This window comes from Flavobacterium faecale (genome assembly GCF_048320115.1).
In the GTDB taxonomy this organism is placed as follows: Bacteria; Bacteroidota; Bacteroidia; order Flavobacteriales; family Flavobacteriaceae; genus Flavobacterium; species Flavobacterium faecale_A.
The window spans coordinates 173,014-288,356 of record NZ_CP182943.1; the positions used below are offsets into that span (position 1 = coordinate 173,014).

Annotated in this window: 96 protein-coding genes, 1 tRNA gene and 2 pseudogenes (2 of these 99 only partly in view); 47 read left to right on the plus strand and 52 right to left on the minus strand. The window is 33.1% G+C overall.

Annotation, left to right across the window (positions count from 1 at the left end; genetic code table 11):
• Positions 1-599: the 3' portion of an NADP-dependent isocitrate dehydrogenase gene (locus tag ACNH59_RS00720; RefSeq protein ID WP_418263545.1), read on the plus strand. The gene continues 1,639 nt to the left of window position 1, outside the view; 599 of the gene's 2,238 nt are visible here — the last part of the coding sequence; its start codon lies beyond the left edge, outside the window; the stop codon is at positions 597-599.
• Positions 600-755: 156 nt separating this feature from the next.
• Here ACNH59_RS00720 and ACNH59_RS00725 read toward each other — a convergent pair whose 3' ends face one another.
• A complete protein-coding gene (locus ACNH59_RS00725) occupies positions 756-980 on the minus strand; it encodes a hypothetical protein (RefSeq protein WP_418263546.1) in 225 nt (74 codons plus the stop codon).
• Positions 981-1,157: 177 nt separating this feature from the next.
• On the opposite strand from ACNH59_RS00725, the gene ACNH59_RS00730 reads away from it, so the two are divergent.
• The 6 genes and pseudogenes from ACNH59_RS00730 (at position 1,158) to uvrB (ending at position 9,446) form a co-directional block, all read left to right on the plus strand.
• On the plus strand, positions 1,158-1,754 hold the full coding sequence (locus tag ACNH59_RS00730; protein WP_418263547.1) for a hypothetical protein: 597 nt from the start codon (positions 1,158-1,160) through the stop codon (positions 1,752-1,754).
• Positions 1,755-2,229: 475 nt separating this feature from the next.
• Positions 2,230-4,637 (plus strand): annotated as a pseudogene (locus tag ACNH59_RS00735) (TonB-dependent receptor).
• Between the two features lie 4 nt (positions 4,638-4,641).
• Positions 4,642-5,463 (plus strand): DUF4249 domain-containing protein, encoded by an 822-nt coding sequence (locus tag ACNH59_RS00740; protein ID WP_418263548.1) that lies wholly within the window; start codon positions 4,642-4,644, stop codon positions 5,461-5,463.
• Between the two features lie 187 nt (positions 5,464-5,650).
• Positions 5,651-6,312, plus strand: a pseudogene (locus ACNH59_RS00745) (thiamine diphosphokinase).
• A 100-nt stretch (positions 6,313-6,412) separates the two neighbouring features.
• Positions 6,413-7,390: a 23S rRNA (adenine(1618)-N(6))-methyltransferase RlmF gene (gene rlmF / locus ACNH59_RS00750; RefSeq protein ID WP_418263549.1), complete on the plus strand. Its 978-nt coding sequence runs from the start codon at positions 6,413-6,415 to the stop codon at positions 7,388-7,390.
• Between the two features lie 67 nt (positions 7,391-7,457).
• Complete coding sequence (gene uvrB / locus ACNH59_RS00755) at positions 7,458-9,446, plus strand: excinuclease ABC subunit UvrB (protein ID WP_418263550.1); 1,989 nt, start codon at positions 7,458-7,460, stop codon at positions 9,444-9,446.
• 51 nt (positions 9,447-9,497) lie between these two features.
• Here uvrB and ACNH59_RS00760 read toward each other — a convergent pair whose 3' ends face one another.
• The gene (locus ACNH59_RS00760; protein ID WP_418263551.1) at positions 9,498-9,968 is read right to left on the minus strand and encodes a lipocalin family protein; all 471 of its coding nucleotides are present in this window, start codon (positions 9,966-9,968) and stop codon (positions 9,498-9,500) included.
• A gap of 190 nt (positions 9,969-10,158) precedes the next feature.
• The gene (locus ACNH59_RS00765) at positions 10,159-11,943 is read right to left on the minus strand and encodes a LamG-like jellyroll fold domain-containing protein (RefSeq protein ID WP_418263552.1); all 1,785 of its coding nucleotides are present in this window, start codon (positions 11,941-11,943) and stop codon (positions 10,159-10,161) included.
• Positions 11,944-12,112: 169 nt separating this feature from the next.
• Between ACNH59_RS00765 and ACNH59_RS00770 the strand changes: the two genes are divergently transcribed.
• Both ACNH59_RS00770 and ACNH59_RS00775 read left to right on the plus strand, forming a co-directional pair.
• On the plus strand, positions 12,113-12,859 hold the full coding sequence (locus tag ACNH59_RS00770; RefSeq protein ID WP_418263553.1) for a LytR/AlgR family response regulator transcription factor: 747 nt from the start codon (positions 12,113-12,115) through the stop codon (positions 12,857-12,859).
• A 29-nt stretch (positions 12,860-12,888) separates the two neighbouring features.
• Positions 12,889-15,000 carry a tetratricopeptide repeat protein gene (locus ACNH59_RS00775; RefSeq protein WP_418263554.1) on the plus strand — a complete coding sequence of 704 codons (2,112 nt, stop codon included), beginning with the start codon at positions 12,889-12,891 and terminating at the stop codon, positions 14,998-15,000.
• Here ACNH59_RS00775 and ACNH59_RS00780 read toward each other — a convergent pair.
• Complete coding sequence (locus ACNH59_RS00780) at positions 14,997-15,401, minus strand: excinuclease ABC subunit B (RefSeq protein ID WP_418263555.1); 405 nt, start codon at positions 15,399-15,401, stop codon at positions 14,997-14,999. The two genes, ACNH59_RS00775 and ACNH59_RS00780, sit on opposite strands and share 4 nt — an antisense overlap.
• A gap of 292 nt (positions 15,402-15,693) precedes the next feature.
• On the opposite strand from ACNH59_RS00780, the gene ACNH59_RS00785 reads away from it, so the two are divergent.
• Genes ACNH59_RS00785 through ACNH59_RS00795 form a run of 3 tightly spaced genes read left to right on the plus strand, consistent with a single transcriptional unit; the run spans position 15,694 to position 18,242 of the window.
• Positions 15,694-16,704, plus strand: coding sequence for a dipeptide epimerase (locus ACNH59_RS00785; RefSeq protein ID WP_418263556.1), 1,011 nt, complete (start codon positions 15,694-15,696; stop codon positions 16,702-16,704).
• A gap of 5 nt (positions 16,705-16,709) precedes the next feature.
• Positions 16,710-17,735 carry an aminotransferase class I/II-fold pyridoxal phosphate-dependent enzyme gene (locus ACNH59_RS00790; protein ID WP_418263557.1) on the plus strand — a complete coding sequence of 342 codons (1,026 nt, stop codon included), beginning with the start codon at positions 16,710-16,712 and terminating at the stop codon, positions 17,733-17,735.
• A 45-nt stretch (positions 17,736-17,780) separates the two neighbouring features.
• A complete protein-coding gene (locus ACNH59_RS00795; RefSeq protein WP_418263558.1) occupies positions 17,781-18,242 on the plus strand; it encodes a DUF1456 family protein in 462 nt (153 codons plus the stop codon).
• Between the two features lie 58 nt (positions 18,243-18,300).
• On the opposite strand, the gene ACNH59_RS00800 is transcribed toward ACNH59_RS00795, so the two are convergent.
• The 8 genes from ACNH59_RS00800 to ACNH59_RS00835 all read right to left on the minus strand — a co-directional run bounded on the left by ACNH59_RS00800 (position 18,301) and on the right by ACNH59_RS00835 (position 27,338).
• Positions 18,301-18,639 carry a hypothetical protein gene (locus ACNH59_RS00800; protein WP_418263559.1) on the minus strand — a complete coding sequence of 113 codons (339 nt, stop codon included), beginning with the start codon at positions 18,637-18,639 and terminating at the stop codon, positions 18,301-18,303.
• Positions 18,640-19,387: 748 nt separating this feature from the next.
• A complete protein-coding gene (locus ACNH59_RS00805) occupies positions 19,388-19,726 on the minus strand; it encodes a hypothetical protein (RefSeq protein ID WP_418263560.1) in 339 nt (112 codons plus the stop codon).
• 683 nt (positions 19,727-20,409) lie between these two features.
• Positions 20,410-21,864 (minus strand): lipopolysaccharide biosynthesis protein, encoded by a 1,455-nt coding sequence (locus tag ACNH59_RS00810; protein ID WP_418263561.1) that lies wholly within the window; start codon positions 21,862-21,864, stop codon positions 20,410-20,412.
• 87 nt (positions 21,865-21,951) lie between these two features.
• The gene (tnpA, locus tag ACNH59_RS00815; protein WP_418262213.1) at positions 21,952-22,389 is read right to left on the minus strand and encodes an IS200/IS605 family transposase; all 438 of its coding nucleotides are present in this window, start codon (positions 22,387-22,389) and stop codon (positions 21,952-21,954) included.
• Between the two features lie 136 nt (positions 22,390-22,525).
• A complete protein-coding gene (locus ACNH59_RS00820; RefSeq protein WP_418263562.1) occupies positions 22,526-23,890 on the minus strand; it encodes a bifunctional cytidylyltransferase/SDR family oxidoreductase in 1,365 nt (454 codons plus the stop codon).
• Between the two features lie 39 nt (positions 23,891-23,929).
• Entirely contained in the window at positions 23,930-25,231 is a 1,302-nt protein-coding gene (locus ACNH59_RS00825; RefSeq protein ID WP_418263563.1) for a CDP-glycerol glycerophosphotransferase family protein, read from the minus strand.
• A gap of 35 nt (positions 25,232-25,266) precedes the next feature.
• On the minus strand, positions 25,267-26,364 hold the full coding sequence (locus tag ACNH59_RS00830; protein WP_418263564.1) for a DegT/DnrJ/EryC1/StrS family aminotransferase: 1,098 nt from the start codon (positions 26,362-26,364) through the stop codon (positions 25,267-25,269).
• Positions 26,361-27,338 (minus strand): GNAT family N-acetyltransferase, encoded by a 978-nt coding sequence (locus ACNH59_RS00835; protein ID WP_418263565.1) that lies wholly within the window; start codon positions 27,336-27,338, stop codon positions 26,361-26,363. The genes ACNH59_RS00830 and ACNH59_RS00835 overlap by 4 nt, the downstream gene beginning before the upstream one ends.
• Positions 27,339-27,443: 105 nt before the next feature.
• On the opposite strand from ACNH59_RS00835, the gene ACNH59_RS00840 reads away from it, so the two are divergent.
• Positions 27,444-29,246: a gliding motility-associated C-terminal domain-containing protein gene (locus ACNH59_RS00840; RefSeq protein WP_418263566.1), complete on the plus strand. Its 1,803-nt coding sequence runs from the start codon at positions 27,444-27,446 to the stop codon at positions 29,244-29,246.
• Between the two features lie 17 nt (positions 29,247-29,263).
• Here ACNH59_RS00840 and ACNH59_RS00845 read toward each other — a convergent pair whose 3' ends face one another.
• Positions 29,264-29,860: a trimeric intracellular cation channel family protein gene (locus tag ACNH59_RS00845; RefSeq protein ID WP_418263567.1), complete on the minus strand. Its 597-nt coding sequence runs from the start codon at positions 29,858-29,860 to the stop codon at positions 29,264-29,266.
• Positions 29,861-30,034: 174 nt separating this feature from the next.
• Between ACNH59_RS00845 and ACNH59_RS00850 the strand changes: the two genes are divergently transcribed.
• The 5 genes from ACNH59_RS00850 to nudK all read left to right on the plus strand — a co-directional run bounded on the left by ACNH59_RS00850 (position 30,035) and on the right by nudK (position 35,848).
• Positions 30,035-30,820, plus strand: a complete 786-nt coding sequence (locus ACNH59_RS00850) for a TrmH family RNA methyltransferase (protein WP_418263568.1) — start codon at positions 30,035-30,037, stop codon at positions 30,818-30,820.
• Positions 30,821-31,034: 214 nt separating this feature from the next.
• Positions 31,035-33,254 carry a RelA/SpoT family protein gene (locus ACNH59_RS00855; RefSeq protein ID WP_418263569.1) on the plus strand — a complete coding sequence of 740 codons (2,220 nt, stop codon included), beginning with the start codon at positions 31,035-31,037 and terminating at the stop codon, positions 33,252-33,254.
• Positions 33,255-33,364: 110 nt separating this feature from the next.
• The gene (locus ACNH59_RS00860; protein ID WP_418263570.1) at positions 33,365-33,859 is read left to right on the plus strand and encodes a Fur family transcriptional regulator; all 495 of its coding nucleotides are present in this window, start codon (positions 33,365-33,367) and stop codon (positions 33,857-33,859) included.
• Positions 33,860-33,943: 84 nt separating this feature from the next.
• Positions 33,944-35,215 carry an adenylosuccinate synthase gene (locus ACNH59_RS00865; RefSeq protein WP_418263571.1) on the plus strand — a complete coding sequence of 424 codons (1,272 nt, stop codon included), beginning with the start codon at positions 33,944-33,946 and terminating at the stop codon, positions 35,213-35,215.
• Positions 35,216-35,266: 51 nt separating this feature from the next.
• Positions 35,267-35,848, plus strand: a complete 582-nt coding sequence (gene nudK, locus ACNH59_RS00870) for a GDP-mannose pyrophosphatase NudK (RefSeq protein WP_418263572.1) — start codon at positions 35,267-35,269, stop codon at positions 35,846-35,848.
• Positions 35,849-35,938: 90 nt separating this feature from the next.
• Here nudK and ACNH59_RS00875 read toward each other — a convergent pair whose 3' ends face one another.
• Positions 35,939-36,577, minus strand: a complete 639-nt coding sequence (locus tag ACNH59_RS00875; RefSeq protein WP_418263573.1) for a peroxiredoxin — start codon at positions 36,575-36,577, stop codon at positions 35,939-35,941.
• A gap of 93 nt (positions 36,578-36,670) precedes the next feature.
• Complete coding sequence (locus ACNH59_RS00880; protein WP_418263574.1) at positions 36,671-37,585, minus strand: AEC family transporter; 915 nt, start codon at positions 37,583-37,585, stop codon at positions 36,671-36,673.
• A 135-nt stretch (positions 37,586-37,720) separates the two neighbouring features.
• Between ACNH59_RS00880 and ACNH59_RS00885 the strand changes: the two genes are divergently transcribed.
• On the plus strand, positions 37,721-38,674 hold the full coding sequence (locus ACNH59_RS00885; protein WP_418263575.1) for a sugar phosphate isomerase/epimerase family protein: 954 nt from the start codon (positions 37,721-37,723) through the stop codon (positions 38,672-38,674).
• 58 nt (positions 38,675-38,732) lie between these two features.
• On the opposite strand, the gene ACNH59_RS00890 is transcribed toward ACNH59_RS00885, so the two are convergent.
• Positions 38,733-39,752 carry a quinone-dependent dihydroorotate dehydrogenase gene (locus ACNH59_RS00890; protein ID WP_418263576.1) on the minus strand — a complete coding sequence of 340 codons (1,020 nt, stop codon included), beginning with the start codon at positions 39,750-39,752 and terminating at the stop codon, positions 38,733-38,735.
• 167 nt (positions 39,753-39,919) lie between these two features.
• Here ACNH59_RS00890 and ACNH59_RS00895 point away from each other — a divergent pair, with 167 nt between their 5' ends.
• The 6 genes from ACNH59_RS00895 (at position 39,920) to ACNH59_RS00920 (ending at position 45,741) form a co-directional block, all read left to right on the plus strand.
• Positions 39,920-40,327, plus strand: a complete 408-nt coding sequence (locus ACNH59_RS00895; protein WP_418263577.1) for a DUF1003 domain-containing protein — start codon at positions 39,920-39,922, stop codon at positions 40,325-40,327.
• A gap of 238 nt (positions 40,328-40,565) precedes the next feature.
• Positions 40,566-41,828, plus strand: a complete 1,263-nt coding sequence (gene pepT / locus ACNH59_RS00900; RefSeq protein WP_418263578.1) for a peptidase T — start codon at positions 40,566-40,568, stop codon at positions 41,826-41,828.
• A gap of 203 nt (positions 41,829-42,031) precedes the next feature.
• Positions 42,032-42,493 carry a DM13 domain-containing protein gene (locus ACNH59_RS00905; RefSeq protein WP_418263579.1) on the plus strand — a complete coding sequence of 154 codons (462 nt, stop codon included), beginning with the start codon at positions 42,032-42,034 and terminating at the stop codon, positions 42,491-42,493.
• Between the two features lie 77 nt (positions 42,494-42,570).
• Complete coding sequence (locus tag ACNH59_RS00910) at positions 42,571-43,428, plus strand: hypothetical protein (RefSeq protein ID WP_418263580.1); 858 nt, start codon at positions 42,571-42,573, stop codon at positions 43,426-43,428.
• A 139-nt stretch (positions 43,429-43,567) separates the two neighbouring features.
• Positions 43,568-44,269, plus strand: coding sequence for a response regulator transcription factor (locus tag ACNH59_RS00915; protein WP_418263581.1), 702 nt, complete (start codon positions 43,568-43,570; stop codon positions 44,267-44,269).
• Positions 44,270-44,271: 2 nt separating this feature from the next.
• The gene (locus ACNH59_RS00920) at positions 44,272-45,741 is read left to right on the plus strand and encodes a sensor histidine kinase (RefSeq protein ID WP_418263582.1); all 1,470 of its coding nucleotides are present in this window, start codon (positions 44,272-44,274) and stop codon (positions 45,739-45,741) included.
• A gap of 61 nt (positions 45,742-45,802) precedes the next feature.
• Here ACNH59_RS00920 and yajC read toward each other — a convergent pair whose 3' ends face one another.
• Together yajC and nusB are read right to left on the minus strand one after the other, a co-directional pair.
• Complete coding sequence (gene yajC / locus ACNH59_RS00925) at positions 45,803-46,075, minus strand: preprotein translocase subunit YajC (RefSeq protein WP_418263583.1); 273 nt, start codon at positions 46,073-46,075, stop codon at positions 45,803-45,805.
• Between the two features lie 33 nt (positions 46,076-46,108).
• Positions 46,109-47,020, minus strand: coding sequence for a transcription antitermination factor NusB (gene nusB / locus ACNH59_RS00930; protein WP_418263584.1), 912 nt, complete (start codon positions 47,018-47,020; stop codon positions 46,109-46,111).
• A gap of 476 nt (positions 47,021-47,496) precedes the next feature.
• Between nusB and ACNH59_RS00935 the strand changes: the two genes are divergently transcribed.
• From ACNH59_RS00935 to ACNH59_RS00950, 4 genes are all read left to right on the plus strand, one after another.
• Positions 47,497-49,257: an ABC transporter ATP-binding protein gene (locus tag ACNH59_RS00935; RefSeq protein ID WP_418263585.1), complete on the plus strand. Its 1,761-nt coding sequence runs from the start codon at positions 47,497-47,499 to the stop codon at positions 49,255-49,257.
• 71 nt (positions 49,258-49,328) lie between these two features.
• A complete protein-coding gene (locus ACNH59_RS00940) occupies positions 49,329-49,715 on the plus strand; it encodes a PUR family DNA/RNA-binding protein (RefSeq protein WP_418264910.1) in 387 nt (128 codons plus the stop codon).
• Positions 49,716-49,937: 222 nt separating this feature from the next.
• Positions 49,938-50,837 carry a mechanosensitive ion channel family protein gene (locus tag ACNH59_RS00945; protein WP_418263586.1) on the plus strand — a complete coding sequence of 300 codons (900 nt, stop codon included), beginning with the start codon at positions 49,938-49,940 and terminating at the stop codon, positions 50,835-50,837.
• 253 nt (positions 50,838-51,090) lie between these two features.
• Positions 51,091-53,610 carry a cation-translocating P-type ATPase gene (locus ACNH59_RS00950; protein WP_418263587.1) on the plus strand — a complete coding sequence of 840 codons (2,520 nt, stop codon included), beginning with the start codon at positions 51,091-51,093 and terminating at the stop codon, positions 53,608-53,610.
• A gap of 26 nt (positions 53,611-53,636) precedes the next feature.
• Here the strand turns inward: ACNH59_RS00950 and ACNH59_RS00955 are convergent, their stop codons facing one another.
• The 4 genes from ACNH59_RS00955 to ACNH59_RS00970 form a co-directional block, all read right to left on the minus strand.
• The gene (locus ACNH59_RS00955; RefSeq protein WP_418263588.1) at positions 53,637-54,305 is read right to left on the minus strand and encodes a PolC-type DNA polymerase III; all 669 of its coding nucleotides are present in this window, start codon (positions 54,303-54,305) and stop codon (positions 53,637-53,639) included.
• Between the two features lie 3 nt (positions 54,306-54,308).
• Positions 54,309-55,946, minus strand: a complete 1,638-nt coding sequence (locus ACNH59_RS00960; RefSeq protein WP_418263589.1) for a DUF294 nucleotidyltransferase-like domain-containing protein — start codon at positions 55,944-55,946, stop codon at positions 54,309-54,311.
• Positions 55,912-56,226, minus strand: coding sequence for a cyclic nucleotide-binding domain-containing protein (locus tag ACNH59_RS00965; RefSeq protein WP_418263590.1), 315 nt, complete (start codon positions 56,224-56,226; stop codon positions 55,912-55,914). Before ACNH59_RS00965 ends, ACNH59_RS00960 begins: the two co-directional genes overlap by 35 nt.
• A 155-nt stretch (positions 56,227-56,381) precedes the next feature.
• The gene (locus tag ACNH59_RS00970) at positions 56,382-56,714 is read right to left on the minus strand and encodes a tRNA-binding protein (RefSeq protein WP_418263591.1); all 333 of its coding nucleotides are present in this window, start codon (positions 56,712-56,714) and stop codon (positions 56,382-56,384) included.
• Between the two features lie 87 nt (positions 56,715-56,801).
• Here ACNH59_RS00970 and ACNH59_RS00975 point away from each other — a divergent pair, with 87 nt between their 5' ends.
• Entirely contained in the window at positions 56,802-57,359 is a 558-nt protein-coding gene (locus ACNH59_RS00975; RefSeq protein WP_418263592.1) for a thioredoxin family protein, read from the plus strand.
• 93 nt (positions 57,360-57,452) lie between these two features.
• Here the strand turns inward: ACNH59_RS00975 and ACNH59_RS00980 are convergent, their stop codons facing one another.
• A complete protein-coding gene (locus ACNH59_RS00980) occupies positions 57,453-58,112 on the minus strand; it encodes an alpha/beta fold hydrolase (protein ID WP_418263593.1) in 660 nt (219 codons plus the stop codon).
• A gap of 335 nt (positions 58,113-58,447) precedes the next feature.
• Between ACNH59_RS00980 and ACNH59_RS00985 the strand changes: the two genes are divergently transcribed.
• Positions 58,448-58,750: a GNAT family N-acetyltransferase gene (locus tag ACNH59_RS00985; protein WP_418263594.1), complete on the plus strand. Its 303-nt coding sequence runs from the start codon at positions 58,448-58,450 to the stop codon at positions 58,748-58,750.
• Positions 58,751-58,860: 110 nt separating this feature from the next.
• Here the strand turns inward: ACNH59_RS00985 and rny are convergent, their stop codons facing one another.
• From rny to ACNH59_RS01000, 3 genes are all read right to left on the minus strand, one after another.
• The gene (rny, locus tag ACNH59_RS00990) at positions 58,861-60,423 is read right to left on the minus strand and encodes a ribonuclease Y (protein ID WP_418263595.1); all 1,563 of its coding nucleotides are present in this window, start codon (positions 60,421-60,423) and stop codon (positions 58,861-58,863) included.
• 209 nt (positions 60,424-60,632) lie between these two features.
• Complete coding sequence (locus ACNH59_RS00995) at positions 60,633-60,926, minus strand: cell division protein ZapA (RefSeq protein ID WP_418263596.1); 294 nt, start codon at positions 60,924-60,926, stop codon at positions 60,633-60,635.
• 8 nt (positions 60,927-60,934) lie between these two features.
• Positions 60,935-61,225 (minus strand): hypothetical protein, encoded by a 291-nt coding sequence (locus ACNH59_RS01000; RefSeq protein WP_418263597.1) that lies wholly within the window; start codon positions 61,223-61,225, stop codon positions 60,935-60,937.
• Positions 61,226-61,403: 178 nt separating this feature from the next.
• Here ACNH59_RS01000 and ACNH59_RS01005 point away from each other — a divergent pair, with 178 nt between their 5' ends.
• The 3 genes from ACNH59_RS01005 to ACNH59_RS01015 all read left to right on the plus strand — a co-directional run bounded on the left by ACNH59_RS01005 (position 61,404) and on the right by ACNH59_RS01015 (position 66,402).
• Complete coding sequence (locus ACNH59_RS01005; RefSeq protein WP_418263598.1) at positions 61,404-63,101, plus strand: M23 family metallopeptidase; 1,698 nt, start codon at positions 61,404-61,406, stop codon at positions 63,099-63,101.
• A 30-nt stretch (positions 63,102-63,131) separates the two neighbouring features.
• On the plus strand, positions 63,132-65,582 hold the full coding sequence (locus tag ACNH59_RS01010) for a carboxypeptidase-like regulatory domain-containing protein (RefSeq protein ID WP_418263599.1): 2,451 nt from the start codon (positions 63,132-63,134) through the stop codon (positions 65,580-65,582).
• 97 nt (positions 65,583-65,679) lie between these two features.
• Positions 65,680-66,402: a hypothetical protein gene (locus tag ACNH59_RS01015; RefSeq protein WP_418263600.1), complete on the plus strand. Its 723-nt coding sequence runs from the start codon at positions 65,680-65,682 to the stop codon at positions 66,400-66,402.
• On the opposite strand, the gene ACNH59_RS01020 is transcribed toward ACNH59_RS01015, so the two are convergent.
• The 5 genes from ACNH59_RS01020 to ACNH59_RS01040 all read right to left on the minus strand — a co-directional run bounded on the left by ACNH59_RS01020 (position 66,399) and on the right by ACNH59_RS01040 (position 72,283).
• Entirely contained in the window at positions 66,399-67,100 is a 702-nt protein-coding gene (locus ACNH59_RS01020; protein WP_418263601.1) for a hypothetical protein, read from the minus strand. The genes ACNH59_RS01015 and ACNH59_RS01020 overlap by 4 nt on opposite strands.
• Before the next feature lie 56 nt (positions 67,101-67,156).
• A complete protein-coding gene (locus tag ACNH59_RS01025; protein ID WP_418263602.1) occupies positions 67,157-68,986 on the minus strand; it encodes an ABC transporter ATP-binding protein in 1,830 nt (609 codons plus the stop codon).
• The gene (locus ACNH59_RS01030) at positions 68,986-70,713 is read right to left on the minus strand and encodes a phospho-sugar mutase (protein ID WP_418263603.1); all 1,728 of its coding nucleotides are present in this window, start codon (positions 70,711-70,713) and stop codon (positions 68,986-68,988) included. Before ACNH59_RS01030 ends, ACNH59_RS01025 begins: the two co-directional genes overlap by 1 nt.
• A gap of 77 nt (positions 70,714-70,790) precedes the next feature.
• On the minus strand, positions 70,791-71,747 hold the full coding sequence (locus tag ACNH59_RS01035) for a glycosyltransferase family 2 protein (protein WP_418263604.1): 957 nt from the start codon (positions 71,745-71,747) through the stop codon (positions 70,791-70,793).
• Positions 71,747-72,283: a DUF4199 domain-containing protein gene (locus ACNH59_RS01040; protein WP_418263605.1), complete on the minus strand. Its 537-nt coding sequence runs from the start codon at positions 72,281-72,283 to the stop codon at positions 71,747-71,749. The genes ACNH59_RS01035 and ACNH59_RS01040 overlap by 1 nt, the downstream gene beginning before the upstream one ends.
• A 242-nt stretch (positions 72,284-72,525) precedes the next feature.
• Here ACNH59_RS01040 and ACNH59_RS01045 point away from each other — a divergent pair, with 242 nt between their 5' ends.
• From ACNH59_RS01045 to ACNH59_RS01060, 4 genes are all read left to right on the plus strand, one after another.
• Positions 72,526-72,777 carry a type B 50S ribosomal protein L31 gene (locus ACNH59_RS01045; protein WP_418263606.1) on the plus strand — a complete coding sequence of 84 codons (252 nt, stop codon included), beginning with the start codon at positions 72,526-72,528 and terminating at the stop codon, positions 72,775-72,777.
• A 279-nt stretch (positions 72,778-73,056) separates the two neighbouring features.
• A complete protein-coding gene (locus ACNH59_RS01050) occupies positions 73,057-74,232 on the plus strand; it encodes a GlmU family protein (protein ID WP_418263607.1) in 1,176 nt (391 codons plus the stop codon).
• A 355-nt stretch (positions 74,233-74,587) separates the two neighbouring features.
• Positions 74,588-76,042, plus strand: coding sequence for an alanine/glycine:cation symporter family protein (locus ACNH59_RS01055; protein WP_418263608.1), 1,455 nt, complete (start codon positions 74,588-74,590; stop codon positions 76,040-76,042).
• A 209-nt stretch (positions 76,043-76,251) separates the two neighbouring features.
• Positions 76,252-77,886, plus strand: coding sequence for an ABC-F family ATP-binding cassette domain-containing protein (locus ACNH59_RS01060; RefSeq protein ID WP_418263609.1), 1,635 nt, complete (start codon positions 76,252-76,254; stop codon positions 77,884-77,886).
• 140 nt (positions 77,887-78,026) lie between these two features.
• On the opposite strand, the gene xerD is transcribed toward ACNH59_RS01060, so the two are convergent.
• The 3 genes from xerD to ACNH59_RS01075 all read right to left on the minus strand — a co-directional run bounded on the left by xerD (position 78,027) and on the right by ACNH59_RS01075 (position 80,143).
• On the minus strand, positions 78,027-78,929 hold the full coding sequence (gene xerD / locus ACNH59_RS01065; protein ID WP_418263610.1) for a site-specific tyrosine recombinase XerD: 903 nt from the start codon (positions 78,927-78,929) through the stop codon (positions 78,027-78,029).
• Positions 78,930-78,957: 28 nt separating this feature from the next.
• A complete protein-coding gene (locus ACNH59_RS01070; protein ID WP_418263611.1) occupies positions 78,958-79,551 on the minus strand; it encodes a porin family protein in 594 nt (197 codons plus the stop codon).
• 130 nt (positions 79,552-79,681) lie between these two features.
• The gene (locus ACNH59_RS01075) at positions 79,682-80,143 is read right to left on the minus strand and encodes a hypothetical protein (RefSeq protein ID WP_418263612.1); all 462 of its coding nucleotides are present in this window, start codon (positions 80,141-80,143) and stop codon (positions 79,682-79,684) included.
• Between the two features lie 259 nt (positions 80,144-80,402).
• Here ACNH59_RS01075 and ACNH59_RS01080 point away from each other — a divergent pair, with 259 nt between their 5' ends.
• Positions 80,403-80,969 carry a porin family protein gene (locus tag ACNH59_RS01080; RefSeq protein WP_418263613.1) on the plus strand — a complete coding sequence of 189 codons (567 nt, stop codon included), beginning with the start codon at positions 80,403-80,405 and terminating at the stop codon, positions 80,967-80,969.
• A 160-nt stretch (positions 80,970-81,129) separates the two neighbouring features.
• Complete coding sequence (locus ACNH59_RS01085) at positions 81,130-81,543, plus strand: type II 3-dehydroquinate dehydratase (RefSeq protein WP_418263614.1); 414 nt, start codon at positions 81,130-81,132, stop codon at positions 81,541-81,543.
• A 103-nt stretch (positions 81,544-81,646) separates the two neighbouring features.
• Here ACNH59_RS01085 and ACNH59_RS01090 read toward each other — a convergent pair whose 3' ends face one another.
• The 4 genes from ACNH59_RS01090 to ACNH59_RS01105 form a co-directional block, all read right to left on the minus strand.
• Positions 81,647-82,513 (minus strand): cation diffusion facilitator family transporter, encoded by an 867-nt coding sequence (locus ACNH59_RS01090; protein WP_418263615.1) that lies wholly within the window; start codon positions 82,511-82,513, stop codon positions 81,647-81,649.
• An 86-nt stretch (positions 82,514-82,599) separates the two neighbouring features.
• Positions 82,600-83,913 (minus strand): UDP-N-acetylglucosamine 1-carboxyvinyltransferase, encoded by a 1,314-nt coding sequence (gene murA, locus ACNH59_RS01095; protein ID WP_418263616.1) that lies wholly within the window; start codon positions 83,911-83,913, stop codon positions 82,600-82,602.
• Between the two features lie 85 nt (positions 83,914-83,998).
• Positions 83,999-84,712: a DUF4290 domain-containing protein gene (locus ACNH59_RS01100; protein ID WP_418263617.1), complete on the minus strand. Its 714-nt coding sequence runs from the start codon at positions 84,710-84,712 to the stop codon at positions 83,999-84,001.
• A gap of 78 nt (positions 84,713-84,790) precedes the next feature.
• Positions 84,791-85,075, minus strand: a complete 285-nt coding sequence (locus ACNH59_RS01105; RefSeq protein WP_418263618.1) for a DUF493 family protein — start codon at positions 85,073-85,075, stop codon at positions 84,791-84,793.
• Between the two features lie 153 nt (positions 85,076-85,228).
• On the opposite strand from ACNH59_RS01105, the gene ACNH59_RS01110 reads away from it, so the two are divergent.
• The 5 genes from ACNH59_RS01110 to ACNH59_RS01130 all read left to right on the plus strand — a co-directional run bounded on the left by ACNH59_RS01110 (position 85,229) and on the right by ACNH59_RS01130 (position 89,772).
• The gene (locus ACNH59_RS01110) at positions 85,229-85,774 is read left to right on the plus strand and encodes an AAA family ATPase (RefSeq protein ID WP_418263619.1); all 546 of its coding nucleotides are present in this window, start codon (positions 85,229-85,231) and stop codon (positions 85,772-85,774) included.
• Positions 85,775-85,792: 18 nt separating this feature from the next.
• Positions 85,793-87,688 (plus strand): RecQ family ATP-dependent DNA helicase, encoded by a 1,896-nt coding sequence (locus ACNH59_RS01115; protein ID WP_418263620.1) that lies wholly within the window; start codon positions 85,793-85,795, stop codon positions 87,686-87,688.
• Positions 87,688-88,635, plus strand: coding sequence for a methionyl-tRNA formyltransferase (fmt, locus tag ACNH59_RS01120; protein WP_418263621.1), 948 nt, complete (start codon positions 87,688-87,690; stop codon positions 88,633-88,635). The genes ACNH59_RS01115 and fmt overlap by 1 nt, the downstream gene beginning before the upstream one ends.
• Positions 88,636-88,810: 175 nt before the next feature.
• The gene (locus tag ACNH59_RS01125) at positions 88,811-89,083 is read left to right on the plus strand and encodes an HU family DNA-binding protein (RefSeq protein WP_108740556.1); all 273 of its coding nucleotides are present in this window, start codon (positions 88,811-88,813) and stop codon (positions 89,081-89,083) included.
• Between the two features lie 128 nt (positions 89,084-89,211).
• Entirely contained in the window at positions 89,212-89,772 is a 561-nt protein-coding gene (locus ACNH59_RS01130) for a YqgE/AlgH family protein (RefSeq protein ID WP_418263622.1), read from the plus strand.
• Between the two features lie 89 nt (positions 89,773-89,861).
• Here ACNH59_RS01130 and ACNH59_RS01135 read toward each other — a convergent pair whose 3' ends face one another.
• Both ACNH59_RS01135 and ACNH59_RS01140 read right to left on the minus strand, forming a co-directional pair.
• Positions 89,862-90,698 (minus strand): aminotransferase class IV, encoded by an 837-nt coding sequence (locus tag ACNH59_RS01135; RefSeq protein ID WP_418263623.1) that lies wholly within the window; start codon positions 90,696-90,698, stop codon positions 89,862-89,864.
• A 55-nt stretch (positions 90,699-90,753) separates the two neighbouring features.
• Entirely contained in the window at positions 90,754-91,146 is a 393-nt protein-coding gene (locus tag ACNH59_RS01140) for an START-like domain-containing protein (RefSeq protein WP_418263624.1), read from the minus strand.
• A gap of 151 nt (positions 91,147-91,297) precedes the next feature.
• Between ACNH59_RS01140 and ACNH59_RS01145 the strand changes: the two genes are divergently transcribed.
• Positions 91,298-91,371: transfer RNA gene (locus ACNH59_RS01145), tRNA-Met, on the plus strand.
• Positions 91,372-91,753: 382 nt separating this feature from the next.
• Here ACNH59_RS01145 and ACNH59_RS01150 read toward each other — a convergent pair.
• Entirely contained in the window at positions 91,754-93,454 is a 1,701-nt protein-coding gene (locus ACNH59_RS01150) for a sulfatase (RefSeq protein ID WP_418263625.1), read from the minus strand.
• 33 nt (positions 93,455-93,487) lie between these two features.
• Complete coding sequence (locus tag ACNH59_RS01155; RefSeq protein WP_418263626.1) at positions 93,488-95,596, minus strand: DUF5722 domain-containing protein; 2,109 nt, start codon at positions 95,594-95,596, stop codon at positions 93,488-93,490.
• A gap of 265 nt (positions 95,597-95,861) precedes the next feature.
• Here ACNH59_RS01155 and ACNH59_RS01160 point away from each other — a divergent pair, with 265 nt between their 5' ends.
• Complete coding sequence (locus tag ACNH59_RS01160; RefSeq protein WP_418263627.1) at positions 95,862-97,529, plus strand: hypothetical protein; 1,668 nt, start codon at positions 95,862-95,864, stop codon at positions 97,527-97,529.
• A 59-nt stretch (positions 97,530-97,588) separates the two neighbouring features.
• Here the strand turns inward: ACNH59_RS01160 and ACNH59_RS01165 are convergent, their stop codons facing one another.
• The 10 genes from ACNH59_RS01165 to ACNH59_RS01210 all read right to left on the minus strand — a co-directional run.
• Positions 97,589-101,827: a hybrid sensor histidine kinase/response regulator transcription factor gene (locus ACNH59_RS01165; RefSeq protein WP_418263628.1), complete on the minus strand. Its 4,239-nt coding sequence runs from the start codon at positions 101,825-101,827 to the stop codon at positions 97,589-97,591.
• Between the two features lie 353 nt (positions 101,828-102,180).
• Positions 102,181-103,227 (minus strand): GntR family transcriptional regulator, encoded by a 1,047-nt coding sequence (locus ACNH59_RS01170; RefSeq protein WP_418263629.1) that lies wholly within the window; start codon positions 103,225-103,227, stop codon positions 102,181-102,183.
• 635 nt (positions 103,228-103,862) lie between these two features.
• Positions 103,863-105,047 carry a carboxypeptidase-like regulatory domain-containing protein gene (locus ACNH59_RS01175; RefSeq protein ID WP_418263630.1) on the minus strand — a complete coding sequence of 395 codons (1,185 nt, stop codon included), beginning with the start codon at positions 105,045-105,047 and terminating at the stop codon, positions 103,863-103,865.
• A gap of 143 nt (positions 105,048-105,190) precedes the next feature.
• The gene (locus tag ACNH59_RS01180; protein ID WP_418263631.1) at positions 105,191-106,726 is read right to left on the minus strand and encodes a sulfatase; all 1,536 of its coding nucleotides are present in this window, start codon (positions 106,724-106,726) and stop codon (positions 105,191-105,193) included.
• 21 nt (positions 106,727-106,747) lie between these two features.
• Positions 106,748-108,235 carry a sulfatase gene (locus ACNH59_RS01185; protein WP_418263632.1) on the minus strand — a complete coding sequence of 496 codons (1,488 nt, stop codon included), beginning with the start codon at positions 108,233-108,235 and terminating at the stop codon, positions 106,748-106,750.
• 132 nt (positions 108,236-108,367) lie between these two features.
• Complete coding sequence (locus ACNH59_RS01190) at positions 108,368-108,760, minus strand: RagB/SusD family nutrient uptake outer membrane protein (RefSeq protein WP_418264911.1); 393 nt, start codon at positions 108,758-108,760, stop codon at positions 108,368-108,370.
• Positions 108,760-109,911: a RagB/SusD family nutrient uptake outer membrane protein gene (locus ACNH59_RS01195; protein WP_418263633.1), complete on the minus strand. Its 1,152-nt coding sequence runs from the start codon at positions 109,909-109,911 to the stop codon at positions 108,760-108,762. The genes ACNH59_RS01190 and ACNH59_RS01195 overlap by 1 nt, the downstream gene beginning before the upstream one ends.
• Positions 109,912-109,929: 18 nt before the next feature.
• Entirely contained in the window at positions 109,930-113,160 is a 3,231-nt protein-coding gene (locus ACNH59_RS01200) for a SusC/RagA family TonB-linked outer membrane protein (protein ID WP_418263634.1), read from the minus strand.
• A 402-nt stretch (positions 113,161-113,562) separates the two neighbouring features.
• On the minus strand, positions 113,563-114,543 hold the full coding sequence (locus ACNH59_RS01205; protein WP_418263635.1) for a LamG-like jellyroll fold domain-containing protein: 981 nt from the start codon (positions 114,541-114,543) through the stop codon (positions 113,563-113,565).
• Positions 114,544-114,629: 86 nt separating this feature from the next.
• Positions 114,630-115,343, minus strand: the 3' portion of a protein-coding gene (locus ACNH59_RS01210; RefSeq protein WP_418263636.1) for a sulfatase. Its footprint extends 774 nt past the window's final position; 714 of the gene's 1,488 nt are visible here — the last part of the coding sequence; its start codon lies off the right edge, out of view; it ends in the stop codon at positions 114,630-114,632.

The following is a 115,343-nucleotide window of genomic DNA, read 5'->3' on the forward strand; positions in this document are numbered from 1 at the left end:
ATTACCTTACGGATTTGTTCCCAATTTTAGAAGTAGGAACTTCTGCTAAAATGTTATCTATCGTTCCCTTAATGAATGGTGGTGGATTGTTTGAAACGGGTGCAGGTGGATCAGCTCCAAAACACGTTGAGCAATTTGTAACTGAAGGCTACTTGCGTTGGGATTCACTAGGTGAATTCTTAGCACTAGGTGCTTCATTAGAGCATTTAGGACAAAGTTTAAACAACGAAAAAGCAATTGTTTTATCGGAGACTTTAGATCAAGCCAATGATGCTTTCTTGCAAAACGATAAATCACCAGCTAGAAGAGTAGGTCAAATTGACAACCGTGGTTCTCACTTTTACTTGGCTTTATACTGGGCACAAGCTTTGGCTGCACAAACTAAAGATGCTGACTTACAAGCCATCTTTGCTCCAATTGCAAAAGAATTGACGGATAACGAAGCTACCATCAACGCTGAATTAATTGGCGCACAAGGAAAACCACAAGAAATTGGTGGTTACTACCAACCCAATCCAGCTTTAGTAAGCAAGGCGATGCGTCCAAGCACAACTTTGAATACTATTTTAGATAAAATTTCAACATTAAAAACGGCTTAATCGTTTTTATACTTACTATTCTAAAGACAACTCGAAAGGGTTGTCTTTTTTTTGAAGCAAAAACACCTAATTTCACAACCACCCTCCCTCCCGCTTTCCGCTGCAATCTTTTCCTTTTTAAAAGAAAAAGGAAAAGGATTTTCGCTACAATCGGGGCTAATTAAGTACGTTTTGTTTTTCATATTTACGCATCGGTTGTTGTGTTAGGACACGCGACAAAATGATTGAAACACAAAGCTCATACGTACGAAAAGTATTCAATAAATTAAAAGTCGTTTTGATGATTTGTAAGAAAAAAATAATATATTTGAAAATAAATAAAGTATGACAGTTGTCATACATATCTACCCATATTTGGATGGCTTTGTATGATTTTGTCATACATATATACTAGTTGTGCGTCAGCTTGGAAAACCGAAACTGACAGAATAATAATTAACCAAATTTTTTATGAAAATAAACATTCATCTTATTTATACCTAAATTTTATTTGGCTTGATTGTTTTTTGTTGCGTTGAATATCACAATAATAATGTTTTAGAAACTAGAATAAACTCTTTGAATAAAAACTCAATTGATTTTAATTCTGAAAAGACGTTTAAAGAAGATTACTACATTACGCAACAAAGCAGTGATACAAATCTTATTCTTGTCGTTTTTGCAGTTCTGATTACATTTAGTGGAGTTTTTACATATGTAAATATCCTCGAACGTTGGAACGCCAAGATGGCAGAAATAAATACCGAAAGAGACAAACAAAATAAGAAGTATGAGGATTATGAACATAATTTAATGGTTTTAAAATCTGAATTAGATTTTCAGATTGGGTTAATTTATAGTGACAGAGGAACTACACTTATTAAGGATAATTTCAATGATGGTTTAATGATGTGTTTTTGCTCTATGGAAAAATATTCTATCATTGGAATTGATGAGCCTTTTAATATTAAAAAAGAAGAAGCTTTGAAACTTCTGAATGTTGAATTAAAGTTTTTAAATAAATTAATAGATGATAACGATATATTTGAAATCAACATAGACTACAAAATTTATAAAGATAGAATCGATAGAATTACAAAGGTTTTAGACTATGAAGGATTAACTATGTTTAACCGAATAGTATCTAAAATCAGAATAAAAGAAGTCAAAAAATAAAGCCGAACGCACAACAGCTGTCTGTGGCTATTGTAGAGTTTAGTGGAATCAACATTTCGCAATCATAAATCTGCAAAGCAGAAAATACACCCACTGGCGCTCGTTTGTCCACGGTCTCTGGTGCTCGATTGCATCGAGTACCTACTTAAATTAAAAGACCAATCGTAGCGTTTGCAACGCGACTAACTAAAACAGAAGCAATTAAGTTTACTTCTGTTTTTTTATCATTGTATTCTTAAAAATTGATAGAAAACGATCTCTAAGAAATACTAAGTTATTGTGCTTTTGTGGTAATTTATATCATTGAACCGCGTTGCAAACACTTTTAGTTGGTTTTAAAAGAAAGTAGGTACTCGTCACAGACGATTCTTTACTTTGTATTTGATAAAAAACATAAAATATTTCATTTAATTAACAGTCGTTCAATAGGATTTTTACATCGAAAAATTGACCTTTACAGTTCAAATTCATCATTATGTTTGACACGAAAAAAATCGCTATACTTTTCTTTTTATTAAGCTGTTTCAATATTTTTTCTCAAGGCACGAGCGAAAGCGAACTGGCTAAGCAAAAATTCACTTTAAGCGGTATCATCTCTGATAATAAAAACAACGAGACCTTAATTGGTGTTAATATTTACATTCCAGAAACCAAGTCAAGCACAAATACCAACCAATACGGATTTTACTCTATCACCTTACCCAAAGGTTCTTACACCGTATTAATTAGCTATATTGGTTTTCAAAATGTTGCTAAAAAAGTCTTTTTAGACAAAAACACCAAACTCAATTTCAACTTATCCGACAGTCAAGAACAACTAGATGAAGTTATAATAACGGGCGTAAATACAAGTACCCAAATTCGAAAGCCTGAAATGAGCGTCAACAAACTCTCTATTTCGTCTATCAAAAAGATGCCAGTGGTCCTGGGTGAAGTAGACGTTATCAAATCGCTTTTATTACTTCCAGGTGTCACCAATGCTGGCGAAGGAGCCTCAGGTTTTAATGTACGTGGCGGTGGTGCTGATCAAAATTTAATTCTGCTAGACGAAGCTACTATTTTTAACTCTTCGCACGTATTTGGTTTTTTCTCGGTTTTCAACCCAGATGCCATCAAAGACTTAAAATTATACAAAGGTGGAATTCCAGCTAATTTTGGAGGAAGAGCTTCATCTGTTCTAGATATCTATCAAAAAGACGGAAGCAGTAAATCCTTTCATGCCAATGGAGGAATTGGATTGATTTCGAGCAGAGTTTTACTGGAAGGCCCTTTAGTAAAAAATAAAGGTTCATTCTTGATTGGCGGTCGAAGCTCTTACGCACATTTGTTTTTAAAATTATCAGAAGAACAAAAAAACAATTCCGCTTATTTTTATGACTTGAATACCAAATTAAGCTATAAACTAAATGACAACAATAACCTATACCTCTCTGGTTATTTTGGACGTGATGTTTTTGCTATTAGTAAAAGTTTTTCAAATACCTACGGAAATGCCACCTTAAACCTAAGATGGAACCATTTGTTTTCAGATAAATTGTTTTCGAATTTATCACTCATTTACAGCGATTACTACTATGGTTTGGATTTGGATTTTGTTGGTTTCAAATGGGATTCGGGAATCAAAAACTACAATTTAAAATATGATTTCAAAAATTATATTTCAGATAAATTCAAATTAAATTACGGTTTAAATGCCATTTATTATTCCTTTAATCCAGGAACTATCAAACCATCTGATGCTAATTCTGGGATTAATTTTGATCAATTGGATAAAAAATATGCCTTTGAACCCGCTATTTACGCCAGTGCCGAACACGAACTTTCTAAAAAAATAGCCATTACTTATGGATTACGCTACAGTTTATTTTATCGTTTGGGACAATCTACCGTGAACATATATTCGGATAACAACCCTGTTACTTTTAATAAAGATTTACAGATTTATGAAAAAGCCACTCCTGTAGCAACTGAGTACTACAACAAAAACAAAGTCATTCAAAGTTACAATAATTTGGAACCCCGCATGGCTATTTCTTACCAGCTCAACGACAATACTTCCATCAAAGGAAGCTACAACCGTATGGTACAATACCTGCAATTGATATCCAATACCTCTTCTCCTACTCCATTGGACATTTGGACACCAAGTGATAATTTTATCAAACCCCAATTGGCAGATCAAGTTGCACTGGGATACTTCAAAAATTTTCAGGACAAAATGTACTCCTTAGAAGTGGAAACCTATTACAAAAAAATAAAAAACCGATTGGATTACATTGATGGTGCCGACTTGATTGCCAACAAAGCTATCGAACAAATTGTCCTTAATGGGCAAATGCGTTCGTACGGACTCGAAATCATGTTGCGAAAGAACGAAGGAAAATTAAACGGATGGATTTCCTATACTTTATCCAAATCAGAACAACAAACTCAGGAAGAACCCCTGAGGAATTAGGTATCAATAATGGTGCTTGGTACAATTCGGTTTACGACAAAACACATAATTTGGCGGTCACAGGAGCTTATAAAAAGAGTGAAAAATGGAGTTTTGGAGCTAATTTTGTACTACAAACTGGCCAACCTGTCACCTACCCTAATGGTCAATACTTCTATGCTGGAATTTCTGTACCTAGTTATGGACTAAGAAATGAAAATCGACTACCCGCCTATCACCACTTGGATATATCAGCTACCTTAACACCTACTAAAAACCAAGACCGAAACTGGAAGGGAGAATGGGTTTTTAGCATTTACAACCTTTACAATCGTAAAAATGCTGCGTCCATTAACTTTAGACAGAATTCCGACAGCGGTTTAAATGAAGCCGTTAAAACCTCAATTTTCGGGATGGTTCCAGCAGTAAGTTATAATTTTAAATTTTAATAAAATGAAAAACATACATACACTAATAGTCGTACTTAGTCTGCTTTTTCTAAGCAGCTGTGAAGAGGTGGTACAAGTTGACCTTAATACGACTGAACCAAAATTAGTAATAGAAGCCACTATTAAATGGCTCAAAGGAACCTCTGGCAATGATCAAAAGATAAAATTAACGACAACAACGTCTTATTTCAGCAATCAAATCCCGACTGTTTCTGGAGCTATTATAACTGTAAAAAACAGTAGCAATACCACTTTTAACTTTATTGAAGTAGGCAATACAGGTGAATATATTTGCAATAATTTTATTCCAAAAATAGAGGAAACCTATACACTTACCATTAATTATAAGGGAGCCATCTATACTGCTACTGAAACCTTAAAATCAGTTGCGCCTATTGAAGAAGTAACACAAAAAAACGATGGAGGATTTACGGGAAAAGACATTCAACTCAAAACTTTCTTCACTGACCCCGCTAATGCAACCAATTATTATCTATACCAATACAGTTACACCAATAAAATCAAACAAAATTTTTACGGAGATGAAGACTCCTACTTTCAAGGCAATCGTTTTTTCAGTTTATCACAATCTGACGATATAAAAGCAGGAGACGAAGTCCAAATAACCCATTATGGCATCTCAAAAACCTATTACAACTATATGAATATTCTCATCAGTATTTCAGGTGGCGGTGGCGGCGGTCCTTTTCAAGCGCCACCAGCAACTGTAAGAGGTAACATTATCAACACCACTGACAAAAACAATTATCCATTGGGGTATTTTGCTTTATCTGAAATCGACTCTCGAAAATATATTGTTCAATAGTTTTAAAACACCATTTTGGGCGTGACCCGCTGAAAAACAAAGGTAGGACTGTACACTTACAATTCCTTAATAAGTTCCGCTGTAGCTTCACTTGTTTGCAGGCTTTCCTCCCAAAGCTTCGGGACTATCCCTCAAAAAAAGAGATTAACTATCAAATTTTCTATCTTTACCACATAAAAAACATACTATGTCCTCACATCATATCGTTCGAGACGATCAAGAACCCGCTTTAATCATTGCAAACGGTGCATCCTGTAATCCCGAACTTTTAGGTCAATTATTAGAATGGTCACCCGTTGTGATTGTACTAGACTCTGCCATCGAACGTGTTTTAGATTTAAATATTAAGGTTGATGTTTTATTAGGGGATTTTGACCGAGATTTTGACCCCAACTATTACAAGGAAAAGCAGTACCCAATTGAAATTGTACATACTCCAGACCAAAACAAAACCGACTTAGAGAAAGCTTTTGACTATTTGATAGAAAAAAATATACCCGCTGTCAATGTCGTTTGGGCAACTGGAAAAAAGCTGACCATACTATTATTAATTTAACTAATATAGCTCGTTATCGCGATTCATTAAAAATTGTCATCCTCGACGATCACTCTAAAGTGTTTTTATTGCCTCGAAAATTCGAAAAATGGTATACGGCCAACACGCCAATTTCCCTTATTCCTATTGGTGATGTCAAAGGCATTACCTCTGAAAATTTATATTATCCTCTGCAAAATGACAACTTAACCATAGGATATAAAACCAGTAGTAGCAACCATGTTGCTCAAGACGGAATTGTACGAATAGTACATGCCGATGGAGATTTACTTCTAATGGAATGCATGGATTAATTTTATCTATAAAAAGCTAGAAAAACTGTTCTTTTTTATATAACTTGCTCATGATTAGGATAAAATATATTTTATAACTCCTTTTCCCGAAACAGAAAGAATGATGTCCAAGCAGCTCTCAGAAAAAACAAAATTACACCCTAGAAATCAACACCGATCTCGATACGATTTCAAACTTTTAATAGAACAATATCCAGCTCTAAAAAGCTTTGTTACTATCAATGAACATCATCCCGACAGTTCGGAAGAGACAATAGATTTCAGTAATCCCGAAGCCGTTAAAGCTTTAAACAAAGCATTGCTAATCACCTATTACGGCATTCAAAACTGGGATATTCCCAAAGATTATTTATGTCCTCCAATACCCGGAAGAGCTGATTACATACACAACATAGCTGACTTATTAGCTGTATCCAACGGAGGTAAAATCCCAGAAGGAGAAAGCATTCAAGGGCTCGATATCGGAATTGGTGCTAACTGCATCTATCCAATTTTAGGAAATTCAATCTATGGTTGGAGTTTTGTAGGGACTGATATTGACGAAAAAGCATTAATCAATTGCAGTAAAATTATTGAAAACAATCCAACATTGATGGAAGCCATCAGTTTACAACAGCAAATTGAACCACGTTTTATCTTTAAAAACATTATCACTCCCGAGGATAAGTTTGAATTCATCCTTTGCAATCCCCCTTTCCATACTTCACAAGAAGAAGCAACTCAAGGCAGTATTCGAAAAATAAAAAATTTAGAAAATATCAAAACGACCAAACCTATTTTAAACTTCGGTGGTCAAAATGCAGAATTATGGTGCGAAGGCGGCGAATTTCGATTTATCTCTCAAATGATATACGAAAGCGCAAAATATCCAATGCAATGTTTGTGGTTTACTACCCTTGTAGCCAAACAATCACATCTCAAAAGTCTTTATAATGTTTTAAGCAAAGTCAATGCTGTCAACATCAAAACTATTGATATGGCGCAAGGTCAAAAAACAAGTCGCATATTAGCTTGGACCTTTTTGAGCGAAAAACAACAATCAGAATGGGAATTCGAGAAGAGTAATCAAGTGGTCTAAGATTCCAATCTTTCGTTTCCTAATAACTTTGTAACTTTGCAAACTCAAACTTTGCAACCAAAAACACATGAATTTCCAAGTCGTATCTGATTACTTACCCAAGGGAGACCAGCCTGAAGCGATTAAAAAACTCGCTCAAGGAATTGTCGATGGTGACCAACACCAGACTCTATTGGGAGTTACAGGTTCCGGAAAAACGTTTACGGTAGCCAATGTCATTCAGGAGGTACAACGCCCTACGCTGGTCTTGGCACACAACAAAACTTTGGCAGCCCAATTGTATTCGGAATTCAAACAATTTTTCCCTAATAATGCGGTGGAATATTTTGTTTCTTATTACGATTATTACCAACCAGAGGCTTTTATGCCAGTAACAGGAGTTTTCATTGAAAAAGATTTGTCTATCAACGAAGAACTAGAAAAGATGCGTTTGAGCACCACCTCTTCGCTACTTTCGGGAAGAAGAGACATTCTTGTGGTCGCTTCGGTTTCTTGTTTGTATGGTATTGGAAATCCTGTCGAATTTCAAAAAAATGTGATTGCTATCGAAAGAGATCAGGAAATCTCTCGTACCAAATTACTACACAGCTTAGTACAAAGTTTATATTCTCGAACTGAAGCCGACTTTGCGCCTGGGAATTTTAGAATCAAAGGTGATATTGTCGAAGTCTATCCAAGTTATGCTGATGACGCTTATCGCATTCACTTTTTTGGGGATGAAATCGAAGAAATTGAATCTTTCGACATTAACACTTCAAAAGTAATTGAGCGTTTTGAAAAACTGACTATCTACCCAGCCAATATGTTTGTGACTTCACCTGATGTATTGCAAGGAGCGATTTGGGAAATCCAACAAGATTTAGTCAAACAAGTCGATTATTTCAAGGAAATAGGCAAACATCTCGAAGCAAAACGTTTGGAAGAACGCACCAATTTTGATTTGGAAATGATTCGGGAATTAGGATATTGTTCGGGTATTGAAAATTACTCTCGTTACCTTGATGGCCGTTTGGCAGGTACGCGACCGTTCTGTTTGTTGGATTATTTCCCAAAAGATTATTTGATGGTCGTGGACGAAAGTCACGTAACACTTTCCCAAGTACATGCTATGTATGGAGGTGACCGCAGTCGTAAAGAAAATTTAGTCGAATACGGATTCCGTTTACCAGCAGCCATGGACAATCGTCCCTTAAAATTTGACGAATTTGAAGCCATGCAAAATCAGGTGATTTATGTTTCGGCCACACCAGCCGATTATGAATTGCAAAAAAGTGGTGGTGTATATGTGGAACAGGTCATTCGTCCAACGGGATTATTAGATCCTATTATTGAAATTCGCCCTAGTTTGAACCAAATTGACGATTTGATTGAAGAAATCCAACAACGTTGTGAATTGGACGAACGTGTTTTAGTAACCACACTAACCAAACGAATGGCAGAAGAATTGGCTAAATACTTGACTAAAGTTTCCATTCGTTGCCGTTACATCCACTCGGATGTAGATACACTGGAACGAATTGAAATCATGCAAGATTTACGAAAAGGACTGTTTGATGTCTTGATTGGTGTCAACTTATTACGTGAAGGTCTGGATTTACCTGAGGTATCATTGGTTGCTATTTTGGACGCTGATAAAGAAGGATTCTTACGTTCGCATCGTTCGCTTACGCAAACCATTGGTCGAGCCGCTCGTAACCTCAACGGAAAAGCCATCATGTATGCGGATAAAATCACCGCCAGTATGCAAAAAACCATTGATGAAACAGAATACCGTCGTACCAAACAAATCAATTTTAATACGGCTAACAATATTGTTCCAAAAGCATTAAACAAAAAAATTGACAGTGCTTTTACCAATAATAAATTGGTGGAATACGAATTAGGACATACGTTACACACAGCTGCTGAACCCGAAACGGAATATTTATCGAAAGCAGAAACAGAGAAACGCATTCGTGAAAAGCGAAAAGCCATGGAAAAAGCCGCCAAAGAACTCGACTTTATGCAAGCTGCTAAATTGAGGGATGAGATAAAAGCTTTACAGGAAAAATTATAAAAAAACCGTTGTCCTAAGAAAACAACGGTTTTTGGTATTTAAGCTAAACTTTTAATTAGCTCCTTTTCTGAAAATATAAATAATAAACGCAAAAGGACTATCTTTAGTAGTTGAAGTCGTTTTTGCATATTTATAATCATAAGGAAATCTCACTTTCAAAACCGTGTCTGTCAACTCTACAATCTCTAGGTTTCTTGAGCCAAATTCATCAGAATTTGCCGTAGTAATCGTCTTGTCATTTAAAGTCCATGTTCCATTGTAGTCAACTGTATTAGAACAATCATCATAGTAACTTTCTTTGAGAACAGTCCCTCCTAAAAATTGAAGATAATCCTTTTTTGTTTCGCAATCACTATCCCAATCGTACAAGGTTTCTTTACCAGTAGTATCTACATAACCTGATTGCATAAATTCCCATTTCCCTACTAATAAATCCTGTGTAGTGGGATCGTCATCTTTTGAACAAGAAACCACAAACAAAGAAACCATAAGAGCCAGCATTAGCATTTTTAAATTTTTCATTTTTTATTTATTTAAGATGTTTAACTTTAATCAAATGTATTATACCCGTTTTAATAAAACCGCTGTGACTTCACCAACGGTATGTTTGATTTCACAAACGGTATGCTTTAACTATTTTGGATTCTATTTCTAAAAAATCCGTTACTCCAAAAGAACTGAGCAACGGATTTTTGACCAAAATAAACTTAACCTATTCTTTTACTATTTTTTGTGTGGTTACTGCACCATCAAGAGCTTCAACACGCACAAAATAATTGCCAGATGATAATGATGAAACATTAATTTGTTTATCTGTAGAACTTAAAACTTGAATGCCCAAAACCGAATAAATAGTAGCCAATTTTAATTCTTTCTCCATTTGAATATTCAAAATATCGTTTGCAGGGTTTGGGTAAATGCTTGCTTCAAGGTTGTTTTTAGAAAAATCAGTAGTTGACAAGTTATTTGTAGAATATAAACTTGTGATATCTGCTTGATTTAAAGCGTAGTTGTAAATTTTCAAATCGTCAATGGCTCCACTAAAAAAACCTGTAGAATCATATTCTGTCAATCCCAATCTAAAAAAATCCTGATTGTATGGATTGTTAACAGTGTTCCAAATTGCAGCCACACTTGAAATCAATATCCCATTCTTGTATATTTTTGATGTCGTACCATCATAGGTACAAACATAATGATACCAAGTATTGTTTGTATGCGAAGTAGTGATGCTATTATTACCACCAGAACTTGCAAAAAAGATAGATTGTGCTGGTTTAAACAAAAAACCATTTCCATTTGCTGCATCTCCGTAATGAAAAACATAATTATAATTAGGGTCTAAAGTTGTTGTTTTTACCCAAAAAGACACGCTTCTACTATTTGAACCATAAGGCAATCCGGTAATTTCTGCTATAGCTCCATTACCTGTCAGACTTAAGGCGCTATTTGGATTCCCTTGTCTATCTGATGTATAAGACAGTCCAAAAAAATGACCAAAAGGCGAATTACCATTTACATTATTAGGTGTATTATTAAATGTATATTCTGCAATCAATTGTGGCGGTGCAGCAGTTGTAAAAGTCAATAAATCAGTGATTTCAAAACCATTGCTATTAGTTGCTTCGATTCTGTAATAGTATTGCGTATTAGGCATTAAACCTGTAAAGGTAACGCTCCCAGCTGTGTTGGTAGTTCCTGTTGCTGGTACACCAGTAATTTCAGTTTGAATAATTCCTCCATCTAGTGTATAAACTTTTGAAGTTGCATTGCTTCCATTGGCGTTTAAGGTATAATTAATAGTTGCCGTAGTTTGTGTAACCAATGCTGAAACCCCTGAAATAATCGGAAAAACAGTAGCTGTTGTAAAAGTACCAACAGAGTCGCTTGTAGTAGTTCCGTTCGCATTAACAGCTTCAACTTGATAATAATATTGTCTGTTTGGGGTAAGCCCTGTTAGTAAAGTGCTTCCTGCCGTGTTTGAAGTTCCAGTTGCCGAATTACCCACAACTTGACTTGTCATTGTAGCAATAGACAAACCATATTTTACCACAGAAGTAGTATTGAAACCTTGAGCATTTAAAGTATAATTAATAGTAGCACCATTAGTTGTAATTGCTGAAGAAGTAACTCCAGAAATTATTGGTACTAAAGCCGCAGTTGTAAAAGAACCTATGGCAGAGTTAGTATAAACCCCAAATGCAAGTGCACGAAATCTAAAATAATAAGTAGTATTGGGTAATAAACCAGTTAAGTTTTTAACAAGATTGTAAGAACCTGCAAAAGTGTTTAGAGACCCTTGATTGACTGCCGAAGCAACACCCGCAGAAGTTGTGGCAATTTGATACGATACTTGGTAAGTATTATTCAAATTCATATAAACGTTCAAATTTGCTGTAGTGGTTGTCACACTTGAAGCATAAGGAGTACCAAAACTAACCTGAGCTTTAGCAAACGAAAATGCCATTAGAAAAAAGAAAAGTAAACGTGTCTTCATAATAATTTGATTTAAAATTTGATTCAAAAGTATCTTACAAAAAATGAATTCAACCTCACTAATTCACAAACAGTAGGTTTGACTTCATAAATGGTAATTATTTCACAAAACATTCCATTCGCAAATCAAAACAAACTCGTATTTTAGCCACAATTAAATCATATCTTAGATGAGAGCCATTATTGTTGATGACGAACCCAAAGCAAGATCTTTACTTAAAAACATTCTTTTGGAATATGGAAAAGGAATTGAAATTGTTGGGGAAGCCGCTGATGTCAAAACAGCTGTAAAATTGATCAATTCCACAACGGTTGATTTGGTTTTTTTAGATATCGAAATGCCTAATGAAAATGGTTTTTCGTTGTTTGAATACTATGAAAATCCTACTTTCGAAACCATTTTTTGTACTGCTTATTCTGAATATGCCATCAAAGCTTTTGAAGTTTCGGCAGTAGATTATATTTTAAAACCCATCAGCATTAGCAAGCTACAACTGGCTATTGAAAAGGCCATCAAACAACATGGTCAAAACCAAATTAACCATCGCATTGCCGTCTTAAAAGAAAACATCACCGTCAATCAGTTACAAAAAATTGCCTTACCTCTTTCTGACGGATTGACTTTTGTTAAAATTGACTCGATTTTATACTTTGAGGCTGACGGTTCTTACACGCATGTTATTACATCGAATGACAAATTTTTAGTGTGCAAAAAAATAAAAGAATTTGAAGAGCTTTTACAAAAGGATTCTCGTTTTTTCAGAGTACACCGTTCGTATATGGTCAACATGCAACAGATAGAAAAATACAATAAAAAAGAAGGGGCTTCCTTAACCTTTTGCAATAACAAAACCATTCCAATTGCTCGCGAAAAAAAGAATGATTTTGATGCTATTATTGGCACTTTTAGTGTTTAAAAGCATTACTTTTTGGTCTAAAACGCATCATGAAAAAATACCATCTACTCTCAATATTTCTAGTTTTTTTTTCTTTTTGTTTAGCACAAAAAACTAATCCTGACACACAATTAAAAAGACATCTCAAAAAAGATACTACAAGATGTTTTTTATTAAACCAAATTATCGAGGAAGAAAATGATTACTCTGTCTGGATTGAATATAATAATGAATTAAAAGACCTTGCTCTCCAAAAATCAAGCGTTGAAAAAGACTCTATTCGTTACAAAACCTATTTGAAATATCTAAGCATCGCTTATAACAATGAAGGTGCCTATAATGTTTATAAGGAACAATTTGAAAAATCGATTTTAATTTATAAAAAATCCTTCCATGTTGCCTCCAAAATAAATTACAATTACGGAAAAGCATTAGCACTACAAAATATAGCCACGGCCTTTGACTATTTAGGTAAAATCGACAGCAATTTAGTGTACATGCAAAGAGCTTATTATTATGCTAAACTATCCAAAGATCCCAGCAATCAAGCGTATGTCCTCACAGATTTAGGATTTATTCATAATAATCTGGGCAATACCACACTTGCTATTAATTACAACATGAAAGCCTTAAAACTCTTTGACAAAATCAATGACGCAGAAGGTTTGGAACGTACTTATTTTTCATTAGCCAGAATATTCGAAAATTTAAAAGAGTACCAAAAAAGTATCTCTTACTACCAAAAATGTTTGGAAATAGATACTCAACAAAACAATATCGAACGAAAAATATTGATATTATGCTCTCTTACGGCTATCTTTATAAAAACCGACCAAATTGATCAGGCCCTTACATTAAACAACCAAGCTTTTAGACTCGCTAATAAATATAAAAACACCGACTTTATTGCTACTTCATATAAAAATTATGGCATTATTTTTCATAAAAAAAAGGAATTAGAAAAAGCTAAGGCCTATTTTCTAAAAGCTTATGCTATTTTTAAAAAAATAAAAAGTGAAGCCAATCAGTCTAAAATTTCGGTTCATTTAGGAACCATTTATTTTGATCAAAACAACAATAAAAAAGCACTTGAATATGCTTTATTAGGATATTCCCTAGCGGAAAAAACCAATTTTAAGTCTGACATCAAATTAGCCGCTGAATTAATCAGTCAAATTTATTTTAAAACGAAAGAGTATAAACAAGCCTACCTATTCCATAAAGCTGCAGCCGAAATCGCAGAAAAAATATATTTTGACGAAAGTAAAGATATTGCACTCAAAGCAACTCATCGCTACGAAACAGAAAAAAAAGAAAACCAAATCAAATTACTATCTCAAGAGAAAAAAATTGCCGAATTAAAATCAGAGCGACAAACAACCCTTGTTTTTGTATTAATTACTCTTTTTATTTCAATAGGTGCAGTTAGCTATTTCCTTTTCAATCGATACAAAATCAAGAAACAAAACGAACTTTTAAAAATTGAACTTGAAGAAGCACAAAAAACAATTGAAGCGGAGAAAAAAGCAGCTGAAAGTGAACTTAAAGCATTGAAAAGTCAGATGAACCCCCATTTTATTTTTAATGCATTGAATAGCATTCAAGAGCAATTTATGTTTGGGGATAAAATTACAGCTAACGAACAAATGAGCAATTTCACCTATTTGACCAGACAAATATTAGAAGTGTCGGGAAAGAAAAAAATCCCACTATCAACAGAAATTGAGATATTAACCAAATATCTGGAACTCGAAAAAATGCGTCTCCACCAAGATTTTGAATACCAAATCACTTTGGATGAAGCCATCGATGATTATTACACTGAAATTCCACCGATGCTGATTCAGCCCTTTGTAGAAAATAGTATAAAGCATGGTTTAATGCATCGTGAGGGATTGAAAAAAGTTAGTCTTAACTTCACTTTAGACGCATCTGAAACCAACCTTATTTGTACCATTATTGACAACGGAATTGGAAGAGAAAAGTCAAGTCAAATTAAGGCTAAAAACGATTTGAAACACGAATCCTTTTCGACAAAATCAATAGATCAACGCCTAGAATTATGGAATAAAAACACAATTGATGCAGTTGTGTATGAGGATATTTTAAATGCACAAAATGAAGTTATAGGGACTAAAGTAAATCTAACGATAGCTATTTAAGAATACACTGATTCCTTAAAAATACGCAACAATTCATTGATACTTATTTGTGTATCTGGATTGGCTTTCATTTTTTTAAGTACCTTTTTGACAGCATCAAGATTAACGCCCATATGAATGGAAAATTGTTTGATTGCAGTGGCATCTTTTACAAACAAAATACCATCTTTTTGCATCAATATTGCCAATCTGTAAAATTGAAAAATCCGAACAGATTCGTCTTTAATCATTTTTAGTGTCGTCCCTTTATAGAACAATTCCATAAAACCGCCTTTTTCAATATCTAAAGTATTGGAAAGCATAAATAAAAAATCAAATTCTTTTTTATCTAATTGACCATTTACAGTTGCATAAGCAATCATGTCTAGTAGCAAATTCTTCTTTTCTTGATAGACGTCCATTCTGTTTTTTAATTTTTGCTAATTTATCATTTTTATCACAATATGCAAAAAACAATTGATTTTTCGACAATATAATTTTTATCACCCTTGTTTTTTATCAAAAATGCATTCTTGTATCCAAACTTGTTAGGAACCACCGAGTTTTTTTCAACTAAAAAAGGAACTCAATATCAAACCATTAATACAAAAATAAAAGAATAAAGCCACGAAATTTAATTCAAAAAACACCTTTTCACTTGTTTAGTTCAGCAAGATTTAGTACTATTATAGAAAACCTACAATAGCGAATTTTATGGAACTAATTCTGAGAGCTTACGACTTAAAGCTGAAACATACATTCACCATTTCAAGAGAATCTATTGATATACAGCCTTCGATGATTGTTGAACTCAAAAGTGATGGTATCTCAGGTTATGGTGAAGCCACTTCAAATCCATATTATAATATTACTATTGCAAAAATGATGGCAGACTTAGAAGCCATTCGATTTAAAATAGAATCCACTACAGACGAAAGTCCCGAAGATTTTTGGAACAAAATATATCCGTTTCTAAAAGACGATCTATTTGCACTATGTGCTCTAGATATGGCTTACCATGATTTATATGCTCGAAAAAAAGGGAAAAAATTATACGATTTATGGCAATATAATCCCGAACAAAATCCATTGACAAATTACACTATCGGGATCGATACCATTGAAAAAATGGTTGCCAAAATGAAGGAGCTCCCATGGCCTATTTACAAAATCAAACTAGGAACTCCTGACGACATTGCTATTGTAACCGAATTACGAAAACATTCTGATGCCATTTTTAGGATTGATGCAAATTGTGGTTGGGGTGTTGAGGAAACCCTTAAAAACGCCATTGCATTACAAAAATTAGGGGTTGAATTTCTGGAGCAACCACTAAAAGCGGATAACTGGGAGGGTCATACAAAATTGTACAAAGAATCCGTTTTACCAATAATCGCTGATGAAAGTTGTATTGTTGAGGCTGATGTTGCCAAATGCCACCAACATTTCCATGGTGTTAATATCAAATTAGTAAAATGTGGCGGCCTCACTCCTGCTAGGCGAATGATACAAGAAGCCAAAAAATTAGGAATGAAAACTATGGTAGGATGTATGACAGAGTCTTCAGTTGGTATTTCAGCTATAGCACATTTACTCCCACTTTTAGATTATGTTGACATGGACGGCCCCTTACTATTATCTGAAGATATTGCAAAAGGTGTCAGTATCATCGATGGAAGAATTGGTTACACAGATACCAATGGTACAGGTGTGATTTTAAATTAAAATATATGAAAGTTAGCCAATGCCCTTCTAGAACTGTCACCGTTAATGGCGAGAAATACTTATATTTTGGTGGGACAGCTTACCTTGGATTACCCGACCATAAAAAGTTTCAAAAATTACTCATTTCAAACATTTTAAAGTGGGGAACCACTTATGGAAGTTCTCGAAATGCAAATATCCAATTGTCAGCTTATGACGAAGGTGAAACGTTTTTGGCTACTTTCATTCAATCCGAAGCTGCCATAACCGTTTCCTCTGGAATGCTTGCAGGAAAACTTGTTGTAGAGACCTTAACTCCATCTACAGATTGCTTTTTTCATTTTCCCGACACACATACCGCTTTAAAAACTGATACTAGCTTACCTGTTTTCGTTAAAGATCATATCCATCCCAGATTATTGGATAATACGATTGAAAAAATTTCAATTTTAGTAGATGCCGTACCTTCCATCCAGATAGAAATGATCGATTTGTCAGTTCTTGAATCTATATCACCTACCAAAGAAATCACCTTAGTAATTGACGAATCGCATTCACTAGGAATTTTTGGCAATAATGGCAGTGGTATTTTTGCAACTATCAATTATCCTTCCATTAAAAGAAAAATAATGTTTTCTTCTTTAGGAAAGTCTTTAGGACTAACAGGAGGAGTAATTGCATCCGATAAAAACTTCATTCAGCAAATTCGATCCAATGACAGTTTTGTTTCAAGTGCAGGCATGAATCCCGCTTTTGTTCAAACCTTAGCTGACGCAAAAGACATTTACCTCAGTCAACATTTAAAACTAAAGGAAAAACTAGCTTACATTCATGCCAATCTTATTCAAGCTGACAAAATTAAATTTAACGCTGATTATCCAGTAATTTATCCTAGTTTTAAAGAATTAAGCAATCTCTTGACAACCCAAAAAATTATCGTTACCCACTTTAAATATCCCAATCTTAAGGAAGATTTGTACCGCATAGTATTTACAGCCAAACACAAAAAGAAAGATTTAGATAAAATAATAGGGATTCTCAATCAATTGTAAATAAAATACTTTTAAACCGTACCTTTGTAGAAAATAAATACAAAGATGACCAATAACGATATCTTCAAAAAATTACGAGTAGCTCTGATGCTTCGTGATGACCAAATTGTCGAAATTTTAGAATTAGTAGATTTTAGAATTACGAAATCCGAATTAGGTGCTTTTTTCCGTGATGAAAAACACCCGAATTTCATGGAATGTGGTGATCAAGTATTACGAAATTTCTTGAATGGATTAGTGATTCACCTGAGAGGTACTAAAGAAAATCCAAAAAACCCTAAGGATGTATTAGCCAAACATAAAGCGCAAATTCCTTCAAAAGAAAACGCTAAAGAAAGGGTAGAATTCAAAGCAAAGCCAAAAGATAGTGAGGCTTCAAGGGGAGATCAAAAACCCGGAAAAACAGATTTCAAAAAGAAACCTTCTTTTAAATCTAAAGACAAAGCTCCTAAAATTCAAATCGTTGAAAAAGTAAAATTCAACAATGGTAAAAACAAAAAATCCTAAGTCATCACAACTTAGGATTTTTACTTTTCAATAGATTCAAATTTTCTCATAGTTACAATTATAAATTAAAATTAATTTCAAATTCATAACTATGTCCTGCTGTTAATTCATTTGTAGCAAGTTTTCTGTAATTCAACTTTTCTTTAATGTACTCAGCTAACTTTTTGTTTTCTGTAGCAGCATTCAAAACTACGATATCCCCTGTTTCAGTAACTAGAAATTTAATTAAAACTACTTCATTGAAATCTACCACTCCATTAACTGTAGAAGACTTTAAGAAACAAGATAATTCTTGAGCTGTACTTTCATAACTTTTTCTTGGATCTAATACTTTTGCTGATACGAATGTTACATTCATCATCATCGCAATCACTAATAATACAATTGATTTTTTCATGATATTTCTGTTTTAGAATTATTATGGTACAAATGTACGGGTAAGTTTGAGACTAGCAATGGCGGTACTTTTAGTGCACTTACATCTCAAAATCAGTGATAACCCGATTAAATTTCTTAGAATATAATAATTACCAATATATTTTAGTATATGTATAAAAAAACACAATTAAAATTATTGCTAGTATATATTTTCAGGAATAAAAAAAAATTAAAAAAAAGCAATATTTAACATTTAGGTAATATTTACATAACATTAAATTAACATAAGGGTTAGATACCGACAATTTACCGTTCTAAAAAAAACAATAATATTCTCAACAAAAGCAACAAAAGACCTTTAATTCACCCGTAAATATTCAGCCAACACCAAAGATTAACTAAAAATTCTCAATATTTACCACTAAAACCCATTGACACAAAAACCATCATTTAGAAACATTAATCCTGGATATTAACGGAATTACGAATTTCGCAATTCACAAAAGCAGGGATAAACTATAACCATGAAGAAACCTCATAAAACACTAATTCTATTTCGTAAAAAAAAACAATACTACGGCTCCACTTAATTTCCCATACCAAAATCGTATCAATCAAAAAAGGCTTAGAGAATTTCTAAACCTTTATTAAAAACATATTTTTTCAATAAGTCTTCATTTTCCGAATCGGAAAATGAAAAAAAATCCTAAGTTTAACAACTTAGGATTTTTACATATTAATCATTTTCATTTTACACATAGCACCAGTTACGCTTTAAATTTAACCTCAAATACATATTCCTTTCCTGGTGTTAATTCAGAAGACGAAAGTTTTTTATAATTCAAAGTTTCCTTGATGTAATTAGACAAATCAACATTTTCAGTTACAGTTTGTAAAACAACCAATTCACCAGTTTCAGTTACTAAAACTTTAACCTTAACTTGAACATCATTTTCTAATACTCCCATTGCCACAGAAGGATTTAGTAACTCAGTCAATTCTTGGGTGGTACTTGTATAATTTTTTCTTGGATTCAAAATTTTTGCTGATACAAATGTTACATTCATAATCATCGCAACTACTAATAATACAACTGTTTTTTTCATGACATTTCTATTTTTAATTATTATGATACAAATGTAATCCATCCATTTAGACCAGCAATGAGTTGCTTTTTTCTTAACTTTCAGCCTATAAAACACATTTCTGGAGTATTTTTTTTGAGAATTCAATAATAAGAAACTAATATTAGTAGATGTATAAAAAAAAACAATAATAATTATTCTTAATCCATATTTTCAGGAATAAAAAATTACTAAAAAAAATCATCATTTAATAATTAGAAAACATTCTGATAACAATTACTTAACATTGATCCTTTTTGAATGGGTTTTAAAATTTAGCCTTAAATGTCTTTTACAACAAAATGCCGTGAATAAATAAAAACTACAAATAAAAATATCAAAAGCTGAATTTTCATGGAAATATGTAAAAAATAAGATTAAAGGTCTTAAAAAAAACATCTTGATTATAATAATAAATAAATAAAATCCGAAATATGCAATTAATAGCTTATGGAACTGAAATAGCTCTAAGAGCTTAATAATACGATAAAAATACCTTCTTCAATACATCAAAAGTTTTAAAATCACAATCCAATATCTTTAAAACTTTTCATTAAAAACTTAAATCTCTAGTATCTCACTAATTAGTACATTAATCGTAGACTTATAATTACTTTAAACTTTACTAAATAAATATATTTACGTCCAAAACTTCGTTGCAATAATTACTTAATTCTACTTGAGAAAGAATTTTTAAATAGATCCATAAGTAACTCCCAAACTTCTTTCAACTCATTTAATTTGAAAATCCAGCAAAAAAACAAATAGGAAACTCCCCCTATTACCCCCCCAAAAAACAATTCTAAAACTAAATTATCTACAAAATAAGTTAAAAGGAACACCACAATTGCCATACCAACAGTTGCTCCAATAATTGGTAACATATCTCTTAATTGATGTAAAGGTCCGTAACCATAAATTTTACCTGGAAGATAAGCGTTGACTACAAACGATAGCGCAGATGTAACCACATGACCGATGATTATTGCTTTGACCCCCAACGGAATAGTAATAACTAATGCTATGACGGTTAAAGGAAATTTGGAGAAATCAACTTTTAAAAACAAATCAGAACGTCCTATCGCATTTAACAAACTCAAATTAATAACACTCATAGGCAAAAAAACACGTGAAAACACCATCCATTGTAAAAGCGGAATTATAACAATCCATTTATCCGTTAATAACAAAAGAACAATTGATTTTGCGAGTAAAGAAATTAAAGTCATAAGTGGAATTACCACAAAAGCTGAGAGACGGATCATTTTACTGTAAATCCGCACTACTTTTTCATTATCACTTTGTACTGTTGCCAATAAAGGGAAGGAGACTTGCTGTAAAATACTAGAGATCATACCCGCAGAAATATCAGCAAAATTCTTAGCTCTTGTATAATATCCTAAAGAAGTTGCAGGATAAAATTTACCTAGAAAAATATTGTATATATTATTTAACAATTGAGCATACAACCCTGCTATCAAAAGCTTAGATCCATAAGCGAATAAGTTTTTGAAAGATGATCTTGAAAAAACAATTGATGGATTCCACGAACTTAAAAACCATAGTGAGATACAAGTAGCTAATGACCCTACCAAAGTTTGATAGATTAATGACCAAACACCATAACCATTAGTAGCGGCAAATATCCCACTAATTCCCCCAAAAACAATACCTACAACATTACTCTTAGCAATTGATTTGAAATCAAGATTAATAATTAATTTAGTACGTTGGACTATAGAAAAACCAATTAAAAATAAATTCAGACCTAATATTCTCAGTAAATCTACTAATTGCGGTTGATTGAAAAAGACTGCTACAAATGGTGCTAAAAAAAATAAAGAAAAATAAAATACGCTACTTACAGCTAAATTAAAAACAAATAATGTTGAAAAATCTACATCAGTTCTCTCTTGACGCTGAATTAATCCAGTACCTAGACCACTTTCGATAAAACTCTGAGAAACAGCAATAAAAATAGCCAACATACCTATAAGACCAAAATCTTCAGGCATTAAGATCCGAGCAAGTACTATGCTTACGGCAAATTGTCCTATTTGAACGGCAAATTTATCAATAGCCGACCAAATTATCCCTTTAACTGCTGATGTTTTTAACAATCGACTTTATATTTATAACAACTAAACCACTCTGCACTGAAAGTGCAGAGGTTTGTTTGACGAGGGACTGAAAGTCCCTCATTTCTTTCATTCGAGAATGAAATTTGAATTATCATCATTATCTTTTCTTCTGTGATGCTCCAAATATTCATTTACCATTTTGTCAGTTATATTCCCAGTACTCCAAACTCCATAACCACTTGCCCAAAAATGTTGACCCCAATATCGTTCTTTCAATTCAGGAAATTCCATCTGTAATTTTCGAGACGTTCTCCCTTTAAAACTTTTTAAAATTGAACTGACATTCTGTTTGGGGGCATATTCAATATGCATGTGAACATGATCAGAACTTACAACTCCTTTTAAAATTTCAATTCCTTCTGCTTCACAAATTTGTATCAAAATTTCACGGCAACGCTTTTGAACATCACCTTTCAATACTTTAAACCTATATTTAGTAACCCAAACAACATGACATGTTAATCTGCTTACTGTATGCGAACCTTTTCTTAAATCTATAGCCATAACCTAAAGATATAGATTTTTTCGCATTACTAAAGTACTGCAATAAATTGCAGGGTTTTAGACCCGAAACTGTGACCAATAAACCTCACCACTCTTTAATCTTTCAAAGTCAGTTACTACGCTAATTAATTCTAAATTATTCTTCCATTAGTCTTATATCAATTACTTGACCGGTATAATTTGACTGTAATGCTTGAATGCAACGCAAAGCTACCGTCTCTGGTTTTAACAACGTTTCCTTTGCTTCATTTCCAAAATTTTTAGTTCTCATAGGAGTATGGGTACGTTCTGGATTAATACAATTTACCTTAATCCCAAAAGATTCCCATTCTTGTGAAATTGCTTGAACAAAATTAACTGTTGCAGCTTTAGTAGACGAATAAACACTGTAAAAAGCCCTACCTCTGGTATAAGAACTTGATGTAAAAAACAAAACATGACCTCTTGACACCTTTAAATAAGGTAAAGATGAAAGGGCAACATTAATCATCCCTAAATAATTGGTATTAATAGCTGCACGAATAGTTTCATAATCCATCGTTTCTAAAGGTTCTTTGTGCAAAACTGCTGCGGTATTTATTACAAAATCGATCTTGTTTTCAATTTTCAAAACTTCTATTATAGCTTTATCAACATCTTCTTTAATAGCAACATCAACATTATTCTCAGATCGAGAAAAGCTGTACACTTGAATACCAATTGATTTTGCTAATTCCTTAATACTCTTTCCTATTCCATAAGCACCTCCAAAGACAATCATAACTTTTCCATTTAAGTTCTGTTGTGATAACTCAAAATCCTTAATTTCAGCGGAGCGCAACTGAAAAAGTTTATCCAATATAAACATATCTTCGGGATAAGTCAATTTCATATTCACCTCATCACCTTTTACTACAAATATTTTTTCTTCAGGTAAATACTTCCGTACGATTCCACAATCATCTGTAACTTTAAAATTTTCATCTTTTAATGCAATATCATAAGCTTTTGCAATAACAGACTGCTTAAAAGATTGAGGGGTTTGCCCGCGTCTCATCTTTCCTCTGTCAGGAATCGCTGTAATAATATCATTTTCAACTTCTATTATCGTATCTGCTGAATTTATTGCAACATCAATTGCATTATAATTCCCCATTGCTTTCACAACATCGTTCAATATTCTTTGACTTACCAATGGACGTGCTGCATCATGAAAAATCAAATTGGCAGTTTTAAAATCTCCATAGGCATTTATTGCAGCTAGGCTGGAATGATAACGCTCTTTACCCCCTTCTAAAATACGTTTAACTTTTTGCCAACCGTTTCTTATAATCATATCTTCAATCATAAAAATATAGTGACTATTAATAACAATTGCTATTTCATCAATTAATTCATTTTTTTCAAAAGCGTCAACTGCATGCTCTATTACCATTTTTCCAGCTACCTTAAAGAATTGCTTAGGTAATGACATACCTAATCTAGTTCCTATTCCTCCCGCTAAAATAACAGCTATGTTCATTTATTGTTGTTTTTTTTGTTATTAATCAAATAATTTATTTTAAAAAAGAGAATCTTGTGTGAAAAACTGACTTTCTAAGTATTTCAATATTTTTTCCGAAGCTGTCAATTTATTATTTGGAACTAATACATTTTGAACAAATAGTTTTCTTTTTTCCTTCATCCAATCTTCTTCACCAATAATCACATTATTAATAAAATCTTCTACCTCATCTTTAGTTCGAGATTGATAATGCATGGCAATAGCTTGATGTCCAAATTCACTCCATTCTTTCATAATCGACTCGTTTCTGACCATAAAAAGCGATGGTTTTCCCGTTACCAAATACTCCGCCATAAATGATCCGCAATCATGAATCAAGGCATCCGAAGTTAGAAAAAGATCATCATAGGCGGCATTCTCTAACTGTCCGTTCTCAATTGCGTTCCATTTTTCATAATAGGCATCTGCTCTTTCTTTGCCCCAATTAGGATCTCTTTCTAATTTTAGTCTTAATAAGGGGTGTGGCTTAAAAGCAATTTGTAATTTATCTTGGAACCTATTGGCTAAATCAAGAAAATAATCATAATATTCTAAAAAATTTGAAACTTTATGCAATTCCGTCATCAAATGATGTGGAGCCCAAATGATTTTTTTTCTTTTTTTAGAATTTCCTTTCCATACTTCGTTATTTGGAAATTTGTTCATTATTAATTGATCAAATCCAGGAAACCCAGTTACAACGCTATTCGCTCCTTTTCTTTTTTGCTTTTCAACTAATATTTTATGATGAATGGGGGTTTCAGTAAAAATTCTCCATACAATATTATGAAAATCTAAGTTATAAAACGATTCATAATTGGTAGTCATAATGGCATACGGAACATAACAAATTAGGGTATTAGGAAATTTATGAATATAGTACCGGTGATCTACAAGACCTTCATAGGGATTTGTATAAAATATAATATCTGGCAAATACTCTTTTGTAGAAATATCTAGATATTTTTCGGTATTTTCATCAAATGTTCTTATGACATTATAACCTTTATTTTTATATGTTTCAAATGATTTGTGCATTTCAAACAACATACTTTCTTTTCCATAATTTACGACCGGACATACATAGATCACTGGCTCAAACTTTGGATGCTTTACCATTAAATTATAAAGCAAATCATACTTCCACACCGATTCGTGAATTAAAAAAAAAGCTACTTTTATTTTATCTTTTCTCCTAACTTTATCTAAGGCTTTTTTCTGTCTTAAAGGAGCACGATAAATCAGATATAACGAATAAATACGATTAGTAACAATAAAAACATATATATCTGCAAGAAACCTCCAAAGTTTGGGGTGCATATATTTTTTAATTGTTGTTTTCAAATCTTTCAATACTAAAACGAGTTTAAAATAGTAATAATAAAATCAACTTCCCCCATGGTTATTACTGGACTAATTGGTAAACTCAAAACTTCCTCGTATATTTTTTCAGTTACTGGTAATGACAATTGATTCCAATCTTTCAATGCTTTTTGTTTATGTGGTGGAATCGGGTAATGGATTACCGTCTGAATACCGTTATCAAATAAATACTGTTGCAAAAGCGCTCTTTCTTTAGTTCGTATAACAAACAAATGAAAAACATGATTCTTTGAGAGGTCCCAAACAGGCAAGCTAATTTTTTCATTTTTCACCTCTGTCATATATCGTTTTGCTATTGCTCTTCGTTTCTCATTATCTGCATCTAGATGTGGAAGTTTTACATTTAAAAAAGCAGCTTGAATTTCGTCTAATCTTGAATTAACTCCGATATAATCGTTCTCGTATTTAACTTTTGAACCGTAATTTCGCAACGAAAACAACACTTCTGCTAACTCATTATCATTTGTAGTAATGGCTCCACCGTCACCCAAAGCTCCAAAATTTTTCCCTGGATAAAAACTAAATGCTGCGGCATTTGCTAAATTCCCAGCTCTTTCCTTATTTAAAATGGCGCCATGAGCTTGTGCTGCATCTTCAATTACTAATAAATCATTTTCTTTTGCAATAGCATTTAGCAACTCCATATCGGCCAGTTGCCCATACAAATGAACCGCTAAAATTCCTTTGGTTTTTGGGGTTATTTTTTCTGAAATTAAATTTGGTTCAATGTTATATGTAACTTCGTTTGGCTCCACTAAAACTGGAACTAAATCAGCTTGTAAAATTGCCAAAACACTGGCAATAAAAGTGTTTGCTGGCACAATAATCTCATCCCCTTTTTGAAGCTTTCCTAAAGCTATGTAGGCTTTAAAAATTAACACCAATGCATCTAGACCGTTCCCGACTCCTACACAATACTTTGTTCCACAATAGGAAGCAAATTGATTTTCAAATTCCCCCACTTCATCCCCTAAAACGTACCATCCTTTATCTAAGAACGTTTTCATTTTTTGCTGAAAAGCAGCTTCATAGCGACTATTTAATTTTTTTAAATCTAAAAATGGAATCATAGTATACATTTTTCAAGCAAAACATATTTTGCTGTTTCAACTTCATAAAAATCATGTACAATGGTACTCGCCCCAAAACTTTCTTTCCATTTACTGAGTCCTTCGTTTAGCTTTTGCCCTTGACATTCGTTAGAAATTCCGAAATCAAAAAAACGTTTATTTTTATATCTTTCAGATATTAAATATTGGTATAAAAAATCCAAACTTCCTAAATTATTCTCAGTTATTAACTTGGATATGTATTGACAATGTACTGTTTTATGAGTTTCAAATATTGTGGTTCCTGCAACAATTTCTTCCCCATGGTACACATTAAATTGGCGTATATTTTCTGGAAACAATTGCTTCAATCTGGTTATTTCAGCTACCGTATGCACCGGCTCAACCTGATGTTTATTTTCTAGATTGGGTATTAAAATTTGATTCCAAAAAGACTCAAAACTGTCTTCTTCTTTTACTACCAACTGATTTTTAATAGCTTTTTGAATTCCTCTTTTTCTGAGTTTTGAAAAAACATAACTTTCTAACATATCTAGTACAGCCAAAGTATCCCTTCTTACTAACTTGGCCTCCAATAAAAATAACGCATAATCTATTTCTTGTGCAGGTTTGAGGTGGTAAATTGTTGGAATCAATTTTATGAGTAGATGTGGTATTCCATTGGTATTAAAATAAGACAAAACACTATGAAAAACTTGAAGTACTGAGCCAAGCTTCAACCCCTCCTGATATACTAACCCTCCATAAGTCAATCCTTGATGAGAGTGCACTTTATCCGCAACTCGATTTGCAGGTAAAACAGCAACTAATTTTGTTGAATCATAAACCATCAAAGAATAATCTTCAAAACGATCTTGATGATACTCCATAAAATCTCGATGAAACAAAAATGTAGCGTTTTTAGCCTGAGCAATGAAATCGTTCCATTGCTCATAATTTGAAGTTTGATATTTTTCTACTTTAAATTGACTCAAAATATGCGGTTTATAAAGTGTGAAAATAAGACTTTTTATCGATTCTATAAATTAAAATGCAAATCCTTCGTAACTTTGAGGGAATCAAACCTTTTAAATTAAAAAATGAAACAATGTCTTCAAAAAATATTTTTGGGCTGGCTATTTCTTTGTGCTAGCACAGTTTTTAGTCAGGACATTTCATTACTCCAACAATTTAACGGAAGATATGACTTTCTATTTTTTGGTAACACCTTAAATCCTCAAGAAAATTCTTTTCAATTTTTCCCATATATTTATACTGCTTCTTCCTCCTTTTTAAGCTTAAATCCAAATGATGAAATTGAAAAAGCTTATTTGTATTGGGCTGGTTGTGGTACTGGAGATTTTGAGGTAAAACTAAACGACCAAATAATTACACCCGATCGAACCTTTAGCCATCAAAGACCAACTGACGGATTTCTTTTCAACTATTTCAGCGCCTTCAAAGATGTAACTGATCAAGTAAAAGCAACAGGCAACGGACTTTATACTTTATCCGATTTAGATGTAACTCCATTTATCAATTATAGTTTTTACAATCGAACGAATTTTGCCGGTTGGGCCATTATAGTTATTTATAAAAATCAACTGCTACCACTAAACCAACTTAATGTATATGATGGACTTCAAGCAGTTCCAGACGAAATCAATATCACCCTCAATAGTCTAAAGGTGATAGACAATACCGATGCTAAAATTGGATTTCTAGCATGGGAAGGTGATTCTGGCATTGCTGTAAATGAAACTTTAACTATCAATGGCAACCCAATCAGCAATCCTCCCTTGAACCCTGTTAATAATGCATTTAATGGCACCAATAGCTTTAACAATTCCAGCCTTTTGTACAATATGGACATGGACAGCTATTCCATTCAAAATAATATTAAAATAGGAGATACTTCTGCAAATATCAAACTTACATCAGGTCAAGATTTTGTGATGATTAACGCTATTGTTACCAAACTAAATAGCCAACTTCCTGATGCCACTATTCAAATAAAAAAAGTCAGTATGAACTGTGACTCTAGAACGGTGCTAGTAGATTATTCAGTTTCAAACCTAAATGCGACAAGTTTACTTCCTGCTAACACTTCAATTTCATTTTATGCAGACAATAACCTTCTACAAACTTTAGTTACAGACTCTGAAATCGCTATTAATGAAACCAAATCTTACCAAATCGCAATTGACATCCCTAGTAATCTATCAGACGATTTCAAGCTAACTTTAGCGGTTGACGACGAGGGTACAGGTCTTGGAAAAGTTGCTGAAATCATTGAAAACAACAATCGGTCCGAATTAGCCATTCTTTTACCTAAGTCTCCGTTATTTAATTCGTTGGAGAATAAAGTTGTTTGCAATGAAGGACTAGGAAAAGGAACCTTCGATTTCTCGAATTATGAATACTTGGTCAAAACAAACGCCTCAGATGAAGTTCATTTCTATGAAACTTTGGAGAATGCCCAAAACAAAACAGAACCAATATTTAATAGTTCAAATTATATTGCCCTAAATACTCCTAAAACTATTTTTGTTTGCATAGAAAATGAATTTTGCTCAAGTATTACTTCTTTTGAATTAATCACTACCAATTGTCAGCCTACGATTTACAATTTTATATCAGCAAATAACGATGGCATCAATGATAGCTTCAAAATAGAGGGTTTAAAAGACATTTTCTTAAACTACAAAATTGAAATATACAATCGTTGGGGAAGGTTAGTTTGGGAAGGAAATAACACCACATCTGATTGGAATGGACATGCCAATAAAGGAAATATAATTGGAAAAGGTCCAGTTCCTTTTGGTACTTATTATTACATTTTATACTTAAACGATCCTGATTACCACCAGCCCATCGTTGGTTATATATTTCTAACCTATTAATAGCGCCTTTCTATTACTTATTCCAAAGAAGGCAAAGCCCACTTAAACCTCACCGCCATCAAACGAATGGAAATAATTACTGAAGAAGTAATCAAATATAAAATATCATTATTCAACCCAAATCCTTTTAACACAAAGAAAACTATACCACCAAAAATACAAATGGTAGCATAAATTTCTTTTCTAAAAATTACAGGAATCTCATTGCATAAAATATCCCTTGTAACTCCTCCAAAGCAAGCCGTCATTGTCCCAATAGCGATACAGATAACAGGATGAAGTCCAATATTAATTCCTTTTTCTAAACCAATTAAGGTAAATACTCCCAGACCAATCGTGTCAAATAAAAACAAAGAAACTCGCAAATGTTCCAGCTTTTTACGAAACAATATAGCCAAAATAAATCCGCCAATAATTAAATGCACATAGATTAAATCTTGCATCCATCCTACTGGAGTTTGACCAATCAATACATCTCGCAAGGTACCTCCTCCCAAGGCAGTTACAAAGGCAATAATAAAAACCCCAAAGGGATCCATTTTTTTGTTCATTGCCGTTAATGCACCTGACATAGCAAAAGCTAGTGTACCAATTATATGAAGTAAATAAAACATCTTAATTTTCTAAATTCCAACAAAAGTAGCCAAAATATGCTACAATAACGGTCTATTTTCCGCTACATATTGATAGGTTTCAAATTTCAAAAATCTATACTATCTTAGCCCTTTAAAAAACAGGTTTTTATTACTTGAAAATGAGCAAGCACAAAAACCGATAAATCCCTACCATTGAAACAAATTACATCTATTCAAAATCCTTTCATAAAATCATTGGTCTTACTACAAGATAAAGCTAAAAGCCGCAAGCAAACGGGTACTTTTATTATAGAAGGAAAACGAGAAATTGAAATTGCAATCAAAGGAGGTTATGAAATCCAAACGGTTTTATTTTATCCAGAAATTTGTTCTGAATCGGAAGCTAAAAAAATCGTAAAATCAGCTGATTTCATCGAAATTAACAAAGAGATTTTTCAAAAATTAGCTTATCGGGATAGTACAGAAGGAATTTTGGCTGTAGCTAAATCAAAACCAATGCAATTATCCGATTTAAAACTATCGAAAAATCCGCTAATCCTTATTGCCGAAGCACCAGAAAAGCCTGGAAACATTGGGGCTTTACTGCGTACTGCTGATGCTGCCAAATTAGATGCTGTTATTATTGCCAATCCCAAAAGCGATTTATACAATCCTAACATCGTACGATCAAGTGTAGGCTGTTTATTTACGAACCAAATTGCTACTGGCACAACTTCAGAAATCATCAATTTTCTTAAAGACAAAAACATCAATTTCTATTGCGCCACTTTGCAAAATTCAACTTCTTACCACACACAGGATTACACAGCTCCTACAGCCCTTGTTGTAGGGACAGAAGCTACAGGACTGACTCAAGAATGGCGTGAAGCCGCTACACAAAATATCATCATTCCTATGCAAGGTGAAATAGACAGTATGAATGTTTCGGTTGCTGCAGCTATTTTAATTTTTGAAGCCAAAAGACAAAGAGGGTTTTAAAAACACAAAAATCAAAAGTCAAAGTTCAAAAATCGTTACTATAAAATCAATTCAATTAGAGTCTAAATTTACTTTCGAAGAAAACATCAAAAATCGTTATTCGTTTATCTTCAATCGTTAATTAACAAAGTCACAAACTCTTTGCATGAACCTACATTTTACGCTTGCATATATAATATCTTATACTTATTTTTAGAGATTGAACACCCCCGTTATGATAGAAATCGACATAGAAAAAGAAAATAAAGCTATTGCTCAAGAATACAAAGAATTACTTCGAATCAGTTACCAAACTTTAACCCCTGAAGACAAAAAACTAATTCGAAAAGCATTTGACGTGGCCGTAGATGCGCATAAAGAGCAACGTAGAAAATCTGGGGAAGCCTATATATTTCACCCAATTGCTGTAGCAAAAATAGTAGCCTCCGAAATTGGACTAGGAGCCACCTCCATAGCAGCAGCTTTAATGCATGATGTAGTCGAAGATACTCCAATAACAGTCAAAGATATTGAACGATTATTTAATCCAAAAGTCGCACAGTTAGTAGAAGGACTTACCAAAATATCCATCGTTCAAAAGGATATGAAAGTCTCCATGCAAGCGGAGAATTTTCGAAAAATGATACTTACTTTAAACGATGATGTTCGTGTTATCTTAATCAAACTGGCGGACAGGTTGCATAATATGCAAACCATGGACTCCATGGAAGATTACAAGCAGGAAAAACTAGCCTCCGAAACCTTATATATTTATGCACCTCTTGCCCATCGTTTGGGGTTATACAATATTAAAACCAAATTAGAAGATTTAGGTTTAAAATATACTGAACCGCGTATTTACAATGAAATTGTAAGCAAAATAAAAGAAACTAAAGAGCAACAAGACAATTACATCAAAGATATTTCTTCAGTTCTTAAGACTTCACTAGATGCTGAAGGACTGGATTATGTCATCAAAGGGCGTCCTAAATCAATTTATTCGATTCATCGAAAAATGAAGGCACAAAACGTGACTTTTGATCAAGTATACGACAAATTTGCCCTGCGAATTGTATACAAATCCTCGCCTCATGATGAAAAATTCCTAGCTTGGAAAATATACTCCATTGTTACAGACCATTATAGACCCAGCCCGAGTCGTTTACGTGATTGGATTTCATCACCAAAATCTACAGGCTATGAAGCTTTGCACATCACCGTTATGGGGCCTAAAGGTCGCTGGGTAGAAGTACAAGTACGTAGTGAACGAATGGACGAAATTGCTGAAAAAGGATATGCAGCACATTACAAATATAAAAATGGCGCAGATGAAGAACATGGATTGGATGTTTGGCTAAACCTTCTAAGAGAAGCCATCGAAAACTCCGAAACTAGTGCAGTTGATTTTGTCGAAGATTTTAAAATGAATTTATATTCAAAAGAAATCTATGTGTTTACCCCAAAAGGAGACATTAAATCTTTACCTAAAGGAGCCACCTCTTTGGATTTTGCTTTTAGTATTCACTCTGAAATAGGTATCAAAACTAGAGGGACACGTGTGAACGGAAAATTAGTACCTCTTAATTATGAATTAAGAAGTGGAGATCAAGTAGAAATTATTACCTCCCCAAATCAAAAACCAACTGTAAACTGGCTCGACTATGTCACCACATCGAGAGCAAAAACCAAAATAAAAAGTGTTCTGAACGAAAACACAAAGAAAATCGCTGAACACGGCAAAGAACTTCTTACTCGTAAACTAAAACATCTAAAAGTTACCTTAAACGAAACTACAGTCAACGAATTAGTAAATTTCTTTAACCTAAAAACAAGTCTCGATTTGTTTTACAGAGTTGGTGTGGGATCTATAGAAAACCAACAATTAAAAGATTATGCTGCCAAGAAAGGAAATACATTAATCAATTTCTTTAAAAACAAAATCAAACGTACTGAAAAGACGTCCGATACCGATATTCACAAACACATATTAAATCATAATTATGATATGTTGGTTTTTGGAAAGGAACAAGACAAACTAGACTATAAATTATCTACTTGTTGCAATCCTATTCCTGGTGATGATGTTTTTGGTTTTGTAACCATTAATGAAGGTATCAAAGTTCACAAAAAAGACTGTCCTAATGCCATTTCTCTACAGTCCAATTACGCTTACCGAATCATGCCAGCCAAATGGATTGATTCCACTCGCCAAGAATTCAAAGCCATGCTTAATATTACAGGAATGGACACCTTAGGACTTACTAACGAGTTGACCAAAGTAATCTCAAATAACATGAATGTCAACATTCAAAGTATATCTCTGAGTGGTGATGCTGGACTTTTCAAAGGCCAAGTAATTGTTATTGTTCAAAATAACAGCATCTTGAAAAAATTAATTGACAACATTAAGAAAATTGACGGTGTAGATAAAGTAACGCGAGTTTATACCAATTAATCCCTCTAAGCACATTTTCTAACTCAAATTGATTCGATTTTAACTCAATTTAAACAAAATTAAATTCAATCCTAAGGAACTATTAAAATAATAATTTATCTTTGCCGAATATGACACTCATTTCCACAGATAACAACAAAAACCAAGAGATTGTAAAAAATGTTTTTACAATGTATCTTGAAAATAAAGGACATAGAAAAACGCCAGAGCGTTACGCTATCCTTCAGGAAATATACGATAGTGAAGAGCATTTTGATGTAGAGAACTTATACATCAAAATGAAAAATAAAAACTACCGTGTGAGTCGTGCTACCCTATACAATACCATCGAATTATTATTAGATTGTGCATTAGTAAGAAAGCATCAATTTGGTCAAAATCAAGCACATTACGAAAAATCATACTTCGACAAGCAACACGATCATCTTATCATGACCGATACTGGTGAAGTGGTGGAATTTTGCGACCCTCGCATTCAAACCATCAAAAAAACCATTGAAGAGATTTTTGATGTTGAAATAACCAATCATTCCTTGTACTTTTACGGCACCAAAAGGAAGCCTAAAACAGAAGAGGCTGACCAAAAGGAAGAAGATAACAAATAAAAAAATATTTAGTTTAAATAAAATGGTCGAGCCTTATTGTGTTTGACCGCCAAATCAGATTAACGATTAAATAAAGAAATTAAAATGACCGTAGATTTATTACTAGGATTACAATGGGGAGATGAAGGAAAAGGAAAAATTGTTGACGTTCTTACCTCAAATTACGATATTATTGCCCGTTTCCAAGGTGGTCCAAATGCAGGACATACTTTAGAATTTGACGGAATCAAACACGTATTGAGAACCATCCCTTCTGGAATTTTTCATAAAACTGCGGTAAATGTAATTGGAAATGGAGTTGTAATTGACCCAGTTGTTTTCCAAAAAGAAATCGAAGGATTGGCTAAATTCAACATCGATATCAAAAAGAAATTAATCATTTCTAGAAAAGCACACTTAATCCTACCAACACACCGTTTGCTTGACGCTGCTTCTGAAGCTTCAAAAGGAAAAGCGAAAATCGGCTCCACTCTTAAAGGTATTGGACCAACATATATGGACAAAACAGGTCGTAACGGACTAAGAGTTGGAGATATTGAATTAGAAGATTTCAAAGAAAGATACCGTTCTCTAGCTGACAAACATGAAGCTATGATTGCCTTTTACGGTGTTGAATTAGAATACAACCTTGAAGAACTAGAAGCTGAATTTTTTGAATCTATCGAAGAAATCAAAAAACTAGATTTCATTGATAGTGAAGAGTACATGTACCAAGCTCAAAAAGCAGGTAAATCTATTCTTTGTGAAGGTGCTCAAGGTTCTTTACTAGATGTGGATTTTGGAACATATCCTTTTGTAACTTCATCTAACACTACTGCTGCTGGTGCTTGTACCGGATTAGGAATTGCTCCTAACAAAATCAAAGAAGTGTACGGTATTTTCAAAGCATACACCACTCGTGTAGGTAGTGGCCCATTCCCTACGGAACTTTTTGACGAAGTAGGCTCAACTATGGCTAAAGTTGGAAACGAATTTGGTTCAGTAACTGGAAGACAAAGACGTTGTGGATGGTTAGACTTAGTAGCCTTGAAATATGCTATCCAAGTCAACGGAGTAACCCAATTGATGATGATGAAAGGTGATGTCCTTTCAGGATTTGAAACATTAAAAATCTGTACAGAGTACAACTATAAAGGAAAAAATATTGCTCATTTCCCTTACAATGTGGAAGAAGAAAATGTTACTCCTATCTACAAAGAATTCAAAGGATGGAAACAAGATTTAACTGGAATGACGACTTATGAAGAGTTACCAGTAGAGCTAAAAGAATACATCGAATTCATTGAAAAAGAAGTGGAAGTGCCTATCAAAATTGTCTCTGTAGGACCAGACAGAAAACAAACAATTCTTAAATAATATCTAACGCTCTGAAATTTCAGAGCGTTTTTTTTTATCATCTCTATTCCAATGGAAAACCCTAATATCAAAATTCAAAAAACCGAATTACTTTCAAACAATTGGTACCTGCTCAACAAAGTCACTTTCGATTATCTTAATAAAAAAGGACAGTGGATTACACAAAAAAGAGAAGTCTATGACCGAGGTAACGGAGCAGGAATTTTACTTTACAACAAAGAAAACAAAACCATTATCCTTACGCGACAGTTTCGACTTCCCTCTTATTTAAACGGAAATTCTTCAGGCATGATGATTGAAGTTTGCGCAGGACTTCTAGATGCAGACCATCCCGAGCAATGCATCATTCGCGAAACCGAAGAAGAAACAGGTTACCGTGTAACTGAGGTAAAAAAAGTAATGGAAACCTATGTTTCACCTGGCGCCGTAACCGAAATCCTTTATCTTTTTGTAGGCGAATACAATACAGACATGAAAGTAAGCGAAGGCGGCGGACTTGAACAGGAACAGGAAGAAATCGAAGTACTGGAATGGCCATTTGACAAAGCCTACAACATGATTGCAACTGGCGAGATAAAAGATGCTAAGACTATCCTACTGTTGCAGTATGCTAAGATTAATAATCTAATATAAAAAAAGTTCTGAGGCGCTAAAATTCTAAGGCAATTCCTTATAAAAATTTAGCACCTCAGAACCTTAGTACCTTAGTTACCTTATAAAATTTTATTTATTAGGCTGTGGAGTCATTCTTAAATAATATTTAATTCGGTTAAATCCTTTGGGGAATTTAGCAGGAATATCTTCATCCTTAATAGCAGGAGAAATCACAACATCCTGACCATCTTTCCAGTTGGCTGGAGTCGCTACACTGTAATTGGCAGTCAATTGTAAACTATCAATAACACGTAATAATTCATCAAAATTCCTCCCAGTTGACGCTGGATAAGTCAGCATTAACTTTATCTTTTTATCAGGTCCAATAATAAATACTGAACGTACAGTAAAAGTTTCGCTAGCTTTAGGATGAATCATATCATATAATGAAGCCACTACTCTATTTTCGTCAGCAATAATAGGATACTGTAAGCTTACTTTTTGGGTTTCTTCGATATCCTTAATCCATTCTTTATGTGATTCCAGTCCGTCCACACTTAAAGCCAGTACTTTGGTATTTCTCTTTTCAAATTCTGGAAAATAATTCGCTACCGTTCCTAACTCTGTTGTACAAACAGGTGTAAAATCAGCTGGATGTGAGAACAAAACTCCCCACGAATCACCTAACCATTCATGAAAATTAATCGTTCCCTTTGAAGTTTCTGCTGTAAAATCAGGTGCTGTATCTCCTAAACGTAATGAAGCCATGATGTTTTTTGTTTTAAATTCCCTTAAAATTAGTTAAAAAAAAGGAAATGACTTAGAATCGAATGATAAATAAAATTTAAAACAACCTCTTAGCTATATAAACTGTGCTACAAAATACCAAAAAACTAATGTGATAAAGGATAGTGGAATTCCATAACCAACCATCATACTTGCCAACCGAGGCTTTAATCCATAACTCGTAGCTAAAATACTCGCTGTAATATTAGAAGCCATAGCAGATTCCATTAAAACAACCTTAATCATCTCCGATCTTTGATTCAATATCAAAACATACAATACATAAATAAAAAGCGGAGTCAATATCAATTTATACAACAATCCAAAACCTAGGAATCTCCAATGTTGGCTTTTACTTTCAAAACGCAATTGCAAACCAACAGAAGTCAACGCCAAAGGAGCCATTATACTCCCAAAACCTTTCAAAATATCTTGAAACCAATCTACTAATTCTATTGAAAATACATTCAAGAAACATGCGACAATAAAAAAAACAAACGGTGGAAACTTAAACATTCGAATCAACATTTGAATAGGCTTCAAATTATCTTTTGAAAAATAAGTTGCAATAAAAATCCCCAAGGTTGACAACACGACAACCGTACCAGGCTGATCAAATAAAATAGCCATCTTTAATCCTTGTTCACCATATAGGGCACTAATAACGGGATATCCTATAAAAGAAGTATTTCCAAGTCCCGCGGTGAGCACTAAACAACCAATTAATTTATTAGACCAACCCCATTTTTTTCCTAAAAAATAAAACAAAGCAAAAGCAACCACAAAACCAATCCATGCTCCTCCAATGGGATATAATAATTCATTACTCCATTTTAACTTTGGAATATAATACAATACAATAGCTGGTAAGCAAATAGTTACCACAATTTTATTAAGTAGTTTATAAGCCTTTGTAATGGGAAACTCCCTTATATTTTGCAATACCAACCCCAGAACTAAACTGGTAAAAATTATTATTATATTAATCATAATGGGCTCTAAAAAACTATTAAGATTACAAATATCCATAATATTGATAACCTAACCTTATAAAAAGTTCTTTATTATTAGCTTGAAAGTATATTTTAGCTATTTTTGGTTAACCAATCCAACATGCACTAAATTATGAGCACAGTTAACAGACGAGATTTTATAAAAAAGACAGCTTTGACCACAGCAGCAATCCCATTTTTGAATTTTCCAATGAACGCTTTCTCAAAAAACACAAATGATAATGATGGGCTGACTGTGAATATTTTTTCAAAACACTTACAATTTTTGGATTATTACAAAGCAGGAGAAATTGCGGCTGAGTTAGGGTTTTCTGGCTTAGATTTAACAGTACGCCCAAAAGGGCATGTAGAACCTGAACTTGTAACAACTGACTTACCTTTAGCTATTCGAGATATCCAAAAAGCGGGTTCTAATTGCACGATGATTACCACTTCGGTTGAAAGCATAAACAATCCAATTGATGTTGCCGTCATTGAAGCAGCAGCCAAAGAAAAAATACACTATTACAGAACCAATTGGTTAAAATACACTGTAAACGGAAATATGCAAAATGACCTCCTACATTACCAAGAGGAAATCAAAAAATTAAGTGAATTGAATCAAAAGAACAGTATAATAGGTTGCTATCAAAATCATGCTGGAACTAGTGTAGGGGCTTCTTATTGGGAGATAGAAGCCATTTTAAAAAATGCAAATCAAGATTACTTTGGTACCCAATACGACATTCGTCATGCTACAGTAGAAGGCGGTTATTCATGGCAAAATGGGTTTTATCTATTACATTCTCATATTAAAACCATCGTTTTAAAAGATTTTAAATGGATGAATATCAATGGCGTTTGGCAAACAGTGAACACTCCAATTGGACAAGGAATGGTTGATTTCAAGACCTACTTCAAACTCCTTAAAAAACATGGACTAAAACCACCGGTTTCACTACATTTAGAATACGATTTAGGCGGAGCCGAAAAAGGAAACCAAACCATTTCCATCGATAAAAAAATAGTTTTTGATGCTATGAAAAGAGACTTGGATGCGGTTCAAAAGTTATGGAGAGAAGCATAAAAAAAACGCAATGAATATATTTTTCATTGCGTCTTATTTTTAAACCTCAATAGATTCCTTATTTTCTAGTCAAAATCTTTTTATTGATTGCTCTTACCAATGCTGGTCCTTCATAAATAAAACCAGTATACAATTGTACTAAACTTGCTCCTGCTTCTAGTTTTTCGATAGCATCTTCGGCAGTATGAATTCCTCCTACTCCAATGATAGGAAACGATTTATTACTTTTTTGAGATAAAAAACGAATCACTTCAGTAGAACGTTTCGTCAATGGTTTCCCTGACAGTCCACCCACCTCAGTTTTATTCGCAGATTGTAAACCTTCACGAGAAATAGTGGTATTCGTTGCAATCACACCCGCAATTTTGGTTTCGTTCACAATATCAATAATATCTAGCAATTGCTCATCAGTCAAATCGGGAGCAATTTTTAGTAAAATTGGTTTTTGCTTTGGCTTAGCCAAATTTTTATTTTGAAGGGTTTGCAATAATTGCGTTAATGGTTCTTTGTCTTGTAAAGCTCTCAAATTAGGTGTATTGGGCGAACTCACATTCACAACAAAATAATCGACATAATCGTATAAAGTATCAAAACAGATTTCGTAGTCCGAAGTAGCTTCTTCGTTTGGCGTTACTTTATTTTTTCCAATATTACCACCAATCAGCACACCTGTATTTGATTTCAATCGCTCTACCGCTTCTTTAACACCTCCGTTATTAAAACCCATTCGGTTAATGATAGCCGAATCTTCTTTTAAACGAAACAAACGCCTCTTAGGATTTCCCTCTTGTCCTTTTGGAGTCAACGTTCCAATTTCGATAAAACCAAAACCAAAATTGGATAACTCTTTATACAACTTTGCATCTTTATCAAAACCAGCAGCCAAACCAACAGGGTTTTTAAATTTCAACCCAAAAACTTCCGTTTCTAAACGTTTGTCATTCACTAAATACAAACTTTTGTACAACGCGCTAAAACCTGGAATTTTAGAAGTGAATCGAACCAATGAAAAGGTAAAATAATGTACTTTTTCAGGATCAAAACAAAAAAGTAAAGGACGAAGTAATAATTTGTACATAGTTGCTGTTTTTAAAGTGGTGCAAAAATAGTACTATATAACCGAATAAGAAATAGTTGCTGTCAAATTTTAAAAACGATACTCTTTCAAATTGTGATATAAAAGTTTAGCCCTCTAATCTTTATAGCAAAAGAAACTTTTGCTATTTTTAAATAAAATTTCAACCTATGAATCTAAATAAAAACTGGCATCAAAGACATAGAGAAAGTCTTAACTATGGTAGCCTTATAGCTGATGCTGTTGCCAAAGGAATGGGCTCTTGGCGATTTATCATAATCCAAACCGTTTTTGTTATTATTTGGATGGGATTAAATTTGACAGCTTATTTTAGACACTGGGATGCTTATCCTTTTATTTTACTCAACCTACTATTTTCAACACAAGCGGCTTATGCCGCACCGATTATAATGATGGCACAAAACCGTCAAAACGAAAGAGACCGAATCCAAGCCCAAGACGATTACAATACTAATAAAGAGGCTAAACTCGAAATCGAAGCTCTGGCTGCAAAACTAAATTCTATCGAAATCGAAAAACTAGATAAGATTCTTAAAATTTTGGAGGAAATGAAATAATATCAAACATAGATTCTACTGATTATCACAGATTATTTTTTTAGACTGTTCCATTTCTCAAAGCAGTGTATAAAATATTTTGTTAGAGATTCCTACAGCATGACAAACTGTGTAGAAAAAGTTATCGAGCCCTGTGTATTCTCACTGCGAATCTCTGCGAAACAAAACTTTTATATCCCTCAAAAAAGCCTTTTCAATCAAAAAAAGTATCTTTACCACTTCATTTAAAAACAAATCTATGCAACCTATTATAGACCGTTTCATAAGCTATGTAACGATTGACACCGAATCTGATCCTAATTCAAAAACAACACCAAGTACAACCAAACAATGGGATTTAGCTAACAAACTCGTAGCCGACTTAAAATCAATTGGAATGCAAGAAGTTACCATTGACGACAAGGCTTATATAACAGCTACCCTGCCTTCAAATATAAAACATGAAGTACCAACAATTGGGTTTATTTCGCATTTTGACACCAGCCCCGATTTTTCAGGAGCAAATGTTAATCCGCAGATAGTTCGCAATTACGATGGAAAAGATATTGTTTTAAACGCACAAAAAAACATCGTTTTGTCTCCAAACTATTTCAAAGATTTACTACAATATAAAGGACAAACTTTAATTACAACAGATGGAACTACCTTATTAGGAGCAGACGACAAAGCTGGAATTACCGAAATTGTTACTGCCATGGAATACCTCATCAATCATCCTGAAATCAAACACGGAAAAATCAGAGTAGGCTTTACCCCTGATGAAGAAATAGGTCGTGGGGCTCACCACTTTGATGTAGCAAAATTTGGAGCTGAATGGGCGTATACCATGGACGGGAGCCAAATTGGAGAATTAGAATACGAGAATTTTAATGCGGCTGGAGCCAAAATTACTTTCAAAGGAAAAAGCGTACATCCTGGATATGCCAAGGGAAAAATGATTAACTCCATGTTATTGGCCAATGATTTCATCAATGCTTTACCAAAAGATGAAATACCACAAGAAACAAGAGGTTACGAAGGTTTTTTTCATGTACATCATTTGAATGGAAGCATCGAAGAAACGGTTTTAGAACTGATTATCAGAGACCATAGCAAGAAAAAATTCGAAAAGCGCAAAGCTTTAATCGAAAAAATCATTCGCAAAATCAATAAAAAATATACGAAGAAATTTGGCGAAGACATTGTTATTGCAGAGGTAAAAGACCAATATTACAACATGAAGGAAAAAGTAGTTCCTGTAAAACATATTGTTGACATTGCTGCCAAAGCCATGAAAGAAGTCAAAGTAAAACCTATCATCAAACCTATTCGTGGTGGAACCGATGGCAGCCAACTTTCTTACATGGGTTTACCTTGTCCTAATATCTTTGCTGGAGGACATAACTTTCACGGAAAATACGAATACGTTCCTGTAGAGAGTATGCAAAAAGCAGTAGAAGTAATTGTAAAAATTGCTGAACTGACGAGTCAACCTAATTTTGGACTAGAAAAAAAGAAGTAACTTAAAAATAATTATTCCTAAAAAGGGCAGAATATCTACACTATATTTCTGTCCTTTTTTTTTACATACTTCCATTATATAATTCCTCTTAAATTTCGAAAAACAAAAGATTACTCTTTTGTCATCTTTTCGGGATATTTCTGTGATACTTCTACGTGATATTTGCTTCAATAAAATGAATTACAAATTTAAAATCAAAAATCATGAAAAGAATTATCATTACAATGTTGGCACTAGTAGCAATCTCAATCACAACTGTATCTTGTTCAAAAGACACTGAAACTGTAGAAGTAGCAGTTGATACTGCTATTCCTGTAGGAGTTTTTAACGTTTCAAAAACAGGAACATTGACCGCTCAAAATGGCACTCCTACAAAAGGAAAAATAGAGATAGGTAAAGACAGTCAGAACACCACATTTGTGCACTTAGGTTCTGATTTTACTACTGAACAAGGAACCGGTACTGCTACAGTATACTTATCTAAAACCGCAACTTTTACCGCTAGTCCAGGAACAGGGAATCCAGACTTAAAATTAATAGGTATTATTACTAAAAATGGAGAAGCTTATTATAAAGTTGATGGAACAATACCAGCAGGATTAGATTATGTCATTATCTGGTGTGGTACTGCCAGCATTCCTTTTGGAAATGGCTTATTAAAATAATTGATTGAATTTTTCTTAGGTAAAAGGCATTGATACTTTATCAATGTCTTTTGCTTTAATAATCAAATTTAAAAAAAATGAAAAATCCTATTTATATATTCCTGATAATATCTTTATTCTTCTCTACAGATACAAATGCGCAAAGTGGTTGGACAAAAGCAAAAAATACTTATTTTTTAAAAATCGATTACAGTGGTTATCAATCAACTGATTTTAGAAATAATGAGGGTACCAGTTTAAAAACAAATGCTTTTTCACAAAAAGCAACTTCTTTCTATGGAGAATACGGACTTACTGATCGTTTTACAGCAACAACTTATTTACCATTTTATAAACAAAACGGATATGAAACTACAAATAAAGTTAGCGGTTTTGGCGATGCAAAACTAGAATTAAAATATGGAATATTGCAAAAATCATATCCTCTTTCCATATCTATAACACCTGAGTTCCCTACAGGGACACCAAATAATTTCGCAAAAGACAACAATAACCCATTAATAACCGTTAACCTACCTTCAGGAGACGGGGAATTTAATGTATGGACAACTTTGGCCGTTTCTCATTCTTTTTCACCACTACAATTGTATGTAAGCGCATATAGTGCCTTCAATTACAGAACAAAATATAAAGAACGTAACTTTCAAAATCAATTCCAATCTGGAATTGAAGTTGGATACTTGTTTTTTGATAAACTTTGGTTTAATACTAAATTATCAATACAAACTGGTGTTGGAGAAAAACCAGAATTTGCTGATTTTATTAGAGGAGATGGTACAACATATACAGCGGTATCTATTGGAGGACTTTACAAAATAGACAAACAATTTGGTATTACTGCGCAATATTATAATTCAAACAGTGCCATTGTAAAAGCCAAAAATATCTATGCAAGCAACATACTCTCTCTTGGAATTGTTTATCAAAAAAAGTAACACCTATTACAAATCTTAAATCATATATTTACAAAAAACACAAAATAAATTGTAATAATAAAAGGCTCACGCTAAACAACATAAAGTTCAAAAAAAATTAAAATCAAAATAAGACTAATAATAGCCTAATTTCTTAAACATGAAAAACATTTTAATAATTGAAGATGACCCTTCTATTGTAGAGCTTGTTAGTATTCACTTAAAAGATATTAATTGTGAACTAACGAAAGCCTACAACGGATTTGACGGCTTAGAATTAGTAAAATCAAACCATTATGATGTCATTATCTTAGATATCATGCTACCTGATATTAATGGTATTGAAATATGTAAACGAATTCGTGCCGATAAAAACACCACTCCTATCATGATGCTCACAGCCCGTAGTGAAGAAATAGATAAAATTATAGGCCTTGAAACTGGTGCTGATGATTACCTAACAAAACCCTTTAGCATTAGAGAATTTATAGCTAGAGTAAAAGCTCTTATGAGACGAAATGAAATGTCAATACAAGAACCAATAGAGGCTCCTAAAATATTAAAGTGTCACAACTTAAGTATGGATACACTCAAAAGAAAAGTAATTCTTGAGGACGAAATAATTGAACTTACTCCGAAGGAGTTTGACTTACTATACCTATTTATGTCTAACCCCGGAATAAGTTATTCTCGTGAATCTTTACTAAATACCGTTTGGGGTTATGAGTTTTCAGGTTATGAACACACTGTAAACTCACACATTAATCGTTTACGAACAAAAATAGAACCCAACCTTACTAATCCTAAATTTATATTAACTACTTGGGGAATTGGCTACAGATTTACTGATGAAATAAAATAACTATGAAACAAAAAAAATTCAATCCTTTATTTTGGAAAATCTCAGTTGTATTCTTTTTTTTATTAGCAATTGTAGGAGTCGTACACGTTTATATCAGCTATAAATATTCTACAGAATATTTTCAAGAAGTAGACCAACGATTAAATCATGACACGGCAAAAAACATTATAGAGAACTCAACACCGTTCTACAATGGGGAAGTAATTAAGCCTGCTTTAAACGAAATGTTTCATCACGTTAGAGCCATCAATCCTAATCTTGAAGTTTACCTTATTGACCCTAAAGGAAAAATTCTTGCTTGGTATCCGCCAGAAAAAAATCTAGTCATCAGTAGTATTAATTTAAAACCAATTAAAGATTTTATAACCGATAAGAATAAAAACTTTATTAAAGGGGACGATCCTTTAAACCCAGCCATACAAAAAGCATTTTCAGCACATCAATTGACCATGAACAATATGCTTTATGCGTATATTTATGTAGTGCTCAATGGCGAAAAAGGCAAACCAGAAACAGATACCCTATTTACCAGTTACTTATTGCAAATCAGTTATAGAACTATGGGAGTTACCTTGTTTTTTACTTTTGTCATTGGTTTACTAATCATCAATACAATTACTAAAAACTATACTAAAATCCTCCATGTTATGCAACAATTCAAACAAGGAGACTTGACTGCTAGAGTAGACTTAAATACCATTGGAAGTGAAAAACCATTGGCCGAAATATTTAATGAAATGGCTGACATCCTTACTAATAATATAAACAAACTTAAGGAAGTAGAAAATTTAAGGCGGGAACTTATTGCTAATGTTTCCCATGATTTAAGAACACCTATTGCCATTATTCGTGGCTACCTTGAAACTTTGCAAATCAAAGAAGAGTCTATATCCGTCGAAGATCGCAAAAACTATATTGATACCGTGAGTAAAAGTTCGGAAAAGCTAGAAAAACTAGTAAACGAACTTTTCGAATTGTCTAAACTAGAAGCAAACCAAATAAAACCATTAAAAGAGCCTTTTATCATAAGTGAACTCGTAAATGATATAGGAACTAAATACAGCTTCATTGCAAAAACTAAAAGCATCACAATTGAAACTTTTTTATCCAAAGAACTAGCTCCCGTCTTTGCAGATATCTCCTTAATTGAAAGAGTCATTCAAAACTTATTAGATAACGCAATTAAATTCACCCCTGAAAACGGATACATCAGTATTACAACCGAAAAATGCTATAACAATCACGTTAAAATATCAATAACAGATAATGGCATTGGAATACCTGAAAAAGATCGAGAACGGATTTTTGCCAGATATTATAGGGCCAATAATTATACTGACCTTAAAAACAGTACTGGACTAGGTTTAGCTATTGCTAAAAAAATACTTGACTTACACGATTCTGGTCTTGAGTTAACCAGTGCTGAGAACACAGGTAGCACATTTATTTTCAGACTTAAATGTGTACAATAAATACAAAAAACCGATACAAACTAAAGTTTATATCGGTTTTTTTTATGACCTTTTAAAAAGATTATTTTTTTGCCAATGAAGCACTCATTTCCATAGAAATAGAAGAACGTTCCATTTTCAATTTCCCTGACATGGTTTCAATCACCACTGTCGTTTCACCTAGTTCTGCAACTTTACCGTGAAGACCACTTTTTGTAATAATTTTATCGCCTACTTTCAAAGCAGCTTCAAAAGCTTTTTCTTGTTTAGCTCTTTTCTGTTGCGGTCTAATCATGAAGAAATAGATCACTACAAACATTAATAAAAACGGTGCAAATTGATTTAATTGTTCCATAGTTTTAATTTTATTTTTTTTAATTGTTAATTATTATATCAAACCGCGACCGGTTTTTAATAAAGTTTTATTAGCCTCTAATTCTTTAACTAAGTTATCCAGAATACCATTGATAAAAATACTACTTTTTGGAGTAGAATATTCTTTGGCCAATTCCAAATACTCATTTAAGGTTACTTTTACTGGAATTGAAGGGAATTTCAATAATTCGCAAATTGCCATTTTCAAAATAATTGTATCAATTTCAGCAATACGATCACTATCCCAGTTTGGCGTTTTATCTACAAATTGTTTGGCTAATTCTTTTTCATTCAAGACTGTTTTTCTAAACAAATCTTTTGCAAAATCCTTATCCTCAGTATCTTTATACACCTTAGGAACTCTAAAATTATCTTCTTCAATAGGCTTCAAACCTTTCAATTGTTTGATAATTAATGTATTTACCAACGGAATATCGTCAATCCAAGTCAATTTATCGTCCTCTAAATGCTCGTATAACTTATCATTTGGTACAATAATATGAGTGAACAAATCCACAATCAGTTGTTTATCTTCTTCAAAAGTTTGCTTTGGATTACTCATATAATCTAAGTAATACTTACTTTCCTTAACAGCATTTAACAACAACAAAATGTAATCTTCGTTCAAATACCAAGTATCAATCTTGCGGGTTTCAATAGCAATGCTCAGCGAATTATTTTCGGCAAGAATTTGAAAAACGGCATTATTTATAAACTTTTTGTTAGGATTTCGTTCTGCTGGAGTTGCTAAGTGTTTCAAACTCGATTTATGCAAGAACTCTGTTTCTTTTTTACATATTTCCATCAATGAGGAAACCATGGTAAGATATAAATCCTGAATACTGTCTATACTAAAAAAAAGAAATTTCTCTTCTTTCTCTAGATTTTCAGAACCATTTTGATGCATCGCATAAATGGATTGCATTACTTTGACGCGAATGTGCCTTCTATTTACCACCGTGTAAGAACTTTTATGAATTAGTCCGCAAAAGTAACTATTCCTTTTTTAAAATAAAATTTAAATTTCAAAAAAGTACCAAAACCATCGTAACAACTAAGGGCACTACAATTTATTTACAATCACAATTTTTCCTGCTCCCGACACTTCGGGACACATTATCTTTTTTATTTTGGCTCATCTTTTCACCTTAAAAAAAAAAGAAAATTTGTTGCAAACAAGGCTAGGATAAGAAGATTCAGATTCAATCACATCTAATACATGAGCTTAAAAACCTCAACTGACTCATTAAAACTTTTTAAACACCAAAACACTTCATACTATTCCTTATGATTACAACTTTACTTTAACAATTAATTATCTTGAAACGGTTATCTTTGTGAATTAAATTTGTTTTAATAAAAACATTTTACAAGCCCAAACCCACTAGCTATTGCTTACACATGAAAGAATTAGGTTATCTCAATAAATATTTCTCCAAATACAAATACCGTTTCTTACTTGGCATTGTATTTACCATCATTGCTCAAATATTCTCCTTATTTACGCCTAAATTAATTAGTAAATCGTTTGAAGCTATCGAGCAATTTTCTTCTGACAAATCCATTCCAAATGCTGTCATAAGAACTGAGTTAATCAATAATATTCTATTAATCATAGGAACAACCATCATTGCTGGTTTCTTGACCTTCTTGATGCGCCAAACCTTGATTGTTATGTCGCGCCACATTGAATTCGACTTAAAAAATGAAGTCTTTCAACAATACGAAAACCTTACTCAAAATTTTTACAAAAAAAATAGAACGGGTGATTTAATGAACCGTATCAGTGAGGACGTTTCTAAAGTTCGTATGTATGTTGGACCTGCCGTAATGTACACTATCAATACCATTATTCGTTTTGCTATTGTGATTTTATACATGTACAATGTATCGCCACGACTGACGCTTTACACACTATTACCATTACCTGTGCTTTCATATGCTATTTTCAAATTGAGCACCGAAATCAACAAAAGGAGTACTACTTTTCAGCAATACCTTTCTAAAGTTTCTAGCTTTACACAAGAGATCTTCTCTGGGGTACGTGTTATCAAAGCCTATTCTTTAGAAGGTCAGCATCAAAACAACATGATCGATCTGGCTCAAGAAAGTAAAAGCAAAAGCTTGGATTTAGCACGCGTACAATCACTGTTTGGTCCCTTCATGCTAGCCTTAATTGGGATTAGTAACTTGGTCGTAATCTATTTTGGAGGATTGATGTACATCCAAGGAACCATCAAAAGTATTGGAACGATTGCCGAGTTTATCTTATATGTCAATATGTTGACTTGGCCAGTAGCTTCTCTAGGATGGGTTTCTTCTATGGTTCAAGAAGCCGAAGCTTCTCAAAAACGACTTAATGAATTTCTAAAAATTCAGCCTGAAATAACCAATACTAATCCAGAACACTCTAATATTGAGGGTGATATTGCATTCAACAACGTATCATACACCTACCGAGACACCAATATTACTGCATTAAAAAATATTAGCTTTACGGTAAAAAAAGGAGAAACATTGGCCATATTGGGCAAAACAGGATCTGGAAAATCAACTATTCTTTCCTTAATTTCACGTATTTACGATGTAAGCAATGGCGCTATTCTAATTGATGGGCAAGAAATAAGCAAATTGAATTTGTTTGACTTGCGTAACAGCATTGGAATTGTACCTCAAGATGCATTTTTGTTCTCGGATTCAATCAAGAACAATATTAAATTTGGTAAAGAAAACGCTACCGAAGATGAAGTGATACAAGCCGCCAAAAACGCTGTCGTTCACAAAAACATTATGGGCTTCAAAAATAAATACGATACGGTATTAGGGGAACGAGGCATCACCCTGTCTGGAGGTCAAAAACAACGTGTTTCTATTGCGAGAGCGATTATCAAAAATCCACCTATTTTACTTTTTGACGACTGTCTTTCAGCAGTTGACACTGAGACCGAAGAAGCTATCCTAAATAATCTTTTTGAAATCTGTAAGGACAAAACAACCATAATTGTAAGTCATAGAGTATCTTCTGCAAAAAATGCTGATAAAATCATCATTCTTGAAGATGGTAAAATTATCCAACAAGGTTCTCATAACCAGTTAATAAATGAAGAAGGCTACTATTCATCCCTGTATTTAAAACAACTTTCGGAAAAAGAATTGCTCTAATTGTTGCTTAATAACATTTTTTTTATCATTTTTGGTTACGATTTAATAACCATAAATTGTCAGAAAGGATTATGAGAGAAAATGATATGTTAGAAAAAGAAGAAATTTTTTCTAAAGTTTTACGAGCTGGAAGAAGAACTTATTTCTTTGATGTAAGAGCAACTAAAGCCGATGATTACTACATAACAATTACAGAAAGTAAAAAGTTCACAGAAGAAGACGGTTCTTTCCACTTTAAAAAACATAAAATATATTTATACAAAGAGGACTTTACGGCTTTCTCTGAAATTCTTGAAGAAATGACTTCATACGTCTTGAACCACAAAGGCGAAGAAGTAATCTCTGAAAGACATCAAAAAGATTTCAAAAAAGAATATATCTCTGAAAAAAACGCTGTGGAAGAAGGAGTTTTACCTCAAACTTCTAGTTTTACAGATATTGAATTTGACGATATTTAATTAAAATTCTATTCCTTATATAAAAGTCCAAAAACAATCGAATGTTTTTGGACTTTTTATTTACGGATAGACTGGGATAACTATCTTTTAGAAAAATGATTTTAACACAATAACAACAATTGTAATTGGGCAGAATTCTAAAAAACTTCTAAATTGCGAAAATCAAGAGAAAAGACCATTTTTCTTGTTATTTACAAACAAATGATTATTATTAAAAAATTTATGGAAACAGATTACATCATTAAAATATTTGAAAAATACAGCAATCTTTATGCTGAAAAAATTATAGCTTGGTCCATGAGTAATGGAATAAAAGTACTTTTTATTGCCATAGGCGCTTTTTTTATTCACAAAATCCTCGTTCGTTTTATAGCCAAAGCAGTACGCATTGCTGTACGTCCAGAAAAACATCTTTCAAAAGAGGCTGAAGAAAAAAGAGAAAACACACTGATTCAAATTTTTACAACTACCTCCAAAATAGTCATCATTACCGTTGGTTCATTAATGATATTGAGTGAATTTGGAATTGAAATCGCACCAATCATTGCCGCTGCAGGAATTGTCGGTTTAGCCTTTGGTTTTGGTGGACAATACCTTATTCGTGACGTTATTTCAGGACTTTTCATCATTCTTGAAAATCAATACCGCATTGGTGATATTGTAAAATTCGACACATTGGGAGGGGCTGTTGAAGAAATTAGTTTACGAAAAACTACTTTGAGAGATATTGACGGTACTGTACACCATATTCCCCACGGTGAAATCAAAACGGTTTCCAATCTATCTAAAGATTATGCTAGAGTAAATTTAGATATGGGAGTCGGCTATACCACAGAACTAGAACATCTAATATCTGTAATTAATCAAGTAGGAAATAGTATTGCCGAAGATCCTCTATGGAAAGACTACATTATCAAAGCTCCACAATTCTTGCGTGTCAATGATTTTGCGGACTCTGCAATCATGGTTAAAATCCTAGGAGAAACTATTGCCCACCGACAATTTGAAGTTACTGGCGAACTCCGTAAAAGGTTAAAAATAGCTTTCGACAAAGAAGGAATCGAAATTCCGTTCCCACAAGTAGTCGTTCACCAAGCTGCAAAACAACAAGCAGTAGAATAGTAAAAAGAGCTTTGTTCCCAAAATGGACAAAGCTCTTTTTTTTTAGAATACAGATTCTGCAAATTAATACAGACCAATTCTATATAAATTCAAACACGGATTACATTAATAAACTTCAATTTTATGAATTTCTCTAATCTGTGTTCTAAAATAGTCATTTCTATCCGAGCTATCATTTGATTTACAAATCATTATATCCCTTTATTTACAGGGATAAAATCGGTATATTTGAGTATCAATATCCAGCTTCCATATGTCAAGAGAAATCAACATCCCCAAAAGCATCATTGGCTTGAGCGAAACTGAAGTTCAAAAATCCAGAGAGGAATTTGGACACAACTTACATGTACACAAAGTCAAGTATAAATGGTGGCTAGCAGTATTGGATATCTTGAAAGAACCCATGCTCATATTGCTGATTGCCGTTACAATAATTTACTTTATCCTGGGCGAAAATAATGAAGCATATTTTATGCTAGCAGCCATTATTGCCGTTGCAAGCATCTCTTTTTACCAAGACAATCGTAGTCGAAAAGCCATCGAAGCCCTTGAAAAACTAACAGAACCTTTAAGTACTGTTTACCGTGATGGTCTTGCAAAAAAAATACCTACCAAAGAGATTGTTATAAACGATTTAGTTATTGCGGAAGAAGGAAACACCATCAATGCGGATGGAATTATCGTTTATAGCAATGATTTTTCAGTGAATGAATCTACGCTTACAGGAGAAGCTTATTCGGTATTTAAATCTGAAAAATCAGAACAAAAACAAGTTCTCAGCGGCACATTAGTTGCTTCTGGATTGGCCATTTACAAAGTTACTGCCATTGGTTCACAAACTAAAATTGGACAACTAGGAACCTCCTTACTCGAAGCCAAAGAAGCTCCAACTCCCCTTCAACTCCAAATCGAAAATTTTGTAAAGGGAATGGCTGTTATTGGCATCATGGTTTTCTTGTTAGTTTGGGGCGTCTATTTTTATAACACCCGAGACATTCTCAATAGTTTACTTAAGGGACTGACATTAGCCATGTCCATACTTCCTGAGGAAATACCAGTAGCATTTACCACTTTTATGGCTTTGGGTTCTTGGCGATTACTCAAAGAAGGAATCATTATTAAAAAAATCAGAACAGTTGAAACACTCGGTAGTGCTACAGTTATTTGCACTGATAAAACAGGAACCATCACTGAAAACAAAATGAATCTCCAGTCGGTATATTCCTTCGATACTGAACAATTGTATGAAAAGGAAAACTGGAATACTCTAGCTGCACAAAAAGTAATCGAAATAGCCATGTGGGCAAGTGAACCAGTTCCTTTTGACCCCATGGAAAAGACGCTTCACTCTATTTATGAAAAGAACACTTCTGAAGACCATCGTAAAGAGTTTTCGATTGTTCATGAATACCCATTAGAAGGCAAACCGCCAATGATGACGCATGTTTTTAAAAATAGTGCGGGTAATCGAATTATTGCAGCCAAAGGAGGAGCAGAAACCATTTTAAAAGTTTGCCAATTAGATTCAGAAGAAAAGAAAAAAACAGAAAATATTCTCCAAGAACTTAGCGAACATGGATACCGAATTTTAGGTATCGCTCAATCTTCATTCACTTCAAACGATTTCCCTGAAGACCAAGAAGAACTCCCTTTTAAATTCATAGGTTTGGTGGTGTTTTTTGACCCACCCAAAGCAAATATTCAATCTGTTTTCAAACAATTTTATGATGCTAGTATTCAAGTGAAAGTCATTACTGGTGACAATAGCACCACTACACGAAGTATAGCACAAAGTGCTGGTATAAAAAACATAGAACAAGCAGTTGAAGGTCGGACTATAATGGGAATGAATGAACTTGAAATGTTGGACACCATTCATAAAACCAGCCTTTTGACTCGAATGTTCCCCGAGGCCAAACTTGCCGTTATCAATGCTTTAAAAAAAGATCACCAACTTGTAGCCATGGTTGGAGATGGAGTCAATGATGGTCCAGCCTTAAAAGCTGCACATATCGGAATTGCCATGGGTAAAAAAGGAACTGAAATTGCCAAAAACGCTGCCGATATCATTCTCATCGATGATGACTTATCAAAAATGATTACGGCAGTAGCATCAGGACGACGCATTTATACCAACATAAAAAAAGCCGTGCAGTATATTGTTTCTATTCATATACCAATCATTCTCACAGTTTCACTTCCATTATTTTTTGGGTGGATTTACCCTGACATATTCACTCCAGTTCATGTTATTTTCCTAGAAATGATTATGGGCCCCATGTGTTCCATAGTATACGAAAACGAACCAGCAGAAAAAAACAGCATGATCCAACCTCCAAGACAATTGGGCAAAACCTTTTTATCTATTAAAGAAATGGGACTAAGTATTATACAAGGATTAGTCATTACTATTGGTGTGCTATTTGTTTACCAACTATCGGTTCAAAATGGAGGAACCGAAAACTTAACCAGAACCATGGTTTTCACCACTTTAGTTTTTTCTAATGTTATTCTATCATTAGTGAACCGTTCTTTTTACTATTCAGTAATTGCTTCTTTGAAAAATAAAAACAATATGATGGTTTTTATGAACAGCTTAACATTACTTCTACTAGGTTTAATTGTTTATACTCCGTCAATTGCTAACTTCTTTAAAGTTGTTCCTTTAAACTGGAACCAGATTTTAATTTGCTGTCTTATCAGTTCTAGTTCAGTATTGTGGATTGAAATTTACAAAGGGATTAAAAGAGCTAAAAAAAGTAGCTCTTCATAAAATACAGATTTACTTTGATTAAAAAACTAAGACCCCAACTGATAATTTGTTTTAACTAAACTATCAATATCCAAAATATTATTCTTCTTATACCGATAGGTTAATTTCAAAAACAAATAAGCAGTTATCAAGGCATCGCCCAAAGCCGTATGACGATCGTGTTTTTTGACATTATAAATGGAGCACAACTCATCCAAAGAATACATTTTCTTGAAACGATCCTCAACAGCTATTTTTTTATGAATAAAATTGGTGTCTAATTGTTTGGATCTCACCGTTCCCCCACCTATTCTTCGAAGTGCTTTATTTATCATGGTCATATCAAATTTGGTATGATGTGCCACAATAATGGCATCATCTAGATATTCTAAAAACTGAACAAGAGCTTCCGCTTCACTTACTTTAATTTCCGTACCATCTCGGCGTATACCGTGGATTTTAACTGTTTCTTTATTAAACACTTCTTGTTTAATGTATACTTCAAAGGAGTCTGAAACCTGAATTTTATTGTTTTTAATAGCCACAGCGCCAATAGACAAAATACGATCATTTTCATAGTCAAAACCGGTTGTTTCAGTATCTAAAACAACAAATCGAGCCTCCTCAAAATTATTATACTTCTTACTATTCTGAACGACTTCAATATGCTTTTTCCAAAAATCAGGGCGTCGTCTTCTTTTAAAAAATTTAAACATATCTTAGGGTATTAATGCAACACTAAAACGACTGGACAGTGCTTCTTGTACATTTTTTATTGGTTTAAAACAACTTTTTAGCTTCAATCGGTCGGCCTTGCTCAAATTATTAATATCTACAAACTTTCCTCCATCATTATTAGCCAAACCTTGTAGCGTTCTAAACTGTAACAAAATCTTAAAAGCATTTGCACAAGACTCAAAAAAGTCCCGATTTTGAGGTTCCACCTCCATTAATTTTTCGTAACGGGCAATGGTATTGTTAATCTTTAAGTTGTGATGTAAAGAAAAAATTCTAGCCGCATCTACTAAGGGTCGAATCGCTCGGCTTTTGATATCAAATTGATCCTTATGTTCACCATCTTGTTCTACTAAAAACTGTTTAAAAAAGCCAAGTGGCGCAGGATTATTAAGAGTAGCTTTTCCTAAAAAACCCAAAAATATCTCTTTATCAGCAATATAACGAAAAACACTATCAGACATCTCATTATACAAATCGCTATCGCCATCAACATAATCAAAATCAAAGAAAATAATACTCAGTAAAATTTTGTCTGAACTAGGATTATTAATCCAATCTTTAAACTGTTTTTTCCATTCTTTCAAGGAATTGCACCACTTAGGATTGCTCGCCATAATATTAGCCGGGCAATATTCAAAACCCACGGTATGAAGTTTCTCGGTCACTTTGGTAGCCAAATTTAAAAAATACTCCTTTACTTTCGGATAATCTGCTTCTGAAACATTTTCAAAAACTAAGGCATTATCTTGGTCGGTAATCAACAATTGTTCTTTTCGTCCTTGACTCCCCATAGCAAGCCAAGTGTAAGCCACAGGTGGTTGCTCTCCAATTTCTTCAATACTGAGCTTTATAATTCTTTTTGTTATTGCTGTATTAATCTCTGAGATAACTTTGGTAATAAAATAAATTGGAATTTCTTGTTCCAAATAGCCCTGTGTTAATTCAGAAGCCCTTACTCTTATATGATGTAAAGTCTCTACATCCTTGGCGTATTTAATTTCACGCATCAAAAATATTGGATTATTACCTTGGATAATATTCAAATCATGATCCCCTAAAACTCCAATTATTTCCGAAGTATTAGTACCGTCTTTTGTAATACAAATATGAGATACTTTGTGTTTTAATATCGCAATTTGAGCTTCTGCAACAGTTATTTTTTCAGGAAAAGTAACAACTGGAGTAGTCATGATAGCATTTACTTTTTCAGTAGTAGCAAACAAACCAGTTCCTATTTTGGTTCTAATATCCTTGTCAGTAATAATCCCAATTGGAATTTTATTATCAGCTACTATAATCGAATTCACTTTGGCATCAGTCATTATTTTACAAGCTTCCTGAATCGAAATATCTGCTGTACACATAACAGGGTTTTTACTGTATTTAGCGGATTGTACTTCGGCAAAACTATTTTCAACTTTTTGTACCGAAGCAATATTAGCAAATAATTTTCCTTTGTGCTTATCCGAATATGGATCACGTGTATTCGTAGCAAAACTAGCCAACAAGAATTGGCTCACTTTTGGATAATTGGCAATAATATCATGAAATAAGCTAATTGGAATACCATATAAAATTACTTCTTCATTGGCAGAAGCTTCCCATAAGATAACTTTCATTCATAATCAAGGGACGCAAACCAAATAAATCACCTTCATCACAAATATCTATGTTTACCTTTACATTATCCACAAAACGATACAATCGTACTGAGCCTTGATTGATAATATAAAAATGCTCGTGAGGCATATCATCTTGATTAAATATAATGGAGTCTTTTTCAAAATATTCAATCTCAATATTCTTAGCAATTTCTAATAGCGTTTCTTTCGAAATCAAATTAAAAGGAGGATAATCTTTTAAAAAATCATATATACGTTCTGCAATGGTATTCTTCATGAATTAAAATTTAGGAGATACTCTTAACATTCTCCACGAAGAGAATTCTAGTACCATCAGATGGTAAATTTAAACTTTTTGTTTTTAATTTACCCTATTTATCCTTGTATACACTAAATGAAAATCAGCATCAATTATTTTTTTTCATAATTACACTAACCTATTCTCATTCCATTTTCTACTTTAAAATCAGGGTGTAGCAACACAACATCTCCCGCATCCCCTACAGCCCCTAATACCAAACATTGGCTCATAAATTTCCCAATTTGTTTTTCAGGAAAATTAATAACAGCCACTATTTGACGTCCTATTAAAGCTTCTTTTGTGTAACGTTTGGTTATTTGTGCAGAGGTCTTCCGAATCCCAATTTCAGACCCGAAATAAATCCGCAATTTATAACTGGGATTTCTTGCTTCAGGAAAATCATTTACCTCTAAAATGGTTCCCACATGCATGGCTACCTTTTCAAAATCTTGCCAACTAATCATACTTATTACTTTTATAATTTAAAAATAATTAATTAGACCATAAAACAACAGATTTTCCATAACTTTAAACTTCAAAAAACAATTATTATGGCTAGAATGAAATCAAATATGCTTGCCTTAGGAACTAAAGCACCTGATTTTTATCTTAACGATCGTACTTCGGAAACAAAAAACTTTAATTTCACAGAGGTTAAAGGCGAAAAAGGAACAGTTGTTATGTTTATATGCAATCATTGTCCGTTTGTACATCATGCAATTGAAGAAATTGTTCGGATTGCAAATGATTACCGCGTACAAGGAATAGGATTTGTCGCAATTTCAAGTAATGATATTGTACAATATCCGCAAGATGGTCCTGAGCTAATGACCGAATTTGCATTTGAAAACAGTTTCGACTTCCCGTATTTATTTGACGCAACACAAGAAGTAGCTAAAGCCTATCAAGCAGCTTGTACTCCTGATTTTTATCTATTTGATCAACAAGACCACTTAGTATATCGCGGACAAATGGACGATAGCAGACCCGGGAATGGCATACCGATTAGCGGTAGTGATTTGCGTGGAGCTATTGACAGCGTTTTGTACAATAGGGTAATCAATCCCAATCAAAAAGCTAGTATTGGTTGTGGAATCAAATGGAAATAAAGCAACAATTAATCTCTATTCACATTGAAGTATAGTAGCTATATGCGATTTAATAATTACAAATGACACATCAATAGAAGTTGATAAATTACTTCAATTACCTCCTAAAATCAAACCAGGCAAATTAGCATTCAACCATTTATATTTACTGAGAATTAAGATATGGGTAGCTCCTTTTAAAGTAATGCAATCGCTTATATATTTTATTGGAAAAACATCATCCGCATCACCATGAATATGGATAATTCCATCGGCTGGTTTTGATCTATCCCATAAAACCACTTGTTCTACCGCCCATTCTAAGTAACGAATATCACGTACAGAAAGAAATTTTTCATATAATTTCAATCGTTTATTTATTTTCTCTCCAAAAGAAAAACGGGCCAGATTTTCGAGGTTCAAGATTAAACTCATCGGGATAAGTTTGTATGCTTTGGTACTTTTTGCTAATTTGAGTCGGGTGGGAAATTCTTGATTACTTTTAACACTCGATATAATGATAATTTTTTGTACAGGAATATGTAATGCCATTTCTTGCACTAGAATTCCACCAAAGGAAACACCAATTAAAACCGGATTAGAATGCTTTATCTTATGAGTCATACGCAATGCATAAGCTGACAAAGATTCCTTTTCCAAAGGAATTTCCCACTCTAACAGCACTACTTCGAATGCTTCAGGAAGAGTGATCCTTTCAAAAATTAAGGCACTTGCCGCTAAACCTGGCATAAAATAAACAGGAATCTTACTCATCTTTCAAAAAATATTTCTGCGTCCTAAAAATACTTCAATATAATCCAACTAACACCATTACAGTAGTTTTTTATGAAATTAATATAATTTCTATAAATTCCATTTTAAGTTTTCGTTAAAACCGACAAAAACGTTGTTAATTGATAATCAATTCACTAACTTTACTTTCTGTGATTTTCTCCAAATCAAATTGTATTTTCAAATCTTTCTAAACTCGAATTCTAGTATCAATTTTGTTCATGAAAGAAGTTTTTGTGTTAATTATATGGTTATGTAAAATCAAAAATCAAACCTACTTCTAAAAAAGTATCGCAATATTAATTTTAAAATATCAAATGGAACATTTAATCACCTTAGACATCAAAGACAACAGCTTTGCCCGACAATTTGAAACTACTGTTGAAGAAGGATTGGTAACTGTAGAATATTCGTTTCAAGAACGAAAGATATTTTTAACTAAAATCAATACACCAGATCATTTTGAAAACACAGCTTTTATACATCAATTCCTAACAGACATTTTGGCCATAGCGGTAGAACGAAAATTAAAAGTAGTTCCTATTTTACCTGAAATCGTTATTTTTTTCAAAAAAAACCCAGAATACAAAGAGTTATTACCTCCTGGAATTCGATTATAGCAGTAGTTTCTAAAATCAAACTGCTCTATGTAACAAAAAAATAAGCTCGATTATTAATCGAGCTTATTTTTTATAAATGAATTTATAATTCTAAAGGCAAAAACAAAGTATTACTTTGCAATATTTACAGCTCTAGTTTCTCTAATTACCGTTACTTTAACCTGTCCTGGATAAGTCATTTCAGTTTGGATTTTTTGTGAAATTTCGAAAGATAAAGTAGCTGCATTGTCATCAGATACTTTTTCACTCTCTACGATAACACGAAGTTCTCTACCGGCTTGAATTGCGTAAGCATTTTTCACACCATTGAACCCATAAGCAACTTCTTCAAGATCTTTCAAACGTTGGATGTAAGAATCTAATACTTGTCTTCTGGCTCCTGGTCTTGCTCCTGAGATGGCATCACAAACTTGAATAATTGGAGAAAGCAATGATTTCATTTCGATTTCATCATGGTGAGCTCCAATTGCGTTACAAACCTCTTCTTTTTCACCATATTTCTCTGCCCATTGCATTCCTAGTAAAGCGTGAGGTAAATCACTTTCGGTATCTGGTACTTTCCCAATATCGTGTAATAATCCAGCTCTCTTAGCTAACTTCACGTTCAAGCCCAATTCAGCTGCCATAATTCCACAAAGTTTAGAAACTTCACGAGAGTGTTGCAATAAGTTTTGACCATAAGAAGAACGGTATTTCATACGTCCTACTACTTTAATTAATTCAGGGTGTAAACCATGAATTCCAAGGTCTATTACGGTACGCTTACCTACTTCAATAATTTCGTCGTCAATTTGTTTGGCTGTTTTAGCTACAACTTCTTCAATACGTGCTGGGTGAATACGACCGTCTGTTACTAGTTTGTGTAATGCCAAACGAGCGATTTCTCTTCGTACTGGATCAAAACAAGAAAGAATGATTGCTTCTGGAGTATCATCAACAATAATCTCTACACCTGTAGCAGCTTCTAAAGCTCTAATGTTTCGCCCTTCACGACCAATGATTCTTCCTTTTACATCGTCAGATTCAATGTTGAAAACAGATACACAGTTTTCTACTGCTTCTTCTGTTCCAACTCTTTGAATAGTGTTGATGATGATTTTTTTAGCTTCCTGTTGAGCTGTAAGTTTGGCTTCTTCAATGGTATCTTGAATGTGAGACATGGCTTTGGATTTAGCCTCCGACTTTAAACCTTCTACCAATTGTTCTTTAGCCTCTTCAGCAGACAATCCAGAAATAACTTCTAGTTGTTGCAATTGACTTTTATGAAGTTTTTCAACTTCAGCTTGTTTTTTCTCTAAAATTTCGATTTTTGCGCTTAATTCAGCTGTTTTGTTTTCAAAATCGTCATTGATTTTCTTTGCTTTCGAAAGCTCATTTGAAATTTGAGATTCTTTGTCTCTAGTTCTTTTTTCAATTTCGGCCACTTTTTTGTCTCTTGCTAAAATCACTTGTTCGTGTTCTGATTTTAGTTCGATAAACTTTTCTTTAGCTTGAAGAATTTTATCTTTTTTTATGTTTTCAGCTTCAAAATTAGCGTCTTTTAAGATGGAAGCGGCTTCTTTTTTAGCGTTTTTAATTAGATTTGAAATATTGCTTTTTTCTATGATTTTGGCAATGCTGAAACCTGCTGCAATACCTATAATCCCTGAGATGACGATTGTTACTATGTCCATGTTTGTTTAAAATTTATATATAAAAAAAGCCTACATTAATTGCTTGAATAAACTCGAAAAGACAAGTTTTGAGCTAACTCACTGTTCAAGTTTCCTCGCCTGGGCGTGGCATGCTTTAGTAGTGAAGATTCGCTCATTCTAATTTGTTAGTGTTGAGTTTACCAAATGTGAACTAATGTAGGCAGTATCTTAGTTTATGTAAAGAACGTTTATTTTTCGAGATAGTGATCTAGTAACGCGTTGATTTTGTTAATTCTATCTATGGTTTCATTTCCGTTGATAGCATTGTCAATTTGTTTCTGTTCCACTTGTGAGGCAAATTGCAAAGCACACATGGCTAATACATCTTGCTTGTCACGAACAGCATAATTTTCTTCAAACTGCTTAATCATTGTATCAATTTTCTTGGACGCACTTCTAAGTCCTTCTTCCTGAGACGGATCCACTGTTAAGGGATAGACTCTGTCTGCAATTGATATTTTAATTTTAAGCTTTTCGTCCATATTTCTTATTAGTCTGATAGCTGTGCTATACAGTAATCAATTTCACGAATTAATGAATTTATTTTAAGCTTTGTATCTCTTTTATTTTCGTCACTGCCAAGTAATGAGTTGGCTAATTTAAGTGTTTCATATTGCGCTTTTAACGCTTCAATCTCAGTGTTTTGAGCTTGTATGATTTGTGCAGATTTAGCTAATTCGATATGTAATTCTTGAGTGTTTTTTTCTAAATTTTTTATTTTTAGAATCAGTTTTCCAACTTTATTTTCAAGAGTATCAATTATTTCTGCAATTACACTCATTCTCTTTCCTAATTCATTACTTAATATTACAAATTTAGTATTACTTTTTATTATTACAATATTTTATTTGTTTTTTTATTATAAAAATGGCAAAATGTTGTACTGTAAATGGTTACGATTTCTATTTTTTTTCTAAAGCAATACGAATTACTTTTTTATCTTAGCAAAAATGAAAAGAATGAAATATTATAATTTATTACTGTTGCTTTCTACTGTTTTAATAGGACAAAATAATTATCCAAAAGATTATTTTGGGCTACCTTTAGATATCCCAATGCAAGTTTCTGGAAATTTTGGAGAATTGAGACCCAACCATTTTCATGCCGGTTTTGATCTGAAAACATTAGGTAGAGAAGGCGTTGCTGTACATGCGGTTGCCGATGGTTATGTGTCAAGAATTAAAATTTCACCTTACGGAAACGGAAGTGCCTTATATATTGACCATCCTAACGGATACACTTCCGTTTATTGCCATTTACAAAAAGTGGAAGGTGCTCTTGGGGAATACATTCGCAAAGCACAGTATCGTGAAAAATCTTTTGAGGTAGAATTATTTCCTAAACAAAATGAATTAGTAGTCAAAAAAGGGGAAACAATTGCTTTGTCTGGAAATACAGGTTCGTCACAGGGACCTCATTTGCATTTTGAATTTCGTGATACTAAAACGGAAAAAATTATTAATCCACTTCATTTTGGATACGACAAATTCGTAAGTGACAACCGAAAACCTACTGTCTCTGCATTGTATGTTTACCCAATAGACGACAAAACAACAGTCAACCAATCTAAAAGACCTATTTTACTTAATCTTGCTTTACAGAAAGACGGAACGTATTTGGCTAACAAAGTTTCGGCTAACAGAAAAATTGGTTTTGGTGTTACCGCTGATGATTATGATGCGGTTTCTAAAAGTAAAAATGGGATTTATAAAATACAATCCTATTGCAATGGGAAGCCTAGCTTTGGTTTTCAAATGGACACTTATTCCTTTGACGAAATGAGATATATCAATGCCTTGATTGATTATCCAAAATACAAAAAAACATCTCAAAGAATTCAAAAATTATTTATGACTACTCCTTATCCATTGAGTATTATTAAAACCGACCAATCCAATGGAGTTATTACTGTCATGCCTAATTTGACTTATACCTATAAAATTGAAGTAGCCGACTTTCACGGCAATACTACTATTATCAATATCCCTATTAGTTATGATTCTGTAACAGCTATCGTTGAAAAGGAAACCAAAGTATCCAATTATTTTGTAAAAGTAAATAGAGAGAATATGTTTACCAAAAACAATTGGTCTGTCTTTTTCCCTGCAGGTACTTTCTATGATAATTTTGATATGAATTTTGATGTTCGTGGTGATAGTTTGTATTTACATGATGAATTGACTCCTGTTCATTCTTACTTCACAATTAGTGTTGAGGATATTAAATTTTCTGAAACTGAAAGAGAAAAAGTCTATATTGCAGATATAGATTCAAGAGGTAGAACTGGTTACAATGCAACCACACGAAAAGGCAATGTTTTTACTGCCAAAGTAAAATCATTAGGAAGGTATACTTTGGCAACAGATACTACTAGGCCTGTAATTTCAATGAGTTATCCCATAGAAGGGAAATGGTTGAGTTCTCATAAATCCTTATCGTTGATTATTAGCGATAGTGGTTCAGGCATAAAGTCATATAGCGGTTATCTCAACGGTGTGTGGGCATTATTTGAGTATGATTATAAAACACGTAAAATAACTCATAATTTCAGTGAGGGTATAGTTGCTGAAGGGGCTAATGATTTGAAAGTGATTGTGGTTGATAATGTAGGTAATTCAACTACTTTTGAGACTCGTTTTTATAGAAGTCAAAAATAAAATACAGATAGTTTGAATAGTATAAAAATAATGAGTTTTATGATTTTGTGTGCATTAGGTATACAATCTCATGCACAAACAGCCGTAGTGAAGGGTGTGGTTGTAGATAATAGCAAGCAACCGGTAAGCAGTGTAAATGTGACTTGCTCCAATAGTAAGACTTTTACAGATAATGATGGAAAATATAGTATTAAGGTGCCTACTAATAAAAAAGTAGCGGTTGTGTTTACACATGTTTCGTTAAAAATGACTACTATATCCTTATGGTTAAATGAAGGAGAGGTATATGAATTTAATGTTGTGATGAATGACCAACAGGAACAGATGGGGGAGGTTATTGTGTCGTCTTCTAATAGAAAGCAGGTGCAAGGAATCACAACTATTGAACCAGAACTTATTCGGAAAATGGCTGGTGCCAATGCTGGAATTGAAAATATTCTAAAAACTCTTCCTGGTGTAAATTCCAATAACGAATTGAGTACGCAATATGCTGTTCGAGGGGGAAATTATGATGAAAACTTAGTTTATGTGAACGAAATTGAGGTTTATCGTCCGTTTTTAATTCGGTCGGGGCAGCAAGAAGGACTTAGTTTTACAAATACCGATTTAGTGCAAAATGTCGAGTTTTCAGCTGGTGGTTTTCAAGCTAAATTTGGAGATAAACTATCCTCAGTTTTGGATATAACATATAGAATGCCAACAAAGTTAAGTGGAACTTTTGAAGCAAGTTTCCTAGGAGGAAGTCTTTCTCTTGATGCTATTTCTAAAAATAAAAAATGGACAGCAGTAACAGGAGTACGCTATAGAAATAATAGTTTACTCGTGAATAGTCAAGATACAGAAACGAATTATGAGCCATCATTTGTTGATATGCAGACCAATATCAATTTTAATGCTTCATCCAAATGGAATTTTAATTTTTTAGGAAATATATCGCAGAATAGGTACAATTACCAACCCTTAACGCGTCAAACAAAATTTGGAACCATTGATAGACCTATGGCGCTGACGGTTTTTTATGAAGGGCAAGAAAAAGATAAATACGAAACTTATTTTGGCGCCTTTAAAACAACTTACAAGGCCAGCGAAAATTTTACATTGAAATACATTGCATCTGTTTTTCATACGACTGAACAGGAACATTTTGATATTCTAGCACAGTACCGCCTTGGAGAAGTAGACACAACAATTGGTGGTGATACCTACGGAAATGTAAGCTTCACAAGAGGAATTGGTTCACAGCTTAATCATGCTAGAAATGATTTGGATGCTTTGATTGTAAATACGGAATTTAAAGGTTTTCATGATTGGAAAAAAAACTTAGTTGAATGGGGCGCTAAATTCACGAGGGAATCTATTAGGGATCGCGTCATTGAGTGGGAGGTAATTGATTCTGCGGGGTTTTCGATTAATCCACCGGATAAGTTTTTGCCAAAAAACGAACAACCTTATACGTCTTATACGGGGCCTTTGGTACCATTTAGAAGCATTAGAGCCATTAATTTTAATGATATCAATCGTTTTTCGGGATATTTTCAATGGAGTCGAAGAGACAGAATTGGCGCAACAGATGTTTGGTACAATGCAGGAATGCGCTTCCACAATTGGTCTGTTTCAGACACAAACGCAGATAGAGCTTCGCAAACCGTTTTTAGTCCAAGAGCTCAATTTGCCATCAAACCCAATTGGGAAAAAGATATGATTTTCAGGGTTTCAGGAGGAGTGTACCATCAACCGCCCTTTTATCGCGAATTAAGAGATGCGAGTGGTGTAGTACAACCTGATGTCAAAGCACAAAAATCCGTTCATTTTGTTTTGAGCAACGATTATAGTTTTAAAATGTGGGAGCGCCCATTTAAACTGGTTTCGGAACTCTATTATAAATCCATGACGGATGTAAACACCTACACAGTAGATAATGTCCGAATTCGTTATGCTGCAACCAACGATGCCATTGCTTATGCGCAAGGGTTAGATGTTCGGCTGAATGGAGAGTTTGTCCCAGGTACCGAATCATGGATGAGTTTTGGTTATTTGCAAACAGAAGAAAATAGTGCTGACAAAGGGTATATTGCTCGACCTACAGATCAAAGATTGAAATTTGCTTTGTTATTCCAAGATTATATGCCTAATATCCCTTCGGTTAAATTGTATTTAAACTTAGTTTATAATACTGGGTTGCCAGGAGGTTCTCCAGCGTACGCTGATCCTTATTTGTATCAAAACCGACTGAATGATTATAGAAGAGCTGATGTAGGTTTTTTCAAAGTATTTATCGACCAAACGAAACCAAGACCTCAAAGTGTATTGTTTAAGAATTTTAAGGAATTGGCTTTGGGTTTTGAAATATTTAATCTGTTCAATAATCAAAACGCTATTACCAATACTTGGGTGAGAGATGTTTATACAAAATCAGAGTATGGAATTCCTAATTATATGACTACTCGTGTTTTTAATATTAAGTTGACTGCCAAGTTATAAGGCTTTTTGTTTGTTTAGTATAGAAAAAAGGTGGAGAGAAATAGAAATCCATTTTTTAAATTGTTTACATTTGATTTTATTTTAATATTAGCTGGATATGAAAAATATAAAAATAGCTTTATTGCTTTTTTCAGTGTTGTTTTTAACAAGTTGTAAGGAAGAGGTTGAAAAGCCAAAAGTGATTTATGATAACTCTAATAAGGAGAAACCGTTTACCAAAATGGATTCGACTCAAATTGCTATTGCTGACTTACCTATTCAAATGGAAGGAACTGATTATTTGATTCATCCAGTAGGCGATTTAAGGGTGTACGAACGTGGTACAAAATCCCGTTATGGTTCATCCAGTGTGATTGATTTAAGTTTTACCATCTCCAACTATGGAGAAAATGAAATTACTGGCTATTTACAAAATCTTAAATTCCAAAAAATAAATTCAGATTCGATAAAATCATTGAGTGATAAACCTGTTTTGATTCAAACAGCCACATATTTAAGTGGAATAGCCGAAAGAACCAAAAACAAAATTATGGTTTATACGCTATTCGACTTGGATTCTAATAGGGATGGAAAATTGGATTCAAGCGATATCAAAAGCCTGTATTTAAGCGACATAAGCGGTGAGAAGTTCACAAAAATATCGGTTAATTTTCAAGAGTTAATAGATTGGAATTTGATTGAGTCTCAAAATCGTCTGTACTTTAGAACCGTTGAAGATACTAACAAAAATGGTCAATTTGACAAAAATGACGTAGTGCATTACAATTACATCGATTTGTCACGAAGCAATTGGGAAGTAAAAAGTTACGAACCTATTTAGATCAAAATATCACTTTCTAAATCTGATTTTTCGATGGTAAAATGAAATCCAAGTTCTTTTACCAGTTGGATTACTAAATTTTTATACCAGTTTTCAGATTTAGGATGAATGTAGATTTTCTCAATCAACTGATTGATGTCTACATTAATTTTTAATCCATCGTTAAGACTAATATTATTAACTGTAACATCTGTAATGATGCGAACTTCTCTTTCATATTGAAAGCTTTTTCTTTTGAATAAAAAAGGGAAGAACATATCATCAAAGGGGATGTATTCTTTTTTGTAGTCAATATAATTAACTTCTCCGATATATTGGTTGAATGTTCCCTCTGGCACCAAAGCATTTTGTAATCTACCTATCGTAGATTGAATGGCTAGCCCCTCACTGTTTTGAGTAAATATTTGCCACATTGCAAAAGATTCATACTCATTAATATGCCAGCTGCTAATCGCTACTTTTTCACGATGTGTTTTGTAGTATTTTAAGAAATCAGGATTATCCGTTGATAATTTCTTTATTTCTTCAAATGTCGGTTCGCTAAAAGTCCCTTCGTATTGATCTTCAAATTTATCAGAACGAGACATGAATAACTTCCTAGAAAGTAATAATTCTAGGAATTTAGACAAGTCAAGGTATTTCCAAACAATAGTATTTGGATCTTCTGGAAGTTTAATATTGGAGTTGTTGATGTACATTTTTGTGACGAAATGAGTTCTGAAATAGCTCCTTCAAATTTAATCAACTTGTGCCACTATTCAAAAGATTGAAGGGTTACTAATTTGTTATATGTTCCGTTAAGACTGATAAGCTCTTCATGGCTTCCTTGTTCGACAATGCGCCCTTTTTTCATTACCACAATAACATCTGCTTTTTGTATCGTTGAAAGTCGGTGTGCAATGACGATGGAGGTTCTGTTTTGCATCATGTTTTCAAGGGCTACTTGCACAAATTTTTCACTTTCTGTATCCAAAGCAGAAGTGGCTTCATCCAAAATCATAATTGGAGGGTTTTTCAAAACCGCACGAGCAATAGAAAGGCGTTGTTTTTGTCCTCCCGAAAGTTTGTTTCCACTGTCTCCAATATTGGTGTGTATCCCTAATGGTAATTCATTCACAAATTCATACGCATTAGCAATTTTTAAAGCAGCAATAATTTCTTCATCTGTGGCATCTAGTTTTCCTAAGGAGATATTGGCTTTGATCGTGTCGTTGAATAAAATACTATCTTGAGTAACCAATCCCATTAGTCCACGAAGTGATTCTAGTTTCATATCTTTAATGTTCACTTCATCAATGGTAATAGTTCCTTCATTCACATCATAAAAACGAGTCAATAAATTGGCAATGGTACTTTTACCACTACCCGACTGTCCTACTAATGCTACTGTTTGCCCTTTATTAACTTCAAGTGAAAAATCTTTTAAGACCGCTTCTTCTTCGTATTTGAAGTTGATGTTTTTCAAGGAGATGGCTGATTCAAAACTATCTTTGACAATTGCTTTTTCTTTCGAAGTGATTTCGTTTTTAACTTCTAATACCTCAAAAACACGCTCTGCAGCTGCTAAACCATTTTTCACAGCATAGGATGCCTTGGAAATAGCTTTTGCCGGCGTAAGGATGTTAAAGGCTAGAGTTAGGTAAACAATGAATGCAGAGCCGTCTAAGGTTTTGTCAATTAAAACCAAATTACCCCCATAAAAAAGCAATATAGCGATGGTAGTAACCCCCAAAAATTCACTTAAAGGAGTTGCTAAATTGTTTTTAGCACCAATGGTATTGGATAAATTTAACAAACGCATGACCGAATCATTGAATCTGCTTTTGAAGTTGGGTTCAGCATTATAACTTTTAATGACTTTTAAACCGCCTAAAGTTTCATCTACAATGGAGATTAAAAAACCGCTTTCTTTTTGTGCTTCTAGCGAATGGGCTCGTAGGTTTTTGGCAACTTTGGAGATGATCCAGCCCGATATAGGCATAAAAACCAAAACAAAAAGAGTCAGTTTTGTACTGATGATAAACATGGTAACTAAAGTAAAAACGATCGTCAAAGGTTCCTTTACCACTAGTTCTAATATGGAGAAAAAGGAATTTTGTACCTCATTGACATCGCCTAGCATACGGGCCATAATATCTCCTTTTCTTTTTTCGGAATAAAATGATATCGGTAATTCGATAATCTTATCATACATGGATTTTTTCAAATCCTTAAGCACTCCGTTTTTAAGGTGCATGATATGAAAAGAGGCTAAATAATTGAATAAATTTTTAAGTAAAAATGTGGTAATTACCATCAATACAACAAAAAGCAAGGCAACTTGTATGCTGTTGCCTTGTGTTAGTGTTGAAATTTGGAAATAAAGATAGTCTGTCCCAAACTGTTTGATGTTTCCTATTCCTGTATATTCAGGTTTGGTAAATACCTCCTTTGTCTTTCCAAAAAGTACATCGAGTACAGGAAGGAGTGTCAGCATTGATATAGTGCTGAATAAGGCGTATAAAATATTGTAAATCACATTCCAAACGATGTGAGATTTATAAGGTTTTAAGTAAGGGAGTAACTTTAATAAACTTTTATCCATTAGTTCAATTGCATTCCAGTAATAATATTTTGAATCTTTTCGTTCAAATAGGCATCCGTTTCAGCGTATTTATCAACAGATTCTAATTCAGTATTTACACTGATATAGAATTTAATTTTTGGTTCTGTACCACTAGGTCTAGCGCAAATTTTCGAACCATCTTCAGTGTAGTAAATCAAAACGTCCGCTTTTGGTAAAACTAGTGTTTCGACTTCTCCTGTCAACAAGTTTTTTGCCGTCGAAGCTTTGTAATCTTCAACCATTACAACGCGTTGGCCGTTGATTTCTTTAATTGGGTTTTCACGTAAATTCACCATCATTTGGTTGATTTCAGCTAATCCATCCAATCCTTTTTTAGTTAACGAAATCAAATGTTCCTTGTAAAAACCAAAATCGACATAATGTTGCAATAATTCTTTGTATGCTGAACTTCCTTTGGCTTTGGCTTGAGCAGCAACTTCACAAATCAATAAAGTAGAAGCTACTGCGTCTTTATCTCGTACGGCATCACCTACCATAAATCCAAAACTTTCTTCTCCACCACCAATAAATTTTGATTCAGGAAAGTCTTTAACCATTTTGGCAATCCATTTGAAACCAGTCAATCCACTTTTGTATTCCACACCATAAGCAGTTGCTAATTCCATAATCATTGGAGTCGATACAATCGTAGAGGCTACAAATTGTTTCCCGTCTAACTTACCTGCTTTTTTCCATTTTTCTAACAAGAAAGCAGTCATTAAAATCATAGATTGGTTACCATTCAACAAGGTCATTTGGCCTTCGTTGTTGCGAACGGCTACTCCCAAACGATCACAGTCAGGGTCGGTACCGATTACGATATCAGCATTGATTTTGTTAGCCAAAGCAGTTGCCATTTTCAAAGCTTCTGGCTCTTCAGGATTAGGAGATTCCACCGTTGGGAAATCACCATTTGGCACTGCTTGTTCTTCTACGATACTCACGTTTTTGTATCCAGCTTGCGCCAAAGTTTGTGGTGTAACCGTGATTGAAGTTCCATGTAATGAGGTGAAAACAATTTTCAAATCATCTTTGGCAGCAGCGGGAGTGTCAAAACTTGCATTTGCAACTGTAGAGTCAATAAATGCTTGGTCAACATCTTTGTCGATATAGTGAATCAAACTTTCGTTAGCGTCAAACTTGATTTGGTTGTACTTTAAATTCTCAATTACATTGATGATTTCAACATCTTCTGGAGGGACAATTTGTCCTCCATCTTGCCAGTATACTTTGTATCCATTGTATTCTGGTGGGTTGTGTGAAGCTGTCAAAACAATTCCGCATTGGCAACCCAAATGTTTTACTGCAAATGACAATTCAGGAGTAGGACGCAAAGAAGAGAACAAATAAACTTCTACACCATTTGCAGAAAACACATCTGCAACTACTTTAGCTAGAGTGTCACTATTATGACGACAATCATAAGCAATCACCGCCTTTAATGATTGGTTAGGAAACGAAGTATGCAAATAATCTGCTAAACCTTGTGTGCTTTTCCCTAAAGTATATTTATTAATTTTATTATCACCAGGCCCCATAGTCCCACGCATTCCACCAGTTCCAAATTCCAAACTTTTATAAAAACTCTCTTCTAATTCTTTTGGAGAATTAGTGATTAAAGCCTGAACTTCTTCCTGCGTTGTAGCATCGAAAATTGGAGTTAACCATTCTTTGGCAGCATCCAAAATGTGTTGTTTAATTTCCATTTCTTGTATTTGTTAGTTTTTAGTATCTTTTTTCAAAAACCTGTCTCCTAGAAGACTGGCCAATTATAGGATATTCGTTATAAATTAACGCTTGTGGCCACCTTATATCTTTCTTCGTTGTTTTTAGTTCTCAAAATGATTTCTCCCAAGAAACCTGCCAAGAACAATTGTGTTCCTAGTACCATTGTGGTTAAAGCGATGTAAAACCAAGGATTATTAGTTACCAAAGTATATTTCATGTCGTTGTACATATAATATAATTTTGAGAAACCAATAAAACCAGCAGAAACAAAACCAATAATAAACATTAAAGAGCCAATGGCTCCAAATAAATGCATAGGGCGTTTGCCAAATTTAGATAAAAACCAAATGGTAATCAAATCTAAAAAACCGTTTACAAAACGTTCCATACCAAATTTAGTCTCTCCGTACTTTCTAGCTTGGTGAATCACCACTTTTTCGCCTATTTTTCCAAAACCAGCATTTTTTGCCAAAACAGGAATATAACGGTGCATCTCGCCCGAAACTTCCACGTTTTTAACTACTACATTTTTATAGGCTTTTAACCCACAGTTGAAATCGTTCAATTGTACGCCTGAAGTTTTTCGAGCCGCCCAATTGAATAATTTAGAAGGAATGTTTTTTGCTACTACTGAGTCGTACCGTTTCTTTTTCCAACCCGAAACCAAGTCATAGTTTTGTTGAGTAATCATTTCGTACAAACCAGGGATTTCATCCGGACTGTCTTGTAGATCGGCATCCATGGTGATGATAACATCTCCTTGTGCTTGTGCAAACCCCGCATGCAAAGCCTGTGATTTTCCAAAATTCTTCATAAAACGAATTCCTTTAATATTAGAATTCTCCTTAGAAAACCCTTCAATTAAAGTCCAAGAATTATCAGTACTACCATCATCCAAAAAAATAACCTCATAGGAATATTGGTTGGCTTGCATCACCTTGATGATCCATTGGTACAACTCTTTTAATGATTCTTCCTCGTTCAAAAGAGGGATTAGAATAGATAAATTCATTAGTTATTTTGTGAAGTAGTTTTAGATTTGAAAAATGCAGCCATTATTAATCCTAAAATACCACAGAAAAAAAGATTGACAACAGCTCCTTTTATTTGCTCCGGTATCGAAAAAGGATCGGTCTTTTTAAGACTGTCAATCATTTCGTTTAGAGAAGTTTCAGGAACTCCAAATTTCCCTGAAGTACTCTTGATGTAATTTATAGTCAACTCTAGTAAAGAAGCTTTGATAGAAGGATCGATAATATTGAATAAAATCATTTTGAATCCTACTGAAATTAATAATCCTACTAAAGCGCAAATGAAATATGTGGTAAAAGCTTCCTTGAAACTTAATACCCCATTCAGAGAGGCTTTTGTTTGAACCAGTAAGACTGAAGGAATGATGATAAAAATAGAGAAACTTAAAAGGGTCGTCCACCAAGCAATAAATAATTCAAGATTGACGGCATACATAATTGCAGTTATTAAGGACAAAACAGCTCCTGTGATAATACCATATTTAACACCGTTTTTTTTGATGACTTCATTAACCATTAGTCTCTTGTTTTTATTTGTTTGCAAATATAACAATTCCCCAATTACGAAGTGGTAAAATTCCAATTTTACAAATTATTAAAAAAACACTAACCAATGATTTGTTTATTGAAAAATAATTGTACTTTTGCATCCTTAAATTAACACAATAAAAACAAAAAGTTATAAGGCGTTTATACCTTTTCTGTAAAAAAGAGAAGCCGCAAAGCAAATTATAGCCAAACAAATAAAAGATTTACAAGATGAAAAAAGGTGTACACCCAGAGAATTACAGATTAGTTGCTTTTAAAGACATGTCTAACGAAGACGTTTTTATCACTAAGTCAACTGCAGAAACTAAAGAAACAATCATTCACGAAGGTGTTGAATATCCAGTTGTAAAAATGGAGATCTCTAGAACTTCTCACCCTTTTTACACAGGTAAAAACAAACTTATCGATACTGCAGGACGTATTGATAAATTCAAAACTAAATACGCTAAACACATTAAATAATTTTAATTTGTTTCAACATATAAAAAGCCTCGCAAATTGCGAGGCTTTTTTATTGGCATGAGGTTATTGCTAGCAAACATAACTATATAAAAAAAATCATGGCAATTAACCTTTAAAACAATCAACCATTTAGAAATTAATAATCATTTAGCCTTAATTTAACTTAACTTCATAACGGTTTAACAGAAAAAATAATGTTTCTAAAAGTGTTCAACTTAGTAGATAAACGAATCAAAAACTTTGTAACTTTGAGCCTTTATAACTTTGAAAATCTATAAAATGAATTATATCCTTTTTGACGGCCCCTCTCGAAATGCTTTGCTGCCATTTACATTTACCCGTCCCGTGGCTGATATTTTAATAGGAATTGTAACGATTCGTCAAAAATGGGAAATATATTTGGGTTCTACTACCACTACATTGACAGAGGAATACTTATCGGATAAATATCCAATGGTAGAATTAGAAGAAAATGTAATGATTAATGCTTCTTTTTTACCTAATCCAGAACTAGTTGAATTAATCAAAGACTTGAGAGAAAATCAAGCCATTTTTAAAGGAGAAGAAGTTATTGCTTTCTACTCACATGAAAATCAAGAGGGAGTTGACTTTGACACCTATGAAATTATCGAATTTGAATATGACGTATTAACGGTGAACAATCCTTGGGATATTTTCTCCAAGAATGATGCAGCCATCCGTGCCGACTTTGAATTTCTTACCGAAGACCGCGAATCACAGCCAATCCCTAAAAGTGTAAATGTAATAGCGCCCGAAAATATTTTTATTGAAGAAGGAGCCAAATTAGAGTTTGTAACCTTAAATGCTTCTACAGGACCTATATACATTGGCAAAGATGCTGAAATCATGGAAGGTTCTGTCATCCGAGGTCCTTTTGCCTTGTGTGAAGGAGCAACGGTAAAACTAGCTTCTAAAATATATGGACCAACAACTGTAGGAAGTAATTCTAAAGTAGGCGGGGAAGTGAATAATTCGGTGATTTTTCAAAATGCAAACAAAGGACACGATGGTTTCTTAGGGAATTCTGTTCTTGGCGAATGGTGTAATATTGGAGCCGATAGTAATAATTCAAACTTAAAGAACAACTACGAAGAGGTGAAATTATGGAGCTATGAAACCGAAGGTTTCGCTAGAACGGGATTACAGTTTTGTGGATTAATGATGGGAGATCATAGTAAATGCGGCATCAATACGATGTTCAATACAGGGACAGTAGTTGGTGTAAGTTCTAATATTTTTGGCACTGGATTTCCTCGTAATTTTGTGCCGAGTTTTTCTTGGGGAGGTGCATCAGGATTCAGTACTTATATCACCAAAAAAGCCTTTGAAACGGCAAAACTAGTAATGGCGCGTAGAGGTGTTGAATTTGACGAACAAGAAGCTGCAATCTTAGAACACGTTTTTGAAGTAACTAAAAAATGGAGAAAAGAATAGTTTTCTCTGGCTAAATAAACTAGAAATAAACCACAGCTTAAAAGAGAATCTTTTGGGTTGTGTTTTTTTTGTCCCGTCCTGAAATAAAGTAAGTAGCTTCAAAATTTAATTTTGCGATTACTCGTTCTTGATTAAGAATGATACAAATAAATTACCCTATGTAATTGCTCAGTTACATTACGAACTAATTAAATATTGCTTGTTTGACCAAATTATACAGTGATTCTTGAAGTTTTAATTTTTAGTTGCATAGGTTTCCGTTAAATAAAAACATTAGTTATTGTAATTATCCAAAGAAATTATTTGATAAACGAATGTTTTGTTGTTTTTTTGACGATAAATTAATAAAAGCAATATGGAAGACGTAGTAGGTTGGATAAATGATATTATTTGGAGTAATGCCTTGATTATTTTGTGTTTGGGAACGGGGCTTTATTTTTCGATTCGTACACGTTTTTTACAGCTACGTCATATTAAGGAAATGGTCCGCTTATTATTTGACGGAAAAAGTACCGAGTCTGGGGTCTCTTCTTTTCAAGCCTTGGCGATGTCCTTGGCAGGTCGAGTAGGAACGGGAAATATTGCGGGTGTTGCCACAGCAATTGCTTTTGGAGGCCCAGGAGCCATGTTTTGGATGTGGATGGTTGCTTTTTTGGGAGCGAGTACCGCTTTTATTGAAGCTACATTGGCACAGATTTACAAAGAAAAACACCTTGGGGAATATCGCGGAGGTCCTGCTTTTTATATTGAAAGAGGACTAGGTATTAAATGGTTTGCTGTACTTTTTGCGGTTGTTTCCGTTGTTTCTGCAGGTTTGTTATTACCAGGAGTTCAAGCCAATTCGGCAGCGGAGAGTATTCAACATGCTTTCCAAATTGAAACTTGGATGACTGGTTTAGGAGTGGTTGGTTTATTTGCGGCTATTGTTTTTGGAGGTGTCAAACGTATTGCTAAGTTCACGGAATATGTAGTGCCTTTCATGGCAATTGGTTATATTGTTTTGGCTTTAATCATCATTATTGTAGATATTCATCAATTGCCAGAAGTGATTGCATTGGTTTTTAAAAGTGCTTTTAATATGGAAGCTGGTTTTGGCGCTGTCTTCGGATTAGCGATTCAATGGGGAGTGAAAAGGGGAATTTATTCTAATGAAGCAGGGCAAGGAACGGCGCCTCATATTGCAGCAGCTGCAGCGATTTCACATCCTACAAAACAAGGATTAGTACAATCTTTTTCGGTCTATATTGACACTCTTTTTGTATGTTCGGCAACTGGTTTTATGCTGTTGATTACAGGCATGTATAATGTGCAAAATCCTAGTTTTGGAACAGCAGGAGCTCCAGAATTTTTATACCAAGGATTGCATAATGTTGCGGTAGGTCCCGCTTTTACCCAAAGTGCTATGGATACTGTGTTCCCGGGTTTTGGAGGCTATTTTGTGGCAGCAGCCTTGTTTTTCTTCACTTTCACAACCATCATTGCCTATTACTACATTGCGGAAACGAATATCTCTTATTTGACACGCAAAATGGAATCGCCTATTTACTATCACATATTGAGAATAGCAATGATTGCGGTAATCCTGTATGGCAGTGTTAATCAAGCAACTTTGGCATGGGGAATGGGTGATATTGGAGTAGGATTAATGGCTTGGTTCAATATCATTGCCATTATTTTATTGCAAAAACCAGCTTTGGATGCTTTAAAAGATTACGAAAAACAACAAAAAACGGATAAAGACCCAGTCTTTGACCCTGATGATATTGGAGTCTCAAATGCACATATTTGGCATTCGATTAATAAAAAATAAAAGTAAGGACAAATTGAAAGTTCACAATAAATTAATTTGTGATAATATGTAAAATTTGTGGTTTAACTTTTTTTGTGTGATAAAGCATAAAGCTTCTGCTAATCTATTTATTATGATTGGTAGAAGCTTTTCTTTTTATTGTATTAGGTGGATTAAATCTGTTATCTTTGCGCCTTCAAAAAAACGATACAACTCTTTACAATTATAGCATGATTACAATTAATGATATTTCGGTACAATTTGGAGGAACAACACTTTTTAAAGATGTTTCTTTTGCCATCAATGAAAATGATAAAATTGCCTTAATGGGTAAAAATGGTGCTGGAAAATCAACACTTTTGAAAATTATAGCAGGACAAAGCAAGCCTTCTACTGGAAGTGTTTCGGCTCCTAAAGAGGCTGTCGTAGCTTATTTACCGCAACATTTATTGACTACAGATGGTGCTACGGTAATGGAAGAAGCTTCAAAAGCATTTGGAGAAATCTTCAAAATGAAAGCGGAGATGGACGAAATCAATGAGCAGTTGACCATTCGTACAGATTATGAGAGTGACGCTTATATGAAATTGATTGAAAGAGTTTCCGACTTAAGCGAGAAATACTATGCCATTGAAGAAATCAATTACGAAGCAGAGGTAGAAAAAATACTTACTGGACTAGGATTTGAACGTGAGGATTTTTCACGACAAACATCTGAATTTTCTGGAGGTTGGAGAATGCGTATTGAATTGGCTAAAATCTTATTAAGAAAACCCGATTTGATCTTGCTTGATGAGCCTACCAACCACATGGATATTGAGAGTATTCAATGGTTAGAGGATTTTTTAATCAATTCGGCCAAAGCTGTAGTGGTAATTTCACACGATAGAGCTTTTGTAGATAATATTACCAATCGTACCATTGAGGTAACTATGGGACGTATTTATGACTATAAGGCAAAATATACACATTACTTAGAATTACGTAAAGACCGTCGTATTCACCAACAAAAAGCCTATGACGAGCAACAAAAAATGATTGCAGACAATAGAGCTTTTATCGAACGATTTAAAGGAACTTTTTCTAAAACGGATGCGGTTCAATCTCGTGTGCGTATGCTTGAAAAATTAGATATTGTTCAAGTAGATGAAGTAGATACCTCAGCCTTGCGATTGAAATTCCCACCCGCGGCACGTTCTGGACAATATCCCGTAATTGTAAAAGAGTTAGACAAAGCTTATGGTGACCATGTCGTTTTTAAAGACGCCAACATTGTTATTGAAAGAGGTCAAAAGGTAGCTTTTGTAGGGAAAAATGGCGAAGGAAAATCGACGATGATTAAGGCAATTATGAAAGAATTGCAAATCGATAACGGAAGTGTAGAAATTGGACACAATGCTCAAATCGGGTATTTTGCACAAAACCAAGCTTCTTTATTGGATGAAAATGCCACTATTTTTGAAACAATCGATAATATTGCCGTTGGAGATATTCGTACGCAAATCAAGAATATATTAGGTGCTTTTATGTTTCAAGGGGATGATATTACTAAGAAAGTAAAAGTCCTTTCCGGTGGAGAAAAAACTCGTTTGGCAATGATTAAATTATTGCTTGAACCAGTGAATTTATTGATTTTGGATGAGCCTTCAAATCACTTGGATATGAAGACTAAAGATATAATCAAAGACGCTTTGCGTGATTTTGACGGAACTTTAATCCTAGTTTCTCACGATAGGGATTTCTTGGATGGTTTGGCTACGAAAGTTTTCGAATTCAAGAACAAACGAGTAATTGAACATTTCGAAGATATTACAGGTTTCCTGGCCAATAAGAAAATGGAAAGCATGCGAGAAATCGAGAAATAGCTATTAAAGGTTTATTTTTGACCTCAAATGCAACAGAGTTTAATTTGACTGCGCCAAAAGTTCAGTCAAATTAAACCTAATATCAATCCTTGAAATAGCCTCTACAATCTTCAATCGTTATTCCATAAAACTCAAATTCTTTATTTTTCTCTCCGAGGATGAAAAGTATTCATCACCTCTGCTAGAAATTTTCTATCCAAATGCAAATACACTTCTGTAGTGGTAATAGACTCGTGTCCAAGCATTATTTGTATAGAACGCAGGTCAGCACCATTTTCTAATAAATGTGTCGCAAATGAATGCCTAAAAGTATGAGGGCTTATTTTTTTTTGCAACCCTATTTCGACTGCTAAATTTTTAATAATTGTAAAAATCATCGCCCGAGTCAATTGCCCTCCTCTCCTATTCAAAAATAGCGTATCTTCAAACCCTTTTTTAATGGTTTGCTGTGTTCGAATAGTTTCTTTATAGAGTTCAATATATTTTTGGGTTACTTCACCAATGGGTACAAAGCGTTGCTTATTTCCTTTTCCTGTAACTTTGATGAAACCTTCCTCAAAAAACAAATCAGATATTTTCAAAGCCACTAATTCCGAAACTCGCAATCCACAACCATACAACAACTCTAGCATGGCGCGATTGCGCTCCCCTTCTTTGGTTGACAAATCAATCGCTTTGATTAAAGAATCTATTTCCGATACTGCTAAAGTATCGGGTAATTTCCGACCAATTTTAGGACTTTCAATCAATTCCAGCGGATTATCTTCGCGATAATCTTCAAAAATCAAATAACTAAAAAAACTCTTAAGCCCCGAAATGATTCGCGCCTGAGATCGCGCATTCACTTCGTTTGAAACAGAATAAATAAACTGCTGTAAAATCTCTTCAGATATTTTTACAGGAGACACAACAATCTGATTCTGTTCTAAAAACAGACACAATCGTTCAATGTCAAACGTATAATTTGCTATAGTATTTTTGGACAAAGCTCGCTCTATTCTAAGATACGATTGATAGTTTTTGATAAATGTCGTCCAACTCATTTTTACTTATTAGGATTATGAAATTAATTCAAAATGTAAATGCTCCTGATAGAGACAAAATACTATTGCGATTATAAAAATCTCTTACGTAATCTGAATCTGACATCTTAGTGAGTCCAACATAGTAGCGAATATTCAAAGAAAACCTTTCGCTAATATCATATCCAGTTCCGAAATTAAACCCAAAATCAACTTTTTTAAATTCGTCATCTACGTCAATTTCACCTGAATTACCCTGATATTCAGCTGTTGCTTTGGTTTTTACTAAAAAACCAACTTGCGGTCCAGATTCCAAAAACAAATCATTTAAGGGATAGTACCTAAAAACAACTGGCACATAAATAGACGATAGTTTCATAGTAGCTCTATCGAATGTAAACAAACCAACAGAAAAATTATCTCTTTTTACCGATTGTTCTAAATACAAAGCTTCAGGCTGTACATACCATTGATCCGCTAATTTAATTTTGGAAAACAATCCCAGTTGAAACCCCAGTTTTGGATCTACTTTATTACCAAACAATGAAACATTGGTTCCACCTTTTAGACCAAACCTAACTTCCTGTCCCTGAACCACTGCAGAAACAAAAACAAACACAAAAGCGACTATAATTTTCTTCATAATTGCAATATTAAATTTCTATAAACATACATACTTATTCCCTCAAAACCAAAATCAGAAATGAATAACAAAAACATTAGAAACAAAAAAACCTCCCATAATGAGAGGTTTTCAATCTACAATTCGTTTTTTATAATTTAAAATTCATCCCCAAATTAACAGAAGAAAAAGTTCCTCCATCAACTGAAATCCCCTTATAGCCAAGATAAACATCAATCTTACTAGCACTATACCCCACTTTTGGTTGATACATGAAACCTCCGTCATTGCCATCACTCGCTCCAATTGCATATCCTAAGTCTGCTCCAAAAAACAAACTTTCACCAATCGTAAATTTACCAGTTGCCACTACAGGAATAAACCCTACAGCATCACGACCATCTTTTCCTAGATAAGAAGAGTAACCCGCTGCAATACCTGCGTCCAAGCCTTCTGCTACATTCCAAGCATAACCAATATCACCGCCTACATTAAGCGAACTAACATCTTTAATATCACCTGTAGGCAAACCCACATGAACACCCACATTAAATTGCGCATTTGCAAAACCAAATGCAAAAAGCGCTGCTGTTGTTAAAATGATTTTTCTCATGTTAAATAAGTTAAAGATTAATAAAAATAAAGGTACAAATTTATTAAATCCTTATTTTTATGTTAAAATATTAATTACAAACATTTTTATTAACAACTGTTTAACAATGTATAAAAATGGTACAAAACAAAAAATTCCATAATTACATACCCAAACATCAAAATTATGCAACATATAATAATTAAAGTATAACCAACAAGAGGCAATAATTTTGTAAAATTGCTGTTATAAAAAGTATAACCTACAAAAAAAAGAAAACATGAAAAAAACAATTGCATTAACACTACTTCTTGTCGGATTCACAAGTCTAACCCAAGCGCAATCGATCCGATTTGGAGTTAAAGGCGGTATAAATTATGCTAATCAGAACGGAACAGACATTTCAAGATCATTTGGTGATTACAATTCTACAGATGCCATTACTAGTTATCATGCTGGATTAGTTGCAGAATTTAAATTGTTTGAAAATTTAGCTATCCAACCTGAACTTTTATATTCAACTCAAGGAGCTACATATAAAAATGCAGTTGAAGAATTTAAAAACGAGTTAGGCTACATTTCTATTCCAGTGGTAGCGAAAATATATTTGAGTAAAAGTTTGAGTCTAGAAGCAGGACCTCAAGCTTCTTTCTTATTGAGCGAGAGAAACAAATTTGATTATAAAGAATCAGAAACTTTTGAATTTGCTGGCGTAGTTGGTCTTGGGCTAAACATTACAAAAAATCTTTTCGTCCAAGCACGTTATGGAGTTGGACTAACAGAAGCTAGTAAAGATGCTGAAACTAAAAACTCTACCTTTCAAGTTTCGGCAGGTATTTTATTTTAATAACAGCACGCAAAATTATTACAAACCGTTCTATAATTGGAACGGTTTTTTTATTTTTACCAAAACATTAAACAAGGGATGACCATGAAAACATTTGGTCGTACACAGCTTTACAGGAATGCAAATTTGCTTTTCTCATAAAAAACAAATAGATCAAAATATGAAAATCTGTATCATTAACGGGCCAAACCTCAACTTATTAGGCAAAAGAGAACCTGAGGTTTACGGCAGTCTCACCTTTGAAGAGTATTTTACTAGCTTACAAATAAAATACCCAACCATTGACTTTACTTACTATCAAAGCAACATTGAAGGTGAATTAATTGATAAAATTCAAGAATTCGGATTTAATTATGATGGTATTATTCTGAACGCTGGAGCGTATACACATACTTCAATTGGCATTGGAGACGCCATCAAAGCCATCACAACCCCAGTAATTGAAGTACATATTTCGAATACATTTTCTCGAGAAAGTTTCAGACATCAGTCCTATATATCTGGAAACGCCAAAGGAGTTGTTTTAGGTTTTGGACTCAAAAGTTATGATTTAGCGATACAATCTTTCCTATAAATAATAGCGAATTCATAAAAAAAACGAGTTAGAAATACTGTTCTAGCTCGTTTTTTACATTTCTAAACTTTTTATCTAAAACTACATATCAAGTCACTTTAAACTAATTTGGTTCCACATGAATTAAAATATGTCCTAATTTAGGGATCTCAAGTTTCAACCTATCTTTCAGTTGATGCGCTAAATCATGACCTTCTTTGACAGAGATTTCACCATTTACCCTAGCATGTAAATCCACGTGATACACCATACCTGCTTTTCGAATAAAACATTTTTCGGTATCAATAATTCCATCCACATGGCTGGAAACTTCACGAATCTCTTTGACCAAATCATCGTACAAATGCTCATCCATGATTTCACCTAAAGCTGGTCTAAATATCAAATAACTATTATACAGAATAAATCCTGACGCAAATAAAGCTGCCCAATCATCAGCTTCTTCATAACCTTGACCTAAAAACAAGGCCGCACTAATCCCTATAAAGGCCGCCACCGAAGTAATTGCATCAGCACGATGATGCCAAGCATCAGCTTTCAAGGACGAACTATTTATTTGATTTGCTTTTTGCATCACCAATCGAAACGAGTATTCTTTCCAAACAATAATACCTCCTAAAACAATGAGTGTCCATGGTTTAGGCAATTCATGCGGTCTATTGATATTAATAATACTTTCATAAGCAATAACCATTGCAGAAGTAATTAAAAAACCTACTACCAAGAAAGTAATCAACGGTTCTGCTCTACCATGACCATAAGGATGATTGTCATCAGCTGGTCTATTGGTATATTTAATTCCTAATAGAACCAAAAAAGAGGCAAAAATATCGGTTGTTGACTCAATAGCATCGGCAATCAAGGCATAAGAATTACCAAAAAAACCTGCCAACCCTTTGATTACAGCCAAAGCAGTGTTTCCTATGATACTAAAGTAAGTCGTTTTTATTGCTTTCTCTTGATTAGACATATTTTACAAATAAAAAAATCGTTTAAATAATCTTTTTAGCGAACCCGAAAGATTATTTAAACGAATATAAGAATGAGTTTAATTATTTATTCTTCTCTAACAATTTTAGCACCAATAGCTCTTAACCTTTCATCAATATTTTCATATCCTCGATCAATTTGTTCGATATTTTGGATCGTACTTGTCCCTTTGGCAGAAAGCGCTGCAATCAACAATGAAATACCTGCTCTAATATCAGGAGAAGACATGGTAGTCGCTTTTAAAGTCGATTTGAAATCATGCCCCATAACCACTGCCCTGTGCGGATCACACAACATAATTTTGGCTCCCATATCAATCAATTTATCCACGAAGAACAAACGGCTCTCAAACATTTTTTGATGAATCAAAACATCTCCTTTGGCTTGAGTTGCAACTACTAATATGATACTCAATAAATCTGGTGTAAATCCAGGCCAAGGTGCATCAGCAATTGTCAAGATAGAACCATCAATATCTGTTTTTACTTCGTACCCATTTTCATGTGAGGGAATATAGATATCATCTCCTCTACGCTCCAAAGTTATTCCTAACTTTCTGAAAGTATTTGGGATCAATCCTAAGTTATCCCAGCTTACGTTTTTAATTGTAATTTCACTTCTTGTCATCGCCGCTAGACCAATCCAAGAACCAATTTCAATCATATCGGGCAAAATTCTGTGTGTACAACCACCTAAACTAGTTACTCCTTCGATGGTTAATAGATTGGAACCTACACCTGTAATTTTCGCTCCCATAGAGTTCAACATCTTACAAAGCTGTTGTAAATAAGGTTCACAAGCTGCATTGTAAACTGTAGTTGTTCCTTTGGCTAAAACGGCAGCCATTACAATATTTGCAGTTCCTGTTACTGAAGCCTCGTCTAACAACATATCTGTTCCCACTAAACCATCAGTAGCTTCTACACCATAAAAGTGATCCTCACGGTTGTAACGGAATTTAGCACCAAGATTAATAAAACCTTCAAAGTGCGTATCCAAACGTCTTCTACCTATTTTATCACCTCCAGGTTTTGGAATATATCCTTTACCAAAACGAGCTAACAATGGCCCAACAATCATGATAGAACCTCTTAACGCTCCACCTTCTTTTTTGAAAGCTTCGGTTTCAAGATAACCTACATTTACCTCATCAGCTTGAAAATCATAAGAACCCGGTCCGTTTTTAGAAATCTTAACTCCTAAGTGTCCTAAAAGTTTAATCAATTTATTGACATCAATAATGTCCGGAATATTATTTATAGTTACTTTTTCAGGAGTTAAAAGTACCGCACATAAAATTTGTAACGCTTCATTTTTAGCTCCTTGTGGAGTAATTTCCCCTTTCAGACGAGTCCCCCCTTCTATTTTAAATATTCCCATATTGATTACGAGTTAAATTGTTTATTTTTTTTTAGTTTTTAGTTTTAGTTCTATGTGATTCAAAAACATTTTAGCAACCTTGTTTTTATTTTTGATTGTTATTGTTGTTTTTCACAAATGTCTTTTTGCTTTTTTGATTCTTTTGAATCTTTGGTTGACTACCTGTATTTATTTTATTGGACATTCTTTTATTGGTTCGTAATAAATCAGTTGTATTTATCAACTCTTCGTCACTTTGTAGTAAATTCAGTTTACCATCTGACAATTCATATAAATGTTCAAAAATCACATCATCCTTTACGGTGTCTTTGTTCCAACTCAAGTAGGACTTTTTCATGTGATTGGCAATTACTTTTACCAAGGCGCTTTTCATATCACCTTCTTCCCATTTATTAGCTACATCAATCATGTATTTGATGTTGTTCCCATAATACCTGTATTTAGGATAATTTTGAGGATACTGTAACACATCTGGTTTCAACTGCAAAACTTCTCTTGACGGGATGGGATAAGGAGACTCCACATCTAATTTAAAATCAGACATAATAAAAAGCTGATCCCATAATTTATGTTGAAAGTCGGGCACATCACGCAAATGAGGATTTAAAGTTCCCATAACTTGAATAATATACTTTGCGGCCTTATTGCGTTCTTCGGCATTTTCAATTGCCGTAGCTTGATCAATTAATTTTTGCAAATGACGCCCGTATTCTGGAATAATCAAATGTGATCTTTCGGCATTATACTCCAAATGGTGCACAACATCATTCGCGTTTTCTTTTTGGTATTTTGAATTCATAAGTGAATTATTTATTGAATCTTAGCGCAATTTTCATTAATGAAACGTATTCATTGGCAGCAGCCAAGAACTAGGTATTTACAAAGATACAATCCCTTCAATAGTAGATAATTCAATATATTTATCTATTACTGCCTGTGGACTTTTCATTTGAACATCAACAGATACGCTGGTAAATTTCCCCGTTTTAGATTGGGTGGTCTTAATTACTGCGCCTAAACAATCAAAAGCTTTTTCAACTTGCTCAATTTTTTCAGCATCAGTAGGAACTATAAATTTATATAAATACAAAGCGGGCCAAGAACTACTTTTTTCCAATTCCCCTTTTAACCTATCATAAAATTCTTCTGTCTTCTTATCCATCTTTGTTTTGAAAATAATAGCAAATATACGTTTTCCAATATAAAATAAGAACTATCGATTATGATTTTTTGACAAAAACAATATATTAATGGGAGTCATTTTTTTTTAAAATCCCAATAAGTTTAAGTAAGTTTGAAAATTATCTCAAAAAAAGTGCAAAAAAAAATTATAGCAATTGTAGGAGGTCCTAGTACAGGAAAAACAACCCTAATTAACAATTTGATTTCCAAGGGATTTTGTTGCTACCCTGAAATCTCAAGAGAAATCATCTTGGAAGCTCAAAAAGAAGGAATAGAACAACTCTTCCTTGAACAACCTTTGCTATTTAGCGAATTATTAATAAAAGGTCGAAAAAAACAGTTTAAAGAAGCTCAAAAAGAGCATTCACAAATCGTATTTATTGATCGTGGACTGCCTGATGTTTTGGGGTATTTACATTATGCCAATCAAAAATATCCTGATTCTTACAGAACTATTTGCCAAGAAAACAGATATTCTGATGTTTTTATCTTACCACCTTGGTCAGAAATTCATGTAACTGATCAAGCTCGTTATGAAAGCTTTGAACAATCCCAAATCATCCACCAACATATTTTACAAACCTACAAGGACCTTAACTACAGTCCTATTGAAGTTCCCAAGGACGGTGTAGAAAGTCGCATTCAATTCATATTAAACAACCTTAAAAAAGAACCCTAATACCCGAATTCCGCACTTATGTCTGAAGCTTTAGAAATCCTAAAAAAATACTGGAATCACGACAGTTTTAGACCACTGCAAAACGAAATTATAGAAACCGTTTTGAGTGGACAAGATACTTTTGCACTATTGCCTACTGGAGGCGGGAAATCAATTTGTTTTCAAGTACCAGCTTTAATGCAAAAAGGAATCTGTCTTGTTATTTCGCCCCTAGTTGCCTTAATGAAAGATCAGGTTGCTAATTTACAAAGCCGAAACATCAAAGCCATTGCATTAACTGGAGGTATTAAGTCTGACGAAATGATTGATCTTTTAGATAATTGCCAGTTTGGAAATTACAAATTCCTGTACTTATCCCCTGAACGATTGCAGTCAGAATGGATTTTGGAACGATTAAAAAACATCGATATCAATCTAATTGCAATTGATGAAGCGCATTGTGTTTCTCAGTGGGGACACGATTTTAGACCAGCCTATCTTAAAATTTCACAATTAAAAACTCATTTCCCCAAGATTCCTTTTTTAGCTTTAACTGCATCGGCAACAGACCGAGTCAAAGAGGATATCATCAAAGAATTAGCACTAGAAAAACCAGTGGAATTCCAACAGTCTTTTGCTCGAAAAAACATCGCTTATATGGTTTTTGAGTCTGAAGATAAACTATTTAGAATCGAACAAATTTTAAAGAAAAACCCACAACCTTCGATTATTTATGTTCGAAACCGAAAATCCTGCCTTGATATTTCAGCTCAGTTACAAACTTTAGGCTTCCGTGCTACCTATTATCATGGTGGACTTTCGTCAAGAGAAAAGGAAAAAAACATGAACCTTTGGATGGAAGAAAAAGCACAAGTAATTGTAGCAACTAATGCCTTTGGAATGGGAATTGACAAAGCCAATGTCAAAACTGTCATTCATACCCAATTGCCTGAAAACATTGAAAACTATTACCAAGAAGCAGGAAGAGCGGGAAGAAATGGCGAAAAAGCTTTTGCTATTCTACTTACCAGCCCGTCCGACTATTTTCAAGCCGAAAATCAGTTCATCAACACACTAGCCGATAAAAAACACCTCAATCTAGTGTATAAGAAACTAAATAATTATTTTCAAATTGCTTATGGCGAAGGGATTAACGAAACCTTTACTTTTAACTTAAATCATTTTTGCAATCGATACAATTTTCCTGTATTAAAAACATTCAATGCACTGCAATTTTTAGACAGACAAAGCATTCTCAGTTTGTCACAAGAATTCTCCGAAAAAATAAGTCTACAATTTATTATTCCTTCAAAAGAGGTATTGCGATATATGAGTCTGAACCCAAATGATGAAGAAATCATTCTCGCTATCCTAAGAACTTACCCTGGAATATATGAAATGGACACAGCTTTCAACAGCGCTTTGATTTCCAAAAAATCCAACAAATCTGAAAAAGAAGTTTTAGCAGTTTTAGAAAAATTAAAAAGCAAAGAAATCATTTCATATCGTTCTAAAACTAATGACGCCAGCTTAACGTTTAACGAAATCAGAGAAGATGAGCGCACAATCAATCGTGTTGCTAAATATTTAGAAAAACAAAATGAACTTAAAAAATCACAATTAGAGTCGGTTTTACAATACGTAAAAGAAAACAACGTTTGCAAAAGCAAACTTATTCTAACTTATTTTGGCGAAAAAGATACTGAGCCTTGCGGAATTTGCTCCTATTGTATTTCCAAAAAAAGAAAACCCAATGATTTAGAATCGCTTTATACATTAATCATTACACTATTAAAAAAAGAAGATCTCAGTTCAAGAGAATTACAAAACAGAACCCAAACTACCAAAGACACTATTATCTTTGCCTTGCAAACACTATTAGAAAAAGAAATAATAAAAATTAAACCCAACAACACCTATACTCTAAAATCATAATGGAAAAATTACGAATTGTATTTATGGGAACTCCTGAATTTGCAGTAGGGATTCTAGATACCATCATACAGAACAACTATAATGTTGTAGGCGTTATTACAGCTGCTGACAAACCCGCTGGACGAGGTCAAAAAATAAAATATTCAGCGGTAAAGGAATACGCATTAGCCAACAATCTACCTTTATTACAACCCACCAATTTAAAAGATGAAGGTTTTCTAACTGAACTCAAGGCCCTAAATGCTAACCTACAAATAGTAGTTGCATTTAGAATGCTCCCTAAGGCTGTTTGGAATATGCCTAGTTTAGGCACTTTCAACCTTCATGCTTCACTCCTACCTAATTATAGAGGAGCAGCTCCTATTAACTGGGCTATTATCAATGGCGAACAAAAAACAGGAGTAACCACTTTCTTTATTGATGAAAATATTGACACAGGTGCCATGATATTAAGTAAAGAAACTACTATAAATCCCAATGAAAATGCAGGACAGTTACACGACCGCTTGATGAACATCGGATGCAATACTGTAATTGAAACTTTAGAACTTATTGAAAAAGGCAGCATAAACACTACCATTCAAACTGATTCCGGCGATATTAAAACAGCCTACAAACTCAATAAAGAAAATTGTAAAATTGACTGGAACAAATCCATTCAAGCTATACACGACCAAATTAGAGGCCTAAACCCTTACCCTGCCGCTTGGACATTTATCGCTGACAAGAATGAAGAATGGAATGTCAAGATATATAAATCTAAGATAATTGACGAAACACATCAATTAAGTAATGGAACAATTGTTTGCACCAAAAAAGAAATGAAAATTGCAGTAGAAAACGGCTTTCTTCAAATATTAAACCTGCAATTCCCAGGCAAAAAAAGAATGACTACACAGGAACTCTTAAACGGAATTACATTTTCGGAAGAAGCAAAAGCTCTTTAACCCCCAAAAACATTGGATTCAGAACGATTCCCAACAAAAAACATTCAATTTATGAACAAAAAAACCAAGTTATTAACAAATCAGTCGTAAATTAGCTAAAACACTTGCATGCTAGGGATTTCCTGCTAAATTTGTATATAAGAATTCTTTAACCAACAATTAATAACATATTATTATGAACAAATCAGAATTAATCGATGCTATCGCTGCAGACGCAGGAATTACTAAAGCAGCTGCTAAATTAGCTTTAGAATCATTTTTAGGAAACGTAGGTGACACTTTGAAAAAAGGTGGTAAAGTATCTCTAGTAGGCTTTGGATCTTGGTCAGTATCAGCAAGAGCTGCAAGAGACGGAAGAAATCCACAAACTGGAAAAACTATCCAAATCGCTGCAAAAAATGTTGTAAAATTCAAAGCTGGTGCTGAATTAGAAGGAGCTGTAAACTAATACAACTGTTTTTACACAACATACAAAATCAAAACCTTCCTTATGGAGGGTTTTTTTTTACTTTTGAACGATAAAATTTGGTTTTTTTTTATTTTTTTTCTTAAATTTAATAAAAAAATTACAGTATCATGATTTCAGAAAAATTAATAAAAGGACAACTACTTATATCTGAGCCTTCTATAATTGGAGATTTATCATTCAATAGGTCTGTAATTTTATTAGCAGACCATGACAAAGAAGGATCAGTAGGTTTTATCATCAATAAACCACTGAAGTACACTATTAACGATCTTATTCCAGAAATTGAATCCAAATTCAGAATATATAACGGAGGTCCTGTTGAACAAGACAACCTCTATTTTATACACAATGTACCTGAATTAATTCCGAATAGCGTTGAAATTTCAAACGGAATATACTGGGGTGGCGATTTTGAATCCACCAAAGACCTTATCAACAGCGGAACGATATCAAAAGACAACATTCGTTTCTTCTTAGGTTATTCTGGCTGGCATGAAAACCAACTGGAAAATGAGATGAACGCTAATTCTTGGATTGTAACAAACAATATATATAAAAATAAAATTATCGGGAAGTCCCCGACTCATTTTTGGAAAGATCAAATTAAAGAATTAGGTGGCGACTATCTTATCTGGTCCAACACTCCCGAAAATCCTTATTTGAATTAAATCCTTATTAGAAATACTAAAAAAGGGGAAACAACAATTACTTTTGTTGTTTCCCCTTTTTTTATTGCTCATCAAAAACTACAAATTACTTAAAGTGCTATTTGTTCGTTCAAAAGTTCCACCAGTTGACAGGACACTTTCGTTTGAAAACTTTTCTTTCTGTACTTTGTAATAGGTTGCACCCCTTTTATCACATTGGTAATAAATAATTCATCCGCTTTTTGTAGATCAAAAGGAGAAATAACCGCTTCTACAACTTCTAAATTTTCTATTTTTTTTGCCAAAGCCAAAATTTGTTTTCGCATAACCCCATTCAAACATCCTTCAGACACAGGAGGCGTAATCAATTTAGTCCCCAATACCATAAAAACATTCCCTTGGATAGCTTCTACCACATTTTTACTGTCATTAAGCAGCAAACAGTTGTCCAAACCATTTTCTGAAGCATAAATACTTGCAGCGGTATTCAACAAGCGGTTCGTTGATTTGATAGAAGACAGCAGCTGTTTTGTAATATAAAAATCTTTAAACAAGTCTACTTCATACACATTAGTATCAAATAAATATTCATTAACTTCCAGTGCAGTACCATGAACCAAAAATGAGACGGTATTCTTTTTTGGTAAATAATAACCTCCGTCGTTTCTATACACAGTAATCCTTACACGCGCAGCTTCAGAAATATTATTTGCTTTAACTACTAAAAGAAGCTGTTCTTCAAAATATTCCATGGTAAAATTCATTGGAATTTCCATTCTCACCACTCGCATGGACGCCATCAATCTAAAGTAATGGTCTTCTAAAAAAAGAATTACACCTTTTCTAATTTTTACTGTTTCAAAAACAGCGTCACCATATAAGAAACCTCTATTTTGCGTCAATATATTAGCCTCTTCAGCCAAGATTGTTCCGTTAAAATTAATCATAAAAAAAGCCCTGAATTTTGTTCAGGGCAAATATATGTTTTAATATACTATTATACTAGACAGAACCCAGTAGATGTTTTAAATCTGATATTTGATTTTCCCATAATAATTTTGCTTCATCAACCTCATCAGCATCCGCAAAGTCAACTACCATCAACGACACATCCTTAGTCAATTCATCCACAAGAATATGTAGTTCAAAAAACAAATCCGTGTCCTTATTATTTGAATCCACCCATTTGAATTTCACCTTCTCACCCGATTTCTTAGAAGCCAACCTAGCCTTTTCCTCTGAATCATTCCAAATAAAGGTAAAGAACTCTCCACGCGAATTTACATTATCCGCAAACCATTCTGACAAACCAGAAGGAGTCGAAATATATTGATACAATAACTGAGGAGAAGAGGTTATAGGAAACTCGATTTCGTAGCGTACTTTTTGATCCATGAGGCTTATTATTTTTTTTCGAATATATACAATATAAACTCATTAAAAAAACGTTTTTAAAAATATTTTTTTTTCTTCAAATAATGCTTGTTTGCTTTAATAAAAGTTTTATATTTGCACCCGCAATCAAGAACAGTTGTTCACTGCATTTGGCGAGGTAGCTCAGTTGGTTAGAGCGCAGGATTCATAACCCTGAGGTCACGGGTTCAACTCCCGTCTTCGCTACTAGACAGGAGAAATGATTTTTATAATCGTTTCTCCTTCTTTTATTGCCACATAACTCATTGTTTATCTGAAAGATACGATAAGCAACAACATTCATTCGAGTGGTTCGATACGTCTTTCCATCAAATTCTGAATATGCAAATAAAACCTGCACATTAAGGTAAGCTATATTTTTGTAATTAATTAGAATTTTTCTGGATTTCTGTGATGGCTAAGTTAGCCATAGCCATAAACCTTCCACCTTATTAATCAGTAGTGTTTATTAAGAATTCCATACTAACTGCCAGTTACTATTAAATCATAAAATAATCACATGACCGTACAAAAAAAATGACCTTGAAAATTATCAATCCAAGGTCATTTTTTTATTAAAAGTTTCAGTTTATAGTTGATTCTTATAAGCAGAAAACATATCTATAAATGGTACATCTCTAGATTCCTTTTTAGGGTTATATTTTTCGTTTACTGTTGGCCAGTAACGTTTGTCAATATTTACCTGTAACCAGCTCATTAATTTGTGAAACAAAGCCGTTTTGAGCTTAGGATTTTCATTTGCTAAATTGTGTTTTTCAAAAGGATCTTTTTCTATGTTATATAAATACAATCTACCATACCAATCAAAAATAAGCTTATAATCGCCGTCACGAATAGCAGAATGAGGTGTGAGAGCAAATGGCTCATAAGGACTATTGTAAATCACATTAAAAGGATAATGCCAGTAATGCGTAGTTTTTTTATAACTTTTATTCTTATTGTTTACATCAGAAAGCATAGCAATTAAACTTTCGCCATCAAGATCATTCTTCTTAACTATTTCTTTAGAATGATAACCACCCGCCTCTAAAAGTGATGGATAAATATCCGTACAATCTACAGGTACATCAACCCATTTACCAGCTTGAACTTTTCCTTTCCATCTAAAAACTAAAGGCACTCTAATTCCCCCCTCTGTCACACAGGCTTTTCCTCCTAGAAATGGAGCATTATTTGTACCGTCTCCTTTTGGTGTAATTTTAGAATCTATCCCGCCATTATCTGACATGAATACTACTAATGTATTTTCTTCAATATCTAACTCTTTTAGTTTATCTAAAATAGCTCCAACAGAACGATCTAAACTTTTAATCATCGAAGCGTAAACGGGATTTTTATGGCCATTCCATCCTTTGGTTTTCTTACCATCAAAATGAGTTACTTCATCTTCTTTTCCTTGATACGGTGAATGAATGGCAAAATGTGAAAAATATAAGAAAAAAGGCTTGTCTTTTATTTTTGCTCTTTCATCGATGTATTGTAAGGCTTGCACTGTAAGATCATCTGTTAAATAATCTTGGTTGGTTGGTTTTCCTGATGATCCAATTTCCAGTGCATCAGGAGATACTTTTGGATACATTTTATTCGTTCTATCATTCCATGCATTTTTCCAATTGTAGTAAGCAGAACCACCCGCATCAAACCATGCCAAAGGTTCAAAACCCTGATCTTTGGGTTGATACCCTTTGGCTCCAAAACCACCTAAATGCCACTTCCCTATAAAAGCTGAATGATAATCTGTTAAAGCTTCTGCTATAGAAAGTTCATCTTTACCTTGATCATACTTTGTGCCTGCAGGAACACCTGCATTTGAAATCCCATTTACAAGTGCCTGCTCGATTTTTATATCATCACTATGCTCAAAAATATCGTTTGCATAATACCCTTTTGGCACTTCTTGATTCTGATTATAATAGGTTTGTCTTGGTGGCAAAGCAGTTGTAAAACCAATTCTTCCTGCATACTTTCCAGTCAAAAGACTTGCGCGTGTTGGCGAACATAATTGATTCGCATACGCTTGTGAAAAAGAAACTCCCTCATTAACTAATTTATCAATATTAGGAGTTTCATAAAACATTACTGAAGGATTTGCTCCTGTATACTTATTTGCATAAGCTTGACTGTCCATTATCCCAAAATCATCAGCTAGGATAAAAATAATGTTGGGACGTGAAGTTGTTTTAACATCCTTTTTTTTATCAATTTCAGACTTACAGGCTAGCAATAATAACCCCGCAAGGCAAAACACACCATTTTTTATAATTTTCATGAATCTTATTTTTAATATGAATTAGTTTGTTTTTTATTTACTAATATTAACCTTATGCTTTATTTCATCCCAACTATCAATACCTATCATTTCTTTATATTGATCATAAACTTCATCTTCTTTTTCAGTGCCAAAAGCCTGATATACTTTCCAAACAGGCTTAATTCCCCCAGGGTTTTCTTTGTCGTCAGGAAAACGTCTTAGACCAATTCGAAGACCACCTTCTTTACGATTATCTTGCCAATTATGATATTGAAAACCATCAATACCGTCCAAAAATTTCAGCTTTTTCATAGCATAAGCCATTCCAGCAGCTTGTTCGTTTAAGTCTTTCTCACTATAAGTTGGGGAATTTGTACCGTTTTCGGACAGGTAAACTAGTCGTTTTGTTTTACCTTTAAACAGTACTTCGGGTTGTTTTACCCAAGCATCTAAAACTTCTAAATTCTTAAAAGTTATTAGTTGTGTATCGAAATCGAAACTTACTTTTTTATCAAGCCAAGTCTTTGGTTCACGCAGTGATTCTGGATAAGGATGTTGTGCAATCGCCCATTCAAAATCTCCTTCTGCTCTCGAGTATTGTAATAATTGCTCCAACAGTTCTTTTGAATGATAAAAATGTGGATTGGAGGTCCAATTCCAATAATGCGTCAGTGTAATAAACACTTTCGAATTAGAATTGTACTGTCTAGCAATGTTGTGAGACATACGCATTGATTTATGATAGATATCCATGAATACCAATGCTGTTTTTTTTCCAGCATTCGTCCAAACCCATCCGGCATCAACTTCATTATGGATAATCCAGTGATGAATGCGTCCGTATTTTTTGTCAGGCCTCATATAACGATTTGCTAAAAAATCTAATACTGCAGCATAATACCGTACCCCTTCTGGAGTTGTCAAATTAGGCATCGTGTAAATTCCTGAAGGATCACAATCAGGATGTTCTAGAATTTTCCCGATATTTTTGTCTAAAGATTTAGATGCTTTGTCTACCAATAATATGGCTGATACCTCAATATTTCTTTCAGAGGTACTTAGAAAGGTTTTGTCTTGGCGATCGATTTCATTTTTATCTACATAATACGTTTCTCCCATATATTCAAAGGGCATATTTTTAGGCGAAGGTCCTGAACGAAAAAACCTGTTTATCATAATATTGACGGTTACACTCGTTATTCCTAAACTATCTAAATCTGTGTAAGGCGCTTTCCCGTTCACACTATAGCCTCCCAAACCTTTTTTAGTAGCAGGCTTTTCATAAGGATAATTATATTTTGGAACGATGGAATCAGTATATCTTGCATGTGAAACTCCTTTATATTGCAATCCTTCTTTTTCGACAATCATCCACTTTGACAACAAGCGGTCTTGATTATATCCGTGGCGTTTTATATATCGATTCAACTCAATATTAAATACATTTTTTTTAGATTTTATAGGTTCTAAAAATTCAAAGTTTTTAAGTTCCGTACCATTTTCATAAACACCTACTTCAGCAATGTATAGATTTTTACCTTTTGAAACTTTCCCTTCTAAACTCACTTTATCATCTTTAACTAAAACATTAGAAATTTGATTTGGAAAATCTTTATTTAGATAGGCTTTAATATTATTCTCAAGGAGCAATTCCTGTTGTTTCTTTGCTTTTTTATTAGCTAGGATTTCCAATTCTCTTGGAGTCATTGTTCTAAGTTCAAGATTTCTAAATTGAATATTTAATGCAGGAGCTGTTCCAAAATCCATTCTCAAATAATCACCAGCTTTCCCCCATTTACCTACATACTCACTAAGATCAATTCTCATTTGAACCCAACCTTCGGTGCTACCTATATCTCCAACCATGACACTTCTAACTTGCTCACCTAAAGGATAGAAATAGATTTCAATATGATCTAAACCCGTTGGACAGAAATACTCAAAGGAAAGTTGATTATTTTCTTTTTTAAAGTTAGCGGACAAAGGGTTTAAAAACAAATAAGGGTCCGATCCTATTGTTTTAATATCATAAGTTTTATTTTCTAAAACTCGCAATTCTATTTGGTTGTATTTTTTAGTATTAACATCCAAAGAGGTTACACTATTTTGAGCCATAAGACCTACGGTCCATATTAAAAAAAAGAAAAAGTACTTAATCATAAGACTATAATATTGAGGTTTATCTTGCGTAAAATTACGATACCATTATTTATAAACCGTCCTGCTGAATATGGTCTGCAAACAGAAAGTGCAAGATAGTTTTCTAAATATTTATAAATACTTTGGTCGTTTGATTAGAAGTCTTGCAAAATAACGATATCTAAAAAAGTTTACAGTAATGGAGCAACAAAATTAAAAAACCAAGAATACAAATAAAAAGATCTAAATGAGCAATCTAATAATTTTTTATATCAGGAGGGTAAATATGAAAACACTATTAAAACTACTAGGCATTATCATTTCAATATCTGTAAATGGGCAAGGAATTGACAAATCATTATATGCTTTTGATTTCAAAATGGAGCAACTACCTATTCCTCAACGTACCAAATTATTTGCTGATCTAGGCTATAGCGGCACAACCTTCGCCGTAAAAACAGATGACCAAAGAGAAAAATTAAATGAGTATCTAAAAACTGAAGAATTCATCTCTGGAAAATTATCGATACCCGTTGTTTATTTTCCGTATGATTTCTCTAAAAATAATGATACTGAAAATAAATTATGGCGTAAAACATTAGAATCTTTGCCCAAAGAAACTGCTTTATGGGTTATTATACTAAAAGAAAATACTACCAAGGAAAAAACAGTAGCCCTTTTAAAAAACATGTCCCAAGAAGCTCAAAAGCTTAATAAGGATGTTGTTATTTACCCACACGACAATTGTTTTATTGAATCGGCTGAAGAAGCAATTCCTTACATCAAAGAGATAAATGAGCCCAATTTATATTTAACATTACACCTGTGTCATGAATTACGTCATGGTAATGGAAATCGTCTTCTAGAAGTGGCTATAAAAGCAGCACCTTATTTAAAATTTGCTTCTATCTCAGGTTCTAATACCACTATGATTGCAAATGATAAAGCGAATTGGTCTGATGCTATTCAACCATTAGATAAAGGGGACTATGATGTTTCAAACTTTGTTGCGGTTTTGCAAAAGATAAAATTTAAAGAAAAAACCATTTTACACACATTTGGAATTGAAGATGAGCCAAGAGACCATCTATCACGTTCTATCACAAAATGGCGTACTATAGTAGATTCAACTTATAAAGCTCAAAATAACAACCTGAATCTTATTCTAGATAATCCAGAAAATGCATATTGGGACAGTATATCAAAAACATGGTTTATTTCAAATTTAGGTGGTGAAAAAGTAACACTTGAAAAAGATGGTTATGGATGGATAACACGCTTGGATGAAAACGGAAAGGTTCTCACCAATCGTTGGATAGAAGGCTTAGACGCACCTACAGGAATGGCATCCTATCAAAACTTTTTATATGTCGCGGATAGAGGTGTTTTGGTTGAAATCGATATTGCAAAAAGAACTATTGTTAGAAAAATAGATTTACCTAATTCTGAATTTATAAATGATGTTGCAGCTACTCCAAATGGAGATATTTATGTATCTGATACTTTTACAAATAGTATTTACAAACTTCCAAAAAATAAGGGAGTTGAACTATTTATTAAAAACGAAGCTTTAGAATACCCAAATGGCTTATGGATAGATGGAAAAGATATAATTGTTGCTACTTGGGGGCCAATGACCAATCGTGCTACATTTGAAACAAGTAGAAAAGGCACATTAATGAAAGTCAATTTAAAAACTAAAGCAATAAATCCTATTGGCAAAGGATTACCAATTGCAAACCTTGATGGTGTTGTAAAATATGGCAACTTTTATTACGCTACTGATTGGACAGGCGGCAGATTGTTAAAAATCAGTAAGTATGGACATGTAGAGGAAGTAATTTCAGGGTTTTCTCAATTTGCTGATTTAGGTATAAACTTAAAAAAAGGTGTTATTATGATTCCCGAAATGAGTAAAAACCGTTTTATATTATACAACTTAAAATCACAATAATCAAAAAAAGTCAAACAGTAGCAATCTAAAATTTGCTACTATTTTACTTTTTGTAAAAACTACTCTTTAAAAGATTTAAGGTATTCGCTTGGCGTTTTTCCAAATTGCTTTTTAAAACAGGTTCTAAAATATTTAGGATCCGAAAAACCAACCATAAAAACCACTTCAGTAATTGAATATCTACCTGATATAATAAGACTAGCGGCATGCTTTATTCTAATTATTCTAATAAACTCAGAAGTTGATTCTCCAGTAATAGATTTTATTTTGTTAAAAAGTACCGATCTACTCATTCCGACGTCTAATGAAAACTTTTCAACTGAATATTCTGGATTATCCATATTTTTATTAATAATTTCAATTGTTTTCTCCAAAAATTCTTTATCTAATTTGTTAGAAAGTTCTTTCCATGTAGAAGAGCTCGGTTTTGTTTTGAATTTTTCAGCCCATTGCTGTTTGGTTTTTAAAATATTCCTAACTCTTAGTTTTAACAATTCTACATTGAATGGTTTTAAAACAAACTCGTCAGCCCCAGTTTCCAAACCTTCTTTTTCATTTTCAATACCTGCTTTGGCTGTGAGTATTATCACTGGGATATGGCTTGTGGTCATATCGTTTTTGATTTTTTTACACATTTCAATACCATTCAACTTAGGCATCATTAAATCTGAAATAATCAGATCTGGTCCCATTTCTAAAGCGGTACTGAGCCCCTCTTCACCGTTATTAGCTGTTAATACGTTATAGTAATTTTGAAAGTATCCAAATAAATACTCTCTTAGATCTTTATTATCTTCTACGATTAAAATAGTCTGTATTTCTTTCTTATGTTTTACTGTTTTAACAATATTTGATGACTCAGAAAGAATATCTTTAAAGTCTTTTATTTCATTTTTAATAAAACTAAAATTATACTGTTTTGGTTGATTTTCAAGAATAGAATCTTCTTCATATACCTTTTTAGAAATTGGAATTGAAATAGTAAAAGTAGTCCCCTTTTCAATAGTACTTTGAATATCAATATTTCCTTTGTGAATTTCAACAAGTCGTTTTGTATAGGCTAATCCTAAACCAGAACCAGCTTGTATTGCATTACTTTCTTTTTTTACTTGATAAAACCTTTCAAAAACACTTACAATATCTTCTTTATCAATTCCAATTCCCTCATCAACTACCTTGATAATAGCATATTCAGTATTCCCCTTAGTTTCTGTTTCAAGAATTAATTCGATTTTTTTGTAAGAGGGCGTGAATTTAAAAGCGTTAGACAATAAATTATAGACTATCTTTTCAATTTTGTCATTATCAAACCATGCATCAACATTATTTTCACCTTTTACAAAAGCAAAACTCACATTTCTTTCTATAGCAATTTCTTCAAAGGCATGATGAATTTCTTCTAAAAAATCAACCAAATTACCATGTTCAACGATTAAATTTATATTACTCGATTCCGCTTTTCTGAACTCAAGTAATTGATTTATCAATCGTAATAAACGTGTTGAATTCTTATACATAATTGAGTTTAAACGCTGTAGGTATTTAGCATCCGTACTCCCTTTCATAATTTGTTCAAGAGGCCCGATAATAAGTGTTAATGGCGTTCTTAATTCATGTGAAATATTTGTAAAAAAACTCAATTTCATTTGATTAATTTCTTCTGACTTTTGATATAACTCACTTTCTAATTTAAGTTGGTTTTTCAAATTAATTTGGCTCAAACGAACTTTAAAAACCGCATAAATAATAACCAATAAAATGCCTATAAAAAACAGAATAGCAACTGTTGTTAAGTACCAAGGTGGTGTAATTGTAATCTTAATTTCTTTGGGAACATCACTCCAGATACCAGCACTATTAGAGCCGTAAACCTTAAAAGTATAATCACCTGGCGGTACATTCGTGTAGGATGCAAACTTACGTTCCAATCCTATTGAAGTTTGTTGTTTATCTTCAAACCCCTCTAGTATAAATTTATACCTATTTTTTGGTGGATTTGAAAAATGCATACTAGAAAATACAAACTCGAAAGAATTCAAGTTGTATGGCAATACAATTTTATCTGTCTGATTTATAGCATTATTTAGTATCACTCGGCCATCAATTTCTTGATTAACAACAACAGATTCGTTAAAAAGTTTAAAATCTGTAATAGCTAAATGGGGCTTATGGGTGTTAACTGTTACGTTATTGGGCTGAAAAAATGTAAAACCATTGATTCCACCACATAACATCAATCCAGATGAAGTAAACTCCATAGCATTACCCATAAATTGCCCTACATTAAAACCATCTTTCTTTTCAAAATATATTATATTCCCATTACTAGGATTTAACTTAGATATTTCTCTTATATGCATTAACCAAATATTTCCTTGAAAATCTTCCCGTATTTGAGAAATAACATCATTTGGCAAACCATTTTCAACAGTATAATGAGTGAATTTCACTTTACCTTTATCAGTATAAGTAATTCTATTTAATCCTCCACCATACGTACTAACATATAAATCACCATTTTTAGCTTGAAAAATATCTAATATATGGTTATTACTTAAAGAGTTTCTATCTTTTATATTGTTGTAAAACTTTTCAAATATTGTAACTCCATTTGGAGAACGTCTTAATTTATTGAGTCCATTTATAGTACCTATCCATAAAGCACCTTGATTATCTTCAACAATATCAGTTATATTATTATTTGATAAACTCTTAGAATCCTTATCTGAAGCACTATATTTAACTGTATTATAGGAGTTATTAAGTTTATCGAAAGCTATTTTTACTAAACCTTTTTCCCAGGCTCCAAACCAAATATTCCCGTTTCTATCTTCTTCTATTGCAAAAACACGGTTTTTAGAAAAACTACCTAAGTTATCTTTAATTTTAAATGCTTTAAGAGCTTCGTTATATTCAATTTTATATAAACCATTCAAAGCTCCAACCCAAATATTTCCTTCTCTATCACAAATCAATCTTTTCACTTCTGGAATTTGAAATATTTTTTCTTCATCCTTTCGACTAACGGAGTAATTGAATACAACAGGTGATTTTAATTTACTTTTTAAGTTATCTTTAAGCACATTTTTATCCAAGGCTACAATCCTACCTTCTCGAGTTCCTAACCAAAAATCACCTTTTTTGTCCTCACACATTGATACAATAGGAGAACTGAAAAACTCGGTAAATTCTTTGGGATTTAAATATTCATTTGAGTTGTAAAAAGTATGACTATCTAAATCCATTTTATACAAACCAAAATCCAAAGTACACAACCATAAAACATTTGAATTATCAATTAATATTTTTCGAATATCTAGGTTCCCTAATATATCTTTTAGTTGATTATTTCTAAACAAATTATTTATCTCTCCAGATTCAATATCATAATTTAAAAGTACTTTATTTCCTGAAATCCATATCCTCCCTCTATTATCACTACACATGTTAAGAACTCGTTGTTCCTTTGATTGATTATCACTGATACTTGAACTTAAAAGTATCTTTTTAGTTTCTATTACCTTTAAATTATTATTCAATTTAACTTTCAATAATTCAAGGTTGCTATTAATAATCCAAATAGTGTTTTTTGGGTATTCTAAAACATTTAGTATAGTACTACCATCAGTTAATATTGGTTCTTCAAAATCTGTAGCATTAACAATTATTTTGGGTTTTCCATCTACTTTCGTAATATCTAATTGGTGTAATTTAACCTTTCCTGATGGAGTTAAAAACCAATATTTCCCATTTAAAGAAGGGATTACATGCTCAATATTCAAATCTATATCCTTATGCTTTTTTACTAAAAAATCATATTTCAATTTTCCTAAAGCATCAATTTCAAAAAGTTTTATTCCTCTAATGTCATTGATAAAGAAAACCCCAGATTTAGCTTGATGAACACTTGTTTTGCTAGAATATTTTGGGTCTTGATCACTTTTAAAATAAACATCAACTTTACCTGTATTGGGGTTTATTCTATTTAAACCTAAGGCTGTCCCAACCCATATACACCCCTCTTTGTCCTCATATAATTTATAAATAACATTACTACTTAATCCATTCCCTTTTAATGTATAATTATAATACTTCATTAGGTACCCATCATATTTATTTACCCCGTTGAGAGTACCAAACCATAAGTACCCATTTTTATCTTGAATTATACTTGTGACTGAGTTATGAGACAATCCTTCTTCACCAGCAATTTTATTCAAACGCCATTGTGAAAACATTGATAAACTTAATATCAAAAAGAAACTAACAAAAAAACATTTCCTTATATCTATGATCATTTGGATAAGTAAAATTAGAATTGAAATATATTATTTTAAGGTTATAACTAAATATTAAATATACCTTTTATTTTTAAACTTTTAACCAAATTATTTCCTTTTAAGGACTTGGAAATTTCATTAAAATGAATACTTACAAAACAAAAAACAGCAGTAAACCTGAGCTTACTACTGCCTAAAAATTGTAATTATATTTTTTTTAACTCTGGAACACTTTTTCAAGACAAGACAGAAACTCATTTATCAAAAAATTCTAAAAATAAGCAATTGAAAAACTAGTAATAAAGAATTATATATTGAAACTAAAAATCATAATTGAAATAAGTCCTTTTAATTCACACTGTATGGGATCGTTATACTGAATCTCTATCAATAAAATTAAAAGGTACTTTAAATTTCCCTTGTTCCTTGTTTAAAATCATATTAGCTGGTTTTTCACCCATAATATTAAAATCTGTGGATACAACTGAAATCCCTAAAATATCCTTAAAAGGGGTATCATTATAAGAGATAACACCAATATCTTGTCCTAATTCATACTCGTTTTCCCTCATTTGCTTAACAAAATTAATCAAATCAAACTCTTCAATAATTATAAACAAATCCCCTTTCTTCATAACCATATCATCATATATCTGGTCTAAAATTTCAAAATCGAATTGAAATTCAGCACAAAACTTCCCTATACCATGCAAAATTTTCTTAGGGAAAGGATAAACTGATCGTTTAGGAAATACAACTATAATCTTTTTATACTTAGATAATTTATGAAGTCCTTCTTTTAATGCATTATAAACGTCATTTTCAAAATCCTGGTATATTGAAATGATTTGATTCCGTTCTATATCTAATGAATTATCCATTAAAATAAGTTTATTATCAGGTATTTTTTTCAATGCCTGAGTGACCATTTCAGTATTACTAGTATGTTCAAATTTATCTGTTTTAAAATGAGGCATAATTACATAGTAATCATACGATGATTTATGTTTGTCTAATAAATTCAAAAATAAAGATTCATCACAATGATAAATATGCAAATCTACATGAGCGTTAGCTCCCATAGCTTCTACAAAAGAATTAAAAACTGTCATCTTATAAGAACTTAATTTATTTATTAGAAATAAAACATTAATCTTAGAGATTAGCTTTGTTCTTGCTATGTAAAACCCTTTACCTCTTATAGATGAAATTACGTTACGTTCTTTTAAAGTATTATATGCCTTTTCGACCGTATCCCTGGACACATATAATTCCTCACTGAAGCTATTTATAGATGGGATTTTTTGATCCATTATTAAATTTCCAATGGATATATTATGAATTATTGATTTTACTATTTGTTGATATTTAGACTCCCTTGAATCTTCATCAATTGTAATTAAGTTTGCTAACTCCATAATCTTAAATTTAAAGTGTTAAAAAAACTAAATAAATTCACCACTACTTATATACATATTGAATGTATTTATAAACGATTTCTCTATTATTCATAACGATTGGATATGAAAAATAATTATCTATGTTTTTTTTCTAATGATTTAAATCAAAATTATCAAGTTTTATCCCAAAACTTAGGGGGATATGTTTTTTATACAAGGTGATATGTATTACCCAAATACCTGAATAGCAAGAAAATAATACTTTTATTAATAATTTATGAAGAAAAAACAAACTAAATATCAGTTGGAGTTTTGAAACAACCTTTTTTAGTTATTTTTATGAAATACATTCTATGTTTTAGACATTTATTCCTGAATTATTTTGTCTTAACCATTACAGTATTACAACTAGAATGAATTATTAATAAAGTTAGAATAAGTACTTAAAATGAATAAGTGAAATACACTAAGTAGCTTTATTTTTATCATTTAGATAAGTAAATACAAAAAAATAAAATACTTGGATATCCAAATAAAAAGCATGAAAATTCACATTAAGAATATGTTTCTAATTTTCAATAAACCCTATTTTATTATAAAAATAATGGGGTGTAATTATTAAAGAATTACACCCCAAACAAAATTTCTGATATTTATTTATTTACAGCATTAAATTGAGTTTCTAATGGTACTCCATAAATAGATTCTAATTCTTTGACACTTTTTTTATAAAATGCAGTCTCTGGAGGCAAACTAGTATTTTCCCAAAAAGACTTATTATATTTCACATCATAGTCTCCAATATCTTTCTTATCATATATTAGATTTTTTATATCAAATTTTTTCTTATCAGATTCAACACTTAAAACGATTACTTCTTGTCTATAAGCACATTCTACTTTAGGAGTCTTCAAATTAAGAATTTTTCTTTTTTGATCATCAATTGTTTCCACAAAATGAGCCTCTCTATTGTGATAACTTAAAACTAATTTTCCATTGTTATCTTTTTTATAGATATAAACGGCATTCAACCTCGATAATTCCATCTTATAAATTCCATAGGTATAGATTCCAATATAAAGTTTTATACGATTTTTTTCATCGTCCTTTTCAGTGCCTTCTATAATTACAAGCTCTTCACCATCGTATGATGTATTATCAACCTTTTTCCACTTATATGATTTCAATGAAATCCCTTGTCGGATTGGGTCAACTTGAGTCATTACATTTACCGAGTGTGCTGGTTGTTTTCTAAAAACATATCTGTAATCTGCAGATTTTCTTGCCTCAGTAATTTCTATCCCGCTCAGGGTTGTAGCACTTGGTCCGTAATCAAATACTTTAAGATAATGTTCTACAAGAAATCGTGTTTTACCGTTTTCAACAGAAGACCTTCTGTATAACATATTAATTTGATGCTTAGAACTCAAGGTGGTCTTTTTAAGATTCTTTAAAGCATTCTTTACAATACTATTTGGAGAAACTATTTTTACCTCAGCTAATGAAACTATATCTTCTTTTAGAATAATATTTTTTTCTTTTCTATTTAAGTAATCTTCAACTTTTATTTTAAAAGTTTTAAATCCTATACTAGATATTTCTAATGTATCTACTAAATTACTTTTATCTAGTCCTATAAAAAAACCTCCATCATCATTACTTGCAGTACCAATGTTTTTTTTTGGAATTCCAACAGAGGCATAGGGTATTGTCATTTTAGTTTCATCAAAGACGACTCCCTTTAATTGAATTTCTTTTTTTTGCTGAGCATAAGTAGAACTATTGCAAATAAACATTAGTCCTAGTATCAACAAAAACACTATTTTATTTTTTTTCATTATGCTATCTTTTTAAGTTGCATTAAGTTATTTAGCCATGACATAAACGTTTTTAAACTATTTTATATAAACTCAACTTTGCTCTAGTTCTATAAAATTATTCTATCCCTTGACTATTTTTAAAATTTTAAATTTTAGAGGTATTAATTAATTTCCATTTTTTTGACCCCTTTATAACCTCCTTTTTGGATACCTACATTTTCTGGAGCATACTTTGCGGGATCAAATAGCGTATTCGGAACAGGAACTACAGCATTCGACTCTTTTATGTTATCTTCTATAATTTGATCAAGTTCAGTTATTTTACTAGGATAAACATCTGAAAGATCATTATGTTCACCAATATCCCATTTCAAATTATAAAGAAGATAATCATGTTTAAAATCTTTACCTTGATGGAAAAGACGAATTAATTTCCAATCTCCCAAATGAACAGAAATCGATGCCGGTAACCAATCAGGAACCATTGGTTGATGTGGAAAATACGTAACAATTCCATTACTTCTTTTAATCTTTTCACCTTTGAATGTTGCTGTGATATCTATACCATCAACAATATGATCTTTAGGCTTTGAAATATTTGCTACTTTTAAAAGGGTAGGATAAAAATCTGTAGATTGAATTATTTCGTCAGATCTTGTACCTGGAATTGTCATTTTAGGATACGAAATTATGGTTGGCACTCTAATTCCTCCTTCAAACATCGTCGCTTTCCCTCCACGTAAAGGTTTGTTACTTGTTGGAGGAGCTATATACTTTTCTCCTGAAGGCAATATATCAGTAATACCATCGTACATATTTCCACCATTATCACTTGTGAAAACAATAATTGTATTATCTGCAATTCCTAATCTATCGATCTCATCTAATAATCGTCCTACTGCTTGGTCCATAGAATGTACCATAGCGGCATAGGTTGATGAATGTTGCGGATCTGTTAAATCTACTTTTGTACTATAATATTTTTTTAAACCTTCCTTTGCATCAAAAGGCGCATGAACAGAGAATTGCCAATAATTCATGTAAAATGGTTTCGATTTATCTACATTTCGCAACCAAGAAACAGCTTCATCCGCCATTCTATCTTCTATATGCTCATTAACAAACTTTTCTTTAAAATCTTTAAATTTCCAAGGCGCTACAAAACTCCCTGCAGGACCTGGCCCTGGCCAATGCGGAATATCAACATCAAAACCATGTTGAAGTGGGGAATATGGTTCTGCTCCCAAATGCCACTTTCCAAAATGAGCTGTTGAATAACCTGCTTTTTTAAATTGCTTCACTAATGTTGGAAGTTCATTATTCAAACGGGTAACAGATACCAGATTTACAGATTTATTCGATTTATTTGGATTTTTCTCAAGTACTGGTTTCAGAATTACTTCACCTAAATGAGCTGTTGGAGCAGTAACTCCCGTTCTCAAAGGAGTTTGTCCTGTCAAAATACTTGCTCTTGTTGGTGAACACAAAGGACTTGCGGAATAGGCATGTGTATAAGTGATACCTCTTGCCGCTAATCTTTCTAAATTTGGTGTTTCGTACAATTTAGTTTTCCCATAAAGTGTCACATCACTCCAACCTAAATCATCTGCTAAAATAAAAATGACATTAGGTTTGTCTTGTGAATAAACACTTGCCATTAAAAAAAATATAGAAAGTAAAAAAAAACTTTTTTTCATTATTTAATTTTTTAAGAATTATTATCTGGCTTTCTTTTCAAAAAGATCCATTGGGCTTTTAGTATAATTGTACGACCAAGTTTCTTTTGGCTGAACTGATTTAAAATCTTTGGGACCATAAAAATCATCTTTATACTTATGCATCCATTGGTATGTTAGTTTTTCAAGACGTTCTTTAACAACAGTATAATTCGGGTTATTAAACAAATTATTTAACTGAAAAGGGTCTTTTTTCCTGTCAAATAATGTATTTGTAATAGGGTTTTTATCTTCATCCATTGAAAATGTATAATCTTCGGTAACCACACCACGCCAATTAATAGCGTTAACCCCACCCAATTGATAGACCCAAAGTGGTACATAATCTTCTCTATTAATTTTACTTTTTTCTAATGTTTTGGATAAATCCCTACCATCATAATCTTGATTAGAATCAATATCTAAATATCCTAAGAGAGTAGGTAAAATATCTAAGGTACCAAAAAATGTTTTTGATCTAATTCCTTTTTTAATCTTCTTAGGGTATTTCAGAATGAAAGGTATTTTATTTGAATAATCATGAGGGTATTGTTTTGGTAAAATAGCATCGTGTGATTCTAGCATATCGCCATGATCTGCTGAAAAAACAATCAGTGTATTATCTTCTGCCTGCATCTTTTTTAACTGCCCCATTAATCTCCCCAAGGCAATATCAACTCCCGTTACTTCAGCCATATAACCATGGTACATTCTTCTTCTATCAGGAGTATCTTCTAGCCCTGGACGTAGAGTGATAGAATCACGATTATACAAATTCATTAATTCATCAATGGTATCATATCTATAGTGCATTTTACCATCTTCTCCTTTAAACTTCCCCCAATCATGAGGAGGATGTAATGATAATATGATAGCGAATGGTTTAGACTTATCAATATCTTTCAAATAATCAATTGCTTGACGTGTTTGTCCATAAGGTTCCCACTCATTAAAAAACTCTTTTTCTCCGTTTTTATTCCAAAAAAATGCTTTCCCTGCTCTAAAATCGGTATGACAATTATTAGTCAAAACCGTATCAAAACCATAAGTCAATTCTTTAGGTATTGGTCTATCTCTATTGCCTCCCAATAAATGCCATTTCCCAAAATAGGCTGTTTGATACCCTTTTTCTTTTAAAATTTGTGCCAATAATTTTGTTTTATTTGGCAATAAAGGAACATCATTAACAAAGGCGCCATTTTTTAACGGATGTAAACCACTCATTAACATACCTCTAAAAGGCGTGCATACAGGTTGGCTTGAATAGGCATTTTCTAGTAACATCCCTTCACTAGACAATTTATCCAAGTTAGGGGTAATGATTTCTTTATTACCATAAGCACCTACCATATCAGCAGAATGCTGATCAGAAAGAACAATAACAAGATTAGATAATTTTTGACTTGTTGCTTCATTTGAATTTACACTTTGTGAACTACAAGGTATAAATGGCATTACTATCAAAAGTAAGTTTAAGTACATATATCTCATTTCTTATTTTTATTAATGCGCTGAATGTAATTAGTATTTCGATAATTACACCCAACGCATTTTTTATAAATCTTAACTAGTTGTTTTATAAACAATCATAAATTTCATTATAATTCCTCCAAAAACATTGGATTATTCCCATCCAGGATTATTAGGTTTTAAATTTGGATTTTTGGCGATTTCAACAGGAGGTATAGGACATAAAACATACTTATTATCCCAACCTATGTTAGGGTTTCTCCATAACCTTAATAAATGATTCTTAAATTCTTGCTCTGATGTTCCCCATCTTCTTAAGTCAAATAGTTCTCCCATCTCAGCATACAACTCTCTTGTTCTTTCTTCTCTAATAATAGTTCGTAAAGCACTTTGATTTGTTGTTGTAATTTGACTTGCATTTACTCTATCTCTAACTATTTTAAGGTATGGTAGTGCACTTGCAGGAGTTCCATTTTCATTATAGGCTTCAGCTAACATTAAAAAAGCATCTACATATCTGTATACGATATGATCTTTTGTGTGTATTACATTTCCTGAGCACCACCATCAATATATTTTGTAGAACATATACCGTTTCTTCCTTCATAATTAGCACCTCTTGAAACAAGAGGAGTTTTTGAATAGGTAATAGTGTTTCCATTTCTTTTATCAGTATAAGAATATGTAAAACCATCTCTTAATCTAATATCGCTACTTTCATAAAGATCCAACATATTTGGATGCCAAGCAATAAGATAACTACTTCCATTAGCAGCTTGAACACCTCCTAAAGTACTAAACTGCGGATTAGACCAAAAAGGAAGTACAGCTCCAAGAAAGTTTTCATACACATTACCATGAGCAAAAATAATTTCTTTATTTCCTTCATTACTTATACTGAATATGTCTTTCCAGTTTTGTCCTAAAGCTAAAGCTACATTATAATTAGCAGGGTTATCTGCTAATGGTTTTAAAACATCAATGGCTTTTTGATAATTTGCTGTTATTTGCAACGGTAACCCTGCAGAAGTTAAATATACTTTACCTAGTAAAAAAGCTCCACCAGCTTTAGTAACCCTTCCTGTTCCTGTTTTAGTCCATTTAACTGGTAAGTTCTCATTAGCAAATATTAAATCTTCAATAATTAAATCGTACACTTTTTTTGTTGAACTTCTTGCCTTAAATAGAAGTTCTGGATCCGCAGATTCTACTGGTTCCGTATACAATGGAAGATCTCCAAATAGTTGTGTTAGTTGAAAATAAGTATAAGCTCTCATCCATCTTGCTTCCGCTAGATATTGATTTGCAACAACAGGATTTTCTGCATAGAATTCAGACAATGGAATATATTTAATAACAGTATTAGCTCTTGCTATAGCTGAATAACCTACATTCCATAAACGTTCGTACCTAAAAGGCTGATCCTCTGGTGTTTCATAAGATGCAAATCTAGCATTTCCAGCATCCCTAGATGTAGCATATCTGCTCATCATACTGGTTAAGTAAAACATATCTTGTTCCCAAACAACATGTCCAAATGCAGCATAAATACCAATGTTTTGAGCTTGTAATTGCTCTTCATTATTATAAAAGTTAGAACCACTATATTCAGAGTATATCTCTTCCTTTAAATCTGTGTTACAAGACGAAAATCCTGTTAAAATTATTGCGAAAATGACTATTTTTTTAAGTATCATAAGATATAGTTTTTTATTTTAAAATGATAAATTCACACCTAAAGAATACACTTTAGGTCTTGGATAAGCTTCATAATCAATACCTCTATTCAAAGCACCGTTTCCGTTCGTACTCACCTCTGGGTCTGGTCCAGAATATTTTGTAAAAGTTAACAGATTAGTTCCTGTAAAAACTATAGAAGCATTTGAAAAGAATTTAATATCTCTAAAATTATACCTTACACTTAAGTTTTTAATTCTAACATAAGAGCCATCTTCTATGTAGGCTGAATTTGGAACATTAATACCTGTAGGACCATTTAAACTAGGGTAATTAATATCATTATGTTGATTATCTAAGGTCCATCTATTCGCATAATAATCCGTACTACCATTAGCACCACTCCAACCAGAACCTATAAAAGCTTTATTAAGATTAAGGATATCATTACCATACGAACCTTGAATAAAAATAGAAACATCAAAATTTCCAATTTGAAATTGATTATTCCATCCAAAAAAGAAATCAGGATTAGGGTTACCAATAGTTTGTCTATCTTCAATACTGATTATACCATCACCATTGACATCTTCAAATTTCCATAATCCAGGAGCATTTTGTCCAGGGTTACCGTTTCCATTATTATTACGAACGGTTGTAACTATAACAGGCATATCAGCTGGATTACCATTTGAATCAAATCCAGGCTCTGTTCTAATATTAAAATTACCATTAGGATAATCTACTAAATCACTTGGTTGTATTAGCCCAATTGCCTTGTATCCATAAAACAAGCCTAATTGCTGATTAGGAAATGTTCTTGTAGCATTAATCTGGAAAAAGTTTGCGCCTATTCCTGGACCATCAATATATTCATTTGTACCATATTCAACCAATGTTGTTATATTCTTTGTCCAATTAAATTTTGATGTCCATGTAAAATTTTTGCTTTTAAAAATATCATAGGCAATATCAAACTCAACCCCTTTATTTTCGAGCTTACCATCATTAACAGGTAAAGTACCAAAACCATTTTGTCGAGGAATAGGTAAATTATTTAATAAATTATCTGTTATTCTCTCATAAACATCAGCTGTAGTTCTCAATCTATTTTTAAAGAAATTAAGATTTAAACCTAAATTTAGCGTAGTACTCGTTTCCCAAGTAAGGTTTTTATTTGCAATTCTTGATGAATAAGTACCTGTATATATTGAATTATCAGTCAAACCAATTCTACCAATATCATAAGTATCAAGAGTAGAGTAAGGTGCCACACCTATAGAACTACCAACTTGACCATAAGAAGCTCTAAATTTAAGTTGAGATATTGTTTTAATCGTTTTCATAAAACCTTCCTTATTCACATCCCAAGAGATGGCTGCAGAAGGAAAGAATCCCCAAGGCTCACCTTGACTAAATTTTGAATCACCGTCATTTCTCCCAGTAGCGGTAAAAGTGTATTTCCCTTTGTAAGAATAATTAAACCTAAATAGTAATGATTTGATATAGTTATTCGATTTGTCAGTGGAATACTTTGACGATAATCTAGCTAATTGAATGGCATCTGGTCCTAAATCATCAAATGTAAAATCTGTATATTCTTCCCTACCTCTAAAAATTGTTACATCTGTGTAACTAGCACCTACTGTTGCATTAAAATTATGGTCATTAAAACGTTTCGTATAATTTAAAAATGACTCGGCAGTAAATCTATTTGACTCATTTTCAGCAAGAAACAATCGTCCATTATTATTGATACCTTGTTGCGTTTTTTTATTGTTAAAAACTTGATTAGTATTCATCCCATAATTAAAACCAATTCGATTAGTCCACTTTAAATCTTTTGTAATATCTAAAACACCATTAGTAGAAAAAATCAACCCTTTATCTTTTTGTACATTATCTGATTGTGTCGCTTCTACAACTGGATTCGTTATTAAAAGTTCATTATCATCAAGTTGATTTAACTCCCCAGCATCATCATATAATCGAACAAACGGACTAATTCTCATCGCAGTAAAAACAACACCTGACAATCCTGTTCTTGCACTTGTTTGAGCACGTTGGTTTCTAGAATAATTTAACTGTATGTCAGATGTAAGCATGAAACGCTCCCCTACTTGCATTTTAGAATTGTATCTCAAGTTAACCCTCTTAAATTCAGAATTTATAATATTCCCTTCATTTTGGTTATAATTTACAGATAATAATTGTGATAAGGATTTTGTACCTCCTGAAATACTAAAATTGACTGTTTGGTTTACACCATCTCTAAAAATGGCATCCATAAAATTAGTTCCTTGCCCAGCATTTTGAGGCAAAGGTCTTAATTCATTTCTACCATCATATACTATTTTATTATCATCAACTAATTGTTGAAAAGTAAATTGTGGGTTTTGAAGCACTACTGCATCATTTCTAAATTGAGCATATTGTTGAGCAGACATTAATTCATAAGGAGTTCCAATACTCGAAATAGAGGTTCTAAAAGAGGAATTAATTTTTGTTTTCCCAATAGTAGCTTCTTTTGTTTTAATCAAAACAACACCATTACCTGCCCTAGCACCATAAATTGCTGTTGCAGACGCATCCTTTAACACCTCAATGCTTTCAATATCATCAGGATTAAGAGATGCTAATGGATTCGTAGCTGTAAAATACAAATCTCCATCAGCTTGAGTATCCAATCCTAATGGAATACCATTTAATACATATAGTGGCTGCGTACTTCCACTAATACTATTTATACCTCTAATATTCACAGAAATACCTGCACCCGGTTCTCCAGAATCTTCATTTACAAATACACCCGAAGATTGTCCCTGTAATATTTGGCTAACACTAGTAAAAACATGATCTTTTATGTCGGCACTTTTAATAGAACTAATTGCTCCAGTTAAGTCACCTCTCTTTTGAGTTCCATAACCAATCACAACAACTTCTTCCAATGATTGTACATCATCTTTTAAAGTAACATTAACAGTTGCCGCTCCATTTACTATTTTCTCTACATTCAAAAACCCGATATAAGAATACACCAAAACCTTAGGTCCTGGAGATAAAGTAATTGTGTAATTTCCATTTAAATCGGTGACTACAGCATTTGTCTTTCCTTTTTCCATAACGGTAACACTAGGCAAAGGAAAACCATCTGAAGATTTAACAATTCCTTTAACAACTTCTCCTTGAGCATAACTTCCAAAAGAAGTCATAACTAAGAATATGAACAAAGTCTTTTTTAAGACATTCAAATAATTAATAAATTTCATAGTTTAATTTTTAGTTAGTTAATCTTAATTAATAGTGGGCATTTTCAACTATAACAATATTAACAAATTATTAATACAATAGCATCCTGTCGTATCTGTTGCAATACACTATATCTTCTGTTCTAACAGCTTAAAACACATGCAAAAAACTGATTCACAGATTACAAATAAAAAAACCACCTATCTACATAAGATAAAAGCTTAAACATTAAAAGACTAATATGATATATAAAAAACCGTTAAAAATTGCACAAAACAATATACCCCCCTAAAAAACCAAAAATCTAATCTCGAAAGGTCTAAGAAAAAAACAGTAGTAAACCTAAATTCACTACTGTTTGAAATCCGTTTTAACATTTTATCCTTACAACACTTTTGAAACACAAAAACAGGTTATCGTTTTTAGTTTACACTAATTTTTTTCGTAGTAGAACCTTTATCTGTATTAATCATAAGAAGATAATTCCCCTTAGCTAATGTACTAGTATCAATTGTTTGGCTATTTGAACTTACAATTTTTACACCTAATAAATTAAATATTGCTAACGAAGTCACTTCTACTCCTGAAACTGTAATGATACCATTTGAAGGATTTGGATAAACAACACTTGATTGCGCAACAATATCCGAAGTCCCTAATTGAGCTCCACCAGTTGCTGCTCCATACAACATGATATTATTTATAGTTGTAGCACTTAACACCTCAGAAGTAATCACAAAATCATCAATATAGGCATTTAATAAACCTGTTGTAGTAGAGGCTTTATTAACACCAATTGATAATTGAGCATTATTTGTAAAGTTAGAAACTTTCAAATTATTCCCAATAGTAGTACTTACATCTTCGACTCCATTAATGTACATTTTAACAGTTTCAGCAGTTTTATCCATAACTATAGCGACATGAATCCATGTATCGACAACTGGATTAGCGGATGAATTCGTTACTACTTCACCAAAAGATGTATTTACTCTTATTCCTTGAGGTGCAGATGGTGTTGCTAACTGAAGCGGTCTTCCTGCTAGATAACCAGATCCTATATCTTCTTGATGTATTATTTTTGGAGTTCCTAACGCAGAGGTTAAGCTATTGAATTTAACCCACATTAAAATACTATAAGAATTCCCAGATTCCCATGTACTATTAGATGTTATGTAAGGCTTATCATCAAACAATGCTGCTTTACCAAACTTACCTGCGATATAAGTATCTACTACAGCTGCGGTTTTAGGATTTAATACAACAGCTTTACCAGAGGTATCTGTAAGATTATCATCAAAAGAAAAATACATTTGATAATTTGCTGTATTGGCCGTTTGAGCATAATTTGTTGAAAAACTACATAAAGATAAAATTGTAATTAAAAGAGTAATTTTTTTCATAATTAAAAGATTTTTTTTAAATTAATATTTAATTCGAAATTAGTTAGTTAAAAACAAAAAACCATCCTGCCGTTTCTGTGGATACTTTATTGACTTACCTGCCTTGCCTTTATTTTTGCAGGATTATCAGCAACATCTCCCGTTTCGTTTCTCCAAAGAATTAAAGCTTTAAGTAACTCTTCTTTTTTAGCCTTGTACTTTTCGTTTTCCGCTAAATTGACAAGCTGATAAGGGTCGTTTTTCATGTCATAAAGTTCTTCCGCAGGTCTTCCTGATTCTAACAACCTTAAAAGATTATACTGCTTAGGATGTGTAAATTGAGCATTTACGGTAGCCTCATAACTTCTATTATTCCAACCTTTAACATCGCTTAAATCTGCAGGAAGCAAATAATCTTTATTAGGCATTAAGTTTTTAATAAAATAAAACTGACCATCAAAAATAATACGACTAGGATAATGCTCCTTAGGATTTGGCCCATGAGAATTATGCTCTCCAAAAACATATTTTCTGCCATTTACACTTTTCTCTTTACCCGAAAAAACTGGAAGCAACGATTTACCTTGAACTGTTTCAGGAATGGGAAGATGCAAGAAATCTAAAATTGTAGGCATTATATCGACATGAGAAATTAAAGCTTCAGAAACATTTGCTTTACTCACATTTGGCCCAACAACAGCAAAAGGAACATGTAATCCTTCAGAATAAGCAGAAGCTTTTGCCCTGTGATACGGTTGCCCTTGATCTGAAGTGAATATAATAAGTGTGTTTTCATAAACCCCTTTAGCTTTCAATGTTTC

Excerpts from the sequence above, each read along its gene's own strand:
- ACNH59_RS00725 (WP_418263546.1), bottom strand. The coding sequence starts at position 980 with ATGACAAAATCATACAAAGCCATCCAAATATGGGTAGATATGTATGAC.
- ACNH59_RS00740 (WP_418263548.1), top strand. The coding sequence starts at position 4,642 with ATGAAAAACATACATACACTAATAGTCGTACTTAGTCTGCTTTTTCTA.
- rlmF (WP_418263549.1), top strand. The coding sequence starts at position 6,413 with ATGATGTCCAAGCAGCTCTCAGAAAAAACAAAATTACACCCTAGAAAT.
- uvrB (WP_418263550.1), top strand. The coding sequence starts at position 7,458 with ATGAATTTCCAAGTCGTATCTGATTACTTACCCAAGGGAGACCAGCCT.
- ACNH59_RS00760 (WP_418263551.1), bottom strand. The coding sequence starts at position 9,968 with ATGAAAAATTTAAAAATGCTAATGCTGGCTCTTATGGTTTCTTTGTTT.
- ACNH59_RS00765 (WP_418263552.1), bottom strand. The coding sequence starts at position 11,943 with ATGAAGACACGTTTACTTTTCTTTTTTCTAATGGCATTTTCGTTTGCT.
- ACNH59_RS00770 (WP_418263553.1), top strand. The coding sequence starts at position 12,113 with ATGAGAGCCATTATTGTTGATGACGAACCCAAAGCAAGATCTTTACTT.
- ACNH59_RS00775 (WP_418263554.1), top strand. The coding sequence starts at position 12,889 with ATGAAAAAATACCATCTACTCTCAATATTTCTAGTTTTTTTTTCTTTT.
- ACNH59_RS00780 (WP_418263555.1), bottom strand. The coding sequence starts at position 15,401 with ATGGACGTCTATCAAGAAAAGAAGAATTTGCTACTAGACATGATTGCT.
- ACNH59_RS00785 (WP_418263556.1), top strand. The coding sequence starts at position 15,694 with ATGGAACTAATTCTGAGAGCTTACGACTTAAAGCTGAAACATACATTC.
- ACNH59_RS00790 (WP_418263557.1), top strand. The coding sequence starts at position 16,710 with ATGAAAGTTAGCCAATGCCCTTCTAGAACTGTCACCGTTAATGGCGAG.
- ACNH59_RS00795 (WP_418263558.1), top strand. The coding sequence starts at position 17,781 with ATGACCAATAACGATATCTTCAAAAAATTACGAGTAGCTCTGATGCTT.
- ACNH59_RS00800 (WP_418263559.1), bottom strand. The coding sequence starts at position 18,639 with ATGAAAAAATCAATTGTATTATTAGTGATTGCGATGATGATGAATGTA.
- ACNH59_RS00805 (WP_418263560.1), bottom strand. The coding sequence starts at position 19,726 with ATGAAAAAAACAGTTGTATTATTAGTAGTTGCGATGATTATGAATGTA.
- tnpA (WP_418262213.1), bottom strand. The coding sequence starts at position 22,389 with ATGGCTATAGATTTAAGAAAAGGTTCGCATACAGTAAGCAGATTAACA.
- ACNH59_RS00820 (WP_418263562.1), bottom strand. The coding sequence starts at position 23,890 with ATGAACATAGCTGTTATTTTAGCGGGAGGAATAGGAACTAGATTAGGT.
- ACNH59_RS00825 (WP_418263563.1), bottom strand. The coding sequence starts at position 25,231 with ATGCACCCCAAACTTTGGAGGTTTCTTGCAGATATATATGTTTTTATT.
- ACNH59_RS00830 (WP_418263564.1), bottom strand. The coding sequence starts at position 26,364 with ATGATTCCATTTTTAGATTTAAAAAAATTAAATAGTCGCTATGAAGCT.
- ACNH59_RS00840 (WP_418263566.1), top strand. The coding sequence starts at position 27,444 with ATGAAACAATGTCTTCAAAAAATATTTTTGGGCTGGCTATTTCTTTGT.
- ACNH59_RS00845 (WP_418263567.1), bottom strand. The coding sequence starts at position 29,860 with ATGTTTTATTTACTTCATATAATTGGTACACTAGCTTTTGCTATGTCA.
- ACNH59_RS00855 (WP_418263569.1), top strand. The coding sequence starts at position 31,035 with ATGATAGAAATCGACATAGAAAAAGAAAATAAAGCTATTGCTCAAGAA.
- ACNH59_RS00860 (WP_418263570.1), top strand. The coding sequence starts at position 33,365 with ATGACACTCATTTCCACAGATAACAACAAAAACCAAGAGATTGTAAAA.
- ACNH59_RS00865 (WP_418263571.1), top strand. The coding sequence starts at position 33,944 with ATGACCGTAGATTTATTACTAGGATTACAATGGGGAGATGAAGGAAAA.
- nudK (WP_418263572.1), top strand. The coding sequence starts at position 35,267 with ATGGAAAACCCTAATATCAAAATTCAAAAAACCGAATTACTTTCAAAC.
- ACNH59_RS00875 (WP_418263573.1), bottom strand. The coding sequence starts at position 36,577 with ATGGCTTCATTACGTTTAGGAGATACAGCACCTGATTTTACAGCAGAA.
- ACNH59_RS00880 (WP_418263574.1), bottom strand. The coding sequence starts at position 37,585 with ATGATTAATATAATAATAATTTTTACCAGTTTAGTTCTGGGGTTGGTA.
- ACNH59_RS00885 (WP_418263575.1), top strand. The coding sequence starts at position 37,721 with ATGAGCACAGTTAACAGACGAGATTTTATAAAAAAGACAGCTTTGACC.
- ACNH59_RS00890 (WP_418263576.1), bottom strand. The coding sequence starts at position 39,752 with ATGTACAAATTATTACTTCGTCCTTTACTTTTTTGTTTTGATCCTGAA.
- ACNH59_RS00895 (WP_418263577.1), top strand. The coding sequence starts at position 39,920 with ATGAATCTAAATAAAAACTGGCATCAAAGACATAGAGAAAGTCTTAAC.
- pepT (WP_418263578.1), top strand. The coding sequence starts at position 40,566 with ATGCAACCTATTATAGACCGTTTCATAAGCTATGTAACGATTGACACC.
- ACNH59_RS00905 (WP_418263579.1), top strand. The coding sequence starts at position 42,032 with ATGAAAAGAATTATCATTACAATGTTGGCACTAGTAGCAATCTCAATC.
- ACNH59_RS00910 (WP_418263580.1), top strand. The coding sequence starts at position 42,571 with ATGAAAAATCCTATTTATATATTCCTGATAATATCTTTATTCTTCTCT.
- ACNH59_RS00915 (WP_418263581.1), top strand. The coding sequence starts at position 43,568 with ATGAAAAACATTTTAATAATTGAAGATGACCCTTCTATTGTAGAGCTT.
- ACNH59_RS00920 (WP_418263582.1), top strand. The coding sequence starts at position 44,272 with ATGAAACAAAAAAAATTCAATCCTTTATTTTGGAAAATCTCAGTTGTA.
- yajC (WP_418263583.1), bottom strand. The coding sequence starts at position 46,075 with ATGGAACAATTAAATCAATTTGCACCGTTTTTATTAATGTTTGTAGTG.
- nusB (WP_418263584.1), bottom strand. The coding sequence starts at position 47,020 with ATGCAATCCATTTATGCGATGCATCAAAATGGTTCTGAAAATCTAGAG.
- ACNH59_RS00935 (WP_418263585.1), top strand. The coding sequence starts at position 47,497 with ATGAAAGAATTAGGTTATCTCAATAAATATTTCTCCAAATACAAATAC.
- ACNH59_RS00940 (WP_418264910.1), top strand. The coding sequence starts at position 49,329 with ATGAGAGAAAATGATATGTTAGAAAAAGAAGAAATTTTTTCTAAAGTT.
- ACNH59_RS00945 (WP_418263586.1), top strand. The coding sequence starts at position 49,938 with ATGGAAACAGATTACATCATTAAAATATTTGAAAAATACAGCAATCTT.
- ACNH59_RS00950 (WP_418263587.1), top strand. The coding sequence starts at position 51,091 with ATGTCAAGAGAAATCAACATCCCCAAAAGCATCATTGGCTTGAGCGAA.
- ACNH59_RS00955 (WP_418263588.1), bottom strand. The coding sequence starts at position 54,305 with ATGTTTAAATTTTTTAAAAGAAGACGACGCCCTGATTTTTGGAAAAAG.
- ACNH59_RS00960 (WP_418263589.1), bottom strand. The coding sequence starts at position 55,946 with ATGAAAGTTATCTTATGGGAAGCTTCTGCCAATGAAGAAGTAATTTTA.
- ACNH59_RS00965 (WP_418263590.1), bottom strand. The coding sequence starts at position 56,226 with ATGAAGAATACCATTGCAGAACGTATATATGATTTTTTAAAAGATTAT.
- ACNH59_RS00970 (WP_418263591.1), bottom strand. The coding sequence starts at position 56,714 with ATGATTAGTTGGCAAGATTTTGAAAAGGTAGCCATGCATGTGGGAACC.
- ACNH59_RS00975 (WP_418263592.1), top strand. The coding sequence starts at position 56,802 with ATGGCTAGAATGAAATCAAATATGCTTGCCTTAGGAACTAAAGCACCT.
- ACNH59_RS00980 (WP_418263593.1), bottom strand. The coding sequence starts at position 58,112 with ATGAGTAAGATTCCTGTTTATTTTATGCCAGGTTTAGCGGCAAGTGCC.
- ACNH59_RS00985 (WP_418263594.1), top strand. The coding sequence starts at position 58,448 with ATGGAACATTTAATCACCTTAGACATCAAAGACAACAGCTTTGCCCGA.
- rny (WP_418263595.1), bottom strand. The coding sequence starts at position 60,423 with ATGGACATAGTAACAATCGTCATCTCAGGGATTATAGGTATTGCAGCA.
- ACNH59_RS00995 (WP_418263596.1), bottom strand. The coding sequence starts at position 60,926 with ATGGACGAAAAGCTTAAAATTAAAATATCAATTGCAGACAGAGTCTAT.
- ACNH59_RS01000 (WP_418263597.1), bottom strand. The coding sequence starts at position 61,225 with ATGAGTGTAATTGCAGAAATAATTGATACTCTTGAAAATAAAGTTGGA.
- ACNH59_RS01005 (WP_418263598.1), top strand. The coding sequence starts at position 61,404 with ATGAAATATTATAATTTATTACTGTTGCTTTCTACTGTTTTAATAGGA.
- ACNH59_RS01010 (WP_418263599.1), top strand. The coding sequence starts at position 63,132 with ATGAGTTTTATGATTTTGTGTGCATTAGGTATACAATCTCATGCACAA.
- ACNH59_RS01015 (WP_418263600.1), top strand. The coding sequence starts at position 65,680 with ATGAAAAATATAAAAATAGCTTTATTGCTTTTTTCAGTGTTGTTTTTA.
- ACNH59_RS01020 (WP_418263601.1), bottom strand. The coding sequence starts at position 67,100 with ATGTACATCAACAACTCCAATATTAAACTTCCAGAAGATCCAAATACT.
- ACNH59_RS01025 (WP_418263602.1), bottom strand. The coding sequence starts at position 68,986 with ATGGATAAAAGTTTATTAAAGTTACTCCCTTACTTAAAACCTTATAAA.
- ACNH59_RS01030 (WP_418263603.1), bottom strand. The coding sequence starts at position 70,713 with ATGGAAATTAAACAACACATTTTGGATGCTGCCAAAGAATGGTTAACT.
- ACNH59_RS01035 (WP_418263604.1), bottom strand. The coding sequence starts at position 71,747 with ATGAATTTATCTATTCTAATCCCTCTTTTGAACGAGGAAGAATCATTA.
- ACNH59_RS01040 (WP_418263605.1), bottom strand. The coding sequence starts at position 72,283 with ATGGTTAATGAAGTCATCAAAAAAAACGGTGTTAAATATGGTATTATC.
- ACNH59_RS01045 (WP_418263606.1), top strand. The coding sequence starts at position 72,526 with ATGAAAAAAGGTGTACACCCAGAGAATTACAGATTAGTTGCTTTTAAA.
- ACNH59_RS01050 (WP_418263607.1), top strand. The coding sequence starts at position 73,057 with ATGAATTATATCCTTTTTGACGGCCCCTCTCGAAATGCTTTGCTGCCA.
- ACNH59_RS01055 (WP_418263608.1), top strand. The coding sequence starts at position 74,588 with ATGGAAGACGTAGTAGGTTGGATAAATGATATTATTTGGAGTAATGCC.
- ACNH59_RS01060 (WP_418263609.1), top strand. The coding sequence starts at position 76,252 with ATGATTACAATTAATGATATTTCGGTACAATTTGGAGGAACAACACTT.
- xerD (WP_418263610.1), bottom strand. The coding sequence starts at position 78,929 with ATGAGTTGGACGACATTTATCAAAAACTATCAATCGTATCTTAGAATA.
- ACNH59_RS01070 (WP_418263611.1), bottom strand. The coding sequence starts at position 79,551 with ATGAAGAAAATTATAGTCGCTTTTGTGTTTGTTTTTGTTTCTGCAGTG.
- ACNH59_RS01075 (WP_418263612.1), bottom strand. The coding sequence starts at position 80,143 with ATGAGAAAAATCATTTTAACAACAGCAGCGCTTTTTGCATTTGGTTTT.
- ACNH59_RS01080 (WP_418263613.1), top strand. The coding sequence starts at position 80,403 with ATGAAAAAAACAATTGCATTAACACTACTTCTTGTCGGATTCACAAGT.
- ACNH59_RS01085 (WP_418263614.1), top strand. The coding sequence starts at position 81,130 with ATGAAAATCTGTATCATTAACGGGCCAAACCTCAACTTATTAGGCAAA.
- ACNH59_RS01090 (WP_418263615.1), bottom strand. The coding sequence starts at position 82,513 with ATGTCTAATCAAGAGAAAGCAATAAAAACGACTTACTTTAGTATCATA.
- murA (WP_418263616.1), bottom strand. The coding sequence starts at position 83,913 with ATGGGAATATTTAAAATAGAAGGGGGGACTCGTCTGAAAGGGGAAATT.
- ACNH59_RS01100 (WP_418263617.1), bottom strand. The coding sequence starts at position 84,712 with ATGAATTCAAAATACCAAAAAGAAAACGCGAATGATGTTGTGCACCAT.
- ACNH59_RS01105 (WP_418263618.1), bottom strand. The coding sequence starts at position 85,075 with ATGGATAAGAAGACAGAAGAATTTTATGATAGGTTAAAAGGGGAATTG.
- ACNH59_RS01115 (WP_418263620.1), top strand. The coding sequence starts at position 85,793 with ATGTCTGAAGCTTTAGAAATCCTAAAAAAATACTGGAATCACGACAGT.
- fmt (WP_418263621.1), top strand. The coding sequence starts at position 87,688 with ATGGAAAAATTACGAATTGTATTTATGGGAACTCCTGAATTTGCAGTA.
- ACNH59_RS01125 (WP_108740556.1), top strand. The coding sequence starts at position 88,811 with ATGAACAAATCAGAATTAATCGATGCTATCGCTGCAGACGCAGGAATT.
- ACNH59_RS01130 (WP_418263622.1), top strand. The coding sequence starts at position 89,212 with ATGATTTCAGAAAAATTAATAAAAGGACAACTACTTATATCTGAGCCT.
- ACNH59_RS01135 (WP_418263623.1), bottom strand. The coding sequence starts at position 90,698 with ATGATTAATTTTAACGGAACAATCTTGGCTGAAGAGGCTAATATATTG.
- ACNH59_RS01140 (WP_418263624.1), bottom strand. The coding sequence starts at position 91,146 with ATGGATCAAAAAGTACGCTACGAAATCGAGTTTCCTATAACCTCTTCT.
- ACNH59_RS01150 (WP_418263625.1), bottom strand. The coding sequence starts at position 93,454 with ATGAAAATTATAAAAAATGGTGTGTTTTGCCTTGCGGGGTTATTATTG.
- ACNH59_RS01155 (WP_418263626.1), bottom strand. The coding sequence starts at position 95,596 with ATGATTAAGTACTTTTTCTTTTTTTTAATATGGACCGTAGGTCTTATG.
- ACNH59_RS01160 (WP_418263627.1), top strand. The coding sequence starts at position 95,862 with ATGAAAACACTATTAAAACTACTAGGCATTATCATTTCAATATCTGTA.
- ACNH59_RS01165 (WP_418263628.1), bottom strand. The coding sequence starts at position 101,827 with ATGATCATAGATATAAGGAAATGTTTTTTTGTTAGTTTCTTTTTGATA.
- ACNH59_RS01170 (WP_418263629.1), bottom strand. The coding sequence starts at position 103,227 with ATGGAGTTAGCAAACTTAATTACAATTGATGAAGATTCAAGGGAGTCT.
- ACNH59_RS01175 (WP_418263630.1), bottom strand. The coding sequence starts at position 105,047 with ATGAAAAAAAATAAAATAGTGTTTTTGTTGATACTAGGACTAATGTTT.
- ACNH59_RS01180 (WP_418263631.1), bottom strand. The coding sequence starts at position 106,726 with ATGAAAAAAAGTTTTTTTTTACTTTCTATATTTTTTTTAATGGCAAGT.
- ACNH59_RS01185 (WP_418263632.1), bottom strand. The coding sequence starts at position 108,235 with ATGAGATATATGTACTTAAACTTACTTTTGATAGTAATGCCATTTATA.
- ACNH59_RS01195 (WP_418263633.1), bottom strand. The coding sequence starts at position 109,911 with ATGATACTTAAAAAAATAGTCATTTTCGCAATAATTTTAACAGGATTT.
- ACNH59_RS01200 (WP_418263634.1), bottom strand. The coding sequence starts at position 113,160 with ATGAAATTTATTAATTATTTGAATGTCTTAAAAAAGACTTTGTTCATA.
- ACNH59_RS01205 (WP_418263635.1), bottom strand. The coding sequence starts at position 114,543 with ATGAAAAAAATTACTCTTTTAATTACAATTTTATCTTTATGTAGTTTT.